The sequence below is a fragment of the Streptomyces sp. NPDC090499 genome (assembly GCF_044769305.1).
Lineage (GTDB): Bacteria > Actinomycetota > Actinomycetes > Streptomycetales > Streptomycetaceae > Streptomyces.
Map to the genome: position 1 here is coordinate 676,658 of NZ_JBIVXP010000002.1, position 115,343 is coordinate 792,000.

A 115,343-nucleotide genomic window follows, 5' to 3' on the forward strand; every position below is an offset into this window, starting at 1 on the left:
AGTACCACGCAGGTGCCGTGCTCGAACAGCACCCATGACTTGCCCGAGCCGGTGAGCAGACGCCGCCACGCGTCGATGAGTGTCTGGTTGTCCACGGTGGTCATCATGGCGCACTCACACCTCCCGCCAGGCTTCGAGGGCCAGTCCGGGCTCCTCCTTGCGGCGGGTGAGGAGGAGCCGGTCGGTGGACGGGGACTGGCTCGCCGCGGTCACCCGGCCCTGCGCGTCCGTGGTCAGGGCGACCAGGGCGTCGGCCGGGAGCTGCGGTCCCGACTCGGTCCACCAGGCGCCGGCCCGCTCGTCCTGGGACGGATAGGCGGCGAAGGCCACCCGGCCGCTCGCCGAGCGCTGGGCGAGCAGGGTGCAGTCGTACCCGTCGAGTTCGCACCGGACCGCGGCGACCGGGCCGGGCCCGGCGGAGGGCAGCAGGGCGTACGGCTTGCCGCCCGGACGCCAGGCGCACAGGTCGCCGGACTCGTCGGTGTAGTAGAGGGTCGTGCTCTCGGCCGAGGTCGCGAGGGCGGTGAGGGTGCCCGGCCGGACCGGGGCCTCCAGTGCCTCCAGCTGCACGGGCGGCTTGCCGGCCTCCTCCTGACGCCAGCACACGATCCCGCCGGGCACGGCCGCGTACACCTCCACGCGCCCGGACTCGCCGGTCACCGCGGCGAGCCCGTCCTCGACCAGCCGTCCCTTCAGGTCCCGCCAGGGCTCCCAGCCGCCCTTCTCCTTCTGGGCGACCATGCTCAGCCCGCGCCCCTGGTTGCGGACGAAGACATGAGCGCGGCCCGCCGCGTCCACGGCGACGGCCGGGGCTCCGGTCACCTCCCCCTTCCTGCCCGGGTGACCGATCGACTGCCAGTCCAGGGCGGCCAGATGCGGCCGGAAGTGGGTGGAGTGGACGAGCCCCGACTCGCCCTTCACGGTGGGCCGCCAGGCCACCAGATGGGCGTACCCGTCGACGCCCTGTCCCACCGCGAAGCCGGGATGCAGCCGCTGCTCGCCGCCGATTCTGCGGGGCGTGCCCCAGGGCGCGCCGGGTCCGCGTTCCGCCCGGCCCAGCACGGCGTCACCGGACGGCAGATAGACACTGAGCCGGCCGTCACGGCCGCGGAGGAGCCAGTCGCCGTTCACCGCTTCACTCTAAGCGGGGCCGTTCGCAGCAGTGGGGCGGCCCCGGGCGTGCGAGGCTTGGAGCATGGAAGACAGAACTCCCCTGCTGGTGATCGTCGACGGCGCGAACGTCGTCGGGTCGCGGCCGGACGGCTGGTGGCGGGACCGCAAGGGAGCCGCCGAACGGCTCCGCGACCGGCTCGCCGAGCAGGGGCTGCCCGGCCGCCCGACGCCGGTGGAGCTGGTGCTCGTCGTCGAGGGCGCGGCCCGCGGGGTGGCGTCGGTGCCCGGCGTACGGGTGGAGTCGGCGCCCGGCAGCGGCGACGACCGGATCGTGGAGCTGGCCGCCGAGGACCCCGGCCGGCCCCGGCTCGTCGTCACCGCCGACCGGGAACTGCGGAGCCGGGTGACCGAGTTGGGCGCCGAGGTGATCGGGCCGAGCGCGCTGCGGTAGCGCTCCGCTGGTTGGGCGGTTCGTTCGCTGCGGGCCGGTGGGGGCTGGTCGCGCAGTTCCTCCCCCAGCCTTCGGCCGGGGGTACCCCCAGCGCCCCTTACGGGGCGCTGCCGCGACCGCCTGTTCCCCCGGCGCCCTGCCTTCAGCACCGCGACAGGACGGCTGTCGACTGCGGCGCCGTCGTGGCTGGTCGCGCCCGCGCGGCGGAGCCGCAAATGAATACAGCCTCGCACCCCTTCAGGGCGCTTATCCCCCCGGCGCCCTCACGTACAGCACCGCCCCGTCCACCTCGCCCGCGTGCTCGTAGCCGGCCGCGAGCAGCCTGCGCAGGCTCGGGACGCGGTCGGGGCCGTAGGGCTTGCCGCGGGAGTCGTCGATGACCAGAGCCGGTGCCCGGTCGGCCAGTTCCGCGCGGAAGACGGGCCAGGTACCCGCGACGGCGTACTTCTCGCCGACCTGCGGGCCGTCCCGGCCGCCGCTGAAGTTGGTGAGGAGGCCAGCGGTGAGGTAGCGGGTGGCGGGGGTGCGGTCGGCGAGCCAGTACGTCTCCGGGTGTATGCCCCAGACCAGGACCCGGTCGCCGGGGGCGGTACGGCGGTCGAGGGTGAGCGCCAGCCGCTGCGCGTGCGCGAGTTCGGGGCGGGGGGCCAGGACGCCCCAGGTCAGGAAGAGGGTGCAGGCGCAGGCCGAGGCGAGGACCGCGGCCGAGGTCCGTTCCCTTGGCAGGATCTGCAGCGCGGCCGTGGCCAACAGGGCCAGGGGCGGGGTGAGTTGCAGGAAGTAGTGGCCGAAGAAGTGGAAGCCGAGGGTGACGGCGGCGGCCGACGCGGCCAGCCACAGCCACAGGTCGGCGGCACCGGTGCGGGCGATGCGCAGGGCCCGCGCGATGGGCGGGAGCAGACCGGCCGAGGCCGTGCCGAGGATCGCGGTGTTGGTCAGCGCCCGTGCCAGCACGTGGAGTTCGGAGCCGGTGAAGGAGGCGTAGGCGCCGGAGCCGGTGACCGTCCAGAAGGCGAAACCGGCCGGGTCGGTGGCCAGGGCCGCGGCAAGGACGGGCAGCGCGGCGCCGGCCGCCAGCCGGAGCAGGCCGGCGCGCGGGCCGCCGTACCGGTTGAGGAGGTAGAGCACCGGCAGCAGGACGGCCCCGCCGGTCTGCTTGGTGAGGAAGGCGCAGGCGACGGCGGCGCCGGCCGCGGCCCAGCGGCGGCGGTCGGCGCACCACATCGCGGCGGCCGTGCAGGGCAGCATGAACACCTCGAAGGTGGCCGCCTGCGCGTCCTCGGGGTTGAGCCCGACGGAGACCAGCAGGTAGAGCGCCCCGGCGGTGCGGCCCGCGCGGTCGCCCCAGCGCCGCCGGGCGAAGGACGCGAGCAGGGCCGCGGTGGCCAGCTGGGCCAGTACGGCGAGGACCCGGACCGGGGTGAGCGACCCGGAGCCGAAGACCGCGAACGTCCCCTCGTACAGCCACGGCAGCAGCGGCGGCTTGCGGTCCACGACCGTCTCGTAGAGCTGCCCGCCGCGCGCCAGCAGGCGTGCCTGGACGGCGAGATAGCCCTCGTCCGGGTTCCAGAGCGGCCGGAGGAAGGACGGCACCCGGGTCGCGCAGGCCAGGACGGCGAGCAGGGGCAGCAGCCGCGTCCAGTACCCCTTCCCTGCGACTACGGACCGTGGTGGGGCGTGGGGCGCGAGAAGCATGGGGAGCACGCTATCCGGCCCCGCAGTCCCATCAGGACGGGACATACGGGGCCGGAGTGGCGAGACTGCCGGTCACGGAGCGTCGGCGGGGGCCCGTTCGGCCTGGGCGAGGCGGCTGTGCGTGCGGCCGTAGAGGAAGTAGACGACGAAGCCGATGACCATCCAGACGGCGAACCGCAGCCAGGTCTCGGCAGGCAGGTTGAGCATCAGCCACAGCGAGGCCAGCACGGACACGACGGGCAGCACCGGGACCCAGGGGGTGCGGAAGGACCGCTCCAGGTCCGGCCGGGTGTTGCGCAGGATGATCACGCTGATCGCGACGACGATGAAGGCGAAGAGCGTACCGATGTTCACGAGTTCGGCGAGTTCGCTGAGACTGGTGAAGCCGGCGACGATCGCGATGACGACGCCGAGCAGGATGGTCGGCCGGTACGGGGTGCGGAACCTCGGGTGGGTGTGCGAGAAGAAGCGGGGCAGCAGGCCGTCCCGGCTCATCGCGAAGAACACCCGGGACTGGCCGAGCAGCAGGATCATGCAGACGGTGGTCAGGCCGACGGCGGCGCCGAAGCTGATCAGGCCGGCGAACCAGGGGTGCCCGGTGGCCTTGAAGGCGTCGGCGAGCGGGGCGTCCACGGACAGCTCGCTGTACTTCTGCATGCCGGTCACGACGATGGCCACGGCGACGTAGAGGGTGGTGCAGATGATGAGGGAGCCGATGATGCCGCGCGGTACGTCGCGCTGGGGGTTGCGGGTCTCCTCGGCGGCGGTGGCGACGACGTCGAAGCCGATGAAGGCGAAGAAGACGACGGAGGCGGCGGTGAAGATGCCCATCACGCCGAAGTTGGAGGGCGCCCAGCCGAACATGAGCTGGATCAGCGGGGCCTTCAGGTTGCCGCCCGCCGGCACGGCCTCCTTCGGCGGGACGAAGGGGCTGTAGTTGCCGCTGTGGATGAAGAAGGCGCCGGCGATGATGACGACCAGGACGACGGCCACCTTGATGGCGACGACGACCGACGTGACCCGGGCGGAGAGCTTCATGCCGACGACGAGGATCGCGGTGAGCGCGAGGACCAGGACGGCGGCGAGGATGTCGAAGCCGAAGCCGTGGGCGCCGTCGCGGCCGCTGAGGTACTCGGGCAGGTGCCAGCCGGCGTTGTCGAGCAGCGAGTGGATGTACCCCGACCAGCCGACGGCGACCACCGCCGTGCCCAGTGCCAGTTCCAGGACCAGGTCCCAGCCGATGATCCACGCGGGGAACTCGCCGAGGGAGGCGTACGAGAAGGTGTACGCCGAACCGGCCACCGGGACGGTGGAGGCGAACTCGGCGTAGCAGAGTGCGGCGAGGCCGCAGACGACGCCGGCCACGACGAAGGACAGGGCCACCGCGGGCCCTGCGGTGTTCTTGGCGGCTGTGCCGGTCAGGACGAAGATGCCGGTGCCGATGATGACACCCACGCCGAAGACCGTGAGGTCCAGGGCCGAGAGCGACTTCCTGAGTGCGTGCTCCGGTTCCTCGGTGTCCTTGAGGGACTGTTCGACGTTCTTGGTCCTGAAGAGGGTACTGCTCACGTGCCTACCTCCCACGTTTGTCGTCCTCGACATGATCGAGAGGGCCGGGGGTGCGTATGCCCCGGCAAGGGCAGGTTCACGCAGATGGGTCGGTCTCGCCACCGGAGGGTGAGCGGGACCGACCCATTGGGGTGGTTTGGGATGTGTTGGGGGTGCGGGCCGGATGGGGCTGGTCGCGCAGTTCCCCGCGCCCCTAAAGGGGCGCTGCCACCTCAGTCCCTCGCAGGCTCGACGGAGCTGACGTCCGCCGGCTGGCCGTCCAGCTTCGCGACCAGGCCGGTGACCTGGCGGGCGATGTCGGGGGCCGTGAGGCCGATCTCCGCCATCACCTCGGCCCTCGACGCGTGGTCGAGGAAGCGCGGGGGGATGCCGAAGTCGCGCAGCGGTACGTCGACGCCCGCGTCGCGCAGGGCCTGGGCGACGGTGGAGCCGACACCGCCGACGCGGCTGTTGTCCTCGACCGTGACGACCACCCGGTGGCGCTCGGCCAGCGGGGCCATCGCCTCGTCGACCGGCTTGACCCAGCGCGGGTCGACCACGGTCGTCGAGATGCCCTGCTTGTCGAGGAGGCCGGCGATCTCCAGGCACATGGGGGCGAGAGCGCCCACGGAGACCAGGAGCACGTCGGGGGTGTCGGTGCCCGGCTCGCGCAGCACGTCCATGCCGCCGACCCTGCCGACGGCGGCGACGGCGGGGCCGACCGCGCCCTTGGAGAAGCGGACGACCGTCGGGGCGTCGTCGACCTGGACGGCCTCGCGGAGCTGGGCGCGGACCTGGTCGGCGTCGCGCGGGGCGGCGAGCCTGAGGCCGGGGACGACCTGGAGGATCGACATGTCCCACATGCCGTTGTGGGAGGCGCCGTCGGTGCCGGTGACGCCGGCCCGGTCCAGGACGAAGGTCACCCCGCACCTGTGCAGGGCCACGTCCATCAGCACCTGGTCGAAGGCACGGTTGAGGAAGGTGGCGTACACGGCGAAGACGGGGTGCAGGCCGGCCGTGGCGAGGCCCGCCGCGGAGACGGCGCCGTGCTGCTCGGCGATGCCGACGTCGTAGATGCGGTCCGGGAAGGTGTCCGCGAACTTCTTCAGGCCGACGGGCTGGAGCATGGCCGCCGTGATGGCGACGATGTCCCTGCGCTCCTTGCCGAGCTCGACCATCTCGTCGCCGAAGACCGAGGTCCAGTCGGCGCCGGAGGCCTTGACCGGCAGGCCGGTGTCGGGGTGGATGGGGCCGATGCCGTGGAAGCGGTCGGCCTCGTCCTGGAGGGCGGGCTGGTAGCCGCGGCCCTTCTCGGTGAGGCAGTGCACGATCACCGGGCCGCCGAACCGTTTGGCCCGCGCGAGGGCCGACTCCAGGGCCTCCATGTCGTGGCCGTCGATCGGGCCGACGTACTTCAGGCCGAGGTCCTCGAACATGCCCTGCGGGGCGATGAAGTCCTTCAGCCCCTTCTTGGCGCCGTGCAGGGTGTCGTAGAGCGGCCTGCCGACGACCGGCGTGCGCTCCAGCAGGTCCTTGCCGCGGGCCAGGAACCGCTCGTACCCGTCCGTCGTGCGCAGGGTCGCCAGGTGGTTGGCGAGACCGCCGATGGTGGGGGCGTACGACCGCTCGTTGTCGTTGACGACGATGACCAGCGGGCGGTCCTTGGCGTCGGCGATGTTGTTCAGCGCCTCCCAGGCCATACCGCCGGTCAGGGCGCCGTCACCGATCACGGCGACGACGTGGGCGTCGCGTTCGAGCAGCTGGTTGCCCTTGGCGATGCCGTCGGCCCAGCCGAGCACCGTGGAGGCGTGGCTGTTCTCGATGACGTCGTGCTCGGACTCGGCCTGCGAGGGGTAGCCGGACAGGCCGCCCTTCTGCTTCAGCTTCGAGAAGTCCTGCCGGCCGGTCAGCAGTTTGTGCACGTAGGACTGGTGGCCGGTGTCCCAGAGCACCTTGTCCTTCGGGGAGTCGAAGACGCGGTGCAGGGCGATGGTGAGCTCGACCACGCCCAGGTTGGGACCGAGGTGTCCGCCGGTCTTGGAGACCGCTTCCACGAGGAAGCTCCGGATCTCCTCTGCCAGCTGGACCAGCTCCTCGGGGCTGAGCCGGTCCAGATCGCGCGGTCCCCTGATACGGGTCAGCAGCGGCACCCGTGCCTCCTTGCAGTAGAGCTGATCGAGCTGTTGCCGGGCTCGTCGAGTCTAATGTTCCGCCCGAGCGCGCTGCGTCCGGGCTGTACGTCATACGTCACGCGAACGGCCGTACCCATCGAAAGGGTTCCTGAGACACACCTGTGGCCCGGTACCTGACAGGCACCGGGCCACTGGTCCTACTCAGGGGCGCGGGGAACTGCGCGACCAGCCACGACGGCGGATCAGCCGCCGACGCACCGCATCCCTACGGCGCTCGGCGTCAGCCGCGCCCCGCCGCCTTCTGGCTCTTACGGGAGACCGAGTCGATGACAACGGCACCCAGCAGAACACCACCGGTGATCATGTACTGGATCGAGGTGTTCATGTTCAGCAGGTCGAGACCGGTCTGGATGGACTGGATGACCAGCATGCCCAGCAGCGCGGACCAGACGGTACCGCGGCCGCCGAACAGCGACGTACCACCGATGACGGCCGCCGCGATGGCGAGCATCAGCGTGTTGCCGCCACCGGCGTTCAGCGTGGCGCTCGCGGTCTGGCCGGCGAAGAACATGCCGCCGATGGCCGCGAAGCCGCCGGAGATCGCGAACACGGTGATCCGGACCATCGGCACGCTGATACCGGCACGGCGGGCGGCCTCGATGCCGCCGCCGACCGCGAAGACCTTGCGGCCGTACGTGGTGCGGCGCAGCACGAAGTCGACGACGACCAGCGACGCGAGGAAGATCACCAGCGCGTTGGAGACACCGGACGCGTTGTTCAGCACGGCCGCCGCCACGAAGGACGCGATCGCGAGCAGGGCGACACGGATCAGGATCTCGCTGGTGGGCCGGAACGGCACGCCCGCCGCACGGCGCCGGCGCTGCTCGTTGAACTGGCCCAGGGCCGAGAGGACGACACCGAGGCCGGCCAGCAGGTAGGCGCCGATGATGGCCTGGTCCATGAAGAAGGAGCTCTGGCCGAGGAGCTTCACCGGGCCGCTGTCGGCCGGGATGTTGATCGTGCCGCTGGAGCCCAGCAGCCACAGCATCAGACCGTTCCAGCCGAGGAAGCCGGCCAGGGTGACCACGAACGCGGGTACACCGATCTTGGCGAAGAACCAGCCGTGCAGGGCGCCGATGCCGATGCCCGTGATGATCGTGAGGATCAGGGCCAGCCACTGGTTCATGCCGTGGTTGACCGCCAGGACGGCGAACACCGTGGAGGCCAGACCGCTCACCGAGCCGACGGACAGGTCGATCTCGCCCAGCAGCAGCACGAACACCAGGCCGATGGCGAGCATGCCGGTGGCCGCGAGGAAGTAGCTGATGTTGGAGAGGTTGTCCGCGCTGAGGAACAGGCTGTTCTTCACCTGGAAGATCGTCCAGATGATGATCAGGCCGACCACCACCGGCAGCGAGCCCAGCTCGCCGCCCTTCACCCGGCGCTTGAACTCCGTGAGGTAGCCCTTGAAGCCCTCCTCACGGACCAGCAGCCGCGGGTCGACGACGGTGACCGGCGCGGCCGTGGGGTCGTCGGCGGGAGCGACCGTGGCCTGGGCCTCGGCGGCCGCCTCGGTCTTGTCGAGCTGGGGCGACTCGTCGCCCTGCACGGTCTTGTTCGACGTCTCGCTCACTTTGCCGCCTCCGTGGTGCGTCGCTCGGAACGACGGGTCACGGCGTTGTCCGTGGCACCCGTGATCGCGGCGATGATCTCTTCCTGGCTGGTGCTCTTCACGGGGAAGAAACCGTTGTTCTTGCCCAGACGCAGCACGGCCACGGTGTCCGCGACCGCCTTGACGTCCGCCATGTTGTGGCTGATGAGAATGACGGCGAGGTTGCGCTCGCGCAGCCGCTCGACCAGGTCGAGGACCTGCGCGGTCTGCTCGACACCGAGGGCGGCGGTGGGCTCGTCGAGGATGACGACCTTGGGGTCGCCGATCAGGGCGCGGGCGATGGCCACGACCTGACGCTGACCGCCGGAGAGGCTGGCGATCGGGATGCGCACGCTCGGGATCCGGATGGAGAGCGTGCTCAGCAGCTCGCGGGCCTGCTTCTCCATCGTCACCTCGTCGATGACGCCGCGGTGCAGCAGCTCACGGCCGAGGAAGAGGTTCCCCACCACGTCGAGGTTGTCGCAGAGCGCGAGGTCCTGGTAGACCGTCGCGACACCCAGTCCCTGGGCGTCGTGCGGCTTGTTGATGCTGACGGAGTTGCCCTCCCACTCGATGACGCCCTCATCGATGGGATGCACACCCGCGATCGTCTTGACCAGGGTCGACTTTCCTGCGCCGTTGTCGCCCACCAGGGCGACCACTTCTCCGGCGTGGACCTCCAGTTCGACTTCGGTGAGGGCCTGGACCGCACCGAATCGCTTGGAGACTCCGCGCAACGCCAGCACGGGCGTAGCGGACACGTGAACCATCTCCTTCGCCGCCTGACCGGCGGGGATGCCGCGCTTGGTGATCAGGCGCGGAGGGTCGTGCGGTACCCCGGACTGTCGTCGGGGAGCGCACGCGGTTTACAAGATGAACATGCGCGAATCCGCTGCGCTTGGCAACGGGTCCGTCCGACGCCCGCTCCGGCAGCGGGGTATGAAGGCCGGAGCGGGCGTCGGAGGGGTTTCGCGAGACCGCCGGACGGCCGGGGCACCTTGCGGAAGGGCCTGCGCGTCGGGCGGCCGGGGCCCGGGTGTCGTACTGCGACCACCCGGGCGCTGGCGACCGGAGCCTGGCGGCTCCGGGGCGGGACTACTGGAGGCCGGCGGCCTTGCAGGCCTTCGCGAACTCGCTGGTGCAGATGTCGGAGACGGTGTACAGACCGTCCTTGATCACCGTGTCCTTGATGTTGGCCTTGGTGACCGACACCGGGGTCAGCAGCTGCGAGGGCACCTTGTCGCCGGAACCGCTGGTCTGCGTGCTGGTGGCGAGCGAGTCGATGCTCTTGCCCTGCAGCAGGTCCACGGCGATCGTGGCGGCGGCGTCGGCCTCCGGCTTGAACGCCTTGTAGACGGTGGAGGACTGGGTGCCGGCGACGATGCGCTGGATGCCCGCGAGCTCCGCGTCCTGACCGGTCAGCGGGATGCCGCTGATGCCGGCGCCCTTGAGGGTGGTGGCGATACCACCGGCCATGCCGTCGTTGGCGGAGTAGACGCCCGCGATGTTCTTGGCACCGAGCTGCGTGATGGCCGCCTTCACCTTCTGCGCGGCGACGGTGTCCTTCCACAGGCCGGACTGCTCGTAGGCGATGTCGACCTTGCCGTCCAGGGCCTTGTGGGCACCCGCCTTGAACTGCGCGGCGTTCGGGTCGGCGTCGTCACCGTTGATCATGACGACCTTCGACTTGGTGGTCGCCTTGGAGCCGAGGGCGTCCAGCAGGGCCTGGCCCTGGAGCTCGCCGACCTTGACGTTGTCGAAGGAGACGTAGGCCGAGACCTTGCCCTGCGCGAGGCGGTCGTACGCGACGACCTTGACACCCTTGGCCACGGCGGCGTCGATGGAGGACTTGATGGCCGCAGAGTCCTGGGCCGAGATCACGATGACCTTGACGCCCTTGGTCACCATGGTGCTGACCTGCTGGGCCTGCTTGGCGGCGTCACCGGCAGCGTTCGCGTAGTCGACCGTGCAGTCGGAACACAGCGACTTGACCTGCGCCTCGAAGTACGGGTGGTCGAACTTCTCGTAGCGCGCGGTCACGCTGTCGGGGAGCAGCAGGCCGATGGTCTTGCCACCGGAGGAGCTGCTGCTGCTCGAGTCGCTCTTCTTGTCGTCGCCGGCCTTGCCACAGGCGGCGACGGACAGCGCCATGGAAACCGCGGCGGTGCCGATCACGACTCTACGCATCGTTGCGTTCATTTGGGGGTGCCTCCCTGACAGGGCCGCAACGCTGCGGCCGAGGTGGCTCGAAGTCAACTCGGCCGCAAGTTCGACGTCAAGAAGTAAATACTTAACGAGATGGCAACGGCGCCATGCGTTCTCTAAGTGAAGACAGGTGCAACGGCGGGTACAGAACCGTCCAAAAGGGTCGAGTCGCCCATCTCGCTGAGCGCGAGAGCGAGCGCCCCGAGCACCTCGGCGCGGCCGCCGAGGGCCCCAGGGAGCACCGAGAGCTGACGCGCGGCACTGGGGATCGCGTAGCGCCCCACGGACTCCCTGATGGGCCCCAGGACCAGCTCTCCGGCCTCGGCGAGATCGCCGCCGAGGACCACCCGGCTCGGGTTCAGCAGGTTGCAGAGATTGGCCACTCCGCTGCCGATGTGGCGGCCGACGTCGCCGATCACGCGACGGCAGCCCGGGTCGCCGTCCCGGGCCAGCCGTACGACGCCCTCCATGGTCAGGTCGGGGCCGTGGCCGGGCTGGAGCAGCGGCAGCACGTAGCGGGCCGCCGCGAAGGTCTCCAGGCAGCCGCGGTTGCCGCAGCGGCAGACCGGGCCGGACTCGTCGAGTGTAATATGTCCTATTTCGCCGGCCGTGCCGCCGGGACCCCGGTAGATCTTCCCGTTGATCACCAGACCGGCGCCGACACCGCTCGCGACCTTGATGTACGCGAGGTCACGGACGCCCTTGCCGCTGCCCCAGACCAGCTCGCCGAGGGCGCCGAGGTTGGCGTCGTTGTCGACGTGCACGGGGACGCCGAGGCGGAGCCGGAGCTCCTCGGCGGGTCTCGCGCCGATCCAGCCGGGCAGGATGGCGCTGGAGCCGAGGGTGCCGGACTCGACGTCGATCGGGCCGGGGACGCCGACACCCACGCCGGCGATCTTCGAGCGGTCCACGCCGGTCGCCGCGATCAGGCGGTTGACCAGCTCTTCCGCCCGGTCGAAGCCCTGGCTGGACGACGCGTCCACGTCGAGCGGCTCGGACTCCTCGGCCAGCACCTGGTGGGCGAGGTTCCCGATCGCGACGCGCAGGTGGGTGTGGCCGAAGTCGACGCCGATGACGATGCCGGCGTCACCGCTCAGGCTCACGCTGCGGGCCCTGCGGCCGCCCGCCGACGTGGGCGTGACCTCGACGGTTCCGCCGTCCTTGAGCTCGCGCACGATGTTGGAGACCGTTGCGGCCGACAGGCCGGTCGTGCGCGCGATCTCCGCCTGCGTGAGCGATCCGGCCAGACGTACGGCCCGTACGACACGTTCCAGGTTGGCTCGGTGCAGCGACGACTGCGACCCCGGAGTCTCCATCGACCCATCCACTCCCGCCATCGGAGGCGGCCACGGTGCCGCCAACGTGACCCAGGTCACCTCACTGGGACCGGGTCACTTACAAGTTATGAACTCCAAGCTCTGCTGAACGGGTTACCGGCGTCAAGTCCTTGACAGAAATCGTTGGCGGTTCGGAGGTCGCTTGCGGGACATGCGACGGACATGTCCAGGCCACTGGTCAGCAGGTCGAAAGGCTCGCGTGGAGTGCGGGTGCGGCGCCGTCGTGGCTGGTCGCGCCCACGCGGCGGAGCCGCATGTTGAACACAGCCCCGCGCCCCTTTGGGGCGCGTTCGCAGGCGCCCGATTCGAGGGCGCCCACTTTCGGGTTGCGAACGTTCGGGTTACTTCAGGGCGCCGGCCGTCAGGCCCGCCACCACCTGGCGCTGGAAGACGATGTAGGCCGCAAGGACCGGGAGCATCGCCATCACCAGGCCGGCGAAGAGGCCGGACCAATCGCCCTTGTAGCCCTGGCTGACGGCGAGCTGGACCAGGCCCTGGGTGAGGACGTGTTTGTCGGGGTCGGTGTTGAGGACCGTCGGCAGCATGTACTGGTTCCACTGGCCGAGGAAGTTGAAGATCCCGACGCTGATCAGGCCGGGCTTCGCCATCGGCAGCATGATCTGGAAGAACGTCCGGGTGTGCGAGGCGCCGTCGACGAAGGCCGCCTCGGCCACGGAGGTGGGCAGCGTGCGGAAGAACGCCGTGAGGAAGAAGACCGTGAACGGCAGCGAGTACGCGATGTAGACCAGGATCAGGCCGTGGATCGTGTTCAGCAGGCCCAGGTTGTTGACCACGTAGAACAGCGGGACCAGCGCGAGCATGATCGGGAAGCTCATGCCGCCGATGAAGAGGTAGTAGATGAAGCGGTTGCCCGGGAAGTCGAAGCGGGCCAGGACGTAGGCGGCCATCGAGCCGAGGACGAGGGTGCCGATGAGCGAGCCGCCGACCACCAGGACGGTGTTCAGGAAGTAGTCGCTCATGTTGGCGTCGGTCCAGGCCCGCGCCCAGTTCTCGAAGTGGAGCCGGTCCGGGAGCGCCCAGGGCGAGGTGAAGATGGACCGGTCGTCCTTGAAGGACGTCATCACCGCCCACAGCAGCGGCGTGACCACCATGATCGCCCAGATGACCAGGACGCCGTGGGAGAAGACGTTGAGGACCCCGCCCTCGCGCTTGTGCCGGGCCGGCTTCGGCGCGGGGGGCTCGGCCTCGGTGACAGTGACGTCGGTCTCGGTCGTCGTCATCGCTTCAGTACTCCAGCCGCTCGCGACGGCCCAGCCGCATCACGACCGCCGCGAAGGCGAGCGTGACGACCAGCAGGGCGACGCCGATGGTGGTGGCGTAGGCGGCCTGACCGTCCCGGAACGCCTTCTGGTACACGTACAGGACCATCACGGTCGTCGAGTAGTCGGGCCCGCCCGGTCCTGTCGTCATGATCTGTACGACTGCGAACGACTCGGCGCCGAGCGCGAGGATGCCCATGTAGACCCAGCCGGACTGCACGGTGTCCCACAGCAGCGGCAGCGTGATGCGGAAGAAGGTGGCGGCGCGGCCGGCGCCGTCGAGCAGGGCCGCCTCGTAGAGGTCCATCGGAATGGACGCCATGCCGGCCGAGAAGAGGACCACGAAGAAGCCGACCGTGGACCAGACCAGGACGGCCATCACACACCACAGGGCGAGGCTCGGGTCGCCCAGCCAGAGCGGCTGGATATTGTCCAGACCAATTCCGCGGAGCAGTGAGTTGATCGCGCCGCTGTCGGGGTTGTAGGCGAAGGCGAACAGCAGCGAGACGATCGCGATCGACAGCACCTGCGGGAAGAAATAGACGATCTTGTAGAAGGAGGAGCCCCGGACCCCGGAGATGACCGGACCGCCCCTCCTTCTCCGGCCGCCCACATTGATCATGAAGGCGAAGAACAGCGCCAGGCTGATCGTCACCAGCGGCAGCACGACCGCGAACATCAAGCTGTGCTGCAAGGACTTCCAGAAGACGTCGTCGTGCAGCATCCTCCGGTAATTGTCCAGGCCGACCATCTTGAATTCGGGGCTCAGGCCGGTCCAGTCCGTGAACGAGTAGTAGATGGACTGGATGAACGGCCACACCACGAAGAGCGCGTACAGTCCGAGGGGCAACGCGAGAAACCCCACGATGAACCGGTACTTGCCGTGCTGCATCGCCACTCCGGTGCCGAGAGGGTCTTCTGGTTACTGGTGCTTGTAGTGCTTGATCGAGGTGTCCTTGGCGGCCTCGTCGGCGAAGCCCTGGATCTTCTTGATGGTCTCCGCCGGGGTCGAGCGGCCGGCCATCATCTCGCCGAGACCGGCCACCCCGATCTTCTCCTTCTGGAGCTGCACGTACCAGTCCTGCATCCGCGGGTTGACCACGTTCGTCCCGGCCAGCTTCAGGGCGGCGACCCCGGAGGTGAGGCCCGGGGTGAGGGTGATGCCCTCGGTGCCCCCGTTGTACGCGGTCAGCGACTTCACCTTCGACGTGAAGTTCTTCGAGGACGCCTCGCTAAGCATGATGCGCAGCTGCTCCATGCCGCCCTGGGCGTTCGCCGCCTTGGCCGGGACGATGAAGGGCTCGCCGCCGGAGGCCCAGATGGTGCCGAACGGCATCTTGTCGTTCTTGTCGACGCCGGTGGGCGCGGAGACGGCGAGGTTGAAGTCGGAGGGGATGACGTTCGCCGACTCGTTCTCCACCCAGGAGCCGTTCGGGATGAACAGGGCCTTGCCCTGCGCCCAGGCTGTCTGCGACTGGATGTGGTCGAGGCCGGGCGTGCCCTTGAGGATGTAGCCCTTCTTGTAGAGCTCGTAGTAGGCCTCGAAACACGCCTTGACGGCGGGGTGTTTCCAGGCGTTGGGCTCCAGGTTGTCGATCGCGTTCAGGACCTCGACACCGCCGACCTTGCCGATCATCGGGTAGAGCGAGAAGGGGATGTAGTAGGGGTACTTGCCGGCGTAGGTCCAGCCGGCCATGCCCTTCTTCTTCGCCTTCTCGCAGACGGCGATCATCTGGTCCCAGGTCTGCGGGTACTCCGCGTCCAGCGAGTCCAGGGCCTTCTGCGAGTACCAGACGCCGTAGACCGTGTAGGCGTAGTACATGATCCAGACCGGGTCGCCGTCGAACTGGCCCATCTCGACGATCCCGGGGCGCAGCGTGTCGCGGACCTTCTTGTTCGGGTCGTCGTACGACGGGGCGTCGAGCAGCGGGGTGAGGTCGGCCAGCTGGTTCTTGCCGACGAGGACGCCCATGTCCATCTGCTCGGCGCCGGAGTTGTCGATGAGGTCCGGCGGGGTGCCCTGGTTGAAGCGCGGCTGGAGGGTGGACTGGATCTTCTGGGTGGCGGAGAACTTGACCTTGGCCTTCGGGAAGTTCTTCTCGTAGATCTTCACCGCGTCCTCGGCGTACTCCTTGCCGAAACCGCCGTCGAAGAGGACGAATTCCATCTGCGCGGTGTCGTTGACGCCCAGCGGGTTCTTGGCCGTCTTCTTGCCGGCCTTGTCCTTGGACTGGCCGCCGCCACCGCTGCTGGCACAGGCGGAGAGGAATCCGACGGTGGGGACCGAAATCAGGCCGAGCGCGGCGGACCGCTTGATCAGGTCGCGACGGCCGACACCCTTGGAACCGGGGGTCGCTGCGGAATCGGAACCGGGGTTCGCTGCGGAAGTGGATCCCATGCTCAAGTCCTCGCCTTCTCCAGGACTCAGGCGGTGAACCGGATCCTCCCCGGCACCGCGGTCGGGTAGTGCTGGGTCGTGCAGGAAGTCATGCGGGAAACGCCGACAGGTATAGTCCACTTCCCGCCGACGGGGCAAGATCGAATGCAAGGTTGGCCACGGGTCTTTTCCTAGTTGAGACCTGTCGGAAATATGAGCGATCTCTGTACGCCTTGCCGGAAAAAGAGCCGACATACACCCCTGAATGCCGCACCCAACACCCTTGACATCACGGGTCACTTGACCACCTACTGGTTCCTGCGCCACGCAGCTGACAACGTTGTCTCATGTGGCAGGGAGGGTACCCGTTGTGATGCAGCGGAGAACGCAGCGAAGAACAGGGCACGGATCTGGTACGGCGGTCGTGATCGCGGCCGCCGTAGTCATGACCCTGGGCTCCCAGGGAGCCGCGGTGGCGCTGCCGGCGAAGGCACCGGCCGCCTCGACACAGTTCGCATCCTCGTTCGAGTCTGGCGATCCGTCACCGGACTGGTCCGACACCGTGGACACCGACCCGAGCGGCGCTCCGCGCGCCTCCGGGGTGGACGGCGGCTACAGCACCGGCATCCCCGGGAACGTCACCGACCACGTGACCGACATGCGGGCGAGCGGCGAGAACACCGGCGCGGGCGAGGTCAAGGAGAACCTCGTCGACGGCGAGTCCGGCACCAAGTGGCTCACCTTCGAGCCCACCGGCTGGGCCGAGTTCGACTTCGACAAGCCCGTCAAGCTGGTGACCTACGCCCTCACCTCGGCGAACGACTACGCCGAGCGCGACCCCGCGGACTGGACCCTCCAGGGTTCGACGGACGGCAAGGACTGGAAGACCGTCGACACCCGGACCGGCGAGGCCTTCACGGAACGCTTCCAGACCAAGTCGTACGACCTCTCCGCACCGGCCGAGTACCAGCACTTCCGGCTCGACGTCACGAAGAACAACGGCGCCCCGGACATCCTCCAGATCGCCGACGTCCAGTTCTCCACGGGCGGCAGCGGCGGTCCCGTGCCCCAGGACATGCTCTCGCTGGTCGACAAGGGACCGACCGGCTCGCCGACCGCGAAGGCGCGGGCCGGCTTCACCGGAACGCACGCGCTGCGCTACGCGGGACGGCACACGGCGACCGGCCGGGCGTACTCGTACAACAAGGTCTTCGACGTGAACGTGAAGGTCGGCCGGGACACGCAGCTGGCGTACCGGATCTTCCCCTCGATGGCCGACGGCGACCTCGACTACGACGCCACCAACGTGGCGGTGGACCTGGCCTTCACGGACGGCACCTACCTCAGCGACCTCGGGGCCGTCGACCAGCACGGGTTCGGGCTCTCGCCGCGCGCGCAGGGCGCGTCGAAGGCGCTGTACGTCAACCAGTGGAACAGCATCTCGTCGGTGATCGGTTCGGTCGCGGCCGGCAAGACGGTCGACCGGATCCTGGTGGGCTACGACTCCCCCGCGGGGCCGGCCAAGTTCCGCGGCTGGATCGACGACGTGTCGCTGAAGCCGGTGGCCCCCGAGAAGCCGAAGGCGCACCTGTCCGACTACGCGCTGACCACCCGCGGCACCAACTCCAGCGGCAGCTTCTCGCGCGGCAACAACTTCCCGGCGACGGCCCTGCCGCACGGCTTCAACTTCTGGACGCCGGTGACCAACGCGTCCTCGGAGAGCTGGCTGTACGAATACGCCCGCGCGAACAACGACGACAACCTGCCGACGATCCAGGCGTTCAGCGCGAGCCATGAGCCGAGCCCCTGGATGGGCGACCGGCAGACCTTCCAGATGATGCCGTCCGCCGCCTCCGGCACCCCGGACACCGGCCGGGAGGCCCGCGAACTGGCCTTCCGGCACGAGAACGAGACCGCACGGCCCTACTACTACGGTGTCAGGTTCGAGAACGGGCTGAAGGCCGAGATAACGCCGACCGACCACGCGGCCGCGCTGCGCTTCACCTACCCCGGCGACGACGCGAGCGTGATCTTCGACAACGTGACCGAGCAGGCGGGCCTGACCCTGGACAAGGAGCACGGGACCGTCACCGGCTACTCCGACGTGAAGTCGGGCCTGTCGACGGGCGCCACCCGGCTCTTCGTCTACGGCGTCTTCGACAAGCCGGTGACGGGCGGCGACGCTAGCGGGGTCAAGGGCTACCTGCGCTTCGACGCGGGCTCCGACCACACCGTCACGCTCCGCCTGGCCACCTCCCTGATCAGCGTCGACCAGGCGAAGGACAACCTGCGCCAGGAGATCCCGGACGGCACCTCCTTCGACACGGTGAAGGCACAGGCGCAGAAGGTCTGGGACAAGCTGCTCGGCAAGGTGGAGGTGGAGGGCGCCACGGCCGACCAGCTGACCACCCTCTACTCCAGCATGTACCGGCTGTACCTGTACCCGAACTCCGGCTTCGAGAAGGTCGGTTCGACGTACCAGTACGCCTCCCCGTTCTCTCCCATGACCAGCCAGGACACCCCTACGCACACCGGCGCGAAGATCGTGGACGGCAAGGTGTACGTCAACAACGGCTTCTGGGACACGTACCGCACGACCTGGCCCGCGTACTCGTTCCTGACACCGGGTCAGGCCGGTGAGATGGTCGACGGGTTCGTGCAGCAGTACAAGGACGGCGGCTGGACCTCGCGCTGGTCCTCCCCCGGCTACGCCGACCTGATGACCGGCACCTCCTCGGACGTGGCGTTCGCGGACGCCTACGTCAAGGGCGTGAAGTTCGACGCGAAGGCGGCGTACGAGGCGGCCCTGAAGAACGCGACCGTGGTCCCGCCCTCCTCGGGCGTCGGCCGCAAGGGCATGTCCACCTCCCCCTTCCTCGGCTACACCAGCGACGACACCCGCGAGGGCCTGTCCTGGGCGATGGAGGGATACGTCAACGACTACGGCATCGCCGAGATGGGCAAGGCGCTCTACAAGAAGACCGGCGACAAGCGCTACAAGGAGGAGTCGGACTACTTCCTCAACCGCGCCCAGGACTACGTGGACCTCTTCGACCCCAAGGCCGGCTTCTTCCAGGGCAAGGACGCCCAGGGCGACTGGCGGGTGGACTCCGCGTCGTACGACCCGCGGGTGTGGGGGTACGACTACACCGAGACCAACGGCTGGGGCTACGCCTTCACCGCCCCGCAGGACAGCCGGGGCCTCGCCAACCTGTACGGCGGCCGGTCCGGCCTCGCCGACAAGCTCGACGAGTTCTTCGCGACGCCCGAGACGGCCTCCCCCGACTTCGTCGGCTCCTACGGCGGGGTCATCCACGAGATGACCGAGGCCCGGGACGTCCGGATGGGCATGTACGGCCACTCCAACCAGGTCGCCCACCACGTCATCTACATGTACGACGCGGCCGGCCAGCCCTGGAAGGCGCAGGCCTACGTCCGTCAGGCGCTCTCCCGGCTCTACCTCGGCAGCGAGATCGGCCAGGGCTACCACGGCGACGAGGACAACGGCGAGCAGTCGGCCTGGTACCTCTTCTCCGCCCTCGGCTTCTACCCGCTGGTGATGGGCAGCGGTGACTACACGATCGGCTCCCCGCTGTTCAGGAAGGCGACGGTCCACCTGGAGAACGGTCACGACCTGGTGGTCAAGGCGCCGCAGAACAGCGCGAAGAACGTCTACGTGCAGAGTGTCCGCGTCAACGGCAGCACCTGGACGTCGACCTCACTCCCCCACTCCCTCCTCTCCAAGGGCGGTGTCATCGACTTCACGATGGGCCCGAAGCCGTCGAACTGGGGCACCGGGAAGGACGCCGCCCCGGTCTCCATCACCAAGGACGACAAGGTCCCGACCCCGCGCGCGGACGTCCTGAAGGCCGACGGCTCCCTGTTCGACAACACCTCGGCGACCGAGGAGACGGTGTCCTCGGTGGACCTCCCGGTGACCGGGTCGGCCAAGGGGATCCAGTACACCCTCACCTCACCGTCGGACCACACGAAGGCCCCGACGGGCTGGACCCTCCAGGCCTCGACGGACGGCACGAACTGGAAGACCGTGGACAAGCGTTCCGGGGAATCCTTCGACTGGAACCTGCAGACGCGGGCGTTCACCATCCACAAGCCCGGGGCGTACCCCCACTACCGGCTCGTCCTGGACGGTGAATCCACCCTGGCGGAGGTGGAGTTGCTGGCCTGAGACAACGGCACGGCAGAGGGGGCGGACCCGTTCGGGCCCGCCCCCTCTGCTGTCCGGCGGTCAGCCGGTGGCGAGGGTGAACACGTGCAGGTCGCTGTTCTGGGGCAGCCGGACGCTCCTGATGGTCTTGCCGTCCGGGGCGGTGAAGGGCTTGGTGGCGAAGACGTAGGTGGCCACCAGGTCCTTGTCCGCACCGGCCACGTTCCGGTACGCGGTTCTCGCCACGATCTCGTTGCCGTACTGGACGGTGCCGCCTCCGCCGCCGATGGTCCAGTCGGTGAAGGAGAGGTCGACGGTGGCGGTGGTGCCGTCGGTGTAGGTGACGGTCGCCTGGGCGGACTGGTTGCCGTTGGTGGCGCTGCCGAGGAAGGACAGTGTGGTGGCGGGGGCGGGGAGTCCGATGGTCTGGGCGGTGGCGGTCGCGTTGTCCGGGCGGCCCGCGGGGGCGTTCGGCCAGGTGTAGGTGAGGCCGTCCACCGTGCCCTGGGTGCCCGGGGTGAGGCCGGCCGCCGCGAGGGCCTGGCGGGAGTAGCTCCAGCCGCCGCCGTCGAAGTCGGCCTCGTCGTGGTCGCCGGAGTCGTCCGAGATGCCGGTGTCGGAGTAGGCGGCGAGGAGGGTGCCGGGTGCGGCGACGGTGAGGGCGACCGGCTGGACGTAGGAGGAGTCGGCCGAGGTGACGGAGACCTTCGCGTCGTAGTAGCCCTGCGGGGTGCCCGCGGTGGTGGTGAGCGTGATCTGCCGGGAACCGCCGGTGACCGTGCCCTGCGCCGGGGTGGCCGACACGCCGTCCGGTGTCTCGACGCGGAAGCGCACCTCGGGACCGGTGCCGCCGGACAGGGACCGGGCGCTGACGGTGAGCGTCGTACTGTCGCCGGGGGCGATCGTCGCGGTCGTCGGACCGACCCCGATCTGGTACGGCTGCTCGCCCTGGCGGAAGGACGGGGGCGGGGTGTTCGTGCCCCAGCTGCGGTTCGGGGTCGTGGCGAGGGTGTAGTCGAGCCGGCCGCCGTCGCGGACGAAGGAGCTGTCGAGCCAAGGGCGGTCGCTGGTGCGGCCGTTGACCTTCAGGGACTGGACGTACGGGGCGTCGCCCGCCGCGCCCGTCGCGTGCACCGAGATGTCGTTGCCGTCCGGGCGGTCGATCTCCACGCGCTCGAACAGGGGCGAGGCGAGGACGAGTTCGGCACGGGAGGGGACCTGCGGGTACATGCCGAGCGCCGAGAAGACGTACCAGGAGGACATCGCGCCGAGGTCGTCGTTGCCGGGGATGCCCCCGGGCTGCGTCGACCAGAGCTGTGTCATCGCCGCGCGGACGGTCTCCTGGGTCCGGTAGGGGACGCCGGCGTAGTCGTACAGGTAGGGCACGTTGAGCGAGGGTTCGTTGTCCAGCTCGGACTTGTCGCCGCCGCTGCCGGTGAGGGCCCAGCTGCCGTCGCTGTTGTGGAAGAAGGTGTCGAGGCGGGCGAGGGCCTGGTCGGTGCCGCCCAGCGCGGCGAAGAGGCCGGCCGGGTTGTGCTGGACCATCCAGGTGTACTGGGCGGCGGTGCCCTCCACGAACCCGTTGCCGGTGGCCGGGGTGAAGCCGGTGACCCAGCTGCCGTCCGCCTTGCGGTTGGCGATGTAGCCGCCGGTCGCGTCGGCGGCGATGTCGAAGTTGTTCTGCCACCACTGGGAACGGTCGGCGAAGGCGGCCGCCGTCCCCTTCTCCCCCGCTGCCGCGGCGAGCTGGGAGAGGGAGAAGTCCGCCGTGGACATCTCCAGGGTCTCGGCGGCGCCGCCCCAGGCGTTCGACACGGACGGCATGTAGTGATGGGCCAGGTACTTGTCGAGGGAAGGCCGTTGGCCGACCGACAGCACCGGTTTGCCGGCCGCGGACAGGTCCTGGGCCGTCGGGACCGTGGCCGCCTTCACCAACGAGTCCAGCGCACCTTTCAGGTCGAAGTCGGTGCCGCCGAAGGCGCGGATGCCGGCGAGCGCGGTGGGTGCCGGGTCGCCGTTCATCACGTGGGTGCCGCTCGCGCCGTGCAGCCAGCGGTCCCAGACCCCGCCGTTCTGCCGGGCGAGTTCGTAGAGCGACTGGGCGATGTCCGAGCCCGTACGCGGGTCCAGGAGGGTCAGCAGCTGGACCTGGTCGCGGTAGACGTCCCAGCCGGAGAACGTGCCGTACTGGGCCCGGTGGCCGCGGGCGACGCGGTGCACCCTGTCGTCGCTGCCCCGGTAGCGGCCGTCGGCGTCGCTGATGACGTTCGGGTGGAAGAGCGAGTGGTAGAGCGCCGTGTAGAAGGTGGTGCGGTCGGCGTCCGTGCCGCCGCCGACTCGGACGGCGCCGAGGCGGTCGCGCCAGGCGCGGTGGGCCGCGTCGCGGACGGCGTCGAAGGAGCGCCGTGGCGGGTTCTCCGCCCGCAGGTTCGCCGCGGCGGCGGCCTGACTGACGTACGAGATGCCGACCTTGACGTTCACCGGGCCCGAGCCGGGCGTGAACCGGACGTATCCACCGGCGCCCTTGCCGGCGACGGGCCGTCCGCCGTTCGCCGAGAAGCCGCCGGTACCCCCGGAGGCGGTCGTCGAGCCCGGGCTGAGCCGGTCGTCCTGCCAGGTGCCGGTGGCGGTGAAGGCGCGGTCGAAGCGGGCGGTGAAGTAGAGCGTGTAGTAGGAGCGTTGGCCCTCGGGGTCGAGGTAGCCGCAGAAGTCGCCGGAGGTGACCGAGCCGGAGACGGTGCGGGTGTCCGGGTCGATGGTGACGGTCGAGTCGGACGAGCCGACCTCGGAGTTGGCGGTGCGGATGAGCAGGGAGGCGGGCTTGCCAGCCGGGTAGGTGAAGCGGGCCGAGCCGGTGCGGGTGGTCGCGGTGAGGTCGGCGGTGACGCCGGAGGCGAGGCCGACCTTGTAGTGGCCGGGCTCGGCGGTCTCGTCGGCGTGGCTGAAGTCGGAGGCGTAGACGGCGTCCTTGGTGTCGCTCGCCGGGGACGAGGTGACGTCGCCCGCGTACGGGAAGAACGGGATGTCGCCGCTGCCGCCCGCGCAGCCGGTGCCGGACATGTGGGTCAGGCTGAAGCCGCGGATGCGGGTGGCGTCGTACTGGTAGCCGCCGGGCGCGGCCGTTCGCGTCGCGTCGCCTCTGGTGTTCTCCGGGCTCCAGGAGAGCATGCCGAACGGCATGACGGCGCCCGGGAAGGTGTTGCCGCCGTTCCTGCTGCCGATCAGCGGGTCGACGTACGCCGTGGGGTCCTTGACCAGTTCGGGGGGTGCGCTCGTGGTCGTCGCCGCGAGGGCAGGGACGGCACCGCCGGCCGCGAGTACCGCGGCCAGCAGCAGGGACAAGGGTCGGAAACGCATGACGCGGCCCTTCCTCCTTCGGACGGGGTCGCGCACCACAGGTCGCACAAGCCGCAGGGACAGTAACGTGCGCCACCGGTAACACGGAAGACCGCGTCCGCCGGGGACGGCACGGCGCCGGTTCACCCGGTCGGGCGACCCGAAGTGGGTTGACATCGTTGTCCGCTGAGGCGGTAAAGTCATGTACAGACCATGAGACAACGTTGTCGCCCGTCACGGGACCGACACAAGCCGCACAGCAGACACGCAGGAGCACCACGAGCAACTCCCCCCGGACAGGCCGCCCACCCCCCTCGCCTGCCCGGCTCGCGGACCCGGTGTGCAACGACACCGGGTCCGCCCAGAGCGGATCGCCGACGCCGACCGACCTGACACGGCAGGCCGGTTGCCCCGTCCCCGCCGCCACCCTGGACGACGCAGCCGAAGGTCGCGCTCCGCCCGGGACCGAGCGAGCCGTTCCAGTCGGCGTGTGGACCAGTTCGATTGCCATACGCATGGCATGACCGTCTCTGCGCGGAGTGGACGGCCGCGCACGGGTCAGGGAGACGAACGCGGGGCGGAAGCGGGCCCACCACCCCGACGGGTTCCGGTCCGCCGGGGCGATATGGGAGCGCTCCCACCCCACTCCCCCGCGAAGCTAGCGCGAACCGGGGCGGGTGTAAACGGCGTGGCACGGCTTCGCCGTTCCGAGCGGCGGGCCCTGCTGCCGGGCAGCAGGGCCGCCACAGCCGGCATACAGACTTGACCCATTCTTGGCCGAGCGCGCTATGTGGTGACTGGCGTGCGGTCATGTTCACTTGACGCGGCCATGAGGTTGGTTCTTGACGGTTTCTGAGTCATCGGCCTTCCGACACCGACCGTCGCGCTGTCAGGGCGCTGCGATGGAGGAAGAACTCATGAGGAGACGGATACGCGGCGTCCTGGCCGCGTTCACCGGAGCGGTGCTGCTCACGATGGGGGTCACCGCGGGCGGCGGACAGCCGGCGCGAGCCGATGACAACGGTGTCGGGCTCAAGCCCGTGCTCGGGTGGAGCAGTTGGAGCTTCGTCCGCCGCAACCCGACCGCGGCCACCATCGAGGCGCAGGCGAAGGCGCTCAAGGACAGCGGGCTCGCGAGGCACGGGTTCGTCTACGCCAACGTCGACGACTTCTGGTACCAGTGCCCGGGCAGCCAGGGTCCCGACGTCGACCAGTACGGCCGCTGGGTCACCGACCCGGCCAAGTTCCCGCCCCGCGGCGCCGAGAACGGCATCCAGGTCGTGGCCGACTACATCCACTCCCTCGGGCTGAAGTTCGGCCTGTACGTCACCCCGGGCATCTCCCAGCAGGCGGTCGCCAAGAACACCGAGATCCAGGGAACCCCGTACCACGCGCGGGACATCGCCACCACGACGACGGAGAACAACTACAACTGCGGCGGCATGGTGGGCATCGACTACACCAAGCCCGGCGCGCAGACCTTCGTCGACTCGTGGGCCGGGCAGTTCGCCGGCTGGGGCATCGACTACCTCAAGATCGACGGTGTCGGCACACCCGACGAACAGGACGTCCAGGCCTGGTCGGACGCGCTGCACCACACCGGGCGGCCGATCCATCTGGAGCTGTCCAACAACCTCGACATCAACCATGCCGCCACCTGGAAGAAACTCTCCAACGGCTGGCGTACCGGCGGCGACGTCGAGTGCTACTGCGGTCCGGACGGCAGCAGTTACCCCCTGACCACCTGGGCCTCCGTCGCCTCCCGGTTCGACCAGGTCGCCGCCTGGGCACCGTACGGCGGTCCCGGTGGCTACAACGACTACGACTCCCTGGAGATCGGGAACGGCACGGACAACGGCCTCACCCCCGACGAGCGCAGGACCCAGATGAGCCTGTGGTCGCTGGCCGCCTCCCCGCTGATCCTCGGCACCGACCTCACCCACCTCGACCCGGCCGACCTCGCCCTGCTGAAGAACACCGACGTCCTCGCCGTCGACCAGGACGGCATCGACGCCCAGCGGATCTCCTCGGACCCGAACTCCCAGGTGTTCGCCAAGACCGAGCCCGACGGGGACGCCGTCGTCGGCCTGTTCAACACCGGTTCGGCGCCCCGGGAGGTGGCCACCAGCGCGGCCGCGCTGGGCCTGCCCAAGGCGCGTGACTACGCCCTGCGGGACCTGTGGAACCACGGGCTGACCGAGTCCGCGGGCCGGATCGCCGCGAACGTCCCGCCGCACGGTGTGGTCCTCTACCGGGTGCACGGCACCCGCCACCCGGTGGCCGGCGCGGCGCCGGACGTCTCGCTGGCGCTGAACTGGGCCCCCGCCCCCAGCGACAGCACCACGCGTACCGTGACCGCGGTCCTGTCCGACAACGGCTCGCGGCCGGTCACCGACGCCGCCCTGACTCTCACCGGGCCGTCCGGCACGAAGATCACCACGCATCAGGCGACGCGGGCCCGGACGATCCACGGCGGCGGTGCGCTGAGGGCCACCTACTCCGTCTCCGTCCCGCCCTCGGCGAAGCTCTTCGCCTCCAGCGACTTCCAGGCAACGGCGAGCTACCGCTTCCGGTCGGCCGGGAGGACGCACCTCGGCGCCGGTGACACGATCACCGTGAACCATCAGGTGACCGCCCCGTACCGGACGTTCGCGTCCACCAAGGCGAGCTTCAGCCAGTCCGGCAGCCGGCTCGGGATCCGGGCCCAGGGCGCCGACCTCTACAACGGCACCAACGAGTACGGCACGGTCTACCTGCCCGGAGCCGAGCACGACGGTTCCGTGACCACGGTGAAGCTCGACTCCCAGTCGGACACGGACGTCTGGGCGAAGGCCGGGATCATGGTCCGCAACGACATCACGCAGCCGGACACCTCCCCCGGCTACCTGGCCCTGGTCGCCACCCCGGCCAACGGCTACCTCCTCGACTGGGACAGCGACGGCAACGGAACACTGGACTCCCAGGACTCCGCCGGCACCGCCGCCTACCCGTCGTGGCTGAAACTGGTCCGCGACGGCACCACCTACAGCGGCTACTACTCCACCGACGGCACCACCTGGAACCTGGTCGGCACCGTCTCCGTCCCGACCGCCGCGGCCACCCAGGACGTCGGCCTCACCCAGACCTCGCACGCCTCGGGCACCACCGGCGAGGCCGACTTCGACACCTTCACGACCACTCCCCCCACAGGCGGAGCCGGCTGACCGTGGGCGCCGGGCGAGAGCGGACTTTCCTTGTCGGGTGGTACGTGCGCGGTCGTCCTGCAACCATCTGGGGATGCTCACTCTCGCCGACGAACTTGGCCACCTTTCCTACGTCGTCGCCGGCGACGGACCGCCCGTCGTACTCGTGCACGCCGGCATCGCCGATCACCGCATGTGGGACGCGATCGTGCCCGCGCTCGCAGAACGGCACACGGTCATCCGGTACGACTTGCGCGGCTTCGGTGAGTCCGTTCCCCCGACCGGACCGTTCAGCGAGACCGACGACCTGCGCCGCCTCCTGGACCATCTCGGCCACGAACGTGTCCGGCTTGTGGGTGCGTCCTGGGGCGGGCGCGTGGCCGTGGACTTCACGCTCGCCCACCCGGGCCGGGTGCATTCCCTGGCGCTGTTGGCCCCACCATGGCCGGGATACCACTGGTCTGCGGAAATGGTCGCCTACGACGAAGCCGAAACTGCGGCCCTGGCCGCGGGCGACCTGGACGCCGCCACCCGTGTGAACCTGGACATGTGGCTGCGCGGGCCTGCTCGCGGGTGGGACGACGTTGCCGCGGGGCTGGCCGACCAGCTCCGCGGCCCGCTACGGACGTCGCTGGTGAACCAGGCCGTCGTGGGCACGCACTCCCAGGGCGCCGCAACCGGTGACATCGCCACCATCGCTGTCCCCACGCTGGTGGGGACCGGCAAGCTCGACGTCGCCGACTTCCAGGACATCGGCCGCCGGTACGCCGCCGGGATCCCCGGCGCCACCCTGGTCGAGTTCGCCGGCGCCGCGCACCTCGTCGCACTGGACGCCCCCACCGAACTCGCTGCGGTACTGGGGCCGTTCCTCGCCCGTTAGCGCCGTGACCGGGGTGGCGGTCCCCGGGTTGCCGTGCCGCCCTGACGGGCCGCGGCACCCCTCTAGACGGGTGCCGTGCGGGCGGCGGTCGGCGTTCCGGTCGGTGGGAGTTCGGTGACCGGGAGTACGAGGGTGAACTCCGTGCGGCCCGGGGTGCTCTGTACGTCGATGCGGCCGCCGTGGGCCGTGGTGATGGCCGAGGCGATGGCGAGGCCCAGGCCCGAGCCGCCCTCCAGGACTCCGGCGCGGGTGCGGGAGGTGTCGGCGCGGGTGAAGCGTTCGAACACGGTCGGCAGGAGGGCGGGCGGGATGCCGGGGCCGTCGTCCCGGACCCGGATCACGCAGGTGGTGCGGGTGGATTCGACGGTCGCGGTGACGGTCGTACCCGCGGGAGTGTGCACCCGTGCGTTGGCCATCAGGTTGGCCACCACCTGGTGCAGGCGGGCCTCGTCGCCCAGCACCAGGGCCGGGCCGTCGTCGAGACCGAGTTCCAGCCGCCAGACGTGCCCGGCCCCGGCGGCCCGCGCGTCCCACACCGCCTCCGCGACCAGCGCGGCCATGTCCACCTCGGCGGACTGCAGCGGGCGGCCCTCGTCGAGGCGGGCCAGGAGCAGCAGGTCCTCCACCAGACTGCGCATCCGGGCCGACTCGGCGTTGACCCGGCGCCAGGCCAGGCCGGGCTCGATGCGGTCCGTGCCGCGGTTCATCAGCTCGGCGTATCCGGCGATCGAGGCGAGCGGGGTGCGCAGTTCGTGGCTGGCGTCGGCCAGGAAGCGGCGCATCCGCTCCTCGCTCCGGCGCACCTGTTCCTCGCTGTGCTGGCGCTCCGCCAGGGACGCCTCGACGTGGTCGATCATCCGGTTGAGGGCGGCGCCGACCTGGCCGGCCTCGCTGCCGGGGTCGGTGTCCTGTTCGGGCACCCGGGTCAGGCCGGTCACCTGGCCGCGGCCGAGCGGTGCGCGGGAGACCTCGACGGCGGTGGCGGCGACCCGGCCGAGGGGGCGCAGCTGCCGTCGTATCACCACCGCGCAGACGCACCCGGCGGCTGTGAGGCCGACGACGGCGACCGCGGTCTCGACCGCGACCAGGCCGCTGATGGTGTCCAGTACGTCGTCCATGGGGAGGCCGGTCAGGACGCGGATGCCGCTCGCGTCGAGGGCGGCGACCCGGTAGGTGCCGAGGCCGGGGACCGCGCGGGTGTGGGTCGAGCCGTCCGGCGCGATGCCCTTGAGGGCGTCGGTCTGGGCGGTGGTGAGCGAGCGCGGGGGCGCGTCGTGGCTGACCACGGCGGCGCTGAGGATGTCGCCCTCGGCGTCGATGCGGGCGGCGAGCATGCCGGCCGGCTGGCCGCCCTCGTTGAGGAAGGTCAGGTCGCGGGTCAGCTCCGGGTGCAGGGCCGCGCCGCCCGCGTTGCGCTCCACCGCGTCGTTCACCCGGTTGTCCAGATTGCCCATCAGATAGGCGCGTTGGGCGAACACCGTGGTCAGGGCCATCGCGGCGCACACGCAGACCAGGACGGCGGTGATGAAGACGAGCAGTCGCGTGCGCAGCGACCGGCTCCGCGGCCGGGCGGTCATCTGCCGTCCTCCACGGGCCGTACGACGTAGCCCATGCCGCGCACGGTGTGGATCATCGGCGCCCGGCCCCGGTCGATCTTGCGGCGCAGGCTGGAGATGTAGACCTCGACGAGGTTGCCGCCGCCGTCGAAGGAGGTGCTCCAGACGTGGTCGAGGATCTGGGCCTTGCTGAGCACCTGGCGCGGATGGTCCAGGAGCAGGCTGAGCAGGTCGAACTCCTTGGCGGTGAGCCTGATGGGGGTACCGGCCCGCTGCACCTCGCGGGACTCGCCGCTCAGCACCAGGTCGCCGAGTACGCGTACCGAGTCGTCGGCCGGGGGCTGTTCGGAGCCGGCCCGGCGCAGCAGCCCGCGCAGCCGCAGCACGACCTCCTCCAGGGAGAAGGGCTTGGTGACGTAGTCGTCGGCGCCGGCCTCCAGGCCGTCGATGCGGTGTTCGACGGCGTCGCGGGCGGTGAGCATCAGGACGGGCAGCCTCGGCATCTCGTAGCGGAGTCTGCGCAGCACCTGGAGCCCGTCGAGGTCGGGCAGCATCCCGTCGAGCACCACCGCGTGCGGGGCGCAGCCGCGGGCCAGCCGCAGGGCGCTCTGTCCGTCGAGCGCGGGGTACGGGCGCCAGCCCGCGTCGGCGACGGCGGCGGAGAGCAGCTCGGTGAGACCGGGCTCGTCGTCGACGATCAGGACGCGGACTCGGCCGGTTCGGGCCGCTGCGGTGGCAGACATGTAGCAAGTCTGTGCCGGTCTCCTGGGGGAATGCTATGTTCCCGCTGAGCCGAAGCCGTGGGACAGGACGGGCGCGGGGGCCGCAATGCGGACGCGCGGACCGGGGACGACCGGCCGCGGCCGGCTCCTCCGGGTGGGCTGTTTGCGCCAACTCCCTTGGCCGAAGCGGGCATTGGCACCCTCCGGCCACCGTGTTCCCTTGAGCCGCCGCCGACCCGGCGCCCACTCTGATCTCTGGCTTCCGCTTACCGGGCGGAAGCGTTTCCACGTTCAGGGGAGGACGTCCACCCATGCGAAGACTCCACGCCCTGTGGGCCGTGGCAGGAGCGGCCGGACTGCTCGCGGGGGCTGTCATGCCCGCGGCATCCGCGCCGGGATCCCCGGTCACCACACCCGTCACACCCCTCACGGGTCAGAGCACCACCACCCCACCGCAGACCGTCACCCTCATCACCGGCGACACCGTGACCCTCACCGTCGGCCCGGACGGCAGGAACGCCGTCGACGTCCGGCGCGGCAAGGGCCGTGCGGCCGCCACCTTCCTGTCGAGCGAGAAGGACGGCGAGATCAGCGTCCTGCCGGCGGACGCCGTCCCGCTGATCAGGGCGGGCCGCCTCGACCCGGCCCTGTTCAACGTGTCCCGGCTGGTCGCACAGGGGTACACGGACGCGAAGACCGGCAGCACCCCGGTCATCGCGACGTACGACAAGGGCGCCGAGACCCCCGAGGGCGCACGCCGGACGCTGGCGCTGCCCGGGATCGACGGCGCGGCGCTCAGCGCGCGGAAGTCGACCGCGTTCTGGTCGGACATCGCCCCGCCGCTGGGCACCGAGCCCACCGCGAAGGCCGCGAGGCGGCTCGGTGACGGCATCGGCAAGATCTGGCTGGACGCCAGGGTGAAGGCGTCCCTCGACGTGAGCGTGCCGCAGATCGGCGCACCCGAGGTGTGGCAGGCGGGCTACGACGGCACGGGCGTCGAGGTCGCGGTCCTGGACACCGGCGTGGACCTCGGGCACCCGGACCTGGCCGGGAAGATCGCCGGCTCCGAGAGCTTCGTACCGGACGAGACCGTGCAGGACGGCTTCGGGCACGGCACCCATGTGGCGTCCACGATCGCCGGCTCGGGCGCGGCCTCGGACGGCAGGTACAAGGGGGTGGCCCCGGGCGCCCGGCTGCTGGTCGGCAAGGTGCTGGACGACACGGGCAACGGCCAGTCGTCCTGGATCATCGCGGGCATGGAGTGGGCGGCGCACTCCGGCGCGAAGATCGTCTCGATGTCCCTGGGCGGTACCGCGGACGGCCCCTCGGACGTGCTCAGCCAGACGGTCGACGAACTGTCCGCGGACACCGGCACCCTCTTCGTGATCGCGGCCGGCAACGCGGGGCCGGGCGAGCAGACCGTGGGCACCCCGGGTATCGCCGACTCCGCGCTGACGGTGGGCGCGGTCGACAAGTCGGACCAGCTGGCCTCGTTCTCCAGCCGGGGCCCGCGCCTCGGCGACTTCGCGGTGAAGCCGGAGATCACCGCGCCGGGCGTGGACATCACGGCGGCCCGCGCCGCCGGTACCGGCATGGGCACCCCGGTCGACGACCACTACACGACGGCGAGCGGCACCTCGATGGCGACCCCGCACGTCGCGGGTGCGGCGGCGCTGGTCGCCGAGGCGCATCCGGACTGGACGGGCGCGCAGATCAAGGAGGCCCTCGCCAGTACCGCGAAGACGAATCCCGACGACTCCGCCTTCGAGCAGGGCGACGGCCGGGTCGACGCGGTACGGGCCGTCGAGCAGGGCGTCTTCGCGACCCCGACGCTGAGCTTCGGCACGTTCGCGGACGGTGACACCGGGGTCGTCAGCAAGGACGTCACGTACACCAACACCACCGACCGCGCGGTGGAGTTGAAGCTGTCGTCCGCACTCTCCGACCTCCCGCTCGGCGCGGAGGCCCTGACCGTGCCCGCGCACGGCACCGCCTCGGTGCCGGTCGGCGTGGACCCCGCGCAGGAGGCCCCGGGCCGGTACTCGGGCCATGTCACGGCGACCGCCGACGGCATCCGGGTCACCACGGGCGTCGGCTTCGAGAAGGCGCCGAAGACGTACAGCCTCAAGGTCTCCCTCGTGGACCGCGAGGGCAAGCCGTCCACCGGCGCGTCGATCTACACGCTCCAGGAGCTGGACGGCGCCTACCCCGACGAGTACGGCTTCATCGGCAGCGGCTGGACCTGGCAGGTACCGGCCGGCACCTACTCCGTCGCGACCTGGATCCCGGACCGGGACGCGGGCGGCCTGGCCGTCGGCACCTCGGTCGTCGGCAACCCCGAGATCAAGGTCGACCAGGACACCGCGGTCGTCCTCGACGCCCGCAAGGCGGTGGAGATCAGACCGAGGACCGAGCAGGACTCCGAGTTCCGGGGCTTCAGTACCAACTGGCACCGGGAGGGGCCGGGAGGGGCCTGGGGGCTCACCTACAGCCAGGGCTTCTGGACCAAGCACGTCTACGTGGCGCCGACCCAGCAGGTCACCGTGGGCACCCTGGACTTCTACGCCAAGTTCCGCCTGTACGCCAAGGAGTTGACGGCGACCGTCACCAGCCCGCAGAGGACCGCGCTGTCCTCACTGTCCTACGCGCAGACCTACAACGACTTCCCGTTGAAGATCAACGGTGACCACACGGTCCAGGCGGTGGACGCGGGCGGCGGTACCGAGGCCGACTTCGCCGGGATCGACGTCAGGGGCAAGGTGGCGGTGGTCGGGCTCGGTGCCACGGAGCGGGCGCAGACCGCCCTCGACAACGCGACCAGGGCCGGGGCGGGTTACCTCATCGCGTACCGCAGGACACCCGGTTTCTGGATCGAGGCCGTGGACCGCGCGACCGGCGTCCCGCTGATGATCGCCACCGGCGAGGAGGGCGCCGAGCTCGCCGGCCTGCTGAAGACCGGCAGGAAGGTCACCCTGAAGCTCAGCGGCACACCGGTCAGTCCGTACGTCTACAACCTGCTCGCCGCGCAGAGCGGAGCCATCACCGCGCACCAGACCTACCGCCTGGACAAGTCCGACACGGTACGGCGGAAAGCCCGTTACTACGGGGCCACGGCCGGCGAGACGGGCGCGGACACCCTGTACACCTTCCGTCCCTGGCAGCTCTTCGGCGTCGAGAACAGTGTCTACACGCAGCTGGGCACGGAACGCGACGAGTACTACTACGTCGACCCCGGCACCCGTACCTGGCACGTCGTCTATCCGAACTGGAAGGCGAACAAGGGCGAGTGGAGCCCGCTGCGGACCTTCGGCGAACCTGGTACGGAGCCCGCCGAGGACTGGCTGCGCCAGGTCCTCCGGCCCGGAAGCAGCGAGGAGTACGGCCGCTCCGTCCGCGACGGTGACGAACTCACCCTCTCGGTGCCGGAGTTGACCGACTCCACACCGGGTCACTACGGAGCCGTCGACGGCGTCGACAACACCGCGAAGGGCAGGCTCTACGCGGACGGGCAGCTGGTCGGCGACTCGGCGCTCGGCGGGCGCGGCACCTTCGCGGTGGCGGCGGGCCCGGCCGCGTACCGCTTCGAACTGGACGTGCAGCGCCGGGCGGAGTGGGCCAGGTACTCCACGAGCACACACACCGAGTGGACCTTCTCCTCGGCGCACACCGACACGGAGACGGCGCTGCCGCTGCTCACGGTCGGCATCACCCCGAAGGGCCTCGACCTTCTCAACCGGGCCGACCGCAGACATGCGGTGGAGATCGGGCTGCCGGTCGCGGACCAGCTGGGCAGCGTGCGGGCGCGCAGCCTGAAGGCCTGGGTCTCCTACGACGACGGCACGTCCTGGAAGGAGGTGAAGGTCAGGAACGGCACGGCGCGGTTCAGGCCGGCGAAGGGTGCCGAGGCGGTGTCGCTGCGGGTGCGGGCCGCCGACCGGGACGGCAACGGGATCGACCAGACCGTGCTGCGGGCGTTCGGCCTGAAGTGAGCGACCGCCCGAGCCACGGTAAGGATTCTTGACAAAGCAGCTCTACCGTGGCGAGCCATGGTGAACACGGCACATGATCCTGCAGGACAGACCCCTGCCGCGAGCCCCTGGTCCGCGGTGGGGGTCTCCGCCTTCGACGAGACGGTGTACCGGTCGATTCTGCATCAGCCCGACGCCGGCGCGGCCGGCTGGGCGCTGCTGACCAGGGCGACCCCGGCCCGGCTGCGCGAGGCCTGCAACCGGCTGCTCACCCTTGGCCTGCTCCAGCCGCCGGACTCCATGGGCGGGTTACGAGCGGTCGACCCGCGGGTGGCGATCCGCGCGCTGATCCGGCGGCGCGAGACGGAGTCCGAGCTGCTCGCCGCCACCGCCGAGGAGATGGCCACCGCGTACGAGGCCGGGCTGCTGCGCGAGGAGCCGACCCGGCTGATCGAGGTCGCCTCCGGCGAAGGTGCCATCGCGGCCCGGCTGGAGGAGATGTACGCCCGCGCCGAGCACGAGGTGTGCCTTTTCGACACTCCGCCGTACCTCGCCCCGCCGGCACCGCAGGTGGACCTCCAGGCCGATCTGCTCAGGCGCGGGATCGTCTCACGCGGCGTCTACGCGGCGAGCGGCCTGGAGGATCCGAACACCCTGACCCGGGCCTGGAGGATGGTGGAACTCGGCGAGCAGGCACGGGTGCTGCCGTCCGTGCCGCTCAAGCTGCTGGTGGTCGACGGACGCCGCGCGCTGCTCCCGCTGACCTCGTCCGCCGCGGGCGGCTACTGCGCCGTCGTCGTCTGGCACTCGGCGGTCACCGAGGCGCTGCAGAAGCTCTTCGAGCTGGCCTGGCAGCAGGCGACCCCGCTCGGCCGGCCCCATGGCAACGGCGAACTCTCCGAGGACGAGCAGACGTTGACACGGCTGCTGGCGGCCGGGATGAAGGACGAGGCGGTGGCCCGTCACCTGGGGGTGAGCCTGCGAACGGTGCGGCGGCGGGTGAGCGACCTGCAGGAACGCCTCGGGGCGGCGAGCCGTTTCCAGCTCGGGCTGCGGGCCGCTCAGCGCGGCTGGCTGTAGCGCAACGACGCGGGGCCGCGCTCCCTCCACCAGGAGCGCGGCCCCGACCGCCGTACCGGATCCCTTACTTGCGGATCAGGCTGCGCAGCACGTACTGCATGATGCCGCCGTTGCGGTAGTAGTCGGCCTCACCGGGGGTGTCGATCCGGACGACCGCGTCGAACTCGACGCCCGTGTCGGTGGTGACCTTGACGGTGCGCGGGGTGGTGCCGTTGTTGAGCTCCTCGACACCGGTGAAGGAGAAGGTCTCCTCGCCGGTCAGGCCGAGGGACTCGGCGGTGGCGCCCTCCGGGAACTGGAGCGGCAGCACGCCCATGCCGATCAGGTTCGAGCGGTGGATGCGCTCGTAGGACTCGGCGATGACGGCCTTCACGCCGAGCAGCGCGGTGCCCTTGGCGGCCCAGTCGCGGGACGAGCCGGAGCCGTACTCCTTGCCGGCCAGGACGACCAGCGGGATGCCCTGCTCGATGTAGTTGCGGGAGGCGTCGTAGATGAACGCCACCGGCGCGTCGGCCTGCGTGAAGTCGCGGGTGTAGCCGCCTTCCGTCCCCGGCGCGATCTGGTTGCGCAGGCGGATGTTGGCGAACGTGCCGCGGATCATGACCTCGTGGTTGCCTCGGCGGGAGCCGTAGGAGTTGAAGTCACGACGCTCCACACCGTGCTCGGTGAGGTACGTGCCGGCCGGGGTGTCGGCCTTGATGGCACCGGCGGGCGAGATGTGGTCGGTGGTGACCGAGTCGCCGAGCTTGGCGAGGACGCGGGCGCCGACGATGTCGGTGACCGGGGCCGGCTCGTGCTGCATGCCCTCGAAGTACGGGGGCTTGCGGACGTAGGTCGACTGCGGGTCCCAGTCGAAGGTGTTGCCGGTCGGGATCGGCAGCGACTGCCACTGGGCGTCGCCGGCGAAGACGTCGGCGTAGGACTTGTTGAACATGTCCTCGCCGATCGCGTTGGCGACGACGTCGTTGACCTCGGCCTCGGTCGGCCAGATGTCCGACAGGTAGACCGGCTTGCCGTCCTGGTCGGTGCCGAGGGCGTCCTTGGTGATGTCCACCTTCATGGAGCCGGCGAGCGCGTAGGCGACGACCAGCGGCGGGGAGGCCAGGTAGTTCATCTTGACGTCGGGGTTGATCCGGCCCTCGAAGTTCCGGTTGCCGGAGAGGACCGAGGTCACGGCCAGGTCGTGGTCGTTGACGGCCTTGGAGACCTCCTCCGGCAGCGGGCCGGAGTTGCCGATGCAGGTGGTGCAGCCGTAGCCGACCAGGTTGAAGCCGACCTTGTCGAGGTAGGGGGTCAGGCCCGCCTTCTCGAAGTAGTCGGTGACGACCTTGGAGCCCGGGGCGAGGGTGGTCTTGACCCACGGCTTGCGGGTCAGGCCCTTCTCGACCGCCTTCTTGGCCACCAGGGCGGCGGCGACCATGACGTACGGGTTCGAGGTGTTGGTGCAGGAGGTGATCGCGGCGACGGTGACCGCGCCGTGGTCGATCTCGTACGTGGTGCCGTCGGGGGCGGTGACGGTGACCGGGTTGGTCGGGACGCCGTTGGCGGCGGCCGGGGCGTCGGAGGCCGGGAAGGACTCCTCGCCCGCCTCGTCGGCGGTGGCGACGTAGTTGCGGACGTCGCTCTTGAACTGCTCGGCGGCGTTGGCGAGGACGATACGGTCCTGCGGGCGCTTCGGGCCGGCGATGGAGGGGACGACCGTGGCGAGGTCCAGCTCCAGCTTCTCGGAGAAGTCGGGCTCGGCCTTCGGGTCCAGCCAGAGGCCCTGCTCCTTGGCGTACGCCTCGACGAGCGCGACCTGCTGGTCGGAGCGGCCGGTCAGGCGCAGGTAGTTCAGGGTCTCGCCGTCGATCGGGAAGATCGCGGCGGTGGAGCCGAACTCCGGCGACATGTTGCCGATGGTGGCGCGGTTGGCGAGGGAGGTGGCGGCCACGCCCTCGCCGTAGAACTCGACGAACTTGCCGACGACGCCGTGCTTGCGGAGCATCTCGGTGATGGTGAGGACGAGGTCCGTGGCGGTGGTGCCCGGCTTCAGCTCACCGGTCAGCTTGAAGCCGACGACGCGCGGGATGAGCATGGAGACCGGCTGGCCGAGCATCGCGGCCTCGGCCTCGATACCGCCGACGCCCCAGCCGAGCACGCCGAGGCCGTTGACCATGGTGGTGTGCGAGTCGGTGCCGACCAGGGTGTCGGGGTAGGCCTGCCCGTTCCGGACCATGACCGTGCGGGCCAGGTGCTCGATGTTCACCTGGTGGACGATGCCGGTGCCCGGCGGGACGACCTTGAACTCGTCGAACGCGGTCTGGCCCCAGCGCAGGAACTGGTAGCGCTCCTTGTTGCGGCCGTACTCCAGCTCGACGTTCTGCTTGAAGGCGTCGTTGGTGCCGAACTTGTCGGCGATGACGGAGTGGTCGATGACCAGCTCGGCCGGGGCCAGCGGGTTGATCTTCGCCGGGTCGCCGCCCAGCTCCTTCACGGCCTCACGCATGGTGGCGAGGTCCACGACACAGGGAACGCCGGTGAAGTCCTGCATGATCACGCGGGCCGGCGTGAACTGGATCTCCTGGCTGGGCTGGGCCTGCGAGTCCCAGCCGCCGAGGGCGCGGATGTGGTCGGCGGTGATGTTCGCGCCGTCCTCCGTGCGGAGCAGGTTCTCCAGCAGCACCTTCAGGCTGTACGGAAGGCGAGCCGAGCCTTCCACCTTGTCCAGCCGGAAGATCTCGTACGACTCGTCGCCCACCTGCAGCGTGCTGCGGGCGTCGAAGCTGTTCGCCGACACGACAGTCTCCTTCATTGATGTGCGCGTACCACCGTCATCGTGCCGCCACGCCGACTTGGCCGATCCAGTAAGGTCAGGCTAAGTTAGGCATGCCTTACCAAGGTGGCGGTTGCGGTGCGCCTAGGCAGATATCTCGATGTCGAGATAACTCTAGTACACGGTCGCGGGTTGGTCATGCCCGGACCCGCTGTCCTGTGTCAGCGAACCCGGGGCAGTCCCGGTCCTTCCGGGGCATCGGTGGCCGCGTCCCAGTCTTTCCCGGGCGAGCAGTGCGGTGTCCCAGTCTCGCAAGGACGTGATCGAAAACGGATTGCGCACAGGGGCTGCGGTTGGATAGGTGTTGCGGACGAGCTCCTGCCGCAAGGGTGAGGAGCACGACAGCGAGAGGAGGGACAAGCCGATGAGTCCCATGATCACCGCGCTTGCGTCCTCCCGGGGCACGGACCGCGTCTGACCCCGGAGCGGACGGGCGCCTTCACCGGAGCATGCCTGAACCGTGAACCAGAACGACCTGACCATCCGTCCGATCAGCGGACCCGAAGAACTCGATCTCTTCTCTCAACTGCCCTACGTCCTCAACGAGGAACTGGCAGACGACCTTGCCGTCGGCCGACGGCGCCCGGAATGGATGTGGGTCGCGCTGCGCGGTGACCGCCTACTGGCCAGAGCTGCCTGGTGGAGCCGGGTCGGCAGCGACACACCGCTCGTCCTGGATGTCCTCGACATCGACGACGACGCCTCGAATCCCGATCACAGCGACACCGTGGTGCGACTTCTGCACACCGCGATGGCCGCCACCCTTTCGAACGGGTCGTGTCCCCCTGAGTACAGCCGTCTCGTCCCGCCGGACTGGCGTGAGAACACACGGACCAGAGAAGCCGTCGAGAAGCGCATGACGGTACTGGAACGGACCGGTGCCCGGCTCTTCGTCGAACGGCTGCGCCTGCAGTGGCATCCGGAATCGCCGGTCCCGAAGCCCACCGGGCGCCTTGCGTTCCGGCCGATCAGCGGCGCCGGTGAGCTCGTGGCACTGATGGCCTCGGTCATGGACGGAACGCTGGACGCACACGGCCGTGACGACCTGACCCGGATGTCCGCCCAAGAGGCGGCCGTCAAGCACTACGAAGACGAGCTGGCGCGCTACACAAGCCCACGAGACTGGTGGCGGATCGCAACCCTGCCCGACGGAGAGCCGGTGGGATTCGTCCTCCCCGCCCACAACGGCTACCACGCGATCATCGCCTACATCGCGGTCGTGCCCGCGCACCGCGGCCATGGCTACATCGACGACCTACTCGCCGAGGGCACCCGCATCCTTGCCGGGCAGGAAGTCCCTCGCATCCGCGCGTCCACAGACCTGGGCAACGTCCCGATGGCGAACGCCTTCCATCGCGCTGGATACGTCAATTTCGGGCGCGAGATCAACATGACCTGGAGCTGATCGACCACCGGACAGGTGCTCCGGAGACGGCGCTCCCGCAAACCCCGGGCTGCCTCAGGCCGGATGAGACAACCCCGGCGGCGATGTCTCAACCGATCCGAGGCAGCCCTCACCGGCGGCGCGAGCCGCCGGTGAGGGCACCCGGCAGAGGTCAGTCCGTGGAGTCGTACCAGGTGACGTTGTCGTTGATGATGAGGATGTTCGTGTCGAGGCTTTCGAGGACGCCGCCGGACGACACGTAGAGGTAGGTCCAGTTCTGGTTCTCGATGAGATCGCCGTCCGCGGTCCAGAACTGTCCGGACCGGCCCCCTCCGCACGGGGCGGTCCAGACGGCGTTGTAGGTGCCCACGTCCTCCGTCGTCAGGCAGTCACCGGTCGAGTTGTTCACCAGCCGGCGCATCGAGTGCCCCTGCCAGGTGTTCGTGTCCGAGCCCCAGTGCCACAGGTATGTCCCGGAGCACGAGCCGAGGAACGGCGCTCCGGCGGTACCCACTTTGAGGCACTGGCCGCTGTACGCGTTGAAGAAGTGCCAGTTGGCCGCCGCGGAGGCGGGGGTGAACGCACTGGCGATGGCGAGCATGAAGGCGGCCAGCCCCATGGGCAGGGTCAGGCGCATCTTCGATCTCCATGTTGTCATGTCCTGCATGACTTGTACGGCGCGCCTTTGGTTGTACAGGTTCCGCAGATTGCGGTGAGAGGGCGGGACCGGGGTCGTGCACGGCTGCGGGGCGCCGCCGTGCCGCCCTCACCCGCCGCCGGTCCATGACGGCCCCGGCCCGCCGGGCCGGCCGTCGAGTGCCGTCGCCTCCCGGAGCCACCGGGTCTCCCGTGCCAGGAGCGCGGCCCGTTCCGTGCCGTCGGCCGCCCGGAGCCGGCGGACCGAAGCCGCACGCCCGAGGCGGCGCAGCGTGACGGCGCGTGCGGCCGGGGCCGCCGCGGCGGGACGCGCCGCGAGCGCCACCCGCAGCAGGCCGAGGGCGCGGTCGGCGTCGCGGGCGGGGACGGCGGCGCCGCGCTGCACGAGGGCGGCGCCCAGTTCATCGACGGCGTTGATCCAGTCGGCGAGCGGCCATGCGGCCGGGCTGCTTCCCGCGGGAGCGGGCGCAAGGGCCACCGCCCGGCCGAGCGCCGCGCAGGCCGCCGCCACGTGCTCGCCCGGTTCCCCCGGCGGCAACGCCAGGTGCACGGCCGCGGCACCGAGCAGGGCCCTGGCCCGCTGCGCCGGCAGCGCGAGCCGGTCGCACAGGAGTACGGCCTCCTGCGCGGCCCGCAGCGCGCGGTCCAGGTTCTCCCGGCGTTCGCCCGTCGTCCGCCGGACCAGCGTGGCCGCCTGCGAGGTGAGGACGGCGGCGCGGACCGCTCCTTCGCATCCGGTCGCGAGCGCCTCGCCGTACGCGGTCAGCGCGGCCTCGGCGGAGTCCCGCTCCGCGCGGCCGGAGCGCATCTCGCCGAGCAGGCCGTGGGCGAGGCCGATGTGCCAGCGGGCGTAGGCCCGCTGCCCGGCGGGTGCGTCGTGCGCCGCCTGGGCGACCGCGGTGAGGAAGGCCAGCGCCGCTTCGGCCAGTTCGGCGTCCCGCGTCCGGTCGGCCCAGGTCAGCAGGGCGATGCTCTCGCGCAGCGGTCCGGTGCTGGGATGCCGTTCGTCCAGCTCGACTCCGGGATCCGGTGCGGAAGCGGGGCCGCGGCGCGGTGGCGGTCCTGCGAGTGCGGTGAGCGCGGACACCGCGGTGCACAGGCCGTCGACCAAGGACTCCCACTCGGCGGGGCGCGCCGCCGGGTCGAGCGTGAGCAGACGCCGGTGCCCGGCGCCGAGCGCCCGCCAGTGGGCGGCGGCGGTGGCCGGGGGCGCGCCGGCGCCGCCGCCCGCCGGCGGGCCCGCCGGTGGCCGAGCCCGTACGGCCGGGGAACTCCCCTGCGGTTCCCCGGCCGTGTCCCCCGTCCCCGCGGCCCCCGCCGCCTCCCCCGGCTCCCCGTGTGGCCCGCCCCCGTTCAGGCCGGTCCGCACCCCGTGGCGCAGGAGGGCGAGGAAGGCGTGCCAGAGCGCCTGGCTCTCCGCGGGAGGCAGCCCGCGGAGCCGTCCCAGGGCCGTCTCCCGGGAGCTGCCCCGGGACGGCTCCGCGAGGATCGAGGCGATCGCTTCGAGCGCGGCCGCGGCACGCTCCGGGCCCACGCGGGCGGCCAGCCGGAGCACCGCCGCCCGGACGAACGCCTCGTGGGCCTCCCGCGGCCGGCCGGCCGCGTCGAGCCGCTCCGCCCCGGCCTGGAGACGGTCCGCGACCGAGGGCCGGAGCAGGCCGGGCAGGTCCGGCACGAGCGCGAGCAGATGGCGCGCCGACGCCGCCGTGCGGCAGTGCTCCAGCAGAACCGTCTCGGACGGCGCCCCGTCCCCGTCCCGGGCGTCGGCATCCCGCGCGTTCACCCCCTGTCGCCTCCGTCCCACGCCTCCTGCCCGGTCCGCGTCAGACCGAGCCCAGCAGCACCACCAGCAGGGCCACGGACAGGACCAGCACGGTGAGTGTCAGCGCGCCGACGATGCCCCACGCCCGGTCGGCGGACCGTCCGCCGGCCGGCCCGGCCCGCCCGCCGCCCGCCATCGCGGGTCCGCCGGCGCCTCCCGTGCTTCCAGAACCGCCGCTGCCGCGTGGGCCCTGGCCCCCAGGGTCAGGGCTCCCCGGCCCGCCCGGTCCAGCGTGGTACCCGCCAGGCGCAGGAACCCCGCCGCCGTCCTGCGGTACGGGAACGGCCACGGGTCCGCCGCCCGGTCCGACCGGGACGCGCTCCCCGGCCGACGGTCGGCGGCGGCCCGAAAGGGCCGCCTCGATACTCCTCTTCGACTGGTAGGTGTCCAGGGTGACGCAGCTCAGCGGCGCTCCGCCCGCGGGCATCCGGACCGCGTCGGAGGGACGCACCCCGAAGGTGACGGAGTCGGCGTTGTAGAAGTCCTTGACGACGTCCGCGCACAGGCCGTGCACGAACTGGAAGAGTTCCCGCGTGGCTTCGTCGGTCCGCGGCCGGTCCCGGAGGACGACGCCTTCCGTCAGGGGCGTCCGGCGCGAACGGTTGCGGACGTACTCGACGTCCTGGCCGACGTCGGCGCCCGTCAGGTAGACCACGCGGTACAGCAGCCACAGGGAGTACCCGGCCTGGTCGCGGTACTCGCGCAGGTAGGCGCTGTGGCCGGAGACCTCGCCGCCCGCCGCGCTCGTGAGCAGGGCGTGGGTCCGGGTCTCGGCGAGGAACCTGGGGGCGACCACCACCTGGAAGTCGTGGCTGGCGGTGCGGGTGATGACGAAGGGCCAGGCGTCCGGGCGGTCCGCGCCGGCCGGCGGCCCGTCCGCTCCGTAGGTCATGAGGCCTCCTTCAGCACGCGCGACCCCGGGTGCACGGCCTCGAACTCGGCCAGTACGGCGTCGAACACCTCGGCCATGCGCGTCAGCGCCTCGTCCTCGGAGCGCGCCTGCAGCATCTGCCCGCGCACCTGGGCGATCTCCCGCTCGACCTGCTGCCTGCGCTCGGCGATCCGCCTGCTCCCGTACTCCCCCGCGGCTTCGAGGACGTCCTGCTGGACCAGCCGCAGCAGGGGCGACCGGGCGGGCTTGGCGCCCAGGACGGAGCGCAGCAGGGACAGTTTGCTGTCCCAGCCGTCCATCCGTACCAGCCGCTGCCTGTGCTGTTCGAGGAGCGGGCCCGCGGTCTCGGCCCGGTGCGCCGAGGCCCGCAGCTCGTCGCGGACCAGGTCCACGAGGACGGCCATGAAAGGTATCTCGACGTTGTACGGCCTCGGGTACGTGCCCGGCTTGACCTGCTTGACCATGGTCCGGGAGACCGGGTCCAGGACCGCGTAGCCCTCGCCGAGCGCGCTCACCGGGATGAACCGGAAGGTCCCCACCGACTTCCGGTTGACCCGGTCCAGGTAGAAGGCCTCGAAGTCCGGATGCTCCAGCAGACCGTCGAGCACGCTGCGCAGCGTGTGGCCGGCCGCCTGCAGCAGGTCCCACTTGGTGACCACCACGTGCAGCGCGGCATCGCTCTGCTGGATCTCGTTGAGGATCCCGACGAGTTCGTCGGTGAGGCCCGGTTCGCCGTCGAGCTGGCGGAGCACCTTCTCACCGTCCAGCAGGAGCAGCAGGAACTTCGAGGCTCTCACCCGCTCCCAGACCGCCTGGCCCGCCTCGCTCTCCCAGGCGTCCTCGATCTGCATGAACGCGCCCGAATAGTCGAGGTAGGAGAGGGTGAACGGGCTGAAGACCGCGCCGTCCTCGGTCCGCAGCGAACACGTGAACGTCCATTCCGTGGTGTTCGCCTGCATGCTGGGGTCGGGCCACTCGTCGGGCGCCCCGGAGGTCACCTCGCGGAAGATGTTGTTCAGTCTGATCTTGTCGGCGCCGGGGACGTTCACGAAGAACCCCGTGTCCGGCCGCTGGATGAACAGCCGGCGGAAGAGGCTGGCCAGGTAGAGGGTCTTGCCCGAGCCGGACGGCCCGAGCACGGTGACGGGAATCGAGTCCATGCAGTGCCTCGTTCGGTGACGCGGAACAGCGTCGCGGGGCACGAGGTCCCCGCGGCACACCCCCCGTGCGGAGCGGTACGGCGACCGTAAGCGACGGATCGTGCGGAACCCATCCCAACCATCTGGGATATCCCTACAGTTGCGGATATGCCTCGACCTGCTTCCGAGCCCTCGCCAGAGTCCGCCGCGGGCCGTTCCGGTCCGTTACGCGCCCGTTCCGGCGACCTGGTGGACGCCTTCGAGCGGCGCTCCCGCCGGCTGCTCGCCACCGCGCCCGCCGCCGGCGCCGCCCTGGAGGTGCTGGGCGCCGCCGCCCGGTGTCTGCTGCGCCAGGTGCCCGCGGACGTGTGGTGCGGGGTGCTGCTCGATCCGGCGACGCTGCTGGACACGGGCGGCCGCCACGAACAGGGGTTTCCCGAACGTGTGATGCCCCGGCTCTTCGAGATCGAACACGCCGAGCAGGCGGGCGTCGACAACATCCGGGCGCTGTCCCGCCGTACCGAGCCGGCCAGTCTGCTGAGCGTGTCCACGGGTCGGCGGCTGGAGGACAACGTCTACTACCGGGACATCCTGCACCCGGAGGGCCTCGCCGACGAGTTGCGGGTGGCGTTGCGCGACCGGGGGCACTGCTGGGGGCTGCTGGTGCTGTGCCGGGCCCGGGGCGCGCTGCCGTTCTCCCCCGCCGACGTGGCGCTCGCCGCCCGGCTCAGCACCCCGGCGGGGCGGGCGCTGCGCCAGGCGTTCCTGCTGGGCGGCACCGACCTGGGCGACACCCCGGACGCGCCCGGCCTGGTCGTCCTCGACCGCGACGGCCGCATCCGGCAGGCCACGCCGACGGCACGGCACTGGCTCGGCCAGATCCAGGAGAGCCGCCCGACCGACGAGGAGACCGGTCCCCTGGCGCTGCAGGCCGTGGCGGCCAGGGTCCGCACCACCGCGCACGGGAACACCGGGGAGTTACCGGCCCCGGTCCAGTCGACCCGCTCCCGGGTGCGGACCCACAGCGGCCACTGGGTCACCCTGCACGCCACGCACATGTCGGCCCCGGGTGACGGCGAAGGGGCCGGGGAGGACACCGGGGCCGGGCACACGTACGTCTCGGTCGGTCTCAGCCAGCCCGGCGAACTCGCCGCGATCGTGCTCGACGCGTACGGCCTGTCGGCCCGCGAACGCCAGGTCGCGCAGCGGGTGCTGGTGGGCCGGTCCACCACCGAGATCGTGGACGAGCTGGCGATCACCGAGGACACCGTCCAGGACCATCTCAAGAAGATCTTCCGCAAGGCGGACGTGCACAGCCGCCGCGAGCTCATGGAGGAGGTCTTCTTCCACCACTACCTGCCGGGCCTCGTCCAGCCTCCGCTGACCACGGACGGCCGGAGGCGTCCGCGCGGCCGCGGCGCCGGGAAAGAGGCCGCCGGGCCGGGCTGAGGACGCCACGCCGGGGTAGCCGAAAGACCATCGGCAAGCCTCGCAGCGAGGCGGAAGGAGACACCGTGCCCCTCACGTTCCGCAAGAGTTTCCGGATCCTGCCGGGTGTGCGCCTGAACATCAACCGGCACTCCTGGTCCCTCACCACCGGCGGCCGGCACGGGCCGCACCACACGCGCAGCAGTACCGGGCGCCGGACGACGTCGTGGGATCTGCCGGGCCCCTTCGGGTGGCGGCGCACCAGCAGGGCCCGGCGCCGGTGACGGCCGCGGTGTTCCCTCTCAGGGGCTCTCTGCTCCGTCCTGCTCCGTCCTGCTCCGTCCTGCTCCGGGCGCAGGTGCAGGAACCCGGAGGGCCGTTCGTGGGCGTGTCGCAAATCGGGGCAGAGCGTGTCAAGTCCGGCCCCCCGTGGAATGAAGTCGAAGTGCAGGCAGTTCGGGCTCCGGTCCACCCGGTCGGCGGAGGGCACGCCGGTGCCGACGGCCTCGGCGACCGCGCCCCGGCACTCCGGGACGCCGGACGCGCGAACGCCGTCGGCGAACGGGGCGCCCTGGAGCCTCACCTTGCCCAAGCCCGGACAATGCTCGACGGATCGAACGACCGGACTCGTTGACAGGGCATCACCCGAACGGACCCCCCGACGAGCGCCATCTCATATCTGAGATAACCTCGGCCCCATGGCAGACGACTACCTCGTACGCATCGGCAAGCTCATCCGTGACGCCCGGCAACACCGCGGCTGGACACAGACACAGCTCGCGGAGGCGCTCGGCACCAGTCAGAGCGCCGTCAACCGCATCGAGCGCGGCAACCAAAACATCAGCCTTGAGATGATCGCTCGAATCGGTGAGGCCCTGGACAGCGAGATCGTCTCACTGGGCTACGCGGGCCCGATGCATCTGCGGGTGGTGGGCGGCCGTCGGCTGTCCGGCGCCATCGACGTGAAGACCAGCAAGAACGCGTGCGTGGCCCTGCTGTGCGCCTCGCTGCTCAACAAGGGGCGCACGGTGCTGCGCCGGGTGGCCCGGATCGAGGAGGTGTACCGCCTGCTGGAGGTGCTCAACTCCATCGGCGTGCGGACCCGCTGGATCAACGACGGCGTCGACCTGGAGCTGGTGCCCCCGGCCGACCTCGACATGGCGTCGATCGACGCCGAGGCCGCCGTCCGCACCCGCTCGATCATCATGTTCTTCGGCCCGCTGCTGCACCGCATGGACCAGTTCAAGCTGCCCTACGCCGGCGGCTGCGACCTGGGCACGCGGACCATCGAGCCGCACATGATCGCGCTGCGCCGGTTCGGCCTGGACATCGCGGCGACCGAGGGGCAGTACCACGCGCAGGTCGACCGCGCGGTCCGCCCCGGCCGCCCGATCGTCCTGACCGAGCGCGGCGACACGGTGACCGAGAACGCGCTGCTGGCCGCCGCCCGGCACGACGGCGTCACCGTCATCCGCAACGCCTCCTCCAACTACATGGTCCAGGACCTCTGCTTCTTCCTGGAGGCGCTGGGCGTCAAGGTCGAGGGCATCGGCACCACCACGCTCACCGTGCACGGCGTCCCGAACATCGACGTGGACGTGGACTACTCGCCCTCCGAGGACCCGGTCGAGGCGATGAGCCTGCTGGCCGCGGCCGTCGTCACCGAGTCGGAGCTGACGGTCCGGCGCGTCCCCATCGAGTTCCTGGAGATCGAGCTCGCCGTCCTGGAGGAGATGGGCCTCGACCACGACCGCAGCCCCGAGTACAGCGCGGACAACGGCCGTACCCGCCTGATCGACCTCACGGTCCGCCCCTCCAAGCTGGAGGCGCCCATCGACAAGATCCACCCCATGCCGTTCCCCGGCCTGAACATCGACAACGTGCCGTTCTTCGCCGCCATCGCGGCGGTCGCGCAGGGCAAGACCCTCATCCACGACTGGGTCTACGACAACCGCGCGATCTACCTGACCGACCTCAACCGCCTCGGCGGCCGCCTCCAGCTCCTCGACCCGCACCGGGTCCTGGTGGAGGGCCCGACCCGCTGGCGCGCCGCCGAGATGATGTGCCCGCCGGCCCTGCGCCCCGCCGTGGTCGTCCTGCTGGCCATGATGGCGGCCGAGGGCACGTCCGTCCTGCGCAACGTCTACGTCATCAACCGCGGTTACGAGGACCTCGCCGAACGCCTCAACTCGGTCGGAGCGCAGATCGAGATCTTCCGCGACATCTGAACGGCCCGCGAAGGAACGCCGCCATACTGCTCCTGACCTGCATCAATGCGGGGCGGGAGGGGAGATGGCGGCGCCTCTCCGTGGCGTCGACTACCCCGTCATCGGTGTCCGGCGCGCCCAGAACGACATGGTCCACCGCGTCCTCACCGTCGAGACGACGGCTGCCACCCCCTCACGGCGCGGAACACCGACACGCTTCACCGTCGACCGGCTTCCCGACCCCGCCGGGGTCTCGGTCGTCGTCGACCGCCGGGACTCCGCCGGCTGGCACGTGACCGGTGCCGACTCCATCCAGCTCGACCTCGACGTCGACGACCATCACATCCGGGTCGCCTTTCCGGAGAGCAGCCCCCGGTGAAGCGGCCCATGGACCCGAAGGGCTCCTCGATGACGTCCGCATCCGCAGGGGCGGCCCCGCTCACCGCCCGGCCCGCGGGCTGCTGGTGGCGGGAACCCGCCCACCGCCGCGGCCGGTGCCGGTGCCGACACGGCGCCTCCTGGACTTCGACCCGCATCGCACACGGACAGCACGTGCCGGGGACCGCCCCGGCCACGACAGACGATCAAGGAGGCGGGCATGGCCGGACAGCGCACCATCGGCATTCTCGGCGCGGGAGAGATCGGCAGGGCCGTCGCCGGCCAGGCGGTCCGGCACGGACACGAGGTACTCATCGGGAACAGCCGGGGCCCGGAGACCCTCAAGACGGTCGTGGAGCAACTCGGGCCGAGGGCCCACGCGGTGACGAGCGAGGACGCGGCGCGACCGGACCTCGTCTTCCTCGCGGTGCCGTTCTTCGCCGTACCGGACCTGACCGGTCTCACCGACTGGTCCGGGAAGATCGTCGTCGACACGACGAACCAGTTCGCCGCGGCCGGCCCCTGGCGGGGCCGGTACGACGTCGGTGATCTCACGGGCAGCGAATGGGTCGCCGAGCGCCTTCCCGGAGCGCGGATCGTGAAGGCGTTCAACAGCCTGTTCGCCGCGTTCGTCGCGGCGGACCCGCGGCACGGGGAAGGCCGTCAAGTGGTCTTCTACGCGGGCGACGACACCGACGCGAAGGCGGCCGTGGCCGCGCTGCTGGACCAGTTCGGGTTCGCCGCGCTGGACCTCGGAGGGCTGCGGGAGGGCGGTCGGCTTCTGCAGCTCGACGGCCCGCTCAACGCACGGCACTTCCTGCTCCAGGACACCGGCTGACCCGCTTCAGGACGCCGGCTGACGACCCGCACCGCACGCCCACCACCGGCCACCGGTGCCGGACGCGGTCTCAGACCTGGACCATGCCGCCGTCGACGAAGAGTTCGGCTCCCGTCGTGAAGGAGCTCTGGTCGGAGGCGAGGAACACCGCCATGGCGGCGACCTCCTCGGGGCGTCCTATCCTGCCGAGGGGGATGTCGTCGGCGAGCTGGTCCGCCAGTTGCGGCCGGCCGTTCGCCGGGCTGTCCAGACCGCGGATCCCCGGGGTGTCTATCGGTCCCGGGCTCAGGGCGTTGACCCGGATACCGCGCCCCGCGAGTTCGGCGGCCCAGGTGCGGGCCAGATTGCGGATGGCCGCCTTGGTGGCGCTGTAGACGCTCATGGCCTGGACGCCCATCGACGCGTTGGTGGACGAGAGCAGGATGACCGAGGCCCCGTCGGGGAGCAGCGGGAGTGCCTTCTGGACCGTGAAGATGGTCCCCTTGACGTTGATGTCGAAGGTCGAGCGGTACTGCTCCTCGGTGATCTCCCCGAGCCGCGCCAGCTCGGCGCCGCCCGCGTTGGCGACGATGACGTCCAGACGCCCGCTGCCGTCCCGGACGATCGCGAAGAGGTCGTCCAGGGCGTCCAGTTGCGAGACATCACTCTGTATGCCGACGGCCCGTGCCCCGAGGGTTTCGACAGCCGCGTCGAGTTCGGCCTTGCGCCGGCCCGTGACGTAGACGGTGGCGCCCTCGTCGACGAACCGGCGGGCTATCGCCAGACCGATCCCGGTCGAGCCGCCGGTCACCAGGCTGATCTTGCCGTCCAGTTGTCCCATGATGTCCACATCTCCCCTGCGGCGACTCGCCAAGGACCGCGCCGGGGAGCCGGCGCCCCGGCACGGAGCCACAACACCCCGACCGCCGGTGGAATCCTCCGCCGTCACACCTCACGGTCCGCACGTTCTGGATGGATTCGTACCCATCAGTTAAAAACCTCCGGAAGAGCACTGCAACCGGATGGCTCAAGGGGCGGCGCTCCGCTGCTGCCCGCGTTCGGCGGCACGGACGATGTTGCGGGCCATGCCGCCGAAGACGACCGAGTGAAAGGGCGAGACGCTCCACCAGTAGAGCTGGCCGAGCAGTCCGTGCGGGTGGAACAGGGCCCGCTGCCGGTAACGCGCGCCGCCGACGCCCTCGTCGTCGACGTACATCTCCAGCCAGGCCAGGCCGGGCAGCCGCATCTCGGCGCGCAGCCGCAGCAGCCGTCCGCGCTCGATCTCCTCCACCCGCCAGAAGTCCAGCGAGTCACCGACCCGCAGCCGCCGCGCGTCACGTCGCCCCCGGCGCAGGCCCACCCCGCCGGCGAGGCGGTCGAGCCAGCCACGCACCGCCCAGGCAAGCGGGAAGGAGTACCAGCCGTTCTCACCGCCGATGCCCTCGACCACCTCCCACAGCGCGCCGGGAGCCACCTCGGCGTGGCGTTCGCGCACGTCGGTGTAGAGGCTGCCGCCTGCCCACTCCGGGTCGGTGGGCAGCGGGTCGCTGGGAGCGCCCGGCACGGCGGCGGAGGACCAGCGGGTGACGACCTGGGCGTCCCGCACGCGCTGCAGCGCCAGGGCGACGGCCCGGTCGAAACCGACCGGGTGACCCGGCGGGCTCGGCACGTACCGCCCGATGTCCTCCTCCCGGCACACCACCTCGTAGCGCAGCGACTCCGTCAGCGGGCGGGCGATGGCGGCCGGTACGGGGGTCACCAGGCCGACCCACTGGCTGGACAGGCCGGGGGTGAGCACCGGCACCGGCATGATGAGCCGCCGGGGCAGCCCGGCGACGGCGGCGTACCGGTGCATCATCTCCAGGTAGGTGAGCACCTCGGGGCCGCCGATGTCGAAGGTGCGGCTGACGTCGGGCGGCAGGCCGGCGCAGCCCACCAGGACGCGCAGCACGTCCCGTACGGCGATCGGCTGGATGCGGGTGTGCACCCAGCGCGGGGTGACCATCACCGGCAGCCGCTCGGTCAGGTAGCGCAGCATCTCGAAGCTGGCCGAGCCGGACCCGATGATGACGGCGGCCCGCAGCACGGCCGTCGGCACACCCGAGCCGAGGAGGATACGGCCCACTTCGGCGCGCGAGCGCAGGTGCGGCGACAGCTCCCGCTCGGGCACGCCGGCCGGGGTCAGGCCGCCCAGGTAGACCAGACGGCCGACACCGGCCCGGCGGGCCTGCTCGCCGAAGACATGGGCCGCCTGCCGGTCGGTGCGCTCGAAGTCGCGGCCGGCCCCGAGCGCGTGCACCAGGTAGTAGGCGACGTCGATGCCCGCCAGCGCCGCCGCCACCGAGTCCGCGTCGGTGACGTCGCCCTGTACGACCTCCACCCGCCCGGCCCACGGCTGGTCACGCAGCTTCCGGGGCGTGCGGACCAGGCAGCGCACCCGGTACCCGGCGTCCAGCAGCTCCGGCACCAGCCGTCCGCCGATATAACCGCTGGCCCCGGTCACCAGACAGGTCCGCGGAGCCGTCGCACCGGCCCCGTTCACGTTCGTCGTCGTCCCGGCCGTCTCGTCCGCCACGCGAACCGCCTCAGTCGTCGTCCGTGCGCCCTCGCCACCTCTACGGTGCCGCCCGCCCGCGCGGGTGCGCCGGGCGACTGCGCCATCCGGGTGACGGAGGGCTCTCGCAGGTGGCGCCCGGCGGCCGGCGCCGGGGTTCACCGGGCTTTCGGGGGTGCGGTGCTGGCGCGGACGACGAGTTCGGGGTCGAAGAGGAGTTCACCGACGGGGACGTCGCGATTGCCGAGGAGGGCGAGGACGCTGCGGGCGACCTCGGGGGCGAGGCGGTCGGCGGGCTGGCGGACGGTGGTGAGCGGCGGGTCGACGAAATCCATGATCATGGAGCCGTCGTAGCCGACGACCGACACGTCACCGGGCACGTCACAGCCCTGCCGGCGCGCCCCGCGGATCGCACCCAACGCCATGTAGTCGCTCGCCGCCACGATGGCCGTGGCACCCCGCGCCAGCAGCGCGAGCGCGGCGGACTGGCCGCCCTCGACGGTGTAGGACTGCCGCACCACCCACTGCTCCGCATCCCCGATCCCGCGCCGGGCCAGCGAGTCCACGAACCCGCTGACCCGCCGGTCGGCCGGCCGGTTGCCGACCGGCCCCGACGCCATCCCGATCCGGCGGTGGCCCAGCCGGTACAGGTGATCGACCGCCAGCTCGGCGGCCAGCAGGTCGTCGGTGGAGAACACCGGGGCCTCACCCCCGCCCTCGAACTGCCCGTTCACCCCCACGAACGGAATCCGCCGCGACCGCAGCAGCTCGTACGCCTGCGGATCCGCGCCCTCGATCGTGTTGCTCGCGGACAGGAACACCACCGCCGCCACCCCCCGGTCCGCCAGCGCGGTCAGATAGTCCAGCTCCTGCACCCCGCCCGCGAAACACGGACACACGATCGTCTTCAGCCCGTGCGGCGCCAGCGTCGACTCGATCCGCTCGCAGACATCGGCGAAGAACGGGTTGGACACCAGCTCCGTGACGACCGCGACCAGCTGCCCCTGTGTCTGCCGCTCGTAGCCCAGATCGGCCATCGCCTGCTCGACCGCCTCCCGCGTCTTGCGGGACACCCCCTGACGCCGGTTGATCACCCGGCTCACCGTCGCCTCACTCACCCGCGCCCGGCCCGCGACCTCGGTGATGCCGACCTTCATACGGTTCCCTCCGTGCCCCCGCCGTGTCCCGCCGTGCGGCCTTCGCAGGCGTCGATGATACGCGGATCTGCGCGTGTCACTCTCCCCGGCTCCAGCCGACTTGCGTGATGGCAGTGAAAGTTTTCAGCTCGATCCGGCAAGTTGAAGTGCTGTACAGACATGTGGCTTGCAATTTTGCTGTGCATGACCATTGAACGGCTTCCTCCGGCCCTGTTAGCTTTCCGCCACGACTCGGCCGCCCCGCCCGCCGTAGCTGAAGACCGGAGACCCGATGAAGCCCTCACGGCTCATGCTGCTCACCGCCGTTGCTCTGCTCACGCCGCTCGTCCCCGCCACGTCCGCCACCGCGGCACCGCGCGCGGCCACCGACTCCCGTCCCCAACTCACCCTGTCCGACCCCGGGTTCGAGAACGGCGGCACGGGCTGGACCTTCGACCCCGGCACCGGGGTCGGTACCGGCAACGTGCACAGCGGCAGCCGATTCCTGTACCTGGACGCCGGCACCGGCAGGTCCGCGCGGCTGGACCTGGTCGCGCCGCGGGACGGCAGCTACGACTTCTCCGCGTGGGTGGCGAGCGCCGGCACCGGCGGCACGTACACGGTCCGGCGCAACGGCGGGACCGTCCGCACGGTGCAGCTGCCGCAGCGCGCCACCTACGCCCGGTACACCGTCAGCCGTGTGGAACTGAAGGCCGGTGACCGGCTGGAGATCGCCTTCGGCTCCGGCAGCGGCTGGGTCAACGCCGACGACCTGATGATCTCGCCCGCCGCGCCGGCCGACCCCCGGGTCACCTCGTCCGACCCCGAGGTCGTCGAGATGTTCGACTGGGCGAAGCGGAAGGCCAACAGCTGGGTGCAACTGCCCGGCACGGTCGGCCCGGTGAACGCGGACGAGTACCACACCAGCGGCACCGGGACCACGACGTACGGGCCCACCTACTGGGCCGGATACGCCAACCGCAGCGCGTACTACTCACGCGACATGTCCCACCAGCTCGACGGCGCCCATCTCCTCGGCCTGGACACCGAGAACGAGACGATGCTCCGCTCCTACGCGGCCTCGGCGACCGCCGAGCACCAGTACTTCCCGGTGTGGTCGCTCAACTTCGACGCCAGGACGTACCTGAGCATCGACTACAAGAACCCGGACGACTTCGTGCGCGAGGTCCCGGCCGTCTTCGAGCTCGTGGAGAAGGCGGCGCAGGCCTACCTCTGGACCGGCGACCGCAGATACGTGGACGACCCGGTGCTCTGGAACTTCTACCGGCACGCCACCGAGCAGTTCATCGACCTCCACAACAGCGCCAAGGACAACGGCGCGGTCAAGGTCGCCGAGGGCACCGGCCAGGGCATCTTCGCCGGTGCCGCGAGCTACAACGAGCAGGACGGCGACGACCTCGCCGAGGCCGGGGACACCATCGCCTCGGAGTACCAGGCGTACCTGGCGATGGCCGTGCTGGCCCGCGGCAAGGGCGACACGAAGCTGGCGAAGACGTACGACCGGCGGGCCGCCGACCTGAAGGCGTACTTCAACGACGAGTGGAGCGGGACCGGCAGCGGCGCCGGCATGGTCCGCGCGTACACCGTCTCCGGCACCCCGGTCACCGGCTGGGGCAAGGAGAACAGCGTCTTCATGCCGATGAAGCAGATCATCGACCCGGGCCCGCGCAACGACGCCTACCTCGACTACATCCAGGCGCAGGAGCTCGGCCCCGAGGGCTCGCCCAACATCGAGTCGACGACGTACCTGCCCGACATGTTCTTCCGGAACAACCGCGCCGACACCGCCTGGTGGTGGATGAAGAAGATCTACGGCGAGCGGGACGTCCAGCACGTCAACTCCAGCCAGGGCCCGGACGGCGACTACCCCGAGGTGTCGTTCACCCTGGTCAGCCAGACCGTCGAGGGCCTGATGGGCATCGCCCCCGACGCGGCCGCACACCGGGTGACCACCCAGTCGCGGCTGCCGTCCGGGATGAAGTGGCTCCAGGTGGCGGACGTACCGGTCGGCACGGGCACGGTCACCGTCCGGCACGACGGCGCGACGAAGACCACGCTCACGAACAACTCCCGTCACGGCGCCTACCGTTGGGAGGCCCGTTTCGCCGGCGCCCACAAGAGGATCACGGTCGACGGCGTCCCGCAGCGGGCGCGCACCAAGACGGTGAACGGCGTGACGTACACGTACGCGACGCCGACGGTACGCGCGGGGGCGACCGCGGTGGTGCAGGTGTCGGACTGAACGGCCGCACGGCGCCGGGGTGCTGTCCGACGCCGCCGTCGGCGTCCGGCGGTCCGGCACCCCCGCGGCGCCGGACCGCCCGGAGACGCGGCTCAGGCCTTGGTGAGGGTGATGTCCTGCCGGCCGACGGCGTGGAAGGACGGCAGCGGCAGGCCGCCCGTGTTCCGCAGTTCCAGGATCGTGGCCTCCACGTTGGCCGCGCCGGGCTTCAGCTTCTCCGAGGCGACCTCGCCGGTGTTCTCCCAGTGGTGCTCGGCGCCGTCGCAGACGGCCTGGGTGCCGCCGATGCCGTGCCGGAAGTTCGGGGAGTCCTGGCTGAGCGACGCGCTGATGAACACAGGGCCGGTGGCATCGGTGCAGGTGTAGGTGCCGGACAGGGTGACGGTGCCGTCGGCGGCGAGACGGCCGGTGGGGTCGACGGTGACGGACTCGGCGGGGGCACCGGCCGGGGCTGCGGTCGCGGGGGCGACGGCGGCGCACACCAGGGCGGCGGAACCGAGGGCCGCGGCGAGGGCGGGGCGTAGGGGCATGGCTTCCTTCCCGGAACATGAGGGGGGCATGCCCTGGATACCGGGCGGCCGGGCCCGGGAGCGTGACCGTCACCCCTTCGGTGGCGCGTCCCGCCGCACCGGGCAGGACCCCGGGGTGTGTCCCGGAGCCGCGGCGGCCGTCGTGGCGGCGTCCGGGTGTTGTCCGCGTGTTGTCACAGGTCGCGGCAGGTGGTTCCCCGGCGTTCACGGCGGGAGCATGGTCTGGTCATGCCGGTCGGCGACCGTGCCGGAGGCAGACCCGTGGAGGTGCGCCATGTGTTCCCACCAGTTCCCGAGCGCGACGGCCGACCGCGGCCCGGCGCACATCGTCGCCGCCCACCCGGAGCAGGGCTGGACCCTGCTGTGCGACGGGGCGATCGTCTTCGACGACACCGGCGAGCTGCACGCCGACGGCAGCGTGGTCCCGCCGCACCGCGGCCCGGTCGGCCGCCTCGCCGTCGCCGCCTGACCCGGCCCCGCCGGCCTGCACGGCCGGCCGGGACGGCCTTCCGGGACGGGCCCCGGAATCCTGACTCTCATTCAGCCGTGCACCGAAGGTGACCAGCAGCGATGCCGGGGACCTAAAATGATCAACGTGCCCGAGCAACACGCCCCGCGGTCCCTCATCGTCACGCTCTACGGCGCGTACGGCCGCTTCCTGCCCGGCCCGGTGCCCGTCGCCGAGCTGATCCGGCTGCTGGCCGCCGTGGGCGTGGACGCCCCCTCCGTGCGTTCGTCGGTGTCCCGGCTGAAACGGCGCGGACTGCTGGCACCGGCCCGGACCGCGCAGGGCGCCGCCGGGTACGAGCTCTCCCCGGAGGCACGGCAGTTGCTCGACGACGGCGACCGCCGGGTGTACGCCGCCGCGCCGCCGCAGGACGAGGGCTGGGTGCTCGCGGTGTTCTCGGTGCCCGAGTCGGAACGGCAGAAGCGGCACGTACTGCGCTCACGGCTGGCCGGACTCGGCTTCGGCACCGCCGCGCCGGGCGTGTGGATCGCTCCGGCCCGGCTCTTCGAGGAGACCAGGCACACCCTGCGCCGGCTCGGCCTCGACCCGTACGTGGACTTCTTCCGCGGCGACCACCTCGGCTTCCAGCCCACCACAGAGGCCGTCGCCCGCTGGTGGGACCTGACGGCGATCGCCAAGGCCCACGAGCAGTTCCTCGACGCCCACGAGCCGGTGCTGCGCGACTGGGAGCACCGCGCCGACACCCCGCCCGAGGACGCCTACCGCGACTATCTCCGCGCCCTCGACACCTGGCGCCACCTGCCGTACACCGACCCCGGGCTGCCGACGGAGCTGTTGCCCGCCGACTGGCCCGGCACCCGCTCGGCGGCCGTCTTCCGCGCTCTGCACGAACGGCTGCGGGAGGCCGGGGGCGTCTTCGCGGGTCTGTGACCGGCTCGGTGAACGGCTCTGTGACCGACTGTGTGAACGGCCCTGTCCGCGGCTCGCTGAACGGCTCTGTGAACAGACAGCCGATTGTGAAATGTTCATTGCAGGACGCTGTGACCTCTTGCGTACCAGGAGTCACTCAGTTAAACCTCAGGTTCCTTAACCACTCCTCTCAGACTTCTTACCTACTCTTCGACGGGTCGTACGCGAGTTCGCCGAGAAGGTAAGGAAGAGGTCTGTTGCGCATGACCACCACGCCAAGGGCTCAGGGAGCCACGGTCTGGCTGACGGGGCTGCCGAGCGCGGGCAAGACGACGATCGCCCGCCTACTCGGCGACCGGCTCAAGGCCGAGGGACATCGCGTGGAGGTCCTCGACGGCGACGAGATCCGCCGCTTCCTCTCGGCCGGCCTCGGCTTCTCCCGGGCGGACCGCAACACCAACGTGCAGCGCATCGGCCTGGTCTCCGAGGTCCTCGCGCGCAACGGCGTGCTCTCCGTCGTCCCGGTCATCGCCCCCTACGCCGACAGCCGCGAGGCGGTCCGCAACCGGCACGAGAAGAGCGGGACGCCGTACCTGGAGGTGCATGTGGCGACCCCCGTCGAGGTGTGCAGCGAGCGGGACGTGAAGGGCCTGTACGCCAGGCAGGCCGCGGGTCAGCTCACCGGGCTGACCGGCGTCGACGACCCGTACGAGCCGCCCGTCGACCCGGCGCTCGTGCTGCACACCCAGGACCAGACCCCGCAGGAGTCGGCGGACGCGGTGCACGCACTGCTGGTGGAGCGGGGGCTGGCATGAGCACCTTCACGCTGTCCCATCTGGACGCGCTGGAGTCCGAGGCGGTCCACATCTTCCGCGAGGTGGCGGGCGAGTTCGAGCGGCCGGTGATCCTGTTCTCCGGCGGCAAGGACTCCATCGTCATGCTGCACCTCGCCCTCAAGGCGTTCGCCCCCGCCGCGATCCCCTTCTCCCTGCTGCATGTGGACACCGGCCACAACTTCCCCGAGGTCCTTGAGTACCGGGACCGTGTGGTGGCCGCACATGGGCTCCGCCTCCATGTGGCCTCCGTACAGGACTACATCGACCGCGGTGTGCTGCGGGAACGCCCCGACGGCACCCGCAACCCGCTGCAGACCCTCCCCCTCACCGAGAAGATCCAGCACGAGAAGTTCGACGCGGTCTTCGGCGGCGGCCGCCGCGACGAGGAGAAGGCCCGCGCCAAGGAACGCGTCTTCTCCCTGCGCGACGAGTTCTCCCAGTGGGACCCCCGCCGGCAGCGCCCCGAGCTGTGGAACCTCTACAACGGCCGGCACGCCCCCGGCGAGCACGTCCGCGTCTTCCCCCTGTCCAACTGGACCGAACTCGACGTCTGGCAGTACATCGCCCGCGAGGAGATCGAGCTCCCGCAGATCTACTTCGCCCACCACCGCGAGGTGTTCATGCGCGGCGGGATGTGGCTGACCGCGGGCGAGTGGGGCGGGCCGCGCGAGAACGAGACGGCCGAGAAGCGCCAGGTGCGCTACCGGACCGTCGGCGACATGTCCTGCACCGGCGCGGTCGACTCCGACGCCGACGACATCGAGAAGGTGATCGCCGAGATCGCCGCCTCCCGGCTCACCGAGCGCGGCGCGACGCGTGCCGACGACAAGCTCTCCGAGGCCGCGATGGAAGACCGCAAGCGCGAGGGGTACTTCTAAGCATGAGCACGACCATCGACACCCTGCGGTTCGCGACCGCCGGCTCCGTCGACGACGGCAAGTCCACCCTCGTCGGACGGCTGCTGCACGACTCCAAGTCGGTCCTCACCGACCAGCTGGAGGCCGTCGAACGCGCCTCCGCGAGCCGCGGCCAGGACGCCCCCGACCTCGCCCTCCTCACCGACGGCCTGCGCGCCGAACGCGAGCAGGGCATCACCATCGACGTCGCCTACCGCTACTTCGCCACCCCGAAACGCCGGTTCATCCTCGCCGACACCCCGGGCCACGTGCAGTACACCCGCAACATGGTCACCGGCGCCTCCACCGCCGAACTGGCGATCATCCTGGTCGACGCCCGCAACGGCATCGTCGAGCAGACCCGGCGGCACGCGGCCGTGGCCGCCCTGCTGCGCGTCCCGCACGTCGTCCTCGCCGTCAACAAGATGGACCTGGTCGGCTACGAGAGGGCCGCGTTCGAGCGGATCGTGGCCGACTTCACCGTCCAGACCGCCGAGCTGGGACTCCCCGGGGTCACCGCGATCCCGGTCTCGGCACTGGTGGGTGACAACGTCGTCGACCGTTCCGCGCACATGGACTGGTACGACGGCCCCGCGCTCCTGGAGTTCCTGGAGAACGTCCCGGTGGCCGCGGACGCCGCCGACGCCCCGGCCCGCTTCCCGGTCCAGTACGTCATCCGGCACGGTGACGTCCGTCACTACGCGGGCCAGCTGGTCTCGGGCTCGCTGCGGGTCGGCGACCGGGTCACCGTGCACCCGTCCGGCGAGACCTCCGAGATCGCGGGGATCGACATCCTCGGCACCGAGGCCGAGGTGGCCCACGCCCCGCAGTCCGTCGGGATACGCCTGGCCGACCAGCGGGACGTCTCCCGCGGTGACATGATCACCGCGGGTCCGGAGGCGCCCGTGCTCACCCGGAACGTGACCGCGGCCGTGTGCCACCTGGCCGACCGGCCGCTCCGGGTCGGCGACCGGGTGCTGCTCAAGCACGCCACCCGGATCGTCAAGGCGATCGTCCGGGACCTGGGGGGCGCGACCGGGCTGACCGCCAACGACCTGGGCCGGATCACCCTGCGCAGCGCCGAGCCGCTGCCGCTGGACGCCTACGCGGTCTCCCGCCGTACCGGCGCGTTCATCCTGATCGACCCCGCGGACGGCGCCACGCTGACCGCCGGGATGGTCGACTTCGACTGATCCGTCCTGCCGCGAAGGAGCCCCCGGTTTCCGGGGGCTCCTTCGCGTGTCCGCTCCGGGTTTCCGCGTCACAAGGTCACGGCGCGTCAATAACGCGGTAACAGCCGGGCCCGATGTGCGAGACGGGCCCACGGGCGGGGTAAGCCACCCGTTACCGGGACGAAGGTCCCGTCAGGGGGGCGCCGACAGCGTCCGGGACGGGACCCGTACCATTCCTACAGTTGAAAGCAGGACAAGCAGTGATCGCCTGCGCCATGAACGGAATCGCCGTGTACGAACCACCTTCCGCCGCCTCCTGGCGTATCGCGCTGCCGCACACCGTCGCGGCCGTGCCGGTCGCCCGTGCCCTGGTGCGCTCGGCGATGGAGGAGGCGGACCATGCGGCCGACCCCGACACCGCCGAGCTGCTCACGGCGGAACTGGTCGCCAACGCGGTGGAGCACACCGCGGGCAGGGGGCCGATAGAGCTGGTCGTCGAGCTGGTGCCGGGGGGCTGCAAGGTCGAGGTGCACGACCCGGACCCGGCGCCGCCCGGCCATCTCACCCGTCCGGTGATCGAGGAGCCCGACCCCATGCAGGAGGGCGGGCGCGGCCTGCTGCTGATCCGCGCCCTGAGCTCGTCCTGCGGGCACCGCCCCACCGAGTCCGGCAAGGCGGTGTGGTTCAGGCTTCCTGCAGTACCGCGTCAGTGGCGTCCGGCGTAACCGCCCCGGCGGTCGCCAGCCTGGAGTTCCGGCGCCCGTAGCCGAGGTAGACCAGCAGGCCCACGGCCAGGAAGACGGCGAACTGGACCCAGGTCGTCCACCCGGTCTCGTACATCAGGTACAGGCAGAAGCCGACGCCCAGCAGCGGGGCGACCGGGTAGAGCGGCACCCGGAAGGTGCGGGCGAGGGCCGGTTCGCGGCGGCGCAGGGCGATCACCGCGATGTTCACCACGGCCATGATCGCGAGGGTGCCGATGGTGCACAGGTTCATCACCGCGTCCAGCGAGGCGAAGGCCGCCGGAAGCGCGAAGACGGCCGCGACGACCAGGGTGCCGGCCACCGGGGTGGCGGTCCTCGGGGAGACCTTCTCGAAGACCCGCGGGATCAGGCCGTCCCGGGACATGGACATGAGGATGCGGGTCTGCCCGTACATCACCGCGAGGACGACGGAGGCGATGGCGACGACCGCGCCGAAGGCGATCACACCGCCGCCGACCGTGGACCCGGTGACCTGGTTGACGACGTAGGAGAGGGCGGCGGGGCGGCCCGCGACCTGGTCGCCGCCGATGGCGCCGATCGCGGCCAGCGCGACCGCGCAGTACAGCAGGGTGACCACGCCCATGCAGACGAGGATGGCGACCGGGATGTCCCGGCGCGGGTTCTTCGCCTCCTCGCCGGCCGTGGTGATCGCGTCGAAGCCGATGTACGAGAAGAACGCGGCGGTGGTGCCCGCGCCGATGCCGCCGAGACCCGCCGGGGAGAACGGCACGAGGTTGCCGTCCTTGAAGGCGCTGAAGCCGATCGCGCAGAACGCGAGCAGGACGACCAGCTTCACGGCCGCCATCGCGGCGGTGGCCCGTGCGCTCTCCCGCACCCCGCGCACCAGCAGCACGGCGGCCATCGCGATCACGATCACGGCGGGGAGGTTCACGATCCCGCCGTCGCCGGGGCCCGCGGACAGGGCGTGCGGGAGCTGCAGGCCGGTGAGGCTGTGCAGCAGCTCGTTGACGTACTGGCTCCAGCCGACCGCGACGGCCGAGATCGAGATGCCGTACTCCAGGAGCAGGCACCAGCCCACCAGGAACGCGGTGGACTCGCCGAGTCCGGCGTAGGCGAAGGAGTACGACGATCCGGAGACCGGGATCGCGCCGCCCAGCTCGGCGAAGGAGAGGGCGGTGAAGACGCAGGTGACCGCGGCGAGCACGAAGGAGACGACGACGGCAGGTCCTGCCTGGGCGACCGAGTCGGAGAGGCCGACGAAGATGCCGGTGCCGACGATCGCTCCGATGCCGAAGCAGATCAGCTGGAACAGGCCCATGGTGCGGCGGAGGCCGTGGCCCTCCCGGTCGGCGCCGGATTCGGCCACCAGGAGGTGCGGGGACTTGATGCGGGGCATGCGGGTGGTGCTCGTTTCTGGTGGTGCGGGTGCGATCCGGGGTCGGTCGCGGCGGCGGCTCCGGCGTGGGGTGGTGCCGGGCCGCCGCACAGCATAAGGGCAACGAACGGGCTGGTCAGGCGAGTGTGGCCACCAGCACGGCCTTGATGGTGTGCATCCGGTTCTCGGCCTCGTCGAAGACGACCGAGTGCTCGGACTCGAACACCTCGTCGGTGACCTCCAGTTCGGTCAGCCCGTGCCGCTCGTGGATCTCCCGGCCGACGACCGTGCCGAGGTCGTGGAAGGCCGGCAGGCAGTGCAGGAACCTGACGTCGGCGTTGCCGGTGGCGCGCAGCACGTCCATGGTGACGGCGTACGGCCCGAGCAGCGCGATGCGCTCGTCCCAGACCTCCTTGGGCTCGCCCATCGACACCCAGACGTCGGTGGCGACGAAGTCGGCGCCGCGCACCCCGTCCTTCACGTTCTCGGTGAGCGTGATCCGGGCGCCGGAGGCGCCGGCGAGCTGCTGGGCCAGCTCCACGATGGTGTCGTCCGGCCACAGCAGGCGGGGCGCGACGATCCGGACGTCCATGCCGAGCAGGGCGCCGGTGACGAGGTAGGAGTTGCCCATGTTGTAGCGGGCGTCACCGAGGTAGGCGAAGGCGATCCCGGTGAGCGGCTTGTCGCTGTGCTCGGTCATGGTGAGCACGTCGGCGAGCATCTGGGTGGGGTGCCACTCGTCGGTGAGGCCGTTGTAGACGGGCACCCCGGCGAACGCGGCCAGCTCCTCGACGACGCCCTGGCCGTGCCCGCGGTACTCGATGGCGTCGTACATCCGGCCGAGGACCCGGGCGGTGTCCTTCACCGACTCCTTGTGCCCGAGCTGCGATCCCGCCGGGTCGAGGTAGGTGGTGGCGGCGCCCTGGTCGGCGGCGGCGACCTCGAAGGCGCAGCGGGTACGGGTGGAGGTCTTGGCGAAGACCAGCGCGATGTTCTTCCCGCGCAGGTACTGCGTCTCGGTCCCGGCCTTCTTGGCCGCCTTCAGCTCGGCGGCCAGCTCGACCAGCCCGCGGAACTCCTCCTGGGTGAAGTCCAGCTCCTTGAGGAAGTGGCGGCCGGCGAGGGCGGTCGGGACAGTCGCCATGGGGGCGCTCCAGCGGTTGGGGTCGGCTTCAGGGACCTTGGAAGTCTATACGATGTTCCACATTTCTATACAGGCACCGTCGGGCCATCCGATCGGCACGTTTTCATACTGCGCTGCTCACGCAGCCGTATGCGGCACACCACGGACCGCCGGCACCGCGGCGCCCCTCACACGGCATCCCGCTCCACCGGGCAGCTCATGCACCGCGGTCCGCCCCTCCCCCGTCCCAGTTCGCTCCCCGGGATCTCGATCACCTCGATGCCCTGCTTGCGCAGATGGGTGTTGGTGGTGGAGTTGCGTTCGTAGGCGACGACGACGCCGGGTTCGACGGCGAGGACGTTGCAGCCGTCGTCCCACTGTTCGCGTTCGGCCGCGTGCACGTCCTGGGTGGCGGTCAGGACCCGGATCTCGCTGAGGCCGAGGGCGGCGGCGATCGCCCGGTGCATGTGCTCCGGCGGGTGGTCGGTGACCTTGAGCTCCTTCTCGCCGCTGCCCGGTTCGATGGTGTACGACCGGAGCATGCCGAGCCCGGCGTACTGGGTGAAGGTGTCGCCGTCGACCATCGTCATCACGGTGTCGAGGTGCATGAAGGCGCGCCGCTTCGGCATGTCCAGGGCGACGATGGTCTGCGCCGAGCCGGCCGCGAACAGCTTGTGCGCGAGCATCTCGACGGCCTGCGGGGTGGTGCGCTCGCTCATGCCGATCAGGACCGCGCCGTTGCCGATCACCAGGACGTCGCCGCCCTCGATGGTGGAGGGGTAGGCGGCCTGCCCCTCCGACCAGACGTGGAACGTTTCGCCGCGGAAGAGCGGGTGGTGCCGGTAGATCGCCTCGAAGTGCACGGTCTCGCGCTGCCGGGCGGGCCAGCGCATGGCGTTGATGGAGACGCCGTCGTAGACCCAGGCGGAGGTGTCGCGGGTGAAGAGGTGGTTGGGGAGCGGTTCGAGGAGGAAGTCGTCGAGGTCCATGGCGTGGAAGCGGACCGAGGTGGGCTCCTCGTGGGCGGCCAGGAACTCCCGCTTGGTCATGCCGCCGACCAGCGCCTCGGCCAGCTCGCCGGCCGGCAGTTTCTCGAAGGCGGCGCGCAGGTGGTCGGTGGCGAGCGGGCCGTACTCCTTCTCGTCGAAGACCCGGTCCAGGACGAGGGTGCGGGCGGCCTCGATGGCCAGTGCCTCTTCGAGCAGGTCGCCGAAGAGATGGACGGCGACCCCGCGGTCGCGCAGCACGTCGGCGAACCCGTCGTGCTCGGCCCGCGCCCGGCGCACCCAGAGGACGTCGTCGAAGAGGAGGGCGTCCTTGTTGCTCGGGGTGAGCCTTTTGAGCTCCAGATCCGGCCGGTGCAGTATGACGCGGCACAGCCGCCCGGCCTCGGAGTCGACGTGGAATCCCATGCCTCCATCCTGACCATCGACGACCGTGTTCACCCCCTGCTCGACCGTTTCTTGTTCTCGTCCTCTTGACGACAAACAGACTCCGGGATTATGGTCATCATGACTCTTAAACGAGGGGGCGGAACCGATGGCCGACATCACCCGGCGCCTGGGCTGGCGCCATCTGCGCGGCGCGCCGACGGCGCACGTCAGACACCACAAGGGCGAGAAGCTGCTGCACGACGGGCCGGGGCTCAGCTTCTGGTTCCGCGCGCTCACCGCGGCGATCTCCGAGGTCCCGGTCGACGACCGTGAACTGGCGATGACCTTCCACGCCCGTACGGCCGACTTCCAGGACGTGGCGGTCCAGGCGACCGTCACCTACCGCGTCGGCGACCCGGCCGTGGCGGCCGCCCGTCTCGACTTCTCCATCGACCCGGACACCGGGGTCTGGCGCGGCACCCCGCTCGAACAGCTCGGCACCCTCCTCACGGAGACCGCCCAGCAGCACGCGCTGGACGCGCTGGCCCGCACCCCGCTGGCGGAGACGCTGGTCGACGGGGTGGCGGTGGTCCGGGAGCGGATCGCGGCCGGCCTGGCGGCGGAACCGCGGCTGCCCGCCACCGGCATCGAGGTGGTGGCCGTCCGCGTGATGGCGCTGCGGCCGGAGCCCGAGGTGGAGCGGGCGCTGCGCACCCCGGCCCGCGAGCAGATCCAGCAGGAGGCCGACCGGGCGACGTACGAGCGGCGCGCGGTGGCCGTCGAGCGGGAGCGGGCGATCGCCGAGAACGAGCTGGCGAGCCAGATCGAACTGGCCCGCCGCGAGGAACAGCTGGTCGAGCAGCGGGGCACCAACGCGCGGCGCGAGGCGGAGGAGCACGCGGCGGCGGACGCGGTGCGCGCGCAGGCGGAGGCGACCCGGACGGTGAAGCTGGCCGAGGCGGAGGCGACCCGATCCGTGAAGCTGGCGGACGCCGAGGCGGCGCGCACGGTACGGCTGGCGGAGGCGGAGGCGGCCAGGTCGGTGAAGCTGGGCGAGGCGGAGGCGGCGCGGGCGGTCACGCTGGCGCGGGCCGAGGCCGTGGGGGCCCGGGAGGTCGGCGAGGCGCGGGCCGCGGCCCAGGCGGCCTGGCTGCGGGTGCACGGCGAGGCGGACGTGGCCACGCTGCACGCCCTCACCGGCGCCCGGCTCGCCGAGAACCTGCCCCGCATCGACAGCGTGACCGTGTCGCCGGACGTGCTGACCGGACTGCTCGCCAGGCTGGGCGGGGAGCGGGAATGAGCCTCGCGCCGCGGGCCGTGCTCGTCCACCGGACCACGGAGTACGAGGAGTTGGTGGCCCGGCACGGCACGCACGGCCAGGCCGCCTTCTTCCTCGCCTCCCGGGGCCGGGACATGGCCGAGGTCGCCGAACGCCACCGGCGTACCCGGCGGGCGCTCGCCGAGGTGACCTCGGCGGTGCCGCTGGCCTGGCGCCAGGCCCGGGTCGAGCGGACCGACCTGGACCGCTTCCTGTTCGCACCCGAGGACGTGGTCGTGGTGGTCGGGCAGGACGGGCTGGTGGCGAACGTGGCCAAGTACCTGGACGGCCAGCCGGTGATCGGCATCGACACCGACCCCGGCCGCAACCCGGGGGTCCTGGTCCGGCACCGGCCGGAGCAGGCGGCCGTACTGCTGGCCTCGGTCGCCGCCACGGCCACCGGTGCCGACGCGCTGACGATGGTCGAGGCGGTCGCCGACGACACCCAGCGGCTCGTGGCGCTCAACGAGATCTACCTCGGTACCGCCGGTCATCAGACCGCCCGATACCGCCTGGGCCTGGAGGGCGACGGGGGTGTCGTCGAGGCCCAGGCCTCCTCCGGGGTGCTGGTGGGCACCGGCACGGGGGCCACCGGCTGGCTGCGCTCGGTGTGGCAGGAGCGTGGCGCCCGGCTGCCGTTGCCCGCCCCCACGGAGGACCGCCTCCTCTGGTTCGTCCGGGAGGCCTGGCCGTCGCCGGCGACCGGGACGTCCCTGGTCGCCGGCGAGCTGGCGGCCTCGGCGGCCCTGACCCTCACGGTCGAGTCGGACCGCCTGATCGCCTTCGGCGACGGCATCGAGACCGACGCCCTGGAGCTGACCTGGGGGCAGACGGTCCGGGTGGGGGCGTGCGCGCGGCGGCTCCGGCTGGTCGGCTGACCGGCCGGAGCCCGCCGCTCACAGCCGCGGGTCCACCGGCTCCGACTCCAGGGCCAGGACCCCGAAGACCGCCTCGTGCACGCGCCACAGCGGCTCGCCGTCCGCGAGGCGGTCCAGGGCCTCCAGGCCGAGGGCGTACTCGCGGATCGCCAGGGACCGCTTGTGGTTGAGGAAGCGACCGCGCAGGCGGGTGAGGCGGTCGGGACGGGTGTACTCGGGGCCGTAGATGATCCGCAGGTACTCCCGGCCGCGGCACTTGATGCCGGGCTGGACGAGGCGGCCCTGCGGGTCGCGGACCACCGCACCGGCCGGCTTGACGACCATGCCCTCGCCGCCCCGGCCGGTCATCTCCAGCCACCAGTCGACGCCCGCCCGTACCGACGCCGGGTCGCCGGTGTCGACGTGCAGACGGCGGGTGGTCTGCAGCAGGCCGGTGGGGTCGTGCTCCACCAGCCGGTCCAGAAGGGCGAGTTGCTCGTCGTGCGGGAGCGCGGCGAGGCTGCGGCCCTGCACCGCGAGGATCTGGAAGGGGGCGAGGCGCACGCCGTCCAGGCCCTCGGTGGTCCAGCAGTAGCGGCGGTAGGCGTCGGTGAACGCGGCCGCGTCGGCGGCGCGTTCACGCTGCCGGTCGCGCAGCTCGCCGATGTCGACACCGCGCCCCGCCGCCCGCTCCAGGGCGGCCAGCGCACCCGGGAAGACCGCGCCGGAGGCGGCGCCGACGGCCGCGTACTGGGTGCGCAGCAGGCCGGAGGCCTTGAGCGACCAGGGCAGCAGTTCGGCGTCGAGCAGGAGCCAGTCGGTGGCGAGTTCGTCCCAGAGGCCGGCCGCGTCGACCGAGTCGCGGATGCGGCCGAGGATCTCCTCGGTCACCGCGTCGTCGGCGAAGAACGGGCGTCCGGTACGGGTGTAGAGGGAGCCGGTCGGGCCGGGGGCGACGCCGAAGCGCTTGTGCGCGACCTCCGCGTCCCGGCACACCAGCGCCACCGCCCGCGAGCCCATGTGCTTCTCCTCGCACACCACCCGGGCGACCCCGTCCGCGGCGTACTGGGCGAAGGCCTCCGCCGGGTGCTCCAGATAGCCTTCCACGTGCGAGGTGGCGGTCGGGGCCATGGTCGGCGGCAGGTACGGCAGCAGGCGCGGGTCGATCGCGAAGCGGCTCATCACCTCCAGGGCGGCCGCCGCGTTCTCCTCGCGGACCGCGATCCGGCCCTGGTGCCGGGTCTCGACGACCCGGCGCCCGTGGACGTCCGCCAGGTCCAGCGGGCGTCCGTCCTGGCCGCCGGGCGCCTCGGTGAGCAGCGGCCGGGCCGGTTCGTACCAGACCCGCTCCGCCGGTACGTCGACCAGCTCCCGCTCCGGCCAGCGCAGCGCGGTCAGCTTGCCGCCGAAGACGGCGCCGGTGTCCAGGCAGATCGTGTTGTTGAGCCAGCTCGCCTCCGGGACCGGGGTGTGGCCGTAGACGACGGCCGCGCGGCCCCGGTAGTCCTCGGCCCACGGATAGCGCACCGGAAGGCCGAACTCGTCGGTCTCGCCGGTGGTGTCGCCGTACAGCGCGTGCGAGCGGACCCGGCCGGAGGTGCGGCCGTGGTACTTCTCGGGCAGCCCGGCGTGGCAGACGACCAGTTTTCCGCCGTCGAGGACGTAGTGGCTGACCAGTCCGTCGATGAACTCCCGTACCTGTGCCCTGAACTCCTCGCTCTCGCCGGCCATCTGCTCGATGGTCTCGGCGAGTCCGTGGGTGTGCTGGACCTTGCGGCCCTTGAGATACCGGCCGTACTTGTTCTCGTGGTTGCCGGGCACGCACAGGGCGTTGCCCGAGCCGACCATCGACATCACCCGGCGCAGCACGCCGGGGCTGTCCGGGCCGCGGTCGACGAGGTCGCCGACGAAGACGGCCGTACGGCCCTCGGGGTGGACGCCGTCCGTGTAGCCCAACTTGGTGAGCAGGGACTCCAGTTCGCTCGCGCAGCCGTGGATGTCGCCGACGATGTCGAAGGGGCCGGTGAGGTGGGTGAGGTCGTTGAACCGCTTCTCGGTGACGACGGTCGCCGACTCGATCTCCTCGGCCCCGCGCAGGATGTGCACCTTGCGGAAGCCCTCGCGCTCCAGGTGCCTGACGGAGCGGCGGAGTTCGCGGATGTGCCGCTGGATGACCCGGCGCGGCATGTCGGCCCGGTCGGTGCGGGTCGCGTTGCGGGCGGCGCACACCTCCTCGGGCACGTCGAGGACGACGGCGATGGGCAGCACGTCGTACTGCCTGGCCAGGTCGATCAGCTGGCGCCGGGACTCCTGCTGCACGCTGGTCGCGTCGACGACCGTGCGGCGGCCGGCGGCGAGGCGTTTGCCGGCGATGTAGTGCAGGACGTCGAAGGCGTCCTTGGTCGCGCCCTGGTCGTTCTCGTCGTCGGAGACCAGACCGCGGCAGAAGTCGGAGGAGATGACCTCGGTCGGCCTGAAGTGGCGCCGGGCGAAGGTGGACTTGCCGGAGCCGGAGGCGCCGACGAGGACGACCAGGGAGAGGTCGGTGACAGGCAGGACCCGTCCGGTGCGCTGTGTCTCGGTCATACCGCCTTCGCCTCCTTCGCGACGCGTACGGTTGCTGTGCTCGTTTCGGCTGTGCCTATGGTGAAAACGGCCATCTGGGTGGGCGGGCCGACCTCGGGGTCGTCCGGGCCGACGGGGATGAACCCGACGTCGTAGCCGTGGAGTTCGGCGACCCGGCGGGCCCAGGCGCGGAACTCCTCGCGGGTCCACTCGAAGCGGTGGTCGCCGTGCCGGGTGTGGCCGGCGGGGAGGGTCTCCCAGCGGACGTTGTACTCGACGTTCGGGGTGGTGACGAGGACCGTGCGCGGGCGGGCCGCGCCGAACACGGCGTACTCCAGGGCGGGCAGCCGCGGCAGGTCGAGGTGTTCGATCACCTCGCTGAGCACGGCCGCGTCGTACCCCTTGAGCCGCTTGTCGGTGTAGGCGAGCGAGCCCTGGAAGAGGGTGACGCGGGCGGCCTGCCGCTCCCCCATGCGGTCCAGCTTGAGCCGCCGGGAGGCGATGGTGAGCGCCCGCATCGACACGTCGACGCCGACGATCTCGGTGAAGGACGGGTCCTTCAGCAGCGCCTGCACCAACTGGCCCTGGCCGCAGCCGAGGTCGAGGACCCGGGCGGCGCCGGAGCGCCGGAGCGCGTCGAGGATCGCGTCCCGGCGCTGCACGGCGAGCGGGGTCGGCTTCTCCTCGGACTCCGTCTCCTCCTCGACCGCGTTGTCGATCTCCTCGACCTCGCTGTCGTCGGCCTCGGCGAGCCGCACCAGCTCCAGCCGCTCCATCGCCTGCCGGGTCAGCGACCAGCGGCGGGAGAGGTAGCGGCTGGTGATGAGCTTCTGCTCGGGGTGGCCGGGCAGCCAGCCCTCACCCGCGCGCAGCAGCTTGTCGACCTCCTCGGCGGAGACCCAGTAGTGCTTGGCGTCGTCGAGGACGGGGAGCAGGACGTAGAGGTGGCGCAGCGCCTCCGAGAGGGTCAGCGCCTCGGACTCCAGGACCAGGCCGACGTACCGCGACTCGCCCCACTCCGGGAACTCGGTGTCCAGGGCGACCGGTTCGGCGGTCACCGTCCAGCCGAGCGGCTCGAAGAGGTGCCGTACCAGGTCGGGGCCGCCGCGGGCGGGCAGCGCGGGCACCTCGATCCGCAACGGCCGTGTCTGCGCCGGGGCTTCGGGGCGGGCCTTGCAGACACCGCGCATCGCGCTGGAGAAGACGTTGCCGATCGCCACGGCGAGCAGCGAGGAGGCCGCGTACGGGCGGTCGTTGACGTACTGCGCGAGCGCCGCGTCGGGTGCGCCGCCGCGTCCCTTGCCCTTGCCGCGCCGGACCAGCGCCACCGCGTCCACCTCCAGGAGCAGCGCCGCCGTGCAGCGCCCGGCATCCGCCTCGGGGTAGAAGACGTGCGCGACGCCGTGCGAGGTGGTGAAGGCCTGCGCGTTGTCGGGGTGCTTGTGCAGCAGGAACCCGAGGTCGGTGGCGGGACGTTCGGGGGTGCCGGTGGTGGTGATCGTCAGGAACACGGTGGATCGCCTCGAAAAGGATCAGGAAAGGGCGCGAACACGCTGGTCGTGCGCTTGTTCGCGGTTCCAACGTAGCCGGGGACGCGGGACGGGTGCGCGGAATTTCTCCCGCACCGGGCGGATCAGCGCTCCCGAAGGGGCACCGGGGGTACCCCCGGCCGGAGGCTGGGGGAGCAACCGCGCGACCGGCCGGGACGGCGCCGCAGACGGCACACCGCGCGGCCTTCCGGCGGAACGCTCATCGCTCGGCCCGTTTCCAGGCGCCGACGCCGAGCTTGCCCGTGGTCCCGAGATCCAGCCCCGGGGTGACCGTCACGGGCGCGGCGCCGGGCTTGGCCAGGACGCGGACGTAGGGCACGTTCACGGCCGTGCCCGACAGGGTCGTGTTGCGCCAGATCAGGCCGGAGAGGGCGGCTTCGCCGGGCTTGAGGACGAGCGGGCCCGGCGGGTCGTCGAAGCCGGTTCCCATGGCGATGGCGGCACCGCCGTGCAGGATGCGGATGCCGTCGACGGGCTCGCGGTCGTCGTCCAGCAGGCTCAGCTCCGGGTAGCCGTCGAGCGTGTAGTCCCGCTTCCCGCAGTTCTCCAGGTGGAGTCCGACGACGCGCAGGCCCATCGCGGCGTCGCCGTCGTCGGCCCACAGCCGCACACCGGAGGCGGGGCAGGCGCCCGTCTCGGACGGAGCCTCGTCGGCGGGGACCTTGGTGACCTCGGCCACCTTCACCCGGGTCACCGGGGAGGCGCCGGGGGTGAGCACACCCAGTTCGACGGTTCCGCGGGTGCTGCGGCCCGGCCGGACCCCGGGCACGGTCACCTTCTTGTTGCCCATGACCTCGCCGGTGTCCGTCGTGAAGGCGAACCACACGGTGTAGGTCATGGCTTCGTCACCGTCGTTGCTGACCTGGTAGGCGGCGGAGATGCCGGAGTCGCCGGGCAGCCGGTCCGCGTGCACCAGGCCCGGGGAGGCGGACGGGGTCGGGGAGGCCGAGGGGATGGTGACCGAGGTGATCCGGACGCCGTCCACCGGCGGGTCGGTGACCGTGCCGCGGGGCGCCGGGCCGGCCCCGCCTCCGGTGTCCGGGTGCTCCGTGCCGCAGGCCGTGGCCAGGAGCAGGACGGCGGCGGGAACGAGGAGACGGGGGCGGGGTCTGCGCATCCGGCCACCTCATCAGGGCGGACGCCGGAGGACTGTGACGGAAGCCATAGCTCCGGTCACAGCCCTGTCACAGCGGACCGGGTGCGCGGTGGTCCCGGGCGCCTACGACAGCTGCGACTGGACCTGGGCGGAGATCAGCTCCAGGTGGTCCAGGTCGGCGAGGTCGAGGATCTGGAGGTAGCAGCGGCCGGAGCCGATCTCGGCGTAGCGGCCGATCTTCTCGACGACCTCGGCGGGGGTGCCGGCCAGGCCGTTCTCCTTCAGTTCGGCGACCTCGCGGCCGATCGCGGCGGCGCGGCGGGCGACCTCCTGGTCGTCCTTGCCGACACAGGCCACGAGGGCGTTGGAGTACGTCAGCTCGTCCGCCCCGCGCCCTGCCGCCTCGACGGCGGCCCGCACCCGGCCGAACTGCCGCTCGCTGTCCTCGACGGAGGCGAACGGCATGTTGAACTCGTCGGCGTACCGCGCCGTCAGCTTCGGGGTGCGGGTGGCGCCGTGGCCGCCGATCAGCACCGGGATCCGCGCCTGGGCGGGCTTGGGCAGCGCGGGCGAGCCGGTGAGGTCGTAGTAGGTGCCGTGGAAGTCGAAGGTGTCGCCGAGCTTGGTCTCCCAGAGCCCGGTGACGATCGCCAGCTGCTCCTCCAGGCGGCCGAACTTCTCCTTCGGGAAGGGGATGCCGTAGGCCTTGTGCTCCTCCTCGAACCAGCCCGCGCCGAGACCCAGTTCGACCCGGCCGCCGGACATCTGGTCGACCTGGGCGACCTGGATGGCGAGCACGCCGGGCAGCCGGAAGGTTCCCGCGGTCATCAGGGTGCCGAGGCGGATCCGCTTCGTCTCGCGGGCGAGTCCGGCGAGGGTGAGCCAGGCGTCGGTGGGGCCGGGCAGGCCGTCCACGTCGCCCATCTTCAGGTAGTGGTCGGAGCGGAAGAAGGCGTCGAAACCGAGGTCCTCGGTGGCCTTGGCGACGCTGAGGAGGGTGTCGTAGCTCGCGCCCTGCTGGGGCTCGGTGAAGATACGAAGGTCCATACACCCATCCTGCACGGCCGACGCCCCGTCAACCGCATCGGCACCGTCCGTCAGGGGCGTCCCCCCTCGGGTGAATGTCGTCAACGGCGGGCCCGCGGGGCGGTGACCGGCCTCCGCGGTGATCGTTGGGTGGGGGGAGCCGGGCCGTCCGGCACCCGCGCCGGACGGTAGCCGTCGTCGCGCGTCGTTCGTGGCCCGCCGCCGACGGCGGGCCGGGGGGCCGAGGAGGCCGTCTTGTCAGAAGAGTCCGTTCCACAGCAGGGTGGCCCCTCGTCCGGTCAGCCGAAGGGGCTGCTCCAGCAGATGGAGGAACTCATGGCGGCGTTGAACGCGGACCTGTCCGACCTCCACGAAGAAGCGGGGTTTCCCCCGAAGGGTGCGGGGGTGGGCGGTCAGGCGTCGGGGTCGGCTTCGGGGTGCGTGAACCGCACGGGCTTGCCCAGCGACCGGGCGTAGGCGATTTCGGCTCGGGTGCTGTCTCCGATGTGGTCGCCGACCACGAGCACCTCATCAGCGAGCCGGATCTTCGCCCGGTGCAGATCGCCGAGTCGAACCTTCAGCGCCTCGGCCTCGACAGGATCGGACCAGAGTGCGTGCGGCGACTTCATGTCGCAGCCCGGCTTGACGACAATCCTTCCGGCTTCGGTCTCCCGCAGATCGGCCTCGGTCATCTCGGGCATGAAGCGGGTGGAGCCGCAGATCGCGACGATACGCGGGAGGCTCAACAGCTGCTTCGCGTCGGCGAGTTTCTCCTCGGGGGTGGGCAGGTGCGGGTGTGACACTGGTTCCTCCTGGTTGACGGGGAGCTCCGGGGTTCCCCGCCGGTGCCTGGCCAGGCCCCCGGGCCTGCTCGTGTTCCCCGCCTCGCAAGGTGGCTGGTTCGGGGAGTTGCTCCGCCCCTCCTCTCGGCGGTCCGTGCCCGGGACACGCAGTTGTGGGGTGTTACGGGCGCCGGACAGCAGCCGTTGTGCCGGGCGTGGCGCCCAGGGCCGCCTTGGCCTGTCGGGTGCGTTCGTCGGCGAGGACTTCCGTCCGGCCCGCTTCGACGGCGGCGAAGGTCTGCTCGGCGATGGCTTCCGGCGTGTTCTTGGAGCCGGTGACATGGGCGGCCATGTCCGTGTCGATGTATCCGCAGTGCACGCCGACGACGAGGACGCCGGTGCCGTGGAGTTCACCGCGAATCCCGTTGGTCAGGGCCCAGGCGGCGGCCTTGGAAGCGCTGTAGGAGCCCATCGCCGGGTTGGTGAACCAGCTGGCGATGGACAGCACGTTGACGATGGCGCCGGGCGAGTTGCCCTTGAGCAGCGGGGCGAAGGCACGGCACATCGCGAGCGTGCCGAAGTAGTTGACCTCCATCTCCGTGCGGGCGGCGTCCGGGTCGGGCGCGGCCAGCAGGGGGCTGTCGGCAAGGACGCCGGCGTTGTTGACCAGCAAGGTCACGTCGGAGCACGTCTCGGCTGCCGCGGCCACCTGGGCGGGATCGGTGACGTCGAGGCGCACCGGGACCACGCCGGGCTCGACGACCGACCGCGGGTCGCGGGCCCCGCCGTAGACGCGGTGGGCGCCGCGTTGCCGGAGCAGCCGGGCCATCACCTGCCCGAGCCCCCGGTTCGCGCCGGTGACCAGTGCCGTCGCCCCCTGGATCCGCATGGTTTCCTCGTCTCGCCCGGCCGGTTGGTCGACAGATTCCCGATCATGCAGTGGACCATTTGAGATATGCGGCGGTTTCACGGAAGCCCAGCGCGCGATAGAAGCCGGCCGCCCTGCGGGTCGGCACGGTCACCTCGACGTCCTTCGCCTCCCGGGCCTTCGCCTGTGCGGCCCGGACCAGCGCGGAACCCGTGCCGCGGCCCCGCACGGACTCGGTCACGGTGAGTTCGAGCACTTCGAGGATCGTTCCGCCGGCGAACAGGGTGGGCATGCGCAGCGCGAGCAGGTACCCGACCACGCACGCGTCCTCCTCGGCGACCAGGAACTCGGCGCTGCCGTCCGAGGCCGCTTCGATGACCCGGGGGAACGTGGTGCCGTCGAAGACCACCCGGTCGGGCCGGTAGCTCGTCACGAACCCGTTCAGCAGACGGTAGACGTCATCGGCGTCCGAGGGCCCGGCGTCGCGGACGGCCGTCATACCGGCCCCTCCGCTCTGAGTTCGCCGGTCGACGCCGTCGCGGCCCCGGGGACGGCGAATGCCAGGGTCCTGACGGCCCGCTCCAGCGGAACGCCCGACACGGCACAGATCTCCACCGGGCCGGTCACGTCGGGGTGCTCGTGCAGCCGGAAGGGCACACCCCGTGAAGCGAGGACCTCCGGCGGGCCAATGGGTGCGAGACCGTTCACCCCGCCGAGATTACCGTGCTCAGCAAGGGAGTTGAGCGCCGTCGGAGGAGCCGGATTCGGCCACGCCGCCCAACCGGGGCGCGTGTACGCCGCTGCCGCACTCGAACGGCCTGCTCCTGATCGGGCGATGCCGTCGCGGGTGCCGCAGCTCCGGCGGTGTGTCGTGAGCAGGGGCTCGCAGCGGCCTCCGGGGCAGGAGGCCGACCTGAGCCGGGAGCCGTCTCCGGCGCCCTAGCCGTCGCGGACCTCCTCCCGGGCCGCCAGCTTGCGGAGCATCTCCAGGACCCGGTCCCGGGACTCGTCGGCCGCGTCGATGGCCTCCATGCACTGCCAGTACGTCGCCTCGTCGGCCGCGGCGCTGGCCATGCCGACCAGTGCGATGCCGGCCTCGGCGAGGAGGCCGCCGAGGCTCAGCAGGGTCTGGCGGGCGTCGTCCAGTTCGGTGAGCTGGGCGGCGCGCAGGGTGCCGGGGTCCAGGTCGGGGGTGCCCAGTACGCCGCAGCCGCGGCCCGCCAGCTCGGTCAGGCCGAGGGCCTCGCCGCGCAGCTCGGGCGGGCCGGAGACGGCCAGCCGGCTGCCGATCGCCTGGGCCAGGGCCTGGGCCTGCCACACCTCGGTCATCATCTCCGGAACGCCCGCGCCGTGCGCCAGCGCCTGTCTGCTCGCCACGATGAGCCGCATCGCGTCCATCCGTCGCCCCGTCCCCGTCGGTCCGAACTGCCTTGCCGCACTCAGTAGTTCACTACCCAGAGTGAGGGTTCCCGAGACGCCGAGCCAGGGGAAGACGGAAATCTGTGGACAACAATTCGGATTCGGGCGGGGTGATGGCTACTGAGTGTTAAACCGGAGTGCAGAACTCCCGATCCCGGGTCCCGGACGGGCGCCTGACGGGCGTCCGATGGACGCCTGATGGACCGTCAGGCGGGCGGGAAGCGCTGCTCGTTGCGGTCGATCTTCGCGGCCAGCGCCGCCAGCGGGTCGACGTCCAGGACGTCGCAGAGCTGGAGGAGATAGGCGAGGACGTCGGCGACCTCGTCCGTGACCCGGTGGGCGGTGCCGGGGTCGGCCATCACCCGGGAGGACTCCTCCGGGGTCAGCCACTGGAAGATCTCGACCAGTTCGGACGCCTCCACGCTGAGCGCGGACGCCAGGTTCTTGGGGGTGTGGTACTGCCGCCAGTCACGGGCGGCGGCGAACTCGGCCAGCCGGTGCTGGAGTCCTGCCACGTCAAGGGGTTCGTCGGTCACGCGTCCAGGTGTACCACTGCGATCGCCGCGTCCTCGGCCCAGGACGCGTCGCTCACCGCGCCGACCAGCCGGATGTGGCCGCGCTCGCCCATCAGGACGGCCGTGCGCAGGAGTTCGGCGCGCTGGCCCGGGTCGAGGCAGCGGTCGAAGCCGTCGGCGAGGACGGTGAGGCCGCGCATGGCGTCGGGGACCTCGCCCGGTGCGTCGACCGCCAGGACGCCGGGGCCGGTGAAGAGGACCAGGGCGAGGGCGAGGTAGCGCAGTTCGCCGTCGCCGAGCCGGTCCAGTTCCGTGCGCCGGCCGTCGCCGCGGTCGAGCAGCGCCCGTACCGTGCCGTCGCCGAGCGGTTCGGCGAGCAGGTCGACGACGGGGCCGGCGCAGCCGGTGCGCACCGCGTCGACGAGCAGGCCGTGCCGGCGGCCGCATTCGGCGCGGGTGCGCCACAGGACGTCGGCGAGGTTGTCGCAGCCGCGCAGCAGCCGGCCGGAGCCGGTGCGGACGGGGGCGCGCATGCCGTCGGGCCGCGGGTCGCAGGAGAAGACCGACCGCAGGGCGACGACCATCTGCTCGGCGGCGGCGAGGACCCGCCGCTGCCCGTCCGTCTTCCCGGCGACGCGCAGCGGCAGCAGGGCGGTGCCCAGGCGGTCGTCGGGGAGCGGGGCCCGGGTCACCGGCGCGGAGCCCGCGGTGTGCCAGGCGGCCTGCACGGCCGGGCGGCTCGGGTCGCGCAGCGCGGTCTCCAGGAGCACGAGGCCGCCCGCGGTCAGCCGCTCGCCGACGATGCGGAGTTCGGGCTCGGCCTGGACGGCGAGGTCGAGCCGCACCGGTCCCTCGGCACCGTCGGCCGTACAGCCGATGCGGAAGCCCCGGCGCCGCTGCGGGTCCGGCCGGGCCCCCTCCGGTACCAGCGCACCCGGGTCGGGGAAGACCTCCGCGAGCGCGGCGCCGCCCCCGAGCCGGGCGAGCGCCTCGTAGGCGGCGAGCGCCGTGCTCTTCCCGCTCCCGCTGGGCCCGGCGAACAGGGTGACCTGCCCGACGGGAAAGGTCGCACCACGGTGCCGGGCGAAGGCGGAGAGCCGGAGTTCGGTGACGCGGGGGCGCGGGTCACGACGGGGGGCGACGGCGGGCGCCGGGCGGGGAGCGGGTGCGGCGGCCTGCGGTGCTTCCCGGCGGCCCGAGCGGGCGCGCGGCACGGTCTCCGACGGCCCCCTGCCCTCGGGCGGCAGCGGCAGCGGCAGCGACGACGGCGACGGAGCCGGGGCCGGTGTGTCGCCCGAAGCGGAACGGGCGGAAGGAGCAGGGCGGGACGCGGGCGAGGCGGAGGGCACGGCCATATGCGGACCGTAGGCCTCCGGCCGCCCGGCGAACCGTTCCGCCCGTCGGCCCTTCCTTCGATCGGGGGATGCCCGGCCGTCCCGCGGATCGGCCCGGCCGCCCCGCCGGACCGGCCGTCAGCCCCCGGAGACCCCGGCCCCCTCCATCAGCCCGCCGACCTCCGTGCCGGGCGGGGTGAGGAGGAAGACGTTGCGGTCGACCCGGTGCATGCCGCTGGCCAGGCCGAAGACCACGCCCGTGCTGAAGTCGAGGACGCGCTTGGCGACCTCCGTCTCGGCGCCGGTGAGGTCGAGCAGGACCGGTATCCCGGCCATCAGGGTCTCCGCGACGTCACGGGCGTCGGCGAAGACGTTGACCCGCAGGACGACGAAACGACGGCGCGTCTCGGTCTCCGCGTCCGGCAGCGCCCGGTGGTCCACCGCCGATGGCCAGGCGTCGCGGCCCCGCAGCGGGACCACCTGGGCAAGTCCCTCCCACTGTTCATCGGTGACGTCGTAACGGCTCACCGGCTCCCCCTGACCTGACTCGCACTCGATGCCTGCACCAGCCAATTCTTACGCCAAGTCACCCGTTCGGCCCAACAGCGACACGAAGCGCGAGCGTTTCCGGGCAGCCGGGAAGGAAAGAAGCGATCTTGTCACTATTCAGGCGATTGCCGCGCATTGGGGGCCTCTTACCGCCCTCACACCGGACTCTTCTCCTCCTGCCACGCCCCGCTCACCGCCCGCGATTACCGTCCGGTGCGTGCACTTGGCAGAAACACAACAGGTGACACCCGACCGGCGGACACAGTCGGCGGTGTCCGCCGCTCCGGGCGATGCCGGAGCCCCCGCCCCCTGGCACCGTGTCCTGACCCTCCTCGCCGACATCGGCCTGTTCATCGGCACCCGGTCGGTGTGGACGCAGGCGGTGACGCACCACGAGGTCCTGGCGGCCCTGATCTCCCTCTGCTACGTCTCGATCCTGGTGACCGGCGTGCTGACGCTCACCGTCCGCACCACCCGGTCACTCGCCCGCCTGGACCTGGTGGTCCTGGTCACCGCCGTGGCGCTGGCGCTGTGCGCCTGGGTGCTGAACCACAACGGCGGCGACGAGGGCGTCCTGACCACCCAGGCCGCCAGGGAACTCGTCGCCGGCCACCCGGTGTACGGACAGCCCTGGCCCTGGCTGTTCGGCGGCAAGGGGGTCGCCCTCACGCCGACGATAGGCGGCGGTTACGACTACACCTACGGCTATCCCCCGCTGGCTCCGCTGCTGACCGTCCCGTTCCTGTGGCTCGGCCACCACGGCGCCCCCGCGACGGCGGTGTGCGCGGGCGCCCTGATCGCCGGCACGGTCGCGCTGTGGCGGATGCTCCCGGTGCCGTGGCGGTCGGCGGCGACACTGTCCTGCCTGGGCTTCGGCTTCCTGTCGACGTACGCCCGGGTCGGCTACCCGGCGGTCGTCGCCCTGGCGCTGCTGATCCCGGTGGTGGTGCGCTGGCCGCGGATCGGGCAGGGCGGCCGGCTGGGCACGGCCGGGATCGCGCGGGCCGCGTGCCTGGGGGCCGCGTGCGCGGCGCAGCAACTTCCGTGGTTCGTCGCGCCGTTCCTGCTGGCCGGCGTCTACGCGGTGCGGCGCGGGGAACTGGGCGGCCGGGCCGCCGCCCTGGTGGTCCTGCGGGTCACCGGCGTGGCCGTCACCGTGTGGCTGCTGATCAACACGTACTTCATCGTCTCCGAGCCCGGCCGCTGGCTGCGCGGGATCGCGCTGCCGCTGATCCAGGGCGCCGTGGTGCACGGCCAGGGCCTGGTGGACATCACGCTCTACTACACGAACGGCAGCGACCGGATCGACTGGTACTCGCACGCGAGCATGCTCCTCGCGGCGGCCCTGCTGGCCCTGTTCGTGCTCTTCGTCCGGCGGCTCGGCCCGGCGGCGACCGTACTGCCGTGGCTCGCCTTCTTCCTGGCGACCCGCTCCCAGGACGGCTACTACCTGCTGATGACCCCGCTGTGGCTGGCGGCGGCCGTCACCGCGCCGCTCTCGGAGTTCGAGCACGCCTGGCAACCGCGTCCGGCCCTGCTGACCGGGCCCCGCCGCCGCCCTGCCCTGGTCGTGACGGTCGTCCTGCTGCTCACCCCGGCGCTGGTGAGCGCCACGCTCGCGGTGTCCGGGCGGCCGCCGCTGCGGATGCAGATCACCGCCCTGCGGCGCGCCACGCACCAGGCCCCGGTGGTCCGGGCGATGACGCTCAAGGTGGTCAACACGGGGAGCGTCCCGCTCACCCCGCACTACACGCTCACCACCGGCCAGGGCATGAGCAAGTACTGGCTGCTGGTGCGGGGTCCGGCGACGATCCCCGGACACGGCACGGCGAGTGTCGAGCTCAGGCCGTCGAACGGCCGGTTCGGCATCCCCGTGAAGCCGAGCACCCGGATCCGGCTGCGCGCCTTCACCGCGGACCCGCAGACGCTGTCCAGTCAGGACGTCAAGCTCCGCAGGACGAGCCGCTGAGGGCTCCGCAGGACGACCCGCCGAGGGCTCCGCCGGACGTGCCGGGGCGGGCTCCGCCGGACGTGCCGGGGCGCACCGTCGGCCGGTGGCTGCGGCGCCGTCGGGGCTGCTCGCGCAGTTCCTCCCCCAGCCTTCGGCCGGGGGTGCCCCCGGCGTCCCTCACGGGGCGCCTCAGGCCGCCGTGCGGGTGAAGCGGAGGGTGGCGGTGACCGTGGTCGGGCCGCCCATCATGCCCATCTGGTTGAAGGTGATGCCGAACTCCTCGCGCACCACCTGGAACTCGACCTCCAGCGTGATCCCGTCGGAGTCCGCCGAGACCAGCTTCGCGGTGGCCTTCTGCGGCCTGCTGATGCCCCGGACGGTCAGCTGACCGTCGACCTGCACCTCGTCACCGGTGTGCCGGGCGCTGCGCACCGCGAAGGTGATCTCCGGGTGGTTGTCGGCGTCGAAGAAGTCGGCCGAGCGCAGGTGGTCGTCGCGCTTCTTGTTCTTGGTGTCCAGCGAGGTCGCATCGATCGACAGGGTGCCGCTGGCGGTGCCGTCGGCGGCCACCTCGCCCCGGCCGCCGACGCCCGCGAAGGTGCCCTTGACGGCGACCAGGCCCCAGAAGGTCTTGTGCCGGACGGCGACGGTGGAGGCGGTCGGGTCGAGCTGCCAGAGGCCGGTTTCCACGGTGACGGTCATGGCCGTGCTCCGATTCCTTGATGGTTCAAATTTGGATGACTACGGTGTGCCTGCACGCTAGCCCAATATCCAAATTTGGACAACAGGTAGACTCGATGCCATGGCCGCCGACCAGGAACACCCCGCAGAGCTGCCCGAATGCCCGTCCCACGCGGGCGGCGGGCTGCTCCCGGCCGAACTGCGCGCCTGGATGCTGCTGCTGGCCGCGACCGGTGCGGTGGAGCAGCGGCTGCGGTCGGTCGTGAAGGAGACCCTGGACGTCTCGCACGACGAGTTCCTGATCCTGTGCCTGCTGGCCGAGGTGCCGCGCGAGGGTCTGCGGATGACCCGGATCGCCGAGCTCCTGGGCCGCCCCAAGACCCGCCTCACCTACCAGATCGCCTGCCTCCAGCACGCCGGTCTCGTCACCCGCAAGGCGGCCTGCGGGGACAAGCGGGGCATCGAGGTCGCCCTCACCGACAAGGCCCGCCGCCAGATCCAGGACGCCTCCGCCGCCCTCGCCGGGACGGTCGGGCAGGCGGTCCGGCACGTCATCGGTCCGGAGCAGCGCGAGGCGCTCTGCGCGCTGATCCCGGAGCTCGCCGACGACACGCCCTGACCTTGCGAATCCGGCCGCTCCTCCCCCGGGAGGCGCAGGTCACAACCACGGGGAGGGCAAGGTCACAGCCCTGCCACCCGTGCACTTTTGGCGCTCTGCCCTAGCATCCGAGCATGACGGTCCTGCCTGACGACGGGCTCTCACTGGCCGCCGAGTTCCCTGACGCGACGCAAGAGCAGTGGCAACGCCTGGTCGAGGGTGTGCTGCGCAAGTCCGGCAGGGAAGTCTCGGGCGAGGCCGCGGAGGACGCCCTGTCCACGACGCTGGAGGACGGGCTGCGCACCCGTCCCCTGTACACCGCGCGCGACACCGCACCCGACCCCGGTCTGCCCGGCTTCGCACCGTACGTGCGCGGCGGCCGTCCGGAGGGCGGCGCCGCGGGCGGCTGGGACGTACGGCAGCGGCACACGGCGGCTCCCGACGGCGCGCTCCTGGCCGACCTGGAGAACGGCGTCACCTCGCTCTGGCTGCTCGCGGGCCGGGGCGGCATCCCGGTGCCCGGCCTCGCCCGTGCCCTCGACGGCGTCTACCTGGACCTCGCCCCTGTGGTCCTGGACGCCGGACAGGACACCGGGGCGGCGGCGGCCGAGCTGTTCCGGCTGTACGACGAGAAGGGCGTCGACCCCAAGGCGGTGCGCGGCAACCTGGGCGCCGACCCGCTGGGGTACGAGGCCCGCACCGGCACCGCCCTGCCCTTCGCTCCCGTCGCCGATCTGGCCAAGCGCTGCGCCGCGGAGTTCCCCGGCCTGCGCGCGCTGACCGTGGACGCGCTGCCGTACCACGAGGCGGGCGGCTCGGCCGCGCAGGAGCTGGGTGCCTCGCTGGCCACCGGGGTGGCATACCTGCGCGAGCTGACGGAGGCCGGGCTGGGCGTCGAACAGGCCCTGGGGCAGCTGGAGTTCCGGTACGCGGCCACCGCCGACCAGTTCCTGACCATCGCCAGGCTGCGCGCGGCCCGCCGGCTGTGGGCGCGGGTCGCCGAGGTCAGCGGGGCCGCCGACGCGGGCGCGCAGGTGCAGCACGCGGTCACCTCGCCGGTGATGATGAGCCGCCGCGACCCGTGGGTGAACATGCTCCGCACGACGGTCGCGACGCTGGCCGCCGGGGTGGGCGGCGCCGACTCCGTCACCGTGCTGCCGTTCGACCACGCGATCGGCCTGCCGGACGCGTTCGCCCGCCGGATCGCCCGCAACACCTCGACGATCCTCATCGAGGAGTCCCACCTGGCCCGGGTCGTCGACCCGGCCGGCGGGTCCTGGTACGTGGAGAAGCTGACCGACGAACTCGCCCACGCGGGCTGGGAGTTCTTCCGCAGTATCGAGCGGGACGGCGGCCAGGCGGCCGTGCTCCGCTCCGGCCGGCTGCGCACCGACCTGGCGACCACCTGGGCCGAGCGCTCCAAGAAGCTCGCCAAGCGCCGCGAACCCGTCACCGGCGTCAGCGAGTTCCCGTTCCTCGCCGAGAAGCCGGTCGTGCGCGAGCCCGCCCCCGAGCCGCCGTCGGGCGGCCTGCCCCGGGTCCGCCGCGACGAGGCGTACGAGGAGCTGCGCGCCCGCTCGGACGCCCATCTCGCGGCGACCGGCAGCCGCCCCCGGATCTACCTGGCCACCCTCGGCCCGGCCGCCGCGTACACCGCCCGCGCCGGCTTCGCCGCCAACCTCTTCCAGGCCGGCGGCATCGAACCCGTCACCGAGGGCACCTTCGAGGAGAGCGGTGCCGCCGAGGCGGTGCTCTGCTCCAGCGACGCGCTCTACGCCGAACAGGCCGCGCAGCAGGCCGAGTCGCTGAAGGCGGCCGGTGCCCGGCACGTGGTCCTCGCGGGCCGGGGCGAGTACACCGGCATCGACTCGTACGTCTTCGCGGGCTGCGACGCCGTGGCCGTGCTGTCCGAGACCCTCGACCGCATGGGAGTGTCCTGATGGGAATCCCCGACTTCTCCGGCATCGAGCTGGGGACCCCCCACGCCGACGGCAGCCTTGCGGAGTGGCGGGCGGCCGGCGGTGACCTGCCGCTGTGGGAGACCCCGGAGGGCATCGGGGTCAAGCCGCTCTACACCGGCAGCGACCTGGAGGGCCTGGACTTCCTCGGGACCTACCCGGGCATCGCGCCGTACCTGCGCGGCCCGTACCCGACGATGTACGTCAACCAGCCCTGGACCATCCGCCAGTACGCGGGCTTCTCCACCGCCGAGGAGTCCAACGCGTTCTACCGGCGCAACCTGGCCGCCGGCCAGAAGGGCCTGTCGGTCGCCTTCGACCTGCCCACGCACCGGGGTTACGACAGCGACCACCCGCGGGTGACCGGTGACGTCGGCATGGCGGGCGTGGCCATCGACTCGATTCTCGACATGCGCCAGCTCTTCGACGGGATCCCGCTGGACCGGATGACCGTGTCGATGACGATGAACGGCGCCGTGCTGCCGGTGCTCGCGCTGTACATCGTGGCGGCCGAGGAACAGGGCGTACCGCCCGAGAAGCTGGCCGGGACCATCCAGAACGACATCCTCAAGGAGTTCATGGTCCGCAACACCTACATCTATCCGCCGAAGCCGTCGATGCGGATCATCTCCGACATCTTCGCGTACACCTCGCAGCGGATGCCCCGCTACAACTCGATCTCCATCTCCGGGTACCACATCCAGGAGGCGGGCGCGACGGCCGACCTGGAGCTGGCGTACACGCTCGCGGACGGCGTCGAGTACATCCGGGCGGGCCGCGAAGCCGGCCTGGACGTCGACGCGTTCGCGCCCCGGCTCTCCTTCTTCTGGGCGATCGGCATGAACTTCTTCATGGAGATCGCCAAGCTGCGCGCGGCCCGCCTGCTGTGGGCCAGGCTGGTCGCGCAGTTCGAGCCGCAGAACTCCAAGTCCCTGTCCCTGCGCACCCATTCGCAGACCTCGGGCTGGTCGCTGACCGCGCAGGACGTGTTCAACAACGTCACGCGTACGGCCGTGGAGGCGATGGCGGCGACCCAGGGCCACACCCAGTCGCTGCACACCAACGCCCTCGACGAGGCCCTGGCCCTGCCCACGGACTTCTCGGCGCGGATCGCCCGCAACACCCAGCTGCTCATCCAGCAGGAGTCGGGCACCACCCGGGTCATCGATCCGTGGGGCGGCAGCGCCTACGTGGAGCGGCTGACGTACGACCTCGCCCGCAAGGCGTGGGCGCACATCCAGGAGGTCGAGGCGGCGGGCGGCATGGCCAAGGCCATCGACGCCGGCATTCCCAAGCTGCGCATCGAGGAGGCCGCGGCCCGTACCCAGGCCCGGATCGACTCCGGGCGGCAGCCGGTGATCGGCGTCAACAAGTACCGGGTGGACAGCGACGAGCAGATCGAGGTCCTCAAGGTCGACAACTCCTCGGTGCGCGCCCAGCAGATCGAGAAGCTGCGGCGGCTGCGCGCGGAGCGGGACGAGACGGCGTGCCGGGACGCGCTGGACGCGCTGACCCGGGCCGCGGACGGCGACGGCAACCTGCTGGAGCTGGCGGTGCACGCGGCCCGCGCCAAGGCGACCGTCGGCGAGATCTCGGACGCCCTGGAGAAGGTGTACGGCCGGCACGCGAGCCAGATCCGTACGATCTCCGGTGTGTACCGCAACGAAGCAGGCGAGTCCCCGAACGTGGACCGCACCCGGGCCCTGGTCGACGCGTTCGACGAGGCCGAGGGGCGCCGCCCGCGCATCCTGGTCGCCAAGATGGGCCAGGACGGTCACGACCGCGGCCAGAAGGTGATCGCGACCGCCTTCGCCGACCTCGGCTTCGACGTCGACGTCGGCCCGCTCTTCCAGACCCCGCAGGAGGTCGCCCGCCAGGCGGTGGAGGCGGACGTCCACGTGGTCGGCGTCTCCTCGCTGGCGGCCGGCCACCTCACCCTCGTACCGGCGCTGCGCGAGCAGCTCGCCGAGGAGGGCCGGGCGGACATCATGATCGTGGTCGGCGGTGTCATCCCGCCGCAGGACGTGCCGACCCTCCTGGAGATGGGCGCCACGGCCGTGTTCCCGCCCGGGACGGTGATCCCCGACGCGGCCTACGACCTGGTGAAGCGGCTGTCGGCGGAACTCGGGCACGACCTGTGATCGATGTCGACGCCTATGTGAAGGGTGTGCTCGACGGGAAGCGCGCGGTGATCGCCCGCGCCATCACCCTCGTCGAGTCCACCCGGCCACAGCACCGGGCGCTGGCGCAGGAGTTGCTCACCGAGCTGCTCCCGCACAGCGGCCGGGCCCGGCGGATCGGCATCAGCGGGGTGCCGGGCGTGGGCAAGTCGACGTTCATCGACGCGTTCGGCACGCTGCTGACGGGGCTGGGCCACCGGGTCGCGGTCCTCGCCGTGGACCCGTCGTCCACGCGCACCGGCGGCTCGATCCTCGGCGACAAGACGCGCATGGAGCGTCTCGCCGTCGACCCGGACGCCTTCGTCCGCCCCTCCCCCAGTGCGGGCACCCTCGGCGGGGTCGCGAAGGCGACCCGCGAGTCGATGGTGGTCATGGAGGCGGCCGGATACGACGTGATCCTGGTCGAGACCGTCGGCGTCGGCCAGTCGGAGACCGCGGTCGCCGACATGGTCGACTCCTTCCTGCTGCTCAGCCTGGCCCGTACCGGCGACCAGCTGCAGGGCATCAAGAAGGGCGTCCTGGAGCTGGCCGACGTGATCGCCGTCAACAAGGCGGACGGCCCGCACGAGCGCGACGCCCGGTCCGCGGCCCGGGAGCTGGCGGGCGCGCTGCGCCTGATGCACGGCAAGGACGCCTTCTGGACTCCCCCGGTGCTGAGCTGCAGCGCACGGGAGTCGACCGGCCTGGAGCTGGTCTGGGAACGGCTGGAACAGCACCGGACGCTGCTGGACTCCACCGGGCGGCTCGCCGACAAGCGCCGTGACCAGCAGGTGGGCTGGACCTGGTCGATGGTCCGGGACGACCTGCTCGGCCGGCTGACCGCCCACCCGGCGGTGCGGGCGGCCGCCCCCGGCCTCGAACAGCAGGTCAGGGACGGCACGTTGACGGCGACACTGGCCGCCGAGCACATTCTGAAGGCGTTCGGCGAACCGGCCGAGGGGCCTCAGGCCAGCTGATCCTGGAGCGCCTCGCGGGCGCGGGCCACCCGGGAGCGGACCGTGCCGACGGGACAGTCGCTGACCTCGGCGGCCTCCGCGTACGGCAGCCCGACGAGCTGCGTGAGGACGAACGCCTCGCGCCGTTCGTCGGGCAGCGCCGCCAGAAGGTCGAGGAGCGCGACGCCGTCGTCGAACCCCGGCAGCCCGAACGGCTGGGCCCGCTCGACGGCCTGCTGCCAGTCGGGGACGTCCGCCGGGCGGGGCCTGGCGGCGGCGTACCGGTGGCTGTCCACGACGGCCCGGCGGGCGATCGACAGCAGCCAGGAACGGGCCGAGCCGTGGCCCTCGAAACGGTGCAGGCTGCCCAGCGCGCGCAGGAACGTGTCCTGCGCGAGGTCGTCGACAGCCTGCGGGTCGGCACAGAGATGGGCGACGTACCGGAGGACGTCGCGGTGCAGGGCCCGTACGAACGCGTCCACGGCGGCCGTGTCCCCGGACCGGGCGGCAAGAGCCCAGGCCGTGATCGACGCGTCGCGTTTCTCGGTCGCCTCGGCGCGTGCGGGCAGGACGGAAGTGATCACTCGGTGTCCTCGCGAGAAAGGTGAAAAAAAGGGGGGAGACGGCCGAGTCCTCAAGCGGGCGTGCGGCCGCCGTGTTCGTCCGGGGCGCGTGCGGACGGCCCCGGAACACCAGCTGTCGTCAGGCGACAGCCGTCCGCACGGGCGGACCCCGGGAAGTGATCGCGTGGACGAGGAGCAGCAGCCGCGGCGCCCGGTCCGAACGGCGGCGGCGCAGCCGGGGGCGCGGCCGCTCGGGGGTGGCGGGCAGGGCGAGCAGCAGCCGCAGCGGGGCGACGAGGCGGCCGGCGACGGCCCGGACGATGCGGAACGCCGCGCGCTCGCCGTGGCCGAGCCAGAGGCCGCACAGCAGCGCGGCGAGCAGGTGGGCGGCGAACATGCCCGTGGAGGCGGTGCCGCCGGTGCCGAAGCCCAGGTATTCGACGGGGTCGGTGTGGGCGGGGCCCATGTGCATCGACCCCATGTTCATGGCGGCCATGTTGCCGGCCATGTCCATGTGCGTGTGCGTGTCCATGTGCATGGAGCCCATGGGCGCGATGTGGGTGGTCCACACCTGCGCCGCGGAGAAGCCGGAGTGCAGGACCGTCTGGGTGCCGACGGCGGCGGACACCACCAGCCACAGCCCGCGTTCGCGACCCGACAGGGCCCAGCCGAGGGCGCCGGTGAGCGCCAGGGCGGCGGCCAGCGCCCAGCCGGGCACCCGGCTGCCGGACATCAGGACGTGGCCCAGGGCGGCGAGCAGCACGCAGACGGCCGCGAACACCGCGGACCGTATCGTGCGTGCGCACCATCCTGCCGTCATGGCGCATCATCCTTGCATCTGGATCGGCCGCGTCGGGGAGTGGTACGGCGATCCACAGGCGGTGTGCTCAACTCACAGGTGGTGTGGGGTGGTTCACAGCGGCCGCAGGCCGACTGCGGGCCGGCGGCGGCCGGCGCGCCCCCAAGCCGCCTCAGCTCTTGGCCCACGGTCCCTCGGGCACCCCCGGCCGTACCCGCGCCCCCGTCACGTCGACCACGATCGTGCGGTCGTCGTCCAGGTCCTCCCTGACCCGGCGCAGCCGTCCCGCCCCGTCGATCCAGTACCGCAGCGGGGCGTCGCCGGCGGAGAAGACGTCGTACCGGCGGCCGTCGATCCGGTCCGTGCCCAGGTGGCGGCGGCCCGACCGGGCGATGCGGTGTGCGTCGTCCGGGCGGGCGGCCGCCAGCGACAGCGTCAGCCGCAGGGCCGTGTCCAGCGAAGCGGGCCCGTAGCGGCGGCGGATCCACGCCGTCGGCCGCAGTCGCGCGGCGTCCCGTACCGCCTCCGCCGTCGACGTCGGTCGCGCCGGCGGGCCCGCGCTGCCGTCCGCCTTGGGCCGGGCGACCTCCAGCCCGGCGCCGTCCCACGCCAGCAGCCCCCGCTCCGCCGCGTCCCCGGTGTCGAACCAGCCCACCGCCCGGTGCCGGTGCTCGTCGACCACCGCGCGGACCACGGCCGTACCGCCGGGCAGCGGGGCGCGTACCGTCACCTCGGCGGGGCTGTCCCGGTACGCGCGGAGCGGGGTGAGGGCCATGCGCCGGGCCTCGTCCGCCGAGAGCGGGCGGGGGCCGTCGCCACCGGCGAGGAGGAACGGCAGCGCACCGCACACCCCTGTCACCGCGGCGAGGGCCGTCCAGGTCCAGGGGGATCGCATTCGTGCTCGTACGCTCTTCGCCGCTGTCCGCATGCCATGTACCTACCCGCGGACGGGCCGTGCCCGGTGGGCACCGGTGCGCGGCCCGCTCGGCGTCACCCGTGCGGGGTGCGCCGTTTGCCCCACGGGCCGGCCGACCGAGCCGGCCACCTCTCGCGGCAAGCGCTTGCATTCGCCGGGGCAATGACCGGCGAAACGCCGTCCGTCGAGCACAGCACTCATTAGCACGGCCCGGTTTCCCCGGCGGAAATATTTCCCGTCGCGCCGGTTTGACTTTCCCTCAGCAGCACGTCAGGTACCAGGTCGGCATACGGCGCGACCACTCCGCACCGGGCTGCACGATGGTGCAAGATCTTTTCACTCACGCCTCGGTATGATTGGCGCTCCGGCCGGGCAGGACAGGAAGGCGATAACCTTCGAAAGGAAATTCCCGTGCCCCCCAACGAATAGGTAACCGAGACACAGAAGCGCAGGTGGCAGACAGTCCCGGTATCGCGCAGAAGTATACATTGCCGAGGAATGCGCGACAATTTACCTCATCGCCATCTGACGTTCATTGACAGTGAGGTTCGGGGCGGTTGTTCCAGCCCCGCGGCACGATTGGAATGGGCGAATTGGAAGACATGAAGAATCCGGATGTGAAAATCGTCCGCTGGCCGGCCGAGTCGGGCAAACTGGCACGTTTCCGCATGCAGGGGCTGCCCTGTCTCATCGTGGTGGCGCGCGGCGCACAGGTACCGGAGCTGACGGGCACTCACGAGGACTGGGTACGACACCCTGCAGAAACCTGGGAACTACAGGCCAGGGTGGCGTCCTTACGCCACAAGGCCATGTCCCGCAGCACCGCTCCCATGGTGGACGAGGACGGCCTGCTGCGCTACGGCAGTGAGATCCTGCCGCTCACGGTGTCCGAGGCGGAGGTGTTCCGCGGACTCCTGCACCGCCGGCCCGGCATCGCCAGCAGGACCGAACTCGCGGAACGGCTCCTGTACGCCAACCGCTCCGCCAGCCAGAACGCCCTCGATCTGCACATCATGCGGCTCAGACGAAAAGTGGATTCCATAGGACTGGCCATAGAGACCGTACGGGGGCGCGGTTTTCTACTGAAGGCCCGGACCTGAACAGCGGTCCCAGGAATCCGGGTGCGCCTGGTGACAGGCTTCAGCGGAAGACGCACTCGGCGCCATTCATCGTGGCGGAATCCGGAATTTCCCCGACGCCAAAAGGAGAACGCTCCTGTGACGCCAGGTGCCGGAAAGGGGCGGCCGCGATGCGCGACAGCATGAACGTCCCGATCTTCGTTGCCCTCAGGGCGAGTGAGCCGCTGCTCGAACACGCCGTCAGGGCGTATCTCGAGTCCTGTCCGCACTTCAAGCTCGTGCCCAAGGAGGTACTGCCCGGTGCGGACGTGTCCGTCCTGCTGGTGGACATGATGGACGACGACTGGCTGAAGGTGCTCAGGCATGACGCCCAGCGCACCGCCGATGTGCCCGTGCCCCTGGTGGTGATGGCCGATCAGATCACCGAGACGCAGCTCACGCTGGCCGTCGAGTACGGGCTGACCCGGTTCGTCCACCGGAGCAGTTCGAGCCTGGAGGAACTGGTGGAGGCCATTGTCGAGGCGAGCGCCGGAAACTGCCATGTCCCGGATGATCTCGTGAGCCATCTGATCACCGAACTCGGGCGGCTGCAGCGGCGACAAAACGTGACAACGTTATCCCGCGAGACGGGTACCTCGGTGCGGGAGATGGAGGTGCTCCGCATGCTGGCCGAGGGCATGAACAGCTTCGAGATAGCCCAGGCCATGAGCTACTCCGAACGCACCGTCAAAGGGGTGATCCAGGACGTGATGAAGCGCTGGAAAGTCCGGAATCGCACCGAGGCCGTGGCCTATGCGATCAGGGCGGGCATCATCTGAACCGCGACGCCGGGGCGGCCGTCCGGCTCGCCTGGTGGGCGAGGCCGGACGGCCGGGGCAGACGGGGCCTCTCGTGGAGCGCCCGGCCGGCCTGAGCTGCTCGTACCGCCGGGTGGGCGACATCGAGCGGTCCGGGGGGCGACGTCAGTGCGTCGCGGACGTCGTGGACGTCGTGCCGGGTCGGTGCAGCTGGGCGGCGAGGGAGACCAGGAGCGCCTCGTCCGCGTAGCGGCCGCCCAGCAGCACACCGATCGGCAGACCGGCCGCGTTCCGGGCCAGCGGGACCGTGATCGAGGGCATGCCGGTGAGGTTGTACACCGTGGTGTACGGCATGAACGCGGTCATCCGGGCGAACTCGGCGGCAGGGTCCGCGTCGTTGCGCAACTCCCCGACGAGCGCCGGTGGTTCGGCCAGCGCCGGGGACAGGATCACGTCGTAGGCGGCGAAGAGCAGGTCGGTGAGCATCTGCCCGAGACCCCGGAAGGTGGACAGCGCCGCGGCGTACTCCTGCGCCGACACCCCGGCCGCGATCCGCCGGAGCCAGGCCGTGAAGGGCATCAGCTCGCCCTCGCGGCCGGGTTCCACCTCGTACGAGGCCGCCTCCACCGACCAGACCCGGGTGAACGCCGCCACGATGTCCGGGTCGGGGGGCATCTCCACGGCCTCGACCTCGTGGCCCAGTGCGGCGAGGGCCGCCGCGGCGCTGTCGAGGGCGGCCGCGCAGTCGGGGTGCAGCACCGCGTCGGGCACCATCGGATCCCTCAGCACCACGCACCGCAGCGGCCGGGGGTCACGGCGGGCGTGCTCGAGGAGCGTCACGCCGTCCGGGTGCGGCGGCGCGGTGTAGACGTCGCCCGGCATCCATCCCGCCATCACGTCGACCAGCGCCGCCGCGTCGGCCACCGTACGGGCCAGGGCGCCGTGCACCGAAAGCCCGGTGACGTCGGGGCGCAGCGGACCGTTGCTGATCCGGCCCCGGCTCGGCTTCAGTCCCACCAGGCCGCAGGCGGAGGCGGGGATGCGGACCGAGCCGCCGGCGTCGGTGCCGTGCGCGAGCGGGGCGAGGCCCGCCGCGACGGCCGCCGCCGCGCCCCCGCTGGAGCCGCCGGGCGACCGCCCGGGACTCAGCGGATGACGGGTCGGCGGCCCGAGCCGGTTCTCGGTGTAGCAGGGCAGCCCGAACTCGGCGGTGTTGGTCTTGCCGAGCATGACCGTGCCGGCCTCCCGCAGCCGGGTGACGACATGGTCGTCGGCGTCGCTGACATGGTCCGCGAACGCCGCCGAGCCCCAGGTGCAGCGGACGTCCTCGACCTGGGCGAGGTCCTTGACCGGGACCGGCACACCGTGCAGCACGCTCAGCCGGGTGCCGTCCCGGCGTGCCGCCACGGCCTCCCGCTCGGCCCGCCGCGCCTGGGACCGGGCGAGTTCCGCCGTGACGGTGAGGTAGGCGCCCAGTTCCCCGTCCTGTTCGGCGATCCGGCCGAGGTAGTGGTCGGCCAGCTCCACGGGCGACAGCTCGCCCCGGGCGACGGCGCCCGCTTGCGCGAGCGCCGTCATCTCGTGCAGGTCGGACATTGCGTCAGGCCCCCTTGGCGCCACGGGCCAGCCTGAGCAGACCCGGCGCCAGGGCGGCCAGCGCGGCCGCCCTGCGCACCCGGGTGAGCAGCTGCTGCCCGGACGAGCGGACCTGCTGGTGCACGTCGATGAAGACCTCCGGGCGCACGGTCTCCCCGGCGAGCAGCTTCACCACCATGTGCGAGGTGAGCGCGCCGAACATCATGGCGACATAGGTGACCTGGGGGAAGCTGTAGTCCGGCCGTCCCAGGTTGGCCCTGACCTCGACGAGCATCTCCACCGGCACGTAGCGCAACGGCACGGCCCGCAGCAACAGCTGCCAGGACGTGAGCCGGTCCAGGTCGGCCTCGGCGATGGCGCCGTCGAAGGGCTTCCTGACGCGCCGGTAGTCGTAGCAGCGTACGTACTGGGCGCCCGCGATGTCCCAGCCCGTGACCAGCGGCAGCCGTCGCTCGACGGCGAGCCGGTGCAGCAGGTGCTTGGCCCGCCAGCCGTCCATGGTGGTCACGTCGACGCCGTCCACGATGACGTCGCACTCCTCGACCAGCGCCCGCGCCGTGTCCTCGGTGACGCCCTCGGGGAAGACCTTGACCCTGGCGTGCGGGTTGATGGCCGCCACCCGCTCACCCGCGACCGTGGCCTTGTTGCGGTCGACGTCGGTGACCGCCGCGCTCTGCCGGTTGAGGTTGTTCACCTCGTACGTGCCCGGGTCGGCCAGCACGAAGGAGAGCACCCCCAGCCGGGCGAGCGGCTCGACGGCGGCCCCGCCGATCGATCCGCAGCCGGCGACGAGCACGGTCGAGCCGCGCAGCACGGCCTGCTCGGCGGGGCCGACCACTCCCCTGTTGCGGGTGGTCAGTTCGGCATAGAAGTCCGCCGCGTCGAGGATCTCGCCGGGCCGTCCGGCTGCCTCGGCCTCAAGTCCGCTCATCTACGACGCCTCCTTCATCCGTCGTGCTCCCGACCGGCGGGCGGTCATGGCCGCCACCAGTTCCGGGAGGGTCATCGCGCCCGGACCGCCGGCCAGGTAGTCGTCGATGAGGGCCACATAGTCGGCGAGGTCGTCGTGGACCGGTGCCACGAAGGGCACGGCGTTGACGTCCTGCTGGTAGATGGGGGCCATGAGGTCCGTCTCGGGCAGCCGGGGCGAGGTGCCCCGCAGGACCTGGAGCGGGAACCCCATGAGCCGGAAGTGCCGGACCGCCACCTTCTCCTTGGCGTCGCCCAGCAGAACACGCATCCGGTTCGCGGCCGCGGCGTCGGAGACGACCGTGCCGAGGCTCGCCAGCAGCCGCCAGGAGACCCGTTCGGTCCGCGGCTCGGGCGGCAGATCGAGGTTGCGCAGGAACCGCTTGATCTCGAACGCCTGGTGGGTGCCCAGACCGGCACCGGCGAACTGGCCGAGGAGGTCGATCCCGTGGGCCGTCTCGGTGGAGAACCGGCGGCGGTCGGGGTCGTCCAGCGGCCGGGAGACCTGGTCCTGGGAGCAGCCCAGGCTGATGTAGCCGTCGATCCGGCCGGTGCGGGTGCACAGGCTGACGGTGTGGATGTTCTGCACCCCCTCCGGGTGCCGGACCGTCTCCCGGAAGACCGCGCGCTCGTACATGAGGCTCGGGGACATCCAGCCCAGCCGCAGGTACTGCACGAGCCGGAAGCCCATGATCCCGTTGAGGTAGCGCACCGGGAGCTGGTCGTCCGTGACGCTGAGGGTGATCAGCTCGTCCACCGGGTCGTGGGCGACGTGGAGCGGTTCGCCGACGATGTGCTCGGGCAGGGCCCGGTAGTCCAGGGAGGAATGGAGGCGGCAGATGTCCGAGACGTACCGTTCCCGTGCCAGTACCTGGTCCGTCATATCCGGTCCTCGTCGTAGAGGCTCTCGGTGACGGCGAGGGCGAGCACCTCCGGGGTGCCCTCGTAGATCCGCGCCCCGTAGGCGTCGCGCAGCCGCTTCTCCATGCCGAAGGAGCGGACGTAACCGCGGGCGCCCGTGAGCGACATGGCGAGGTCGGCGACGTCGATCGCGACCCGGTCGGCGAAGAGCTTGGCGGCGGCCGGCTCGTACTGCGGGGCGGGCAGCTCGTTGTCCACCTTGTGGGCGGCCTTCAGGTACAGCAGCCGGGCCGCGTCGATCTTCGCGGCCATCTCGGCGAGCTTGGCCGCGGTGAACTGGTGCTCGCGCAGCGGGCGTCCGCCCTGGACCCGGGTGTCGCACCACTCCAGGGCCTGCTCGAAGGCGCCCCGGGCGACACCGACCGAGATTCCGGCGACGGAGGCGCGGGCCATGTTGCTCTGCGCCATGTTGATGGCCATGCCGTCGCCTTCCTCGCCGATCATGTTCTCGGCGGGGATCCGGACGTCGTGGAACTCCAGTTCGCTGCCCAGGCAGAGCCGGTAGCCCATCTTGTCCGCCACCGGTCCGCGGACCACGCCGGGCAGGTCCAGCGGCACCATGAAGGAGGTCAGGCCGGTCGCGCCGGGTGCGCCCTCCATGTTGGCGAACACCGAGGCGAACGTGGCGACCTGGGCGTTGGTGATGAAGCGCTTCTTGCCGTTGAGGACGTAGTGGTCGCCGTCGCGGCGGGCGGTCATCACGTCGCGGGCGTGGACGGCGTTGGCGGGGATGATGAGGTCGCAGCCCGCCTCCTCCTCGGTGACCGCGTTGCAGGCGAGGACCGGGGAGTCCCCGGAGAACATGGGCAGGAAGCGGGCCTGGAGCCGCGGGTCGCCGGAGAGCAGCACCGGGCACTGGCCGAGCATGGCGGCGCCGAAGATCAGGGCGGTGCCGGCGCAGACGGACGCCACCTCCTCCAGGGCGACCGCGCAGCCGATCATGCCGAGACCGAGACCGCCGTAGTCCTTGGGCACGGCGACCCGGGTGAGGCCGAGGGCGTGGCCCTGGGCCACCATGTCCCAGTCGAAGTCGTCGGCGGGGGCCGCATCGAGGTCGGTCACGCGGGGCGCGACGACCTCGCGGGCGAATTCCCGTACCTGGAGGCGGAGTTTCTCCACCTCACCGGGAAGGACGTCGAAATTGAGCTCGATCGCGTCGTGGTTCGTCATGTCTCTCCGAAACTCCGAAATCCCGAAACCGGGAAGGAAATACCCGGGGGTACGTACCAGGGGAATACCGAAGCGCCACGGCCCGCGGCCCTGGGGCTGTGCGGCTCTTCGGGTGGTGCGGTCTCGCGCTCCTGCCGTCCCGCGGTCGTGCGGACCGTCAGCGGGTCCTCAGACCGGAAGTCCCTCTTTGGCGGCCAGTTCCGGGTAGCGGTCGAAGGCGGGCCGCAGGATCGGGACGAGCTCCAGCACCCGGGCGACCTTGCCGCGGATGCGCACCCGGCCGGTGGCGATGGCGGTCGGCATCATGAGCTTGCCGAGCCACAGCTGGTGGGCGGTGTCGCTGGACATCTTGATCCGGATCGTGGCCTCTTCGGGGGCCTCGGCCCCGAGCCGCAGCGCGTCCGCGGAGACGTGCACGACGCAGTCCGGGTTGGCCTGCGTGATCAGGATGGACATGTCGCCGGCGCGCAGCTGCGAGGTGAACTGCTCGTCCTTGAGCAGGATCTCGAAGAGGGTGCCGAACACCCGCTCGGCGGCCTCGGTCGACTCGAATACGGCCATGATTTCCTCTCCCGAAACAATGCCCTGCGGTGGTTCACCGCAAGGGCGTTGACCGCATCCTAGGAATTCCGGACAGCGGCCCGGGGCGTATCGACAGGGCGGTAAAAGGGAGCGGAAGGACGCCTGAAAGAGAGTTGTCCTGTCATTTCGCGGACCAGCACCTCAACGGCCCTTTCGCGGCTGCCGGGTCGCGGTGGGCTCCCGCCCGGCCCTCCGGCCACTGCTGGGCGTCCGGGGCGCGGGTGTCGTAGATTGGGTGAATGGCAGGCGACCGTTCCCGCCCCTCCCAGGAGTGTCTCGTCTTCGGCCCGCTGGAGAACGAGATCATGGAGGTGCTCTGGCAGGCTCGCGGACCGATGACGGTCCGGGAGGTACTCGGCACGCTCAACACCGGCCGCTCGACCCCGCTGGCGTACACCACGGTCATGACCGTGCTGAGCCGTCTCGCCGAGAAGGGCGCGGCCGACCGCGCCAAGGCGGGCCGGGGGTACGCGTACTGTCCCGTCGTCACGGACGAGGCGGCGATGGCCGTCCGCGAGGTCATCCGCGACTTCGGGGTGAGCGCGGTGGGCCACTTCCTCGACGAGATCCTCAGCGTCCCCGACCTGCGCGACCGCTTCGAGAAGCTGATGCAGGAGGGCCCCGGCCGCTGAGCCGGCCGCCCCGGACGCACCACGCCAACGGGCCCTCTTTCAGAACCACTTCACCCGCCCCGGCCCTTTCGGCGCCGCGAACTACTATGCTGGCGTAGTAGATTCAGGGGCGGCGCCGACCTGTGCGTCATGCCCCTTCGAACAGGAGGTGTGCATGAACGCGGCATTGTCCGCAAGCGGGCCGGTGCCCCGCCGTGGACTGATCATGACGGTCCTCGGCTGCTGTTTCCTGATGGTGATGATGGACAACACCATCCTGAACGTCGCCCTCCAGACGATCCAGGAGGACGTCGGCGCCACCAACGCCGAACTCCAGTGGGCGCTCGACTCCTACATCCTGTTCTACGCGGCCCTCATGTTCTCCTCCGGCATCCTCGCGGACGCCTTCGGCCGTCGCCGCGTGCTGGTGATCGGGCTGATCGCCTTCGCCGTGGCCTCCGCGCTGGCCGGCTTCGCCGACAGCGCCCAGGAACTCATCTTCTGGCGTGCGGTGATGGGTGTGGCGGGCTCGGTGGTGCCACCGGCCACGCTCGCGGTGATCAACGACATCTTCGCCCCGGAGGAGCGCGGCAAGGCGATCGGCATCTGGTCGGCGCTGGGCGGCACGTCCATCGCGTTCGGCCCGATCGCCGGCGGCTTCCTCCTCGAACACTTCTGGTGGGGCTCGGTCTTCCTGATCAACGTGCCCATCGCCGCCGTCTGCGCCGTGCTCCTGCTGCTCGTCCTCGCCGAGTCCCGCGCCGCGAACAGGCCACGCATCGACATCGTCGGCGTCCTGCTGTCCGTCGCGGGCATCGGCGCCCTGGTCTACGGCGTGATCCGGGGCGGCGAGACGAACAGGTGGACCAGCGCCGAGGTGCTGGGCACGCTGGCCGGCGGAGTGCTCCTGCTGACCCTGCTCGTCGTGTTCGAGAGCCGGACCACCGCCCCGGCGCTGGATGTGAAGCTGTTCCGGAACAAGAGCTTCGCCGCGGGCACCGCGAGCCTCGCCCTGTCCTTCTTCGCCCTGACGGGCGGCACCTTCCTGATGGTCTTCTACGTCCAGGCCATCCGCGGCCACAGTCCACTCGGACTGGGTGTCATCCTGCTCCCGGTGGCGGTGGGCGCCGTGGTCTCGGGCGTCCTGAGCAACCCGATGGCCATGCGGTTCGGCCCGAAGGCCGTGGTGACGACGGGACTTGTGCTGCTCGCCCTCTCCTTCACCGGCCAGGCGGGCATCGGCGCCGACACGGCGATGTGGTGGTACGAGATCCTGCTGGGCGTCTCCGGCTTCGGCCTCGGCCTGGTCATGGGGACGACGACCACCACCACGATGGCCGTGGTCGCACCGGACCAGGCCGCCATCGGCGCGGGCGTCAACAACACGCTGCGGCAGATCGGAGCCGCACTCGGCGTGGCCGTCCTCGGTTCGGTGCTGTCCGTCCAGTACCGCAACGACCTGGGCTCGGCCGTCGACGTGCTCCCCGCGCCCGTACGGGACGCCGCCTCGGAGTCCCTCGGCGGCACCGCGGCCGCGGTCCGTGAACTCCAGAGCTCCGGCGCGCTGCCCGCCGAGGCCCGGCAGCAGCTCCCCGGCCTGCTCGCCAAGGCGCAGGACGCCTATCTCTCGGCCATGCATGTGAGTTTCGCCGTGGGCGCGGGGGCACTGGTGGTCGCCGCGGTGGTGGCACTGCTGTGGCTGCCCGCCCGCATCGGGCCCGCCAAGGCCAGGGACGAGGGCACGGACCCGGACGCGACGGCACGGCGGACCGCGACGGACCCCTCCGTCGAACCGGCACGCTGAGCGCTCCGCCCGAAGCGCCGCGGTCTGCGATCTGCAGGCCGCGGCGCCGTCATGACCGGTCGAGCCCACCCGGCGGAGCCGCACACGGGTACCGGCGCGCGCCCCCTCCGGGGCTGCTGACGATTGCGGGGCTGCTGCCGAACAGCGCCGGACTTCCCGCAGCCATGTCCTCAAGGCCGGTCGGCGGTCCGGTTCCCCCAGGCCGTCGACGATCCCGCGGAGCCCGTCGTCCGCAACGCGCGAGTCCACACCGGTGACCCGAGCCGTCCGCAGGCGGGCGCGATCGCCGTCCGGGACGGCGGGGTCACGGCCGTCGGCGACGGCAGGGCGGTGGCCCCGCACATCGGCCCGCCGCCAAGGCCGTGGACGTGCTCCGGCGACGGGTGGTCCCGGGCCGGGAGGCGCCCGGCCTCACCCGCCGGACCGTGACGGCGGACCACGGCGACGGTGACGAGTGGGGGTGGTGCTGCCGGGCGGGTTCATCGCGTTCCCCGGATTCCTTTCACCGCGGTCCGGCGACGGCACGGCCCATCTCCGATCCAGATGACTGACATCCGGAACGATCGCCGTGAGGGGGGAAGCATGACGGGTGCCGGAGCGCTTGTGCATGGCGAGAGCAACACCTCCGGTGAGGAAGGTCCCGTGTCCCAGATGTCGTCGCCCGAAATACGCTCCCCGCGCCGGGAGGCCGCCGCCGAGGCTGCCCACGGGGTTCCCGGCTGGCTGATCGCGCTGTTCGCCGTCGCCTCCGGCATGACGGTCGCGAACCTGTACTACGCACAGCCCCTGCTGTCCGAACTGCGCGGTGTCTTCCACATCGGCGAGGCCACCGCGGGCCTGCTGATCACGCTCACCCAGGTCGGCTACGTGATCGGCATGATCTTCCTGGTGCCGCTCGGCGACCGGCTGGAGAAGCGGAGCCTGATCACCGCGCTCCTGACGGTCACCACGCTCGCCCTGGTGGCGGCCGGTCTCGCGACCGGGTTCCCGATGCTGCTGATCGCCTCGCTGGTCAGCGGGGCCACCTCCGTGGTGGCGCAGATCCTCGTCCCGTTCGCCGCGAGCCTGGCGCCCGACCACGCCCGGGGCCGGGTGGTGGGCCGGGTGATGAGCGGCCTGCTCACCGGCATCCTGCTGTCCCGCACGCTCAGCAGCCTGGTCTCCAGCGTCGCCGGCTGGCGGGTCGTCTACCTCGGCTCGGCCGTCCTGATGGCGCTGCTGGGCGTGGCCCTGCGGCTGGCCCTCCCCCAGCACGCGCCGACCACCGCCGTGCCCTACCACCGCGTGCTGCGCTCCACTGCGGCGCTGGTGCGCACGCACCCGGCGCTGGTGCGCCGGGGCCTCTACCAGGCCGCGATGTTCGGTGCCTTCAGCGCCTTCTGGACCACCGTCTCGTACGTGCTGACCGGACCGCACTTCCACTACTCCGCCATCGGGGTCGGGGTGTTCGCCCTGGTCGGCGCCGCCGGTGCGGCCGTCGCCCCGTTCGCCGGGCACTGGGCCGACCGCGGGCTGACCCGCCGGATGACCGGTGCCGCGTTCGGCCTCGCCGCGGTGGCCTTCGCGATCGCCGGGTTCGGACAGCACAGCGTCGTCCTGATCGGGCTCGCGGCCGTCGCCCTCGACATGGCCGTGCAGACCAGCCTGATCCTCGGCCAGCACACCGTCTACCAACTCGATCCCCTCGCCCGGGCCCGTCTGAACAGCGCCTTCATCGCGATCTTCTTCATCGGCGGCGCCCTCGGCTCCCAGCTCGGCTCGATCGCCTACCGCTCCGGCAGCTGGAGCGCGGTCAGCATGTTCGGGGCGGCCCTGCCGGTGCTGGGCCTGCTGTACTGGCTCACCGAGCGCCGGACCGGCGCGAAGCGCTCGGTGTAGGGCCTGGTCGACGCGCACTGGTCGACACTCCCCTGGTCCGTGCCTGGGAGCACCCGGGAGCAGCGGATGCCTGCCTAGGATGCGGCGGAGATCCCCGTCGTACCGAGGCGGGCGCCGTGCCACCGGGAGCAGCTCATGGACCTGCGGCAGATGGAAGTCGTGGTCGCCGTGGCGGACTCGGGCGGGTTCACGGCGGCCGCGCGGCGGCTGCACGTGGTCCAGTCCGCCGTCTCCGGCACGGTCCGCGCCCTCGAACGCGAGCTGGGCACCCCGCTGTTCACCCGGACCACGCACCGGGTCGGGCTCACTCCGGCCGGCGAGGCGTTCGTGCCGGCGGCCCGGCAGGCCCTGCGCGCCGCCGAGCTGGCCCGCGAGGCGGTCGACGCGGCGAAGGGCGAGCTGCGCGGCCGGGTGACGGTCGGCACCATGCAGGGGGTCTGGGCGAACCTGCACCACGCACTGGCCGCGCTGCGGGCGGAACATCCGCACGTGGTGGTCCGGTTGCGGCAGGCGGCGGTCATCGACATCCGGCAGGCGCTGCGCGAGGGCACGGTGGACCTGGCGGTGGTGGCGCTGGACCGCCAGCAGCAGCGCGGTCTGGTGACCAGGCTGCTGGCCCGCGAGGAGATGGTCCTGGTGGCCTCGCCCCGCCGGAGCCTCACGGCGGACGGTGCCGAGGGCACGGTCCACCTGGACGACATCGCCGAGCTGCCGCAGGTGGAGTTCACCCCCGGCTGGGCGATCCGGGACGCGGCCGACCGCGCGTTCCGGGCGGCCGGCGTCGAACGCGCCACGAACTTCGAGGTCAACGACATCGTGGCCGCCTCCGAACTGGTCCGGGCCGACCTCGGCGTCTGCATCATGCCGCCGACCATCGCCCGCCGCTTCCCGGACCTGACGACCTACCGGTTCGCCCGGCACGCGCCGAGCTGGAAGGTGATGGTGGTACGGCCGCCGGGGGAGCCCCCGGCGGCCGTCGCGGCGCTGCTGCGCCACATCACCTGACCGAACTCCCCGGTCGAACCGCAGGCCCGGCAGCCGCCGTTCGCCCCGGTGCTCCGCGGCGCGACCCCGTGCGCCCCGAGTCATCCGGCCGGGGAGGGAGGGTGGATGCCTGCGGTCGAGGCCGTGCGGGTGGCGCTCCCGGAACAGGCATGGGTGCGGGGACGGAAGCCGTCCCCGCACCCATGTGCGTGTCGTCTCAGAAGTCCTCGGAGTCGGGGATGACGTGCATCGCGGCCTCCTCCGCCGACGCCCCGGCGCCGTCCAGGCCCCGGTCGGAGGCGAACAGGTCGGAGTCGGTGACCTCGTGCGCGCCCTCGTCCGGTGCGAGGAGCCGTCCGGCACGGTCGTCGCCGACCTCGTCGTCGAGGAGTTCGCCGTCCGTGTCCCAGGTGTCGCCGAGGTCGTCGCCGTCCGGGACGCCCAGGTCCGGCACCTCCTCGGCGAGCCGCTCGTCCAGGGTCTCCCCGCGCAGCCCCTCCGCCGCCGTCACGCCCGTGTGCTCCACGGCCCAGGGCCGCTCCGGCGGCGAGTAGCCCTCGTCCAGGGCCTCCTCGCCGGCCCGGTAGTCCAGGGTGTCCGAGGCGTCCAGCAGACCGGCGTCGTCCTGCACCTCCGAACCGTCCGGCTGGTAGACCTCGTCACCCATCGCCTCGTCGGTCATACGCGCTCCATCGTCACTCGGGCCGTCCGTTCGATCCGGCCGTCAACCGGAAAGGGTAGGAGGTCATGGTCGCGGTCGGGCAGTGCGATCACGAAAGCGGTGGCGGGAACGGCCGCGCGGACGGCGCCGGGACGCGGCGGGCGGTGGCCCGGCCGGGTCCCGCGGCGGCCGGCCACCGGGCCGCGGCACGCGCCCGGCCGTACGCCGGTGCAGACCGGCCCGGTTCCGGGACGCCCGCACGCTGCTCGACGAATGGGCCTACGCCCGCCCCTACCGCTCCGAACAGGAACGACGCGACGCCTTCCCCGAATGGCTGCACACCTACAATCACCACCGCGGACACACCGCGCTGAAAGGCCAACCACCCGCCAGCCGCGTCCCCAACCTCAGAGGGCAATACACCTAGCGCTTCCGGGAACCCGCGGAGGGCCGGTCGCACAGGGCGTGGTCGATGAGCGCGCCCGTGGCGCGGTTGAGGACGGCGAGGTCCGGCGGCGCGGTCGTGGTGGTGAGGGAGACGGTCACCGCGCGGCTGCCGTCCACGCTCACCGCGGGGCGGGTGTTGACGCCTGCCCCGTCGCCCTCGTGGGTGTAGTAGTAACCGCCGCAGGAGAGCGGGATCCTGCGCAGCCCGAGTCCGTAGGTGCCCTCGGGCATCTCGGCGACGTCCTCCGGGTCGTCGGTCCGCTCGACGGTCTGCCGCATCTCGCGCCACTGCTCGGCGGGGAGCAGCCGCCCGCCGGCCAGGGCGCGGAAGAATGTGTTCAGGTCGGCGGTGGTGCTCACCACGCCGGAGTCGGCGGTGTGCTGGAAGCTGTGCTCGGTGACGTCGAGGCGCCCGCCGTCCGCGGTCGTCAGGTACGCGCGCACATACGGCTCCGGCAGATACGGGTCGAGCCCGGGGACGGAGGTGTTGCGCAGTCCCAGCTTCGCGATCACCCGGTGGGCGACCAGGTCCGGCCAGCTCGCGCCGCCGGCCTTCTCGGCGATCATTCCGGCGACCAGGTAGTTGGTGTTCGAGTACGCCCACCGGGTGGCCGCGCCGGGCCGCGGCACGAACAGCGGCCGGTGCTTCATCGCCACCGCCACCAGGTCGGCGGCCGGGGTGGTGTCGTAGCGGTTCTCGTCGAAGTGGTTGATCAGCCGGTCCTGGATCTCCGGGTCGTCGACGTAGTCGTACAGGCCGCTGGTCTGGCGCAGCAGGTCGCGGACCGTGATGCGGCCGCCGTCGTTGCCGTTGCCCGCGACGACCCCCGGCAGCCAGTGCTCGACGGTGTCGTCCAGCGACAGCCGCTTCTCCGCGGCGAGTTGGAGGACCACGGCGGCCGTGAACGTCTTCGTCGTGCTCGCCACGCGGAAGTGCGCGTTCCACGGGACCGGTTCCGAGGAGCCGGCGGCCCGGGTGCCGATGCGTGCCATGAGCGGCGCCCCGTCCGCCCGGTCGATCCTGGCGAGCACGTTCACATCGCCTCCCCCGGCCTGCCGTACGGCCGCGAGGTCCTGCCGGAGAGCGGCCACGCCGTAGGAGTGCGGCGCGGCCGGACGGTGTCCGGCGGCGACGGCGGCCGCGGTGACGGGTGAGGCCGAGGCGAGCAGCGCTGCGGTCAGCAGGGCGGCCCCGGCCGTCTTCGGCGACGGCATCTGCATGTTCGAATCCCCCGTTGCTTCTGGGTGTCCCGGTCGGTGACGACCACCAGCCAACCGGAACGGGGAGCGCGGGGGGATGGGACCTCCCACCGGATGAGGGGTGTACGTAACCCCCCTGCGAGCAGGGAGGCGGCGCAGCCGCGGCTGCGCCGCGGGCACCCGGCGACCGGACCGGAGACCAAAACGGAGATGACATCTCCACTTCATGTTACGGTGGGCGCGCGACGAAACGGAGATTCAATCTCCGCATTCGTCACCGTTCGAGATCGCCGACCGGCGGGAGAAGGCACGATGCATGGACACGATGTGACCGCGGACCACGGCCGGGGAGCGGGGCGGCGGCCACGGCGCCCGGGACGGACCGCCGTCCTGGCGGTGGTCGCGCTCATGGCCGGAGCCGTTCTGGCCGGCTGCGGGAACGACGGCTCCTCGGCCGCGTCGTCCCCCGCACCGGCATCGGCTTCGGCCTCCGCCTGCCCGGCATCCACCTCGTCCGCGGCGGGAGCGGGCCGGGCCGGCGGCCCGCCGTCGGGACAGCCGGCGGGCGGCACCACGAACCTCGTACAGGCAACGACGATCAAGAAGACCGACAACAGCACCAGCACGGTCATCGACCCGGCCGGCCCGGCGATCACCTGTGACACGTCGGCGGTCACCACCACCGACGACATCACCTACTCCTCACCCACCGCACACGGCGTCAGGACCGACCTGAAGCTGGACATCCAGGTGCCCAAGACCTCGGGCAGGAAGCCCCTGGTCGTCTATGTCACCGGCGGCGGCTGGGTGCTGGCGGACCGCACCGGCAACCTGGACCAGCGCACCTACGTCGCCGACCAGGGCTACGTGGTCGCCAGCGTCCAGTACCGCACCACGACCGGCGGCGCCACCTACGAGGACGCCCTCGCCGACGTCAAGTCCGCCATCCGCTACCTGCGCGCCAACGCCGGCACCTACGGCATCGACACCGGCCATGTCTTCGTCTGGGGCCAGTCGGCGGGCGGCTACCTGGCCGCCATGACCGGTGTCACCAGCGGCGACAGGAGGTACGACGTCGGCGACCACCTCGACCAGAGCAGCGCGGTCCAGGGCGTCGTGGACGAGTTCGGCCCCGCCGACCTGTCCCGGCTCGCCGCCGACTACGACCAGGCCGCCAAGGACTTCAACTACGCCGCGGGCAACTCCGCCGCGCAGTGGGTCTACGGCCCCGGAACCACCAGGTCCGTCGCGCAGTACACCGATCAGGTGGCCGCCGCCGACCCGGCCACCCACATCACCTCCGCGACACCGCCCTTCCTCCTGATGCACGGCACGGCCGACCCTCTGGTCTCCCCCAGCCAGACCCTGGACCTCTGCACCGCCCTCAGGAAGAAGGGCGTCGACGCCGAACGCGTAGTGCTCACCGGAGCCGGTCACGGAGACCTCGGCGTGGCGGCCCTCACCGGCACCTCGCCGAGCGCCGCGCCGAGCACGTCACCGAGCGCCTCCGCACCCGGCAGCGCCGCGCAGCCCTGGTCCACCGAGAAGACGATGAGCTACCTCACCGGCTTCCTGTCGGACCACAGCTCCTGACCCACGCCGGTCCGGGCGCTGCCGGACCGCGTCAGCGCCGCCGCCGGCCGGCTCGGGACTCGAAGTCGCCGTAGCTGGTGTCGGCGGGGTTGACGCTCACTCCGGGGGCGACGATCTCGTCGATGCGGTCGAGGACGTCGGACGGGAGGGTGACGTCGGCGGCGGGCAGGAACGCATCCCACTGCTCCATGGTGCGCGGTCCCATGACCGCCGACGTGACACCCGGGTGGTTGACGACGAACGGCGGCCGGCCCGATCGGGGTGAGGCCGGACCTCTCCGCCGGCTGCGTGAGCTGTTCGACGGAGGAGACCGCCCTCGGCCCCGGTGTCTGCCGGACCCCGCCCGACGGGACCACCGCAGCCGTCAGGGCCGCGTTCGACCTCGACACCCCGTAGGCTGGCCGCAGCAGCTGGTTCGCCCTGTCAGCCGGACAGGGCGTCGCAAGAGGGAACCCGGTGGGATTCCGGGACTGCCCCGCAGCGGTGAGCGGGAACGACCGCCGTCATACGCACTGGGTCCGACGTACCGGACCTGGGAAGCGACGGCCAGTAGGTGTCCTCCGACCGGAGGACGTGCCCGCAAGTCCGAAGACCTGCCAACTGCCCGTGCGCGGACCGTTCCGTGCACGGACATCCCGGTGACCTCGTGGGCGGGTCGGCGTACACACCGGACGGGACGACCGCGCCTTTGCCGCGCGAGGTCGCCGCCGTCGGGTTCGTCATCCCCTTCGCGCTCTCGTCCCGTCTCCGGGATCTCAGGGATCCATCTCGCGAAGGAGATCTCCGTGACAGCGAAGTCCGCAGCCGCGGCAGCACGGGCCACCGTGTACGGCTACCCCCGGCAGGGCCGGAACCGGGAACTGAAGAAGGCGATCGAGGGCTACTGGAAGGGCCGCGTCACCGCCGACGCCCTCCGCGCCACCGCCGCCGAACTCCGCCGCAGCAACTGGCGGCAGCTCGCCGACGCCGGCATCCACGAGGTGCCCACCGGCGACTTCTCGTACTACGACCACGTCCTCGACACCACCGTCCTGCTCGGCGCGATCCCCGAGCGGCACCGCGCCGCGGTCGACGCCGACGCCCTCGACGGCTACTTCGCCATGGCCCGCGGCACCCAGGACGTGGCGCCGCTGGAGATGACGAAGTGGTTCGACACCAACTACCACTATCTGGTGCCGGAGCTGGGCCCGGACACCGTCTTCACCGCGAACTCCGCCAAGCAGGTCGCCGAGCTCAAGGAGGCCCTGGCCCTCGGCCTGACCGCCCGTCCGGTCCTGGTCGGCCCGGTCACCTACCTCCTCCTCGCCAAGCCCGCCCCCGGCGCCCCCGCCGGCTTCGAGCCGCTCACCCTCCTGGACCGGCTGCTGCCGGTGTACGCCGAGGTGCTCGCCGACCTGCGGGCGGCCGGCGCCGAGTGGGTGCAGCTCGACGAACCCGCCCTGGTCCAGGACCGCACCCCGGCCGAACTGAACGCCGTCACCCGCACCTACCGCGACCTCGGCGCCCTCCCCGACCGGCCGAAGCTCCTGGTCGCCTCCTACTTCGACCGACTCGGCGAGGCCCTGCCGGTGCTGGCCAAGGCCCCGGTCGAGGGCCTGGCGCTGGACTTCACGGAAGCCGCCGCGGCCAACCTGGACGCGCTGGCCGCCGTCGGCGGGCTGCCCGGCAAGCGCCTGGTCGCCGGTGTCGTCAACGGCCGCAACATCTGGATCAACGACCTGGCGCATTCCCTGACCACCCTCGGCACCCTCCTCGGGCTCGCCGGCCGGGTCGACGTCGCCGCCTCCTGCTCGCTGCTCCACGTCCCCCTCGACGCGTCCGCCGAACGGGACGTCGAGCCGCAGATCCGGCGCTGGCTGGCCTTCGCCCAGCAGAAGACCGCCGAGATCGTCACCCTCGCCAAGGGCCTCGCCCAGGGCACCGACGCCATCACCGGCGAACTGGCCGCCAACCGGGCCGACCTCGCCTCCCGCGCGAACTCGCCCATCACACACGACCCGGCCGTCCGCACCCGGGCCGCCGCCGTCACCGACGCCGACGCCCGCCGCTCCCGGCCCTACCCCGAGCGGGCCACCGCCCAGCGCGCCCACCTCGGCCTGCCCCTGCTGCCGACCACCACCATCGGCTCGTTCCCGCAGACCGACGAACTCCGCGCCGCCCGTGCCGGTCTGCGCAGCGGCCGGATCGACGCCGAGGGCTACGAGGAGCGCATCAGGACCGAGATCCAGGAGGTCGTCTCCTTCCAGGAGAAGACCGGCATCGACGTCCTGGTGCACGGCGAACCCGAACGCAACGACATGGTCCAGTACTTCGCCGAACAGCTCACCGGCTACCTCGCCACCCAGCACGGCTGGGTCCAGTCCTACGGCACCCGCTACGTCCGTCCGCCGGTCCTGGCCGGTGACATCTCCCGCCCCGAGCCGATGACGGTCCGCTGGACGTCGTACGCCCAGTCCCTCACCGACCGCCCGGTCAAGGGCATGCTCACCGGCCCGGTCACCATGCTGGCCTGGTCCTTCGTCCGCGACGACCAGCCGCTCGGCGACACCGCCCGCCAGGTCGCCCTCGCCCTGCGCGACGAGGTGAACGACCTGGAGGCGGCGGGGACCTCGGTGATCCAGGTCGACGAGCCCGCGCTCCGCGAGACCCTGCCGCTGCGCGCCGCCGATCGGCCCGCCTACCTGGACTGGGCCACGGCGGCCTTCCGGCTCACCACCGCCGGAGTCCGGCCCGACACCCAGATCCACACCCACATGTGCTACGCCGAGTTCGGCGACATCGTCCAGGCCATCGACGACCTCGACGCCGACGTCATCAGCCTGGAAGCGGCCCGCTCGCACATGCAGGTCGCCCGCGAACTCGCCGCACACGGCTACCCGCGCGAGGCCGGACCCGGCGTCTACGACATCCACTCCCCGCGCGTCCCGAGCGCCGAGGAGGCCGCCGGCCTGCTGCGCACCGGCCTCAGGGCGATCCCCGCCGAGCGGCTCTGGGTCAACCCCGACTGCGGCCTGAAGACCCGAGGCTGGCCCGAGACCCGGGCCTCCCTGGAGAACCTGGTCGCCGCCGCCCGCACGGTCCGCGGCGAACTGCCCACCTCCTGACGGGGATTCCGGCGGGCCGCGGCGGCCAGCAGGACTCCCCGGCGACGCTCCCGACCCAGGCACGGGCCGGCCGCGGTCGTCGCCCCCGTCCCGGGTCACCGGGCGGGGGCAGACGCACGGCCGCGTCGCGTCAGGCGCCGACGTACTGGGCGAGGTGCTGGGCGGTGAGGGTGGAGCGGGCGCTCACCAGGTCCGCCGGGGTGCCCTCGAAGACGATGCGGCCGCCGTCGTGGCCGGCGCCGGGGCCGAGGTCGATGATCCAGTCGGCGTGCGCCATGACCGCCTGGTGGTGCTCCACGACGACGACCGTCCTGCCGGAGTCCACCAGCCGGTCGAGCAGGGCGAGCAGTTGCTCGACGTCGGCCAGGTGCAGGCCGCTGGTCGGCTCGTCGAGGATGTAGACGCTGCCCGTTCCGGCCATGTGGCCGGCGAGCTTGAGCCGTTGCCGCTCTCCGCCGGAGAGGGTGGTGAGCGGCTGGCCGAGGCCGAGGTAGCCCAGGCCGACCTCGGCGAGCCGGTCGAGGACGGCATACGCGGCCGGCGTCCGTGCCTCACCGTTGCGGAAGAACTCGGCGGCCTCGGCCACCGGCATCGCGAACACCTCGCTGATGTCCCGGCCGCCGAGCCGGTACCGGAGCACCGATGCCTGGAACCGCCTGCCCTCGCACTCCTCGCAGGTGGTGGCGACGCCGGCCATGATCGCCAGGTCGGTGTAGATGACACCGGCGCCCTTGCAGGTGGGGCAGGCGCCCTCGGAGTTCGGGCTGAACAGGGCGGGCTTGACCCCGTTGACCTTGGCGAACGTCTTGCGGATCGGTTCGAGCATGCCGGTGTAGGTGGCCGGGTTGCTGCGCCGGGAGCCCTTGACGGGCGACTGGTCCACCGTGACGACGCCGTCGCGGCCCGCCACCGAGCCGTGGATCAGGGAGCTCTTGCCGGAGCCCGCGACGCCGGTGAGCACGGTGAGCACGCCGAGCGGGATGTCCACGTCGACGTCGCGCAGGTTGTGGGCGTTCGCGCCGCGCACCTCCAGCACACCGGACCGCTCGCGTACGGACGGCTTCAGTGAGGCCCGGTCGTCCAGGTGCCGTCCGGTGACGGTGCCACTGGCCCGCAGGCCCTCGACGGTGCCCTCGAAGACCACCTCGCCGCCCTTGGTGCCGGCGTGCGGTCCCAGGTCGACGACGTGGTCGGCGATCACGATCGTCTCCGGCTTGTGCTCCACGACCAGCACGGTGTTGCCCTTGTCGCGCAGTCGCAGCAGCAGGTCGTTCATCCGCTGGATGTCGTGCGGGTGCAGGCCGACGGTGGGCTCGTCGAAGACGTAGGTGACGTCCGTGAGCGCGGAGCCCAGGTGGCGGACCATCTTGACGCGCTGGGCCTCACCGCCCGAGAGCGTGCTCGATGACCGGTCGAGCGAGAGGTAGCCCAGGCCGATCTGGACGAACGAGTCGAGGGTCTGGCCGAGCACCGTGAGCAGTGTCGTGACCGACGGGTCGGTGAGACCGCGGGCCCAGGCCGCTAGGTCGCCGATCTGCATGGCGCAGGCGTCGGCGATGCTCAGGCCGTCGATCTTCGCGGACCGGGCGGTCTCGCTGAGCCTGGTGCCGTGGCACTCGGGGCAGACGGAGAACGCCACCGCCCGTTCCACGAAGGCACGGATGTGCGGCTGGAGCGTCTCCTTGTCCTTGGACAGGAACGACCTGCGCACCCGCGCGAGGAGGCCCTCGTAGGTGGTGTTGACGCCCTTCACCTTGACCTTGACCGGGTCCCGGTGAAGGAAGTCGTGCCGCTCCTGCTCGGTGTAGTCGCGGATCGCCTTGTGCGGGTCGAGGAAGCCCGACTCGGTGAACGACCGCACCACCCAGCCGTCGGGCTTCCAGCCGGGGACCGTGACCGCGCCGTCCGCGAGCGACCTGGAGTCGTCGAGGAGCTGGGCGGGATCGATGTCCGAGACGGTGCCCATGCCCTCGCAGCGCAGGCACATGCCGCCGACGACGCTGAAGCCCTTCTCGATCTTCTTGCCGTTCACCACGAGGACACCCGAGGCGTCGGCCGAGGCGACGTTGAAGGCGAACGCCTTCTGCGACCCGATGTGCGGCTTGGCGAGGCGGCTGAAGAGGATGCGCAGCAGTGTGCCCGCGTCGGTGGCGGTGCCGACCGTGGAGCGGAGGCTGCTGCCCATGGGCTGCTGGTCGACGAGGATCGCGGTGGTCAGCCCGTCGAGCACGTCGACCTCGGGCCGCGCCGGCGTGGGCATGAAGCCCTGGACGAAGGCGCTGTACGTCTCGTTGATCAGCCGCTGCGACTCCGCGGCGATCGTGTCGAACACCAACGAGCTCTTGCCCGAGCCGGAGACCCCGGTGAACACGGTCAGCCGCCGTTTGGGGATCTCCACATGCACGTTCCTGAGGTTGTTCTCACGAGCCCCGTGCACACGGATCAGATCGTGGCTGTCGGCGGCACACAGCACGGCGGGCACGCCTTCGTCGTGCGACGTGGTGACGAGTTCCTTGACGTCCCGATTCATGGGTTCAAGCGTATATCTGCAAAGTCGGTTGAAGGTTTGAGAGGAAACATGCCCTGGAATTCGAATAAAGTCTCAAACCGTGAAGTACCTGCGTCCCCACGACCTGGCCCGTGAGCACGGCATTTCCACCCAGGCGGTCCGCAACTACGAGCGGGACGGGTTCATCCCGCTCGCCCGGCGCACCCCGTCCGGCTACCGCACCTACACCGAGCTCCACGCGGCTGCCCTGCACGCCTACCTGGCGCTCGTCCGGGCATACGGCTACGCCACGGGCGGCGAGATCATGCGGTCGCTCAACACCGGCGACCTCGACACCGCGCTGGCCGGCGTCGACCGCGGCCACGCCCAACTGCTGCGCGACAGAGGCACGCTGGACGCGGTGGGGCGGGCGGTGGAGCACCTCACCCGCGGCCCCGGCCCCGCCGGGCACCCCTTTGCAGGCAGCGAGCCGCTCAGCATCGGCGAACTCGCGCGCCGCCTCGCAGTGACCCCGGCGACCCTGCGGAACTGGGAGGCGGTGGGCGTCCTCACCCCCGCCCGGGAGCCGGTCACCGGCCGTCGTTCGTTCGGCGCCACGGACGTGCGCGACGCCGAACTGACCCATCTTCTGCGGCGCGGAGGCTACCCGCTGGAGCACATCCGCACGGTGGTCCGGCAGATCCGCACGGCCGGCGGCACCGAGGCGCTGTCCGCCGCCCTCGACGACTGGCGGCGCCGGCTCACGGCCCGCGGGGTGTCCATGCTCGACGCGGCGGCCCGGCTCGGCGAGTACGTGGCCCTCCTGGGCGTCGCCCCGGCCGCACCGGCGTCCGCCGCGGAACCCGCGCCCGCGCCGGGGCCCCCACCGACGGTTTGAGACCTCCTGTCTCCGCCGAGCCGGGTCGTGCGATCGAGGCGGTCCGGGATGCCATGGCGGCCCCGGAGCAGTCGGGCTACTGGCGCTTCTTCTTCGAGGCGTACGGCCATGCGGTGCGCGAGCCTGAGCGGTACCGCGACTTCCTCGACGGCATCGTGCTCGACTGGCTCACGCTGATCGGTGACCACCTGGTCGGGGCGGGCGTCGTCGACCGGGAGCACGCCTCGGCCCTGGCCACCCTCACGCTCGCCGCCTTCCGCGGGCTGCTCCTGGACCTGGTCGCCACCGGCGACCGCGACCGCACGTCGGCAGCCGCCCGCGCCTTGGCGGGGGCACTGGTCACGACCCGCCCCTGAGCAGGCCGCCGTACCTCCCGCTCCCCGGGACGCGCGCCACCCGCAGCGCACGGTGTGCGCTGCGGGTGGCGTCGGCGGTGGAGCTCAGGCGCCCAGGGCGTGGACCATGTTGACGATGGCGGTCATCTGCGGTGCGCTCTGCACCGCGTAGTCGGATCCGGTGTAGCCGAACCAGTCCCAGCAGCCCTGCGGGTTGACCGGCCAGACGCTGGACACGGCCTGCGGGTAGAGGACGACCAGGTTGTTGGTGTCCGCGTAGGTGTCCAGGTTCCCCTTCTCGGCGAAGGCCGTACCGAGGAGCTGCTGGGCGGACAGGCAGCCGTGCAGGGCCACCACCAGCTTGCAGGGAGCGCCGCTCGCACAGGCCGGCGGGACGTAGAGCTGCCCGGTGGAGTCCATCGACAGGTCACGGGCCGAGCCGCCGGGAGCGTAGGCGTTCTGGTCGAAGTGCGTGAGGGTGCCCTGGGGGGTGCCGGTGTTGCGCGGATTGACCCTGCCGAGCCAGGCGGTGAGCATCTCGCGCTGAGGGTCGTCGTGACAGTCGTTCAGGAACGGCGGCAGGGTGAGGGCGCAGGGGACGACTCCGTCGGGGGTCGGCCACGAATGCCCGGCCGGATCCCAGTCGTGGTACGTGACGTCGGCCCCGAAGTGCTCGTAGAAGTCGACGCCGGCCCGGGAGACCAGCGGGTTGACCACCGGGTCGAGGTAGCCGTGGTACGTGTAGACCGGTTTGCCCGCGAGGTTCGCGACCGGGTCGATGCGGCCCTCGGACGCCCAGTCCGCGGCCTGCCGCTCCAGATCGGCGACGCCCAGGCCGAGGTCGCAGGTGACGAACTTGATCACGTGCCCCTGACCGCAGTCGTACGGCCCGGCGGCGAAGACGCCGGCGCCGTCGAAGGTGCCGGAGTAGGCGACCTGGAGCTGGGTTGCCATGAAGCCGCCGGAGGAGACGCCGGTGACGTAGGTGCCGGTGATGTTCAGGGCCGGCAGGGGTGGCGTGGCCGCCCGGGCCGGCACGGCCGGGCCGGCCGCCGCGAGGGCGAACGCGGCGCCGATGGCGGCGAGGGCCTGGGCCGCCCTGCGCAGGGAGCGGAATCTCATGGAGCACACTCCGTTGTGTGGGAAGTTGTGCGGGAAGTTGTGCGGGAAGGGGAGGACCGCCCGCGCGGACGGTCTCGTACGGGGGACGGCGGCGACAGGACCGGAAGGTCCGTGCCGTCCGGCCCGGAACGCCCCGTGCCGACCGGCCGGGCGGGACCCGGCCGAGGGCACAGGAGCGGGGGACGCGGACACGGGTGGGCCGGTGAGCGCGGGGGCCGCACGCCGCCCGGATCAGCCGGGCTCGTCGGCAGGGTCCGCCGACACCGTGATCGCGCGTTTGAGGATCTTGCCGGTCGGCCCCTTGGGCAGGTCGGCGATCCGGACGAGACGCGGGTACTTGTACGGGGCGACGCGGGCGCGGACGAAGTCGCGCAGCTCGTCGGGGGTGCTGACGGCGCCGCTCCGGAGGGTGACCACGGCGGCGATCTCTTCCCCGTGGGTGGGGTGCGGGACCCCGACCACGGCCGCTTCGGCCACCGCGGGGTGCTCGTAGAGAACCTCCTCGATCTCACGGGGATAGACGTTGAAGCCGCCGCGGATGATCAGGTCCTTCTTCCGGTCGACGACCCGGAAGAGGCCGTCCGGGTCGCGGACGCCGATGTCGCCGGTGCGCAGCCAGCCGTCGACGATCGTCTCGGCGGTGGCCTCGGGTCGCCGCCAGTACCCCTTCATGACGTTGTGTCCGCGGACCGCGATCTCGCCCGGCTCGCCGTCCGGGAGCGGGCGGCCCCGGTCGTCCTGGATCCGCATCCGCACGCCCTCGATCGGGGTGCCGATGGTGCCGGGCCGACGGGGGCCCTCGGGGTGGTTGAAGGAGACGACCGGTGACGTCTCCGAGAGGCCGTACCCCTCCAGGACGGGGCATCCGAAGGCCGTCTCGAAGCCGTGCAGGACCTCGACCGGCAGGGCAGCGCCGCCGGAGATGCACAGACGCAGCGACGACGCGTCGGCCGTCCCCGGCCCGCCCCGGGCGAGCAGCGCGGCGTACATGGTCGGCACGCCGAGGAAGACCGTCACCCGCTCGCGCTCGATCAGCGCCGGCACCTCGGCGGGGTCGAAACGCGCCGCCAGTGTCAGACAGGCGCCCGCCGCGACGGCGCAGTTCAGGCCGACGACCTGGCCGAAGGAGTGGAACAGCGGCAGGCCGCCGAAGACCACGTCGTCCTCGCCGAGCCGCAGCAGGGTGCGGGCACAGACCTCGGTGTTGCGCGTGAGGTTGGCGTGGGTGAGTTCGGCGCCCTTGGGGGTACCGGTGGTGCCCGAGGTGTAAAGGATGACGGCCGTGTCCTCGCCGGCCCGGTCCGCCACCTCGGTCACGGGCTCGTGCGCCGCCCACAGTTCGCGCAGGCTCGCGGGGCCCACCACCAGGTGGCGGGTACCGCAGTCCGCGGCCGCCGCACGCCCTTCGTCCGCGTGATCCTCCCAGGTCAGCAGCAGCGCCGCGCCCGAGTCGGCCAGACACTGGCGGACCTCGCGCGCCTTGAGCAGCGGGTTCATCGGTACCACCACGGCGCCGGCACGGAGAACGGCGAAGTAGAGGACGGCGAAGGCCGGGACGTTCGGCAGCATCAGCCCCACCCGGTCGCCGGGGCGCACGCCGTGGTCCCGCAGCACGGCCACCGTCCGTGCCGAGCCGTCGTCCAGTTCGGCGTAGCCGAGGGTCTCCGTGCCCAGGCGCACGGCGATCCGTGCGGGGACGCGTTCCGCGCTCGCGGTCAGCAGGGTCGCGAGGTTCGCCGGCTCGGCAGGACGGGTGACGGGACGGCTCACGGGCGGGCTCCCCCAGGGATCGCGGCCGGCTGCCGGAGCGGACAGCACGACCAGGTTTCCAACCAATCGATTGGTTGTTTCAGGAACGCTGCGAGACACCATCCGGCTTCTGGGCTACGGTGTCAACCAATCGATTGGTTGGAAATCTCGCCGAGCCTTCAGGAGCAGCCGTGGAACTTCCCGACTGGGAGCCCCGCCGGGTCGTCGCGATGGAGGCGGTTCTCCCTGAGGGCGTCACACCGCCGGGCACCCGGGGCAGGATCCTCGAGGCGGGCCTTGAGCTGTTCGCCGAGTCCGGCTTCGCGGGCGCCTCGATCCGGCAGATCGCGGGCATGGTCGGCATCAACTCCGCCACCCTGTACGCGCACTACCCGTCCAAGGGGCACGTGCTGGCCGAGCTGGTGCGCATCGGACACGAGGAGATGCGGACCCGGCTGGCGGAGGCGGCCGACGGCACCCGTGACGACAGCGCCGCCCGGCAACTGGCCGCGCTGGTCCGTGCCCATGTGCTGCTCCACACCGACCATCCACTGCTGGCGGTGGTCACCAACAGCGAACTGCACTCCCTGTCACCCGAACTGGCCGCGCCCTCGCTCCGGTTGCGCGAGGAGTGCCGCCGCCTGCTCGCCGACGTCCTCGAACGCGGCATCAAGAACGGTGAGTTCGAGCTCGACGACCCGCTGCTGGCGGTCACCGCGATCGGCGGCCTCGGGGTGCAGGTCGCGCAGTGGTTCGGCCCCGCCCTCCGGCGCACCCGCGAACAGGTCGCCGAGCAGTACGCGCAGTTCGCGCTGCGCATCGTCAGCGCCGGACACTGACCGAACCGGCTCCCCGTACCCCCTCCGCGCGAAGGAGTGCTCATGCGACCGGTCCTCGCGACCCGCCACGGCCTGGTCCGCGGTGTCACCGGCCCTGCCGGGACCGCCGCCTTCAGGAACATCCCCTACGCGGCCGCTCCCACCGGGCCGCTGCGCTTCGCACCCCCGCGGCCGCCGGCCGCGTGGGACGGGATCCGCGACGCCGACGCGTACGGCCCCACCGCGCCTCAGGCACCGTACCCGCCGCCGATGGACCGCCTGCTCCCCGAGACACTCGTCCCGGGCGACGACTTCCTCAACCTCAACGTGTGGACCCCGGATCCGGTCGGGCCGCTGCCGGTCCTGGTCTGGCTCCACGGCGGGGCCTTCAGCAACGGCTGCGGTTCGCTCACCGGCTACGACGGCACCGCGTTCGCCCGCGACGGCGTCGTCCTGGTCACCCTCAACTACCGCCTGGGCGTGGAGGGTTTCCTGC

The 115,343-nt window shown here is 71.5% G+C and carries 93 protein-coding genes, 1 pseudogene and 1 riboswitch (2 of these 95 running past the window's edge); of the genes and pseudogenes, 40 read left to right on the plus strand and 54 right to left on the minus strand.

The window, feature by feature from the left end; all coding sequences use genetic code 11:
* Together ACIQVL_RS11450 and ACIQVL_RS11455 are read right to left on the minus strand one after the other, a co-directional pair.
* Positions 1-107 carry the beginning of a hypothetical protein gene (locus ACIQVL_RS11450; protein WP_403430410.1) on the minus strand. It extends 283 nt beyond the left edge of the window, so 107 of the gene's 390 nt are visible here — the first part of the coding sequence; the start codon lies at positions 105-107; its stop codon lies beyond the left edge, outside the window.
* A gap of 7 nt (positions 108-114) precedes the next feature.
* The gene (locus tag ACIQVL_RS11455; RefSeq protein WP_403430411.1) at positions 115-1,131 is read right to left on the minus strand and encodes a hypothetical protein; all 1,017 of its coding nucleotides are present in this window, start codon (positions 1,129-1,131) and stop codon (positions 115-117) included.
* Positions 1,132-1,195: 64 nt separating this feature from the next.
* On the opposite strand from ACIQVL_RS11455, the gene ACIQVL_RS11460 reads away from it, so the two are divergent.
* Positions 1,196-1,564 carry an NTP pyrophosphohydrolase gene (locus tag ACIQVL_RS11460; RefSeq protein ID WP_403430413.1) on the plus strand — a complete coding sequence of 123 codons (369 nt, stop codon included), beginning with the start codon at positions 1,196-1,198 and terminating at the stop codon, positions 1,562-1,564.
* A gap of 246 nt (positions 1,565-1,810) precedes the next feature.
* Here the strand turns inward: ACIQVL_RS11460 and ACIQVL_RS11465 are convergent, their stop codons facing one another.
* The 10 genes from ACIQVL_RS11465 to ngcE all read right to left on the minus strand — a co-directional run bounded on the left by ACIQVL_RS11465 (position 1,811) and on the right by ngcE (position 15,810).
* Complete coding sequence (locus ACIQVL_RS11465) at positions 1,811-3,259, minus strand: ArnT family glycosyltransferase (protein ID WP_403430415.1); 1,449 nt, start codon at positions 3,257-3,259, stop codon at positions 1,811-1,813.
* 72 nt (positions 3,260-3,331) lie between these two features.
* On the minus strand, positions 3,332-4,828 hold the full coding sequence (locus tag ACIQVL_RS11470) for an amino acid permease (protein ID WP_403430417.1): 1,497 nt from the start codon (positions 4,826-4,828) through the stop codon (positions 3,332-3,334).
* Positions 4,829-5,040: 212 nt separating this feature from the next.
* A complete protein-coding gene (gene dxs / locus ACIQVL_RS11475; protein WP_403430418.1) occupies positions 5,041-6,957 on the minus strand; it encodes a 1-deoxy-D-xylulose-5-phosphate synthase in 1,917 nt (638 codons plus the stop codon).
* A 262-nt stretch (positions 6,958-7,219) separates the two neighbouring features.
* A complete protein-coding gene (locus ACIQVL_RS11480; RefSeq protein ID WP_403430420.1) occupies positions 7,220-8,572 on the minus strand; it encodes a sugar ABC transporter permease in 1,353 nt (450 codons plus the stop codon).
* The gene (locus ACIQVL_RS11485; RefSeq protein ID WP_362589023.1) at positions 8,569-9,360 is read right to left on the minus strand and encodes an ATP-binding cassette domain-containing protein; all 792 of its coding nucleotides are present in this window, start codon (positions 9,358-9,360) and stop codon (positions 8,569-8,571) included. The genes ACIQVL_RS11480 and ACIQVL_RS11485 overlap by 4 nt, the downstream gene beginning before the upstream one ends.
* Before the next feature lie 325 nt (positions 9,361-9,685).
* On the minus strand, positions 9,686-10,777 hold the full coding sequence (locus ACIQVL_RS11490; protein ID WP_403430423.1) for a sugar ABC transporter substrate-binding protein: 1,092 nt from the start codon (positions 10,775-10,777) through the stop codon (positions 9,686-9,688).
* Positions 10,778-10,911: 134 nt separating this feature from the next.
* Complete coding sequence (locus ACIQVL_RS11495; RefSeq protein WP_293993554.1) at positions 10,912-12,111, minus strand: ROK family transcriptional regulator; 1,200 nt, start codon at positions 12,109-12,111, stop codon at positions 10,912-10,914.
* A 362-nt stretch (positions 12,112-12,473) separates the two neighbouring features.
* Positions 12,474-13,373 carry a carbohydrate ABC transporter permease gene (locus ACIQVL_RS11500; RefSeq protein WP_403430425.1) on the minus strand — a complete coding sequence of 300 codons (900 nt, stop codon included), beginning with the start codon at positions 13,371-13,373 and terminating at the stop codon, positions 12,474-12,476.
* Positions 13,374-13,377: 4 nt separating this feature from the next.
* On the minus strand, positions 13,378-14,304 hold the full coding sequence (locus tag ACIQVL_RS11505; protein WP_403430426.1) for a carbohydrate ABC transporter permease: 927 nt from the start codon (positions 14,302-14,304) through the stop codon (positions 13,378-13,380).
* A gap of 30 nt (positions 14,305-14,334) precedes the next feature.
* Positions 14,335-15,810, minus strand: a complete 1,476-nt coding sequence (gene ngcE / locus ACIQVL_RS11510; protein ID WP_403475150.1) for an N-acetylglucosamine/diacetylchitobiose ABC transporter substrate-binding protein — start codon at positions 15,808-15,810, stop codon at positions 14,335-14,337.
* Positions 15,811-16,234: 424 nt separating this feature from the next.
* Here ngcE and ACIQVL_RS11515 point away from each other — a divergent pair, with 424 nt between their 5' ends.
* Positions 16,235-19,978 carry a GH92 family glycosyl hydrolase gene (locus ACIQVL_RS11515; protein ID WP_403475227.1) on the plus strand — a complete coding sequence of 1,248 codons (3,744 nt, stop codon included), beginning with the start codon at positions 16,235-16,237 and terminating at the stop codon, positions 19,976-19,978.
* A 60-nt stretch (positions 19,979-20,038) separates the two neighbouring features.
* Here the strand turns inward: ACIQVL_RS11515 and ACIQVL_RS11520 are convergent, their stop codons facing one another.
* On the minus strand, positions 20,039-23,314 hold the full coding sequence (locus tag ACIQVL_RS11520) for a GH92 family glycosyl hydrolase (RefSeq protein ID WP_403475151.1): 3,276 nt from the start codon (positions 23,312-23,314) through the stop codon (positions 20,039-20,041).
* 896 nt (positions 23,315-24,210) lie between these two features.
* On the opposite strand from ACIQVL_RS11520, the gene ACIQVL_RS11525 reads away from it, so the two are divergent.
* Both ACIQVL_RS11525 and ACIQVL_RS11530 read left to right on the plus strand, forming a co-directional pair.
* Complete coding sequence (locus ACIQVL_RS11525; RefSeq protein WP_403475152.1) at positions 24,211-26,496, plus strand: NEW3 domain-containing protein; 2,286 nt, start codon at positions 24,211-24,213, stop codon at positions 26,494-26,496.
* Between the two features lie 73 nt (positions 26,497-26,569).
* Entirely contained in the window at positions 26,570-27,355 is a 786-nt protein-coding gene (locus ACIQVL_RS11530) for an alpha/beta fold hydrolase (protein ID WP_403475153.1), read from the plus strand.
* Positions 27,356-27,417: 62 nt separating this feature from the next.
* Here ACIQVL_RS11530 and ACIQVL_RS11535 read toward each other — a convergent pair whose 3' ends face one another.
* Positions 27,418-28,932: an ATP-binding protein gene (locus tag ACIQVL_RS11535; protein ID WP_403475154.1), complete on the minus strand. Its 1,515-nt coding sequence runs from the start codon at positions 28,930-28,932 to the stop codon at positions 27,418-27,420.
* Positions 28,929-29,654 carry a response regulator transcription factor gene (locus ACIQVL_RS11540; RefSeq protein ID WP_403430437.1) on the minus strand — a complete coding sequence of 242 codons (726 nt, stop codon included), beginning with the start codon at positions 29,652-29,654 and terminating at the stop codon, positions 28,929-28,931. Before ACIQVL_RS11540 ends, ACIQVL_RS11535 begins: the two co-directional genes overlap by 4 nt.
* 290 nt (positions 29,655-29,944) lie before the next feature.
* Between ACIQVL_RS11540 and ACIQVL_RS11545 the strand changes: the two genes are divergently transcribed.
* Together ACIQVL_RS11545 and ACIQVL_RS11550 are read left to right on the plus strand one after the other, a co-directional pair.
* A complete protein-coding gene (locus ACIQVL_RS11545; RefSeq protein WP_403475155.1) occupies positions 29,945-33,622 on the plus strand; it encodes a S8 family serine peptidase in 3,678 nt (1,225 codons plus the stop codon).
* 57 nt (positions 33,623-33,679) lie between these two features.
* Entirely contained in the window at positions 33,680-34,681 is a 1,002-nt protein-coding gene (locus ACIQVL_RS11550; RefSeq protein WP_403430440.1) for a response regulator transcription factor, read from the plus strand.
* A 64-nt stretch (positions 34,682-34,745) separates the two neighbouring features.
* Here ACIQVL_RS11550 and acnA read toward each other — a convergent pair whose 3' ends face one another.
* Positions 34,746-37,460, minus strand: a complete 2,715-nt coding sequence (gene acnA, locus ACIQVL_RS11555) for an aconitate hydratase AcnA (protein ID WP_403430442.1) — start codon at positions 37,458-37,460, stop codon at positions 34,746-34,748.
* A 496-nt stretch (positions 37,461-37,956) separates the two neighbouring features.
* On the opposite strand from acnA, the gene ACIQVL_RS11560 reads away from it, so the two are divergent.
* A complete protein-coding gene (locus tag ACIQVL_RS11560; RefSeq protein ID WP_403475156.1) occupies positions 37,957-38,901 on the plus strand; it encodes a GNAT family N-acetyltransferase in 945 nt (314 codons plus the stop codon).
* A 151-nt stretch (positions 38,902-39,052) separates the two neighbouring features.
* Here the strand turns inward: ACIQVL_RS11560 and ACIQVL_RS11565 are convergent, their stop codons facing one another.
* From ACIQVL_RS11565 to ACIQVL_RS11580, 4 genes are all read right to left on the minus strand, one after another.
* Entirely contained in the window at positions 39,053-39,517 is a 465-nt protein-coding gene (locus ACIQVL_RS11565) for a hypothetical protein (protein WP_403430446.1), read from the minus strand.
* Positions 39,518-39,646: 129 nt separating this feature from the next.
* A complete protein-coding gene (locus ACIQVL_RS11570) occupies positions 39,647-41,320 on the minus strand; it encodes a hypothetical protein (protein ID WP_403475157.1) in 1,674 nt (557 codons plus the stop codon).
* A gap of 40 nt (positions 41,321-41,360) precedes the next feature.
* Positions 41,361-42,251, minus strand: a complete 891-nt coding sequence (locus ACIQVL_RS11575) for a hypothetical protein (protein ID WP_403475158.1) — start codon at positions 42,249-42,251, stop codon at positions 41,361-41,363.
* Entirely contained in the window at positions 42,248-43,411 is a 1,164-nt protein-coding gene (locus ACIQVL_RS11580) for a hypothetical protein (RefSeq protein ID WP_403430451.1), read from the minus strand. The genes ACIQVL_RS11575 and ACIQVL_RS11580 overlap by 4 nt, the downstream gene beginning before the upstream one ends.
* 147 nt (positions 43,412-43,558) lie before the next feature.
* On the opposite strand from ACIQVL_RS11580, the gene ACIQVL_RS11585 reads away from it, so the two are divergent.
* The 5 genes from ACIQVL_RS11585 (at position 43,559) to ACIQVL_RS11605 (ending at position 48,241) form a co-directional block, all read left to right on the plus strand.
* Positions 43,559-44,839, plus strand: coding sequence for a LuxR C-terminal-related transcriptional regulator (locus ACIQVL_RS11585; protein ID WP_403475159.1), 1,281 nt, complete (start codon positions 43,559-43,561; stop codon positions 44,837-44,839).
* A gap of 65 nt (positions 44,840-44,904) precedes the next feature.
* Entirely contained in the window at positions 44,905-45,102 is a 198-nt protein-coding gene (locus ACIQVL_RS11590) for a DUF4236 domain-containing protein (RefSeq protein WP_403475160.1), read from the plus strand.
* A gap of 414 nt (positions 45,103-45,516) precedes the next feature.
* Positions 45,517-47,046, plus strand: a complete 1,530-nt coding sequence (locus tag ACIQVL_RS11595; protein ID WP_403430458.1) for a helix-turn-helix domain-containing protein — start codon at positions 45,517-45,519, stop codon at positions 47,044-47,046.
* A gap of 64 nt (positions 47,047-47,110) precedes the next feature.
* The gene (locus tag ACIQVL_RS11600) at positions 47,111-47,404 is read left to right on the plus strand and encodes a hypothetical protein (RefSeq protein WP_403430459.1); all 294 of its coding nucleotides are present in this window, start codon (positions 47,111-47,113) and stop codon (positions 47,402-47,404) included.
* 219 nt (positions 47,405-47,623) lie between these two features.
* A complete protein-coding gene (locus tag ACIQVL_RS11605) occupies positions 47,624-48,241 on the plus strand; it encodes an NADPH-dependent F420 reductase (protein WP_403430461.1) in 618 nt (205 codons plus the stop codon).
* A 70-nt stretch (positions 48,242-48,311) separates the two neighbouring features.
* Here the strand turns inward: ACIQVL_RS11605 and ACIQVL_RS11610 are convergent, their stop codons facing one another.
* From ACIQVL_RS11610 to ACIQVL_RS11620, 3 genes are all read right to left on the minus strand, one after another.
* Positions 48,312-49,061 (minus strand): SDR family NAD(P)-dependent oxidoreductase, encoded by a 750-nt coding sequence (locus ACIQVL_RS11610; RefSeq protein WP_403430463.1) that lies wholly within the window; start codon positions 49,059-49,061, stop codon positions 48,312-48,314.
* A gap of 186 nt (positions 49,062-49,247) precedes the next feature.
* A complete protein-coding gene (locus ACIQVL_RS11615; RefSeq protein ID WP_403475228.1) occupies positions 49,248-50,762 on the minus strand; it encodes an SDR family oxidoreductase in 1,515 nt (504 codons plus the stop codon).
* Between the two features lie 170 nt (positions 50,763-50,932).
* The gene (locus ACIQVL_RS11620) at positions 50,933-51,931 is read right to left on the minus strand and encodes a LacI family DNA-binding transcriptional regulator (protein ID WP_403430465.1); all 999 of its coding nucleotides are present in this window, start codon (positions 51,929-51,931) and stop codon (positions 50,933-50,935) included.
* A gap of 271 nt (positions 51,932-52,202) precedes the next feature.
* On the opposite strand from ACIQVL_RS11620, the gene ACIQVL_RS11625 reads away from it, so the two are divergent.
* A complete protein-coding gene (locus tag ACIQVL_RS11625; RefSeq protein WP_403475161.1) occupies positions 52,203-54,173 on the plus strand; it encodes a hypothetical protein in 1,971 nt (656 codons plus the stop codon).
* A gap of 92 nt (positions 54,174-54,265) precedes the next feature.
* On the opposite strand, the gene ACIQVL_RS11630 is transcribed toward ACIQVL_RS11625, so the two are convergent.
* A complete protein-coding gene (locus ACIQVL_RS11630; RefSeq protein WP_403475162.1) occupies positions 54,266-54,703 on the minus strand; it encodes a DUF6299 family protein in 438 nt (145 codons plus the stop codon).
* Positions 54,704-54,977: 274 nt separating this feature from the next.
* Between ACIQVL_RS11630 and ACIQVL_RS11635 the strand changes: the two genes are divergently transcribed.
* The 6 genes from ACIQVL_RS11635 (at position 54,978) to ACIQVL_RS11660 (ending at position 59,710) form a co-directional block, all read left to right on the plus strand.
* The gene (locus ACIQVL_RS11635) at positions 54,978-55,172 is read left to right on the plus strand and encodes a DUF5999 family protein (protein WP_403475163.1); all 195 of its coding nucleotides are present in this window, start codon (positions 54,978-54,980) and stop codon (positions 55,170-55,172) included.
* A gap of 117 nt (positions 55,173-55,289) precedes the next feature.
* Entirely contained in the window at positions 55,290-56,102 is an 813-nt protein-coding gene (locus ACIQVL_RS11640; protein ID WP_403475164.1) for a PaaX family transcriptional regulator C-terminal domain-containing protein, read from the plus strand.
* 242 nt (positions 56,103-56,344) lie between these two features.
* Positions 56,345-56,896, plus strand: coding sequence for an adenylyl-sulfate kinase (cysC, locus tag ACIQVL_RS11645; protein ID WP_403430473.1), 552 nt, complete (start codon positions 56,345-56,347; stop codon positions 56,894-56,896).
* Positions 56,893-57,795, plus strand: a complete 903-nt coding sequence (gene cysD, locus ACIQVL_RS11650) for a sulfate adenylyltransferase subunit CysD (RefSeq protein WP_403475165.1) — start codon at positions 56,893-56,895, stop codon at positions 57,793-57,795. Before cysC ends, cysD begins: the two co-directional genes overlap by 4 nt.
* Before the next feature lie 2 nt (positions 57,796-57,797).
* Positions 57,798-59,006, plus strand: a complete 1,209-nt coding sequence (locus ACIQVL_RS11655) for a sulfate adenylyltransferase subunit 1 (protein WP_403475166.1) — start codon at positions 57,798-57,800, stop codon at positions 59,004-59,006.
* A 254-nt stretch (positions 59,007-59,260) separates the two neighbouring features.
* Positions 59,261-59,710, plus strand: a complete 450-nt coding sequence (locus ACIQVL_RS11660) for an ATP-binding protein (RefSeq protein WP_388914786.1) — start codon at positions 59,261-59,263, stop codon at positions 59,708-59,710.
* Here ACIQVL_RS11660 and ACIQVL_RS11665 read toward each other — a convergent pair.
* The 3 genes from ACIQVL_RS11665 to ACIQVL_RS11675 all read right to left on the minus strand — a co-directional run bounded on the left by ACIQVL_RS11665 (position 59,670) and on the right by ACIQVL_RS11675 (position 63,620).
* The gene (locus ACIQVL_RS11665) at positions 59,670-61,106 is read right to left on the minus strand and encodes an amino acid permease (protein ID WP_403430479.1); all 1,437 of its coding nucleotides are present in this window, start codon (positions 61,104-61,106) and stop codon (positions 59,670-59,672) included. The two genes, ACIQVL_RS11660 and ACIQVL_RS11665, sit on opposite strands and share 41 nt — an antisense overlap.
* 115 nt (positions 61,107-61,221) lie before the next feature.
* Positions 61,222-62,229 carry an ornithine carbamoyltransferase gene (gene argF / locus ACIQVL_RS11670; RefSeq protein WP_403430480.1) on the minus strand — a complete coding sequence of 336 codons (1,008 nt, stop codon included), beginning with the start codon at positions 62,227-62,229 and terminating at the stop codon, positions 61,222-61,224.
* A 167-nt stretch (positions 62,230-62,396) separates the two neighbouring features.
* A complete protein-coding gene (locus tag ACIQVL_RS11675) occupies positions 62,397-63,620 on the minus strand; it encodes an arginine deiminase (protein WP_403475167.1) in 1,224 nt (407 codons plus the stop codon).
* 127 nt (positions 63,621-63,747) lie between these two features.
* Between ACIQVL_RS11675 and ACIQVL_RS11680 the strand changes: the two genes are divergently transcribed.
* Both ACIQVL_RS11680 and ACIQVL_RS11685 read left to right on the plus strand, forming a co-directional pair.
* Positions 63,748-64,881 (plus strand): SPFH domain-containing protein, encoded by a 1,134-nt coding sequence (locus tag ACIQVL_RS11680; protein WP_403475168.1) that lies wholly within the window; start codon positions 63,748-63,750, stop codon positions 64,879-64,881.
* Positions 64,878-65,777: a hypothetical protein gene (locus tag ACIQVL_RS11685; RefSeq protein WP_403475169.1), complete on the plus strand. Its 900-nt coding sequence runs from the start codon at positions 64,878-64,880 to the stop codon at positions 65,775-65,777. Before ACIQVL_RS11680 ends, ACIQVL_RS11685 begins: the two co-directional genes overlap by 4 nt.
* An 18-nt stretch (positions 65,778-65,795) precedes the next feature.
* On the opposite strand, the gene ACIQVL_RS11690 is transcribed toward ACIQVL_RS11685, so the two are convergent.
* From ACIQVL_RS11690 to ACIQVL_RS11705, 4 genes are all read right to left on the minus strand, one after another.
* Positions 65,796-68,342 (minus strand): polynucleotide kinase-phosphatase, encoded by a 2,547-nt coding sequence (locus ACIQVL_RS11690; protein WP_403430485.1) that lies wholly within the window; start codon positions 68,340-68,342, stop codon positions 65,796-65,798.
* Positions 68,339-69,832: a 3' terminal RNA ribose 2'-O-methyltransferase Hen1 gene (locus tag ACIQVL_RS11695; protein WP_403475170.1), complete on the minus strand. Its 1,494-nt coding sequence runs from the start codon at positions 69,830-69,832 to the stop codon at positions 68,339-68,341. Before ACIQVL_RS11695 ends, ACIQVL_RS11690 begins: the two co-directional genes overlap by 4 nt.
* Before the next feature lie 238 nt (positions 69,833-70,070).
* Complete coding sequence (locus tag ACIQVL_RS11700) at positions 70,071-70,988, minus strand: DUF4232 domain-containing protein (protein WP_403430488.1); 918 nt, start codon at positions 70,986-70,988, stop codon at positions 70,071-70,073.
* A gap of 102 nt (positions 70,989-71,090) precedes the next feature.
* Positions 71,091-72,014, minus strand: coding sequence for an LLM class F420-dependent oxidoreductase (locus tag ACIQVL_RS11705; RefSeq protein ID WP_403430490.1), 924 nt, complete (start codon positions 72,012-72,014; stop codon positions 71,091-71,093).
* A 234-nt stretch (positions 72,015-72,248) separates the two neighbouring features.
* Here ACIQVL_RS11705 and ACIQVL_RS11710 point away from each other — a divergent pair, with 234 nt between their 5' ends.
* The gene (locus tag ACIQVL_RS11710) at positions 72,249-72,470 is read left to right on the plus strand and encodes a hypothetical protein (protein ID WP_403475171.1); all 222 of its coding nucleotides are present in this window, start codon (positions 72,249-72,251) and stop codon (positions 72,468-72,470) included.
* On the opposite strand, the gene ACIQVL_RS11715 is transcribed toward ACIQVL_RS11710, so the two are convergent.
* The 8 genes from ACIQVL_RS11715 to ACIQVL_RS11750 all read right to left on the minus strand — a co-directional run bounded on the left by ACIQVL_RS11715 (position 72,407) and on the right by ACIQVL_RS11750 (position 77,439).
* Positions 72,407-72,796 carry a hypothetical protein gene (locus ACIQVL_RS11715; RefSeq protein WP_403475172.1) on the minus strand — a complete coding sequence of 130 codons (390 nt, stop codon included), beginning with the start codon at positions 72,794-72,796 and terminating at the stop codon, positions 72,407-72,409. The genes ACIQVL_RS11710 and ACIQVL_RS11715 overlap by 64 nt on opposite strands.
* A 160-nt stretch (positions 72,797-72,956) precedes the next feature.
* Entirely contained in the window at positions 72,957-73,664 is a 708-nt protein-coding gene (locus ACIQVL_RS11720) for an SDR family oxidoreductase (protein WP_403475173.1), read from the minus strand.
* Positions 73,665-73,707: 43 nt separating this feature from the next.
* A complete protein-coding gene (locus ACIQVL_RS11725) occupies positions 73,708-74,142 on the minus strand; it encodes a GNAT family N-acetyltransferase (protein ID WP_403475174.1) in 435 nt (144 codons plus the stop codon).
* On the minus strand, positions 74,139-74,351 hold the full coding sequence (locus tag ACIQVL_RS11730; protein WP_403475175.1) for a hypothetical protein: 213 nt from the start codon (positions 74,349-74,351) through the stop codon (positions 74,139-74,141). The genes ACIQVL_RS11725 and ACIQVL_RS11730 overlap by 4 nt, the downstream gene beginning before the upstream one ends.
* Before the next feature lie 231 nt (positions 74,352-74,582).
* On the minus strand, positions 74,583-75,041 hold the full coding sequence (locus ACIQVL_RS11735; RefSeq protein WP_351501272.1) for a DUF6099 family protein: 459 nt from the start codon (positions 75,039-75,041) through the stop codon (positions 74,583-74,585).
* Positions 75,042-75,268: 227 nt separating this feature from the next.
* Positions 75,269-75,598 carry a nucleotide pyrophosphohydrolase gene (locus tag ACIQVL_RS11740; RefSeq protein WP_403430500.1) on the minus strand — a complete coding sequence of 110 codons (330 nt, stop codon included), beginning with the start codon at positions 75,596-75,598 and terminating at the stop codon, positions 75,269-75,271.
* Positions 75,595-76,932 carry an ATP-binding protein gene (locus ACIQVL_RS11745; RefSeq protein WP_403475176.1) on the minus strand — a complete coding sequence of 446 codons (1,338 nt, stop codon included), beginning with the start codon at positions 76,930-76,932 and terminating at the stop codon, positions 75,595-75,597. The genes ACIQVL_RS11740 and ACIQVL_RS11745 overlap by 4 nt, the downstream gene beginning before the upstream one ends.
* 117 nt (positions 76,933-77,049) lie before the next feature.
* A complete protein-coding gene (locus ACIQVL_RS11750; protein WP_093498570.1) occupies positions 77,050-77,439 on the minus strand; it encodes a cell division protein SepF in 390 nt (129 codons plus the stop codon).
* A 238-nt stretch (positions 77,440-77,677) separates the two neighbouring features.
* Here ACIQVL_RS11750 and ACIQVL_RS11755 point away from each other — a divergent pair, with 238 nt between their 5' ends.
* Positions 77,678-79,429 carry a hypothetical protein gene (locus tag ACIQVL_RS11755; RefSeq protein ID WP_403475177.1) on the plus strand — a complete coding sequence of 584 codons (1,752 nt, stop codon included), beginning with the start codon at positions 77,678-77,680 and terminating at the stop codon, positions 79,427-79,429.
* A gap of 171 nt (positions 79,430-79,600) precedes the next feature.
* Here the strand turns inward: ACIQVL_RS11755 and ACIQVL_RS11760 are convergent, their stop codons facing one another.
* Entirely contained in the window at positions 79,601-80,113 is a 513-nt protein-coding gene (locus tag ACIQVL_RS11760; RefSeq protein ID WP_403475178.1) for a YceI family protein, read from the minus strand.
* A 100-nt stretch (positions 80,114-80,213) separates the two neighbouring features.
* Between ACIQVL_RS11760 and ACIQVL_RS11765 the strand changes: the two genes are divergently transcribed.
* From ACIQVL_RS11765 to meaB, 4 genes are all read left to right on the plus strand, one after another.
* The gene (locus tag ACIQVL_RS11765; RefSeq protein WP_403430508.1) at positions 80,214-80,711 is read left to right on the plus strand and encodes a MarR family winged helix-turn-helix transcriptional regulator; all 498 of its coding nucleotides are present in this window, start codon (positions 80,214-80,216) and stop codon (positions 80,709-80,711) included.
* A gap of 113 nt (positions 80,712-80,824) precedes the next feature.
* The gene (locus ACIQVL_RS11770; RefSeq protein ID WP_403475179.1) at positions 80,825-82,630 is read left to right on the plus strand and encodes a methylmalonyl-CoA mutase family protein; all 1,806 of its coding nucleotides are present in this window, start codon (positions 80,825-80,827) and stop codon (positions 82,628-82,630) included.
* Entirely contained in the window at positions 82,630-84,789 is a 2,160-nt protein-coding gene (scpA, locus tag ACIQVL_RS11775) for a methylmalonyl-CoA mutase (protein ID WP_403475180.1), read from the plus strand. Before ACIQVL_RS11770 ends, scpA begins: the two co-directional genes overlap by 1 nt.
* On the plus strand, positions 84,786-85,784 hold the full coding sequence (gene meaB / locus ACIQVL_RS11780) for a methylmalonyl Co-A mutase-associated GTPase MeaB (protein WP_403475181.1): 999 nt from the start codon (positions 84,786-84,788) through the stop codon (positions 85,782-85,784). The genes scpA and meaB overlap by 4 nt, the downstream gene beginning before the upstream one ends.
* Here meaB and ACIQVL_RS11785 read toward each other — a convergent pair.
* The 3 genes from ACIQVL_RS11785 to ACIQVL_RS11795 all read right to left on the minus strand — a co-directional run bounded on the left by ACIQVL_RS11785 (position 85,772) and on the right by ACIQVL_RS11795 (position 88,020).
* A complete protein-coding gene (locus ACIQVL_RS11785) occupies positions 85,772-86,347 on the minus strand; it encodes a sigma-70 family RNA polymerase sigma factor (protein WP_403475182.1) in 576 nt (191 codons plus the stop codon). The genes meaB and ACIQVL_RS11785 overlap by 13 nt on opposite strands.
* Positions 86,348-86,465: 118 nt before the next feature.
* Complete coding sequence (locus ACIQVL_RS11790) at positions 86,466-87,146, minus strand: hypothetical protein (RefSeq protein ID WP_403475183.1); 681 nt, start codon at positions 87,144-87,146, stop codon at positions 86,466-86,468.
* Positions 87,147-87,297: 151 nt separating this feature from the next.
* Positions 87,298-88,020: a hypothetical protein gene (locus tag ACIQVL_RS11795; protein WP_403430517.1), complete on the minus strand. Its 723-nt coding sequence runs from the start codon at positions 88,018-88,020 to the stop codon at positions 87,298-87,300.
* 605 nt (positions 88,021-88,625) lie between these two features.
* Here ACIQVL_RS11795 and ACIQVL_RS11800 point away from each other — a divergent pair.
* Together ACIQVL_RS11800 and ACIQVL_RS11805 are read left to right on the plus strand one after the other, a co-directional pair.
* Positions 88,626-89,141 carry a winged helix-turn-helix domain-containing protein gene (locus ACIQVL_RS11800; protein WP_403475184.1) on the plus strand — a complete coding sequence of 172 codons (516 nt, stop codon included), beginning with the start codon at positions 88,626-88,628 and terminating at the stop codon, positions 89,139-89,141.
* Between the two features lie 149 nt (positions 89,142-89,290).
* Positions 89,291-89,938 (plus strand): response regulator transcription factor, encoded by a 648-nt coding sequence (locus ACIQVL_RS11805; protein ID WP_403475185.1) that lies wholly within the window; start codon positions 89,291-89,293, stop codon positions 89,936-89,938.
* A gap of 144 nt (positions 89,939-90,082) precedes the next feature.
* Here ACIQVL_RS11805 and ACIQVL_RS11810 read toward each other — a convergent pair whose 3' ends face one another.
* From ACIQVL_RS11810 to ACIQVL_RS11830, 5 genes are all read right to left on the minus strand, one after another.
* Positions 90,083-91,513, minus strand: coding sequence for an amidase (locus ACIQVL_RS11810; RefSeq protein ID WP_403475186.1), 1,431 nt, complete (start codon positions 91,511-91,513; stop codon positions 90,083-90,085).
* 4 nt (positions 91,514-91,517) lie between these two features.
* Positions 91,518-92,444 (minus strand): HesA/MoeB/ThiF family protein, encoded by a 927-nt coding sequence (locus tag ACIQVL_RS11815; protein WP_403475187.1) that lies wholly within the window; start codon positions 92,442-92,444, stop codon positions 91,518-91,520.
* Complete coding sequence (locus tag ACIQVL_RS11820) at positions 92,445-93,365, minus strand: hypothetical protein (RefSeq protein ID WP_403430526.1); 921 nt, start codon at positions 93,363-93,365, stop codon at positions 92,445-92,447.
* Entirely contained in the window at positions 93,362-94,573 is a 1,212-nt protein-coding gene (locus ACIQVL_RS11825) for an acyl-CoA dehydrogenase family protein (protein ID WP_403475188.1), read from the minus strand. The genes ACIQVL_RS11820 and ACIQVL_RS11825 overlap by 4 nt, the downstream gene beginning before the upstream one ends.
* A gap of 168 nt (positions 94,574-94,741) precedes the next feature.
* Positions 94,742-95,134 (minus strand): SCP2 sterol-binding domain-containing protein, encoded by a 393-nt coding sequence (locus tag ACIQVL_RS11830; protein WP_403430530.1) that lies wholly within the window; start codon positions 95,132-95,134, stop codon positions 94,742-94,744.
* Positions 95,135-95,394: 260 nt separating this feature from the next.
* Here ACIQVL_RS11830 and ACIQVL_RS11835 point away from each other — a divergent pair, with 260 nt between their 5' ends.
* From ACIQVL_RS11835 to ACIQVL_RS11850, 4 genes are all read left to right on the plus strand, one after another.
* On the plus strand, positions 95,395-95,787 hold the full coding sequence (locus ACIQVL_RS11835) for a BlaI/MecI/CopY family transcriptional regulator (protein WP_403430531.1): 393 nt from the start codon (positions 95,395-95,397) through the stop codon (positions 95,785-95,787).
* Between the two features lie 154 nt (positions 95,788-95,941).
* Positions 95,942-97,570 (plus strand): MFS transporter, encoded by a 1,629-nt coding sequence (locus ACIQVL_RS11840; RefSeq protein ID WP_403475189.1) that lies wholly within the window; start codon positions 95,942-95,944, stop codon positions 97,568-97,570.
* Positions 97,571-98,221: 651 nt separating this feature from the next.
* Complete coding sequence (locus tag ACIQVL_RS11845) at positions 98,222-99,448, plus strand: MFS transporter (protein ID WP_403475229.1); 1,227 nt, start codon at positions 98,222-98,224, stop codon at positions 99,446-99,448.
* A gap of 135 nt (positions 99,449-99,583) precedes the next feature.
* The gene (locus ACIQVL_RS11850) at positions 99,584-100,453 is read left to right on the plus strand and encodes a LysR family transcriptional regulator (RefSeq protein ID WP_403430535.1); all 870 of its coding nucleotides are present in this window, start codon (positions 99,584-99,586) and stop codon (positions 100,451-100,453) included.
* Positions 100,454-100,649: 196 nt separating this feature from the next.
* Here ACIQVL_RS11850 and ACIQVL_RS11855 read toward each other — a convergent pair whose 3' ends face one another.
* Complete coding sequence (locus ACIQVL_RS11855) at positions 100,650-101,114, minus strand: DUF5709 domain-containing protein (protein WP_403430537.1); 465 nt, start codon at positions 101,112-101,114, stop codon at positions 100,650-100,652.
* Between the two features lie 181 nt (positions 101,115-101,295).
* Here ACIQVL_RS11855 and ACIQVL_RS11860 point away from each other — a divergent pair.
* Positions 101,296-101,520 (plus strand): annotated as a pseudogene (locus ACIQVL_RS11860) (integrase core domain-containing protein); the annotation flags it as partial.
* Here ACIQVL_RS11860 and ACIQVL_RS11865 read toward each other — a convergent pair.
* On the minus strand, positions 101,517-102,761 hold the full coding sequence (locus ACIQVL_RS11865) for a serine hydrolase domain-containing protein (RefSeq protein WP_403475190.1): 1,245 nt from the start codon (positions 102,759-102,761) through the stop codon (positions 101,517-101,519). The pseudogene ACIQVL_RS11860 and the gene ACIQVL_RS11865 overlap by 4 nt on opposite strands.
* 291 nt (positions 102,762-103,052) lie before the next feature.
* Here ACIQVL_RS11865 and ACIQVL_RS11870 point away from each other — a divergent pair, with 291 nt between their 5' ends.
* The gene (locus tag ACIQVL_RS11870) at positions 103,053-104,333 is read left to right on the plus strand and encodes an alpha/beta hydrolase fold domain-containing protein (RefSeq protein WP_403475191.1); all 1,281 of its coding nucleotides are present in this window, start codon (positions 103,053-103,055) and stop codon (positions 104,331-104,333) included.
* Between the two features lie 31 nt (positions 104,334-104,364).
* On the opposite strand, the gene ACIQVL_RS11875 is transcribed toward ACIQVL_RS11870, so the two are convergent.
* Positions 104,365-104,538, minus strand: coding sequence for a hypothetical protein (locus ACIQVL_RS11875; RefSeq protein ID WP_403475192.1), 174 nt, complete (start codon positions 104,536-104,538; stop codon positions 104,365-104,367).
* A gap of 204 nt (positions 104,539-104,742) precedes the next feature.
* Positions 104,743-104,935, plus strand: a riboswitch (cobalamin riboswitch).
* A 183-nt stretch (positions 104,936-105,118) separates the two neighbouring features.
* Here ACIQVL_RS11875 and metE point away from each other — a divergent pair.
* A complete protein-coding gene (gene metE / locus ACIQVL_RS11880) occupies positions 105,119-107,437 on the plus strand; it encodes a 5-methyltetrahydropteroyltriglutamate--homocysteine S-methyltransferase (RefSeq protein ID WP_403475193.1) in 2,319 nt (772 codons plus the stop codon).
* A gap of 130 nt (positions 107,438-107,567) precedes the next feature.
* On the opposite strand, the gene ACIQVL_RS11885 is transcribed toward metE, so the two are convergent.
* Positions 107,568-109,967 carry an ATP-binding cassette domain-containing protein gene (locus tag ACIQVL_RS11885; RefSeq protein WP_403475194.1) on the minus strand — a complete coding sequence of 800 codons (2,400 nt, stop codon included), beginning with the start codon at positions 109,965-109,967 and terminating at the stop codon, positions 107,568-107,570.
* Positions 109,968-110,046: 79 nt separating this feature from the next.
* Between ACIQVL_RS11885 and ACIQVL_RS11890 the strand changes: the two genes are divergently transcribed.
* Entirely contained in the window at positions 110,047-110,823 is a 777-nt protein-coding gene (locus ACIQVL_RS11890; RefSeq protein WP_403475195.1) for a TioE family transcriptional regulator, read from the plus strand.
* A gap of 53 nt (positions 110,824-110,876) precedes the next feature.
* Positions 110,877-111,179 carry a hypothetical protein gene (locus tag ACIQVL_RS11895; protein WP_403475196.1) on the plus strand — a complete coding sequence of 101 codons (303 nt, stop codon included), beginning with the start codon at positions 110,877-110,879 and terminating at the stop codon, positions 111,177-111,179.
* Positions 111,180-111,263: 84 nt separating this feature from the next.
* Here ACIQVL_RS11895 and ACIQVL_RS11900 read toward each other — a convergent pair whose 3' ends face one another.
* Entirely contained in the window at positions 111,264-112,280 is a 1,017-nt protein-coding gene (locus ACIQVL_RS11900) for a hypothetical protein (RefSeq protein ID WP_403475197.1), read from the minus strand.
* A 231-nt stretch (positions 112,281-112,511) separates the two neighbouring features.
* Entirely contained in the window at positions 112,512-114,050 is a 1,539-nt protein-coding gene (locus ACIQVL_RS11905) for a long-chain fatty acid--CoA ligase (protein ID WP_403475198.1), read from the minus strand.
* 170 nt (positions 114,051-114,220) lie between these two features.
* Here ACIQVL_RS11905 and ACIQVL_RS11910 point away from each other — a divergent pair, with 170 nt between their 5' ends.
* A complete protein-coding gene (locus ACIQVL_RS11910) occupies positions 114,221-114,868 on the plus strand; it encodes a TetR/AcrR family transcriptional regulator (RefSeq protein WP_403430547.1) in 648 nt (215 codons plus the stop codon).
* A 42-nt stretch (positions 114,869-114,910) separates the two neighbouring features.
* Positions 114,911-115,343, plus strand: partial view of a carboxylesterase/lipase family protein gene (locus ACIQVL_RS11915; protein ID WP_403475199.1) — the 5' portion only. The gene runs 1,064 nt beyond the window's last position; 433 of the gene's 1,497 nt are visible here — the first part of the coding sequence; it begins with the start codon at positions 114,911-114,913; its stop codon lies off the right edge, out of view.

Coding starts and splice junctions, on each gene's coding strand:
- ACIQVL_RS11460 (WP_403430413.1), top strand. CDS start 1,196: ATGGAAGACAGAACTCCCCTGCTGGTGATCGTCGACGGCGCGAACGTC.
- ACIQVL_RS11465 (WP_403430415.1), bottom strand. CDS start 3,259: ATGCTTCTCGCGCCCCACGCCCCACCACGGTCCGTAGTCGCAGGGAAG.
- ACIQVL_RS11485 (WP_362589023.1), bottom strand. CDS start 9,360: ATGGTTCACGTGTCCGCTACGCCCGTGCTGGCGTTGCGCGGAGTCTCC.
- ACIQVL_RS11490 (WP_403430423.1), bottom strand. CDS start 10,777: ATGCGTAGAGTCGTGATCGGCACCGCCGCGGTTTCCATGGCGCTGTCC.
- ACIQVL_RS11495 (WP_293993554.1), bottom strand. CDS start 12,111: ATGGAGACTCCGGGGTCGCAGTCGTCGCTGCACCGAGCCAACCTGGAA.
- ACIQVL_RS11500 (WP_403430425.1), bottom strand. CDS start 13,373: ATGACGACGACCGAGACCGACGTCACTGTCACCGAGGCCGAGCCCCCC.
- ACIQVL_RS11505 (WP_403430426.1), bottom strand. CDS start 14,304: ATGCAGCACGGCAAGTACCGGTTCATCGTGGGGTTTCTCGCGTTGCCC.
- ngcE (WP_403475150.1), bottom strand. CDS start 15,810: ATGGGATCCACTTCCGCAGCGAACCCCGGTTCCGATTCCGCAGCGACC.
- ACIQVL_RS11515 (WP_403475227.1), top strand. CDS start 16,235: ATGACCCTGGGCTCCCAGGGAGCCGCGGTGGCGCTGCCGGCGAAGGCA.
- ACIQVL_RS11520 (WP_403475151.1), bottom strand. CDS start 23,314: ATGCGTTTCCGACCCTTGTCCCTGCTGCTGGCCGCGGTACTCGCGGCC.
- ACIQVL_RS11525 (WP_403475152.1), top strand. CDS start 24,211: ATGAGGAGACGGATACGCGGCGTCCTGGCCGCGTTCACCGGAGCGGTG.
- ACIQVL_RS11530 (WP_403475153.1), top strand. CDS start 26,570: ATGCTCACTCTCGCCGACGAACTTGGCCACCTTTCCTACGTCGTCGCC.
- ACIQVL_RS11535 (WP_403475154.1), bottom strand. CDS start 28,932: ATGACCGCCCGGCCGCGGAGCCGGTCGCTGCGCACGCGACTGCTCGTC.
- ACIQVL_RS11540 (WP_403430437.1), bottom strand. CDS start 29,654: ATGTCTGCCACCGCAGCGGCCCGAACCGGCCGAGTCCGCGTCCTGATC.
- ACIQVL_RS11545 (WP_403475155.1), top strand. CDS start 29,945: ATGCGAAGACTCCACGCCCTGTGGGCCGTGGCAGGAGCGGCCGGACTG.
- ACIQVL_RS11550 (WP_403430440.1), top strand. CDS start 33,680: ATGGTGAACACGGCACATGATCCTGCAGGACAGACCCCTGCCGCGAGC.
- ACIQVL_RS11565 (WP_403430446.1), bottom strand. CDS start 39,517: ATGCGCCTGACCCTGCCCATGGGGCTGGCCGCCTTCATGCTCGCCATC.
- ACIQVL_RS11575 (WP_403475158.1), bottom strand. CDS start 42,251: ATGACCTACGGAGCGGACGGGCCGCCGGCCGGCGCGGACCGCCCGGAC.
- ACIQVL_RS11580 (WP_403430451.1), bottom strand. CDS start 43,411: ATGGACTCGATTCCCGTCACCGTGCTCGGGCCGTCCGGCTCGGGCAAG.
- ACIQVL_RS11585 (WP_403475159.1), top strand. CDS start 43,559: ATGCCTCGACCTGCTTCCGAGCCCTCGCCAGAGTCCGCCGCGGGCCGT.
- ACIQVL_RS11595 (WP_403430458.1), top strand. CDS start 45,517: ATGGCAGACGACTACCTCGTACGCATCGGCAAGCTCATCCGTGACGCC.
- ACIQVL_RS11600 (WP_403430459.1), top strand. CDS start 47,111: ATGGCGGCGCCTCTCCGTGGCGTCGACTACCCCGTCATCGGTGTCCGG.
- ACIQVL_RS11605 (WP_403430461.1), top strand. CDS start 47,624: ATGGCCGGACAGCGCACCATCGGCATTCTCGGCGCGGGAGAGATCGGC.
- ACIQVL_RS11610 (WP_403430463.1), bottom strand. CDS start 49,061: ATGGGACAACTGGACGGCAAGATCAGCCTGGTGACCGGCGGCTCGACC.
- ACIQVL_RS11620 (WP_403430465.1), bottom strand. CDS start 51,931: ATGAAGGTCGGCATCACCGAGGTCGCGGGCCGGGCGCGGGTGAGTGAG.
- ACIQVL_RS11625 (WP_403475161.1), top strand. CDS start 52,203: ATGAAGCCCTCACGGCTCATGCTGCTCACCGCCGTTGCTCTGCTCACG.
- ACIQVL_RS11630 (WP_403475162.1), bottom strand. CDS start 54,703: ATGCCCCTACGCCCCGCCCTCGCCGCGGCCCTCGGTTCCGCCGCCCTG.
- ACIQVL_RS11635 (WP_403475163.1), top strand. CDS start 54,978: ATGTGTTCCCACCAGTTCCCGAGCGCGACGGCCGACCGCGGCCCGGCG.
- ACIQVL_RS11640 (WP_403475164.1), top strand. CDS start 55,290: ATGATCAACGTGCCCGAGCAACACGCCCCGCGGTCCCTCATCGTCACG.
- cysC (WP_403430473.1), top strand. CDS start 56,345: ATGACCACCACGCCAAGGGCTCAGGGAGCCACGGTCTGGCTGACGGGG.
- cysD (WP_403475165.1), top strand. CDS start 56,893: ATGAGCACCTTCACGCTGTCCCATCTGGACGCGCTGGAGTCCGAGGCG.
- ACIQVL_RS11655 (WP_403475166.1), top strand. CDS start 57,798: ATGAGCACGACCATCGACACCCTGCGGTTCGCGACCGCCGGCTCCGTC.
- ACIQVL_RS11660 (WP_388914786.1), top strand. CDS start 59,261: ATGAACGGAATCGCCGTGTACGAACCACCTTCCGCCGCCTCCTGGCGT.
- ACIQVL_RS11665 (WP_403430479.1), bottom strand. CDS start 61,106: ATGCCCCGCATCAAGTCCCCGCACCTCCTGGTGGCCGAATCCGGCGCC.
- argF (WP_403430480.1), bottom strand. CDS start 62,229: ATGGCGACTGTCCCGACCGCCCTCGCCGGCCGCCACTTCCTCAAGGAG.
- ACIQVL_RS11675 (WP_403475167.1), bottom strand. CDS start 63,620: ATGGGATTCCACGTCGACTCCGAGGCCGGGCGGCTGTGCCGCGTCATA.
- ACIQVL_RS11680 (WP_403475168.1), top strand. CDS start 63,748: ATGGCCGACATCACCCGGCGCCTGGGCTGGCGCCATCTGCGCGGCGCG.
- ACIQVL_RS11685 (WP_403475169.1), top strand. CDS start 64,878: ATGAGCCTCGCGCCGCGGGCCGTGCTCGTCCACCGGACCACGGAGTAC.
- ACIQVL_RS11690 (WP_403430485.1), bottom strand. CDS start 68,342: ATGACCGAGACACAGCGCACCGGACGGGTCCTGCCTGTCACCGACCTC.
- ACIQVL_RS11700 (WP_403430488.1), bottom strand. CDS start 70,988: ATGCGCAGACCCCGCCCCCGTCTCCTCGTTCCCGCCGCCGTCCTGCTC.
- ACIQVL_RS11705 (WP_403430490.1), bottom strand. CDS start 72,014: ATGGACCTTCGTATCTTCACCGAGCCCCAGCAGGGCGCGAGCTACGAC.
- ACIQVL_RS11720 (WP_403475173.1), bottom strand. CDS start 73,664: ATGCGGATCCAGGGGGCGACGGCACTGGTCACCGGCGCGAACCGGGGG.
- ACIQVL_RS11725 (WP_403475174.1), bottom strand. CDS start 74,142: ATGACGGCCGTCCGCGACGCCGGGCCCTCGGACGCCGATGACGTCTAC.
- ACIQVL_RS11735 (WP_351501272.1), bottom strand. CDS start 75,041: ATGGACGCGATGCGGCTCATCGTGGCGAGCAGACAGGCGCTGGCGCAC.
- ACIQVL_RS11745 (WP_403475176.1), bottom strand. CDS start 76,932: ATGGCCGTGCCCTCCGCCTCGCCCGCGTCCCGCCCTGCTCCTTCCGCC.
- ACIQVL_RS11760 (WP_403475178.1), bottom strand. CDS start 80,113: ATGACCGTCACCGTGGAAACCGGCCTCTGGCAGCTCGACCCGACCGCC.
- ACIQVL_RS11765 (WP_403430508.1), top strand. CDS start 80,214: ATGGCCGCCGACCAGGAACACCCCGCAGAGCTGCCCGAATGCCCGTCC.
- ACIQVL_RS11770 (WP_403475179.1), top strand. CDS start 80,825: ATGACGGTCCTGCCTGACGACGGGCTCTCACTGGCCGCCGAGTTCCCT.
- scpA (WP_403475180.1), top strand. CDS start 82,630: ATGGGAATCCCCGACTTCTCCGGCATCGAGCTGGGGACCCCCCACGCC.
- ACIQVL_RS11790 (WP_403475183.1), bottom strand. CDS start 87,146: ATGACGGCAGGATGGTGCGCACGCACGATACGGTCCGCGGTGTTCGCG.
- ACIQVL_RS11795 (WP_403430517.1), bottom strand. CDS start 88,020: ATGCGATCCCCCTGGACCTGGACGGCCCTCGCCGCGGTGACAGGGGTG.
- ACIQVL_RS11800 (WP_403475184.1), top strand. CDS start 88,626: ATGGGCGAATTGGAAGACATGAAGAATCCGGATGTGAAAATCGTCCGC.
- ACIQVL_RS11805 (WP_403475185.1), top strand. CDS start 89,291: ATGCGCGACAGCATGAACGTCCCGATCTTCGTTGCCCTCAGGGCGAGT.
- ACIQVL_RS11810 (WP_403475186.1), bottom strand. CDS start 91,513: ATGTCCGACCTGCACGAGATGACGGCGCTCGCGCAAGCGGGCGCCGTC.
- ACIQVL_RS11815 (WP_403475187.1), bottom strand. CDS start 92,444: ATGAGCGGACTTGAGGCCGAGGCAGCCGGACGGCCCGGCGAGATCCTC.
- ACIQVL_RS11820 (WP_403430526.1), bottom strand. CDS start 93,365: ATGACGGACCAGGTACTGGCACGGGAACGGTACGTCTCGGACATCTGC.
- ACIQVL_RS11825 (WP_403475188.1), bottom strand. CDS start 94,573: ATGACGAACCACGACGCGATCGAGCTCAATTTCGACGTCCTTCCCGGT.
- ACIQVL_RS11830 (WP_403430530.1), bottom strand. CDS start 95,134: ATGGCCGTATTCGAGTCGACCGAGGCCGCCGAGCGGGTGTTCGGCACC.
- ACIQVL_RS11835 (WP_403430531.1), top strand. CDS start 95,395: ATGGCAGGCGACCGTTCCCGCCCCTCCCAGGAGTGTCTCGTCTTCGGC.
- ACIQVL_RS11840 (WP_403475189.1), top strand. CDS start 95,942: ATGAACGCGGCATTGTCCGCAAGCGGGCCGGTGCCCCGCCGTGGACTG.
- ACIQVL_RS11845 (WP_403475229.1), top strand. CDS start 98,222: ATGTCGTCGCCCGAAATACGCTCCCCGCGCCGGGAGGCCGCCGCCGAG.
- ACIQVL_RS11850 (WP_403430535.1), top strand. CDS start 99,584: ATGGACCTGCGGCAGATGGAAGTCGTGGTCGCCGTGGCGGACTCGGGC.
- ACIQVL_RS11855 (WP_403430537.1), bottom strand. CDS start 101,114: ATGACCGACGAGGCGATGGGTGACGAGGTCTACCAGCCGGACGGTTCG.
- ACIQVL_RS11865 (WP_403475190.1), bottom strand. CDS start 102,761: ATGCAGATGCCGTCGCCGAAGACGGCCGGGGCCGCCCTGCTGACCGCA.
- ACIQVL_RS11870 (WP_403475191.1), top strand. CDS start 103,053: ATGCATGGACACGATGTGACCGCGGACCACGGCCGGGGAGCGGGGCGG.
- ACIQVL_RS11875 (WP_403475192.1), bottom strand. CDS start 104,538: ATGGGACCGCGCACCATGGAGCAGTGGGATGCGTTCCTGCCCGCCGCC.
- ACIQVL_RS11885 (WP_403475194.1), bottom strand. CDS start 109,967: ATGAATCGGGACGTCAAGGAACTCGTCACCACGTCGCACGACGAAGGC.
- ACIQVL_RS11895 (WP_403475196.1), top strand. CDS start 110,877: ATGGCGGCCCCGGAGCAGTCGGGCTACTGGCGCTTCTTCTTCGAGGCG.
- ACIQVL_RS11900 (WP_403475197.1), bottom strand. CDS start 112,280: ATGAGATTCCGCTCCCTGCGCAGGGCGGCCCAGGCCCTCGCCGCCATC.